This is a genomic window from Streptomyces sp. NPDC012835 (assembly GCF_042900885.1).
Taxonomy (GTDB): domain Bacteria; phylum Actinomycetota; class Actinomycetes; order Streptomycetales; family Streptomycetaceae; genus Streptomyces.
Window position 1 is genome coordinate 570,983 of the sequence record NZ_JBIBBW010000003.1, and the last position, 93,994, is coordinate 664,976.

General features: G+C 72.4%; 84 protein-coding genes and 1 pseudogene. 48 read left to right on the forward strand and 37 right to left on the reverse strand.

The genetic code is table 11. The annotated features are described in order from the left end of the window. The first annotated feature begins 46 nt into the window (after positions 1–46). Entirely contained in the window at positions 47–1,069 is a 1,023-nt protein-coding gene (locus ACFY6S_RS15775; protein WP_388816509.1) for a glycoside hydrolase family 11 protein, read from the forward strand. An 86-nt stretch (positions 1,070–1,155) separates the two neighbouring features. Then, positions 1,156–2,154, forward strand: coding sequence for a polysaccharide deacetylase family protein (locus ACFY6S_RS15780; protein ID WP_388816512.1), 999 nt, complete (start codon positions 1,156–1,158; stop codon positions 2,152–2,154). Positions 2,155–2,278: 124 nt separating this feature from the next. Here the strand turns inward: ACFY6S_RS15780 and ACFY6S_RS15785 are convergent, their stop codons facing one another. The 3 genes from ACFY6S_RS15785 to ACFY6S_RS15795 form a co-directional block, all read right to left on the reverse strand. Further along, entirely contained in the window at positions 2,279–3,604 is a 1,326-nt protein-coding gene (locus tag ACFY6S_RS15785) for a hypothetical protein (RefSeq protein ID WP_388816515.1), read from the reverse strand. Positions 3,605–3,766: 162 nt separating this feature from the next. Then, the gene (locus ACFY6S_RS15790; RefSeq protein WP_388816518.1) at positions 3,767–5,641 is read right to left on the reverse strand and encodes an MFS transporter; all 1,875 of its coding nucleotides are present in this window, start codon (positions 5,639–5,641) and stop codon (positions 3,767–3,769) included. Between the two features lie 302 nt (positions 5,642–5,943). After that, positions 5,944–8,253 carry a serine hydrolase gene (locus ACFY6S_RS15795; protein ID WP_388816522.1) on the reverse strand — a complete coding sequence of 770 codons (2,310 nt, stop codon included), beginning with the start codon at positions 8,251–8,253 and terminating at the stop codon, positions 5,944–5,946. A gap of 381 nt (positions 8,254–8,634) precedes the next feature. Here ACFY6S_RS15795 and ACFY6S_RS15800 point away from each other — a divergent pair, with 381 nt between their 5' ends. The 4 genes from ACFY6S_RS15800 (at position 8,635) to ACFY6S_RS15815 (ending at position 13,203) form a co-directional block, all read left to right on the forward strand. Next, entirely contained in the window at positions 8,635–9,381 is a 747-nt protein-coding gene (locus ACFY6S_RS15800; RefSeq protein WP_388816525.1) for a GPP34 family phosphoprotein, read from the forward strand. A gap of 528 nt (positions 9,382–9,909) precedes the next feature. Beyond that, on the forward strand, positions 9,910–10,767 hold the full coding sequence (locus tag ACFY6S_RS15805; RefSeq protein WP_388816528.1) for a helix-turn-helix domain-containing protein: 858 nt from the start codon (positions 9,910–9,912) through the stop codon (positions 10,765–10,767). A gap of 329 nt (positions 10,768–11,096) precedes the next feature. After that, the gene (locus ACFY6S_RS15810; RefSeq protein WP_388816531.1) at positions 11,097–11,306 is read left to right on the forward strand and encodes a DUF397 domain-containing protein; all 210 of its coding nucleotides are present in this window, start codon (positions 11,097–11,099) and stop codon (positions 11,304–11,306) included. Between the two features lie 280 nt (positions 11,307–11,586). Further along, positions 11,587–13,203, forward strand: coding sequence for a sodium:solute symporter family protein (locus tag ACFY6S_RS15815; RefSeq protein ID WP_388816534.1), 1,617 nt, complete (start codon positions 11,587–11,589; stop codon positions 13,201–13,203). 74 nt (positions 13,204–13,277) lie between these two features. Here the strand turns inward: ACFY6S_RS15815 and ACFY6S_RS15820 are convergent, their stop codons facing one another. The 5 genes from ACFY6S_RS15820 to ACFY6S_RS15840 form a co-directional block, all read right to left on the reverse strand. Beyond that, positions 13,278–14,393: an ADP-ribosylglycohydrolase family protein gene (locus ACFY6S_RS15820; protein WP_388816537.1), complete on the reverse strand. Its 1,116-nt coding sequence runs from the start codon at positions 14,391–14,393 to the stop codon at positions 13,278–13,280. Between the two features lie 218 nt (positions 14,394–14,611). Next, positions 14,612–15,856 (reverse strand): DUF418 domain-containing protein, encoded by a 1,245-nt coding sequence (locus ACFY6S_RS15825; RefSeq protein ID WP_388816539.1) that lies wholly within the window; start codon positions 15,854–15,856, stop codon positions 14,612–14,614. A gap of 126 nt (positions 15,857–15,982) precedes the next feature. Beyond that, the gene (locus ACFY6S_RS15830) at positions 15,983–18,571 is read right to left on the reverse strand and encodes a bifunctional FO biosynthesis protein CofGH (protein WP_388816542.1); all 2,589 of its coding nucleotides are present in this window, start codon (positions 18,569–18,571) and stop codon (positions 15,983–15,985) included. Between the two features lie 262 nt (positions 18,572–18,833). Then, the gene (locus ACFY6S_RS15835) at positions 18,834–19,745 is read right to left on the reverse strand and encodes an SGNH/GDSL hydrolase family protein (RefSeq protein WP_388816544.1); all 912 of its coding nucleotides are present in this window, start codon (positions 19,743–19,745) and stop codon (positions 18,834–18,836) included. Positions 19,746–19,945: 200 nt separating this feature from the next. Beyond that, positions 19,946–20,773 carry an LLM class F420-dependent oxidoreductase gene (locus ACFY6S_RS15840; RefSeq protein ID WP_388816547.1) on the reverse strand — a complete coding sequence of 276 codons (828 nt, stop codon included), beginning with the start codon at positions 20,771–20,773 and terminating at the stop codon, positions 19,946–19,948. A 257-nt stretch (positions 20,774–21,030) separates the two neighbouring features. Here ACFY6S_RS15840 and ACFY6S_RS15845 point away from each other — a divergent pair, with 257 nt between their 5' ends. The 4 genes from ACFY6S_RS15845 (at position 21,031) to ACFY6S_RS15860 (ending at position 26,806) form a co-directional block, all read left to right on the forward strand. Next, entirely contained in the window at positions 21,031–22,590 is a 1,560-nt protein-coding gene (locus ACFY6S_RS15845; RefSeq protein WP_388817996.1) for a CehA/McbA family metallohydrolase, read from the forward strand. Positions 22,591–22,974: 384 nt separating this feature from the next. Then, positions 22,975–25,926: a BTAD domain-containing putative transcriptional regulator gene (locus tag ACFY6S_RS15850; RefSeq protein WP_388816550.1), complete on the forward strand. Its 2,952-nt coding sequence runs from the start codon at positions 22,975–22,977 to the stop codon at positions 25,924–25,926. Between the two features lie 370 nt (positions 25,927–26,296). Then, entirely contained in the window at positions 26,297–26,455 is a 159-nt protein-coding gene (locus ACFY6S_RS15855) for a hypothetical protein (protein WP_388816553.1), read from the forward strand. Between the two features lie 150 nt (positions 26,456–26,605). Continuing rightward, positions 26,606–26,806, forward strand: coding sequence for a hypothetical protein (locus ACFY6S_RS15860; protein ID WP_388816556.1), 201 nt, complete (start codon positions 26,606–26,608; stop codon positions 26,804–26,806). Positions 26,807–26,905: 99 nt separating this feature from the next. On the opposite strand, the gene ACFY6S_RS15865 is transcribed toward ACFY6S_RS15860, so the two are convergent. Next, positions 26,906–27,481, reverse strand: a complete 576-nt coding sequence (locus tag ACFY6S_RS15865) for a hypothetical protein (protein ID WP_388816559.1) — start codon at positions 27,479–27,481, stop codon at positions 26,906–26,908. 207 nt (positions 27,482–27,688) lie between these two features. On the opposite strand from ACFY6S_RS15865, the gene ACFY6S_RS15870 reads away from it, so the two are divergent. After that, positions 27,689–28,378, forward strand: coding sequence for a hypothetical protein (locus tag ACFY6S_RS15870; protein WP_388816562.1), 690 nt, complete (start codon positions 27,689–27,691; stop codon positions 28,376–28,378). Between the two features lie 355 nt (positions 28,379–28,733). On the opposite strand, the gene ACFY6S_RS15875 is transcribed toward ACFY6S_RS15870, so the two are convergent. Continuing rightward, positions 28,734–29,105 carry a winged helix-turn-helix transcriptional regulator gene (locus ACFY6S_RS15875; RefSeq protein WP_388816565.1) on the reverse strand — a complete coding sequence of 124 codons (372 nt, stop codon included), beginning with the start codon at positions 29,103–29,105 and terminating at the stop codon, positions 28,734–28,736. Positions 29,106–29,189: 84 nt separating this feature from the next. On the opposite strand from ACFY6S_RS15875, the gene ACFY6S_RS15880 reads away from it, so the two are divergent. Continuing rightward, positions 29,190–30,098: an NAD(P)-dependent oxidoreductase gene (locus ACFY6S_RS15880; protein WP_388816568.1), complete on the forward strand. Its 909-nt coding sequence runs from the start codon at positions 29,190–29,192 to the stop codon at positions 30,096–30,098. 183 nt (positions 30,099–30,281) lie between these two features. Then, entirely contained in the window at positions 30,282–31,262 is a 981-nt protein-coding gene (locus ACFY6S_RS15885) for a DUF4232 domain-containing protein (RefSeq protein ID WP_388816571.1), read from the forward strand. A 55-nt stretch (positions 31,263–31,317) separates the two neighbouring features. Here the strand turns inward: ACFY6S_RS15885 and ACFY6S_RS15890 are convergent, their stop codons facing one another. Beyond that, positions 31,318–33,765 carry a PQQ-binding-like beta-propeller repeat protein gene (locus ACFY6S_RS15890; protein WP_388816574.1) on the reverse strand — a complete coding sequence of 816 codons (2,448 nt, stop codon included), beginning with the start codon at positions 33,763–33,765 and terminating at the stop codon, positions 31,318–31,320. A gap of 159 nt (positions 33,766–33,924) precedes the next feature. After that, a complete protein-coding gene (locus ACFY6S_RS15895; protein ID WP_388816577.1) occupies positions 33,925–34,758 on the reverse strand; it encodes a VOC family protein in 834 nt (277 codons plus the stop codon). Between the two features lie 346 nt (positions 34,759–35,104). Between ACFY6S_RS15895 and ACFY6S_RS15900 the strand changes: the two genes are divergently transcribed. The 3 genes from ACFY6S_RS15900 (at position 35,105) to ACFY6S_RS15910 (ending at position 37,974) form a co-directional block, all read left to right on the forward strand. Then, positions 35,105–35,752, forward strand: coding sequence for a TetR family transcriptional regulator (locus tag ACFY6S_RS15900; RefSeq protein WP_388816580.1), 648 nt, complete (start codon positions 35,105–35,107; stop codon positions 35,750–35,752). A 181-nt stretch (positions 35,753–35,933) separates the two neighbouring features. Then, positions 35,934–36,653, forward strand: coding sequence for a pyridoxal 5'-phosphate synthase (locus tag ACFY6S_RS15905; protein WP_388816583.1), 720 nt, complete (start codon positions 35,934–35,936; stop codon positions 36,651–36,653). Between the two features lie 163 nt (positions 36,654–36,816). Beyond that, complete coding sequence (locus ACFY6S_RS15910) at positions 36,817–37,974, forward strand: flavin-containing monooxygenase (protein ID WP_388816586.1); 1,158 nt, start codon at positions 36,817–36,819, stop codon at positions 37,972–37,974. 26 nt (positions 37,975–38,000) lie between these two features. On the opposite strand, the gene ACFY6S_RS15915 is transcribed toward ACFY6S_RS15910, so the two are convergent. Together ACFY6S_RS15915 and ACFY6S_RS15920 are read right to left on the reverse strand one after the other, a co-directional pair. After that, positions 38,001–38,333 carry a hypothetical protein gene (locus tag ACFY6S_RS15915; RefSeq protein ID WP_388816589.1) on the reverse strand — a complete coding sequence of 111 codons (333 nt, stop codon included), beginning with the start codon at positions 38,331–38,333 and terminating at the stop codon, positions 38,001–38,003. Positions 38,334–38,461: 128 nt separating this feature from the next. Continuing rightward, positions 38,462–39,847, reverse strand: a complete 1,386-nt coding sequence (locus tag ACFY6S_RS15920) for an MFS transporter (RefSeq protein WP_388816592.1) — start codon at positions 39,845–39,847, stop codon at positions 38,462–38,464. 131 nt (positions 39,848–39,978) lie between these two features. Between ACFY6S_RS15920 and ACFY6S_RS15925 the strand changes: the two genes are divergently transcribed. Continuing rightward, positions 39,979–40,983, forward strand: coding sequence for a GlxA family transcriptional regulator (locus ACFY6S_RS15925; protein ID WP_388816595.1), 1,005 nt, complete (start codon positions 39,979–39,981; stop codon positions 40,981–40,983). A gap of 39 nt (positions 40,984–41,022) precedes the next feature. On the opposite strand, the gene ACFY6S_RS15930 is transcribed toward ACFY6S_RS15925, so the two are convergent. The 3 genes from ACFY6S_RS15930 to ACFY6S_RS15940 form a co-directional block, all read right to left on the reverse strand. Beyond that, positions 41,023–41,532 (reverse strand): ATP-binding protein, encoded by a 510-nt coding sequence (locus tag ACFY6S_RS15930; protein ID WP_388816598.1) that lies wholly within the window; start codon positions 41,530–41,532, stop codon positions 41,023–41,025. 570 nt (positions 41,533–42,102) lie between these two features. Beyond that, a complete protein-coding gene (locus tag ACFY6S_RS15935) occupies positions 42,103–42,615 on the reverse strand; it encodes an EF-hand domain-containing protein (protein WP_388816601.1) in 513 nt (170 codons plus the stop codon). 65 nt (positions 42,616–42,680) lie between these two features. Next, positions 42,681–43,055 (reverse strand): STAS domain-containing protein, encoded by a 375-nt coding sequence (locus ACFY6S_RS15940; protein ID WP_388816603.1) that lies wholly within the window; start codon positions 43,053–43,055, stop codon positions 42,681–42,683. 405 nt (positions 43,056–43,460) lie between these two features. Here ACFY6S_RS15940 and ACFY6S_RS15945 point away from each other — a divergent pair, with 405 nt between their 5' ends. Together ACFY6S_RS15945 and ACFY6S_RS15950 are read left to right on the forward strand one after the other, a co-directional pair. Beyond that, positions 43,461–44,060, forward strand: coding sequence for a sigma-70 family RNA polymerase sigma factor (locus tag ACFY6S_RS15945; protein ID WP_388816606.1), 600 nt, complete (start codon positions 43,461–43,463; stop codon positions 44,058–44,060). Further along, the gene (locus ACFY6S_RS15950; RefSeq protein ID WP_388816609.1) at positions 44,057–45,355 is read left to right on the forward strand and encodes a maleylpyruvate isomerase N-terminal domain-containing protein; all 1,299 of its coding nucleotides are present in this window, start codon (positions 44,057–44,059) and stop codon (positions 45,353–45,355) included. Before ACFY6S_RS15945 ends, ACFY6S_RS15950 begins: the two co-directional genes overlap by 4 nt. Before the next feature lie 46 nt (positions 45,356–45,401). Here ACFY6S_RS15950 and purU read toward each other — a convergent pair whose 3' ends face one another. The 4 genes from purU to ACFY6S_RS15970 all read right to left on the reverse strand — a co-directional run bounded on the left by purU (position 45,402) and on the right by ACFY6S_RS15970 (position 50,633). Beyond that, positions 45,402–46,295, reverse strand: a complete 894-nt coding sequence (purU, locus tag ACFY6S_RS15955; RefSeq protein ID WP_388816612.1) for a formyltetrahydrofolate deformylase — start codon at positions 46,293–46,295, stop codon at positions 45,402–45,404. 39 nt (positions 46,296–46,334) lie between these two features. Then, positions 46,335–46,781, reverse strand: a complete 447-nt coding sequence (locus ACFY6S_RS15960; RefSeq protein WP_388817999.1) for a hypothetical protein — start codon at positions 46,779–46,781, stop codon at positions 46,335–46,337. Between the two features lie 469 nt (positions 46,782–47,250). Next, positions 47,251–48,942 (reverse strand): hypothetical protein, encoded by a 1,692-nt coding sequence (locus tag ACFY6S_RS15965; RefSeq protein WP_388816615.1) that lies wholly within the window; start codon positions 48,940–48,942, stop codon positions 47,251–47,253. A 308-nt stretch (positions 48,943–49,250) separates the two neighbouring features. Further along, positions 49,251–50,633, reverse strand: coding sequence for a transcriptional regulator (locus ACFY6S_RS15970; protein ID WP_388816618.1), 1,383 nt, complete (start codon positions 50,631–50,633; stop codon positions 49,251–49,253). Between the two features lie 342 nt (positions 50,634–50,975). On the opposite strand from ACFY6S_RS15970, the gene ACFY6S_RS15975 reads away from it, so the two are divergent. From ACFY6S_RS15975 to ACFY6S_RS15985, 3 genes are all read left to right on the forward strand, one after another. After that, positions 50,976–51,629, forward strand: a complete 654-nt coding sequence (locus ACFY6S_RS15975) for a bifunctional DNA primase/polymerase (protein WP_388816621.1) — start codon at positions 50,976–50,978, stop codon at positions 51,627–51,629. A 145-nt stretch (positions 51,630–51,774) separates the two neighbouring features. Then, positions 51,775–52,569: an ABC transporter ATP-binding protein gene (locus tag ACFY6S_RS15980; protein WP_388818002.1), complete on the forward strand. Its 795-nt coding sequence runs from the start codon at positions 51,775–51,777 to the stop codon at positions 52,567–52,569. Beyond that, the gene (locus ACFY6S_RS15985; RefSeq protein ID WP_388816624.1) at positions 52,566–54,212 is read left to right on the forward strand and encodes a transporter; all 1,647 of its coding nucleotides are present in this window, start codon (positions 52,566–52,568) and stop codon (positions 54,210–54,212) included. The genes ACFY6S_RS15980 and ACFY6S_RS15985 overlap by 4 nt, the downstream gene beginning before the upstream one ends. 98 nt (positions 54,213–54,310) lie before the next feature. Here the strand turns inward: ACFY6S_RS15985 and ACFY6S_RS15990 are convergent, their stop codons facing one another. Both ACFY6S_RS15990 and ACFY6S_RS15995 read right to left on the reverse strand, forming a co-directional pair. Next, the gene (locus ACFY6S_RS15990) at positions 54,311–55,222 is read right to left on the reverse strand and encodes an alpha/beta fold hydrolase (RefSeq protein ID WP_388818005.1); all 912 of its coding nucleotides are present in this window, start codon (positions 55,220–55,222) and stop codon (positions 54,311–54,313) included. Between the two features lie 522 nt (positions 55,223–55,744). Then, complete coding sequence (locus ACFY6S_RS15995; protein ID WP_388816627.1) at positions 55,745–56,437, reverse strand: metal-dependent transcriptional regulator; 693 nt, start codon at positions 56,435–56,437, stop codon at positions 55,745–55,747. Positions 56,438–56,632: 195 nt separating this feature from the next. On the opposite strand from ACFY6S_RS15995, the gene ACFY6S_RS16000 reads away from it, so the two are divergent. From ACFY6S_RS16000 to ACFY6S_RS16010, 3 genes are all read left to right on the forward strand, one after another. Further along, positions 56,633–57,388, forward strand: coding sequence for an SIS domain-containing protein (locus ACFY6S_RS16000; protein ID WP_388816629.1), 756 nt, complete (start codon positions 56,633–56,635; stop codon positions 57,386–57,388). A gap of 593 nt (positions 57,389–57,981) precedes the next feature. Then, the gene (locus ACFY6S_RS16005; protein WP_388816632.1) at positions 57,982–58,569 is read left to right on the forward strand and encodes a carbonic anhydrase; all 588 of its coding nucleotides are present in this window, start codon (positions 57,982–57,984) and stop codon (positions 58,567–58,569) included. Between the two features lie 75 nt (positions 58,570–58,644). Continuing rightward, positions 58,645–60,144 (forward strand): SulP family inorganic anion transporter, encoded by a 1,500-nt coding sequence (locus ACFY6S_RS16010; RefSeq protein WP_388816635.1) that lies wholly within the window; start codon positions 58,645–58,647, stop codon positions 60,142–60,144. A 90-nt stretch (positions 60,145–60,234) separates the two neighbouring features. Here ACFY6S_RS16010 and ACFY6S_RS16015 read toward each other — a convergent pair whose 3' ends face one another. Continuing rightward, entirely contained in the window at positions 60,235–61,713 is a 1,479-nt protein-coding gene (locus tag ACFY6S_RS16015) for a PAS domain-containing protein (protein WP_388816638.1), read from the reverse strand. A 466-nt stretch (positions 61,714–62,179) separates the two neighbouring features. After that, positions 62,180–62,818 carry a pyridoxamine 5'-phosphate oxidase gene (gene pdxH / locus ACFY6S_RS16020; RefSeq protein WP_388818008.1) on the reverse strand — a complete coding sequence of 213 codons (639 nt, stop codon included), beginning with the start codon at positions 62,816–62,818 and terminating at the stop codon, positions 62,180–62,182. Between the two features lie 277 nt (positions 62,819–63,095). Here pdxH and ACFY6S_RS16025 point away from each other — a divergent pair, with 277 nt between their 5' ends. Then, positions 63,096–64,196 carry a citrate synthase 2 gene (locus tag ACFY6S_RS16025; protein WP_388816641.1) on the forward strand — a complete coding sequence of 367 codons (1,101 nt, stop codon included), beginning with the start codon at positions 63,096–63,098 and terminating at the stop codon, positions 64,194–64,196. A 25-nt stretch (positions 64,197–64,221) separates the two neighbouring features. On the opposite strand, the gene ACFY6S_RS16030 is transcribed toward ACFY6S_RS16025, so the two are convergent. Continuing rightward, entirely contained in the window at positions 64,222–65,259 is a 1,038-nt protein-coding gene (locus ACFY6S_RS16030) for a DMT family transporter (RefSeq protein ID WP_388818011.1), read from the reverse strand. A gap of 203 nt (positions 65,260–65,462) precedes the next feature. Here ACFY6S_RS16030 and ACFY6S_RS16035 point away from each other — a divergent pair, with 203 nt between their 5' ends. From ACFY6S_RS16035 to ACFY6S_RS16045, 3 genes are all read left to right on the forward strand, one after another. Beyond that, entirely contained in the window at positions 65,463–66,320 is an 858-nt protein-coding gene (locus ACFY6S_RS16035; RefSeq protein ID WP_388816644.1) for a LysR family transcriptional regulator, read from the forward strand. A gap of 190 nt (positions 66,321–66,510) precedes the next feature. Further along, positions 66,511–68,487, forward strand: coding sequence for a murein biosynthesis integral membrane protein MurJ (gene murJ, locus ACFY6S_RS16040; protein WP_388816647.1), 1,977 nt, complete (start codon positions 66,511–66,513; stop codon positions 68,485–68,487). A 166-nt stretch (positions 68,488–68,653) separates the two neighbouring features. Continuing rightward, on the forward strand, positions 68,654–69,526 hold the full coding sequence (locus tag ACFY6S_RS16045) for a hypothetical protein (RefSeq protein WP_388816650.1): 873 nt from the start codon (positions 68,654–68,656) through the stop codon (positions 69,524–69,526). A 132-nt stretch (positions 69,527–69,658) separates the two neighbouring features. Here ACFY6S_RS16045 and ACFY6S_RS16050 read toward each other — a convergent pair whose 3' ends face one another. Continuing rightward, positions 69,659–70,093, reverse strand: coding sequence for a VOC family protein (locus tag ACFY6S_RS16050; protein ID WP_388818014.1), 435 nt, complete (start codon positions 70,091–70,093; stop codon positions 69,659–69,661). A gap of 197 nt (positions 70,094–70,290) precedes the next feature. Next, on the reverse strand, positions 70,291–70,797 hold the full coding sequence (locus tag ACFY6S_RS16055) for an ATP-binding protein (protein WP_388816653.1): 507 nt from the start codon (positions 70,795–70,797) through the stop codon (positions 70,291–70,293). 251 nt (positions 70,798–71,048) lie between these two features. On the opposite strand from ACFY6S_RS16055, the gene ACFY6S_RS16060 reads away from it, so the two are divergent. From ACFY6S_RS16060 to ACFY6S_RS16090, 7 genes are all read left to right on the forward strand, one after another. After that, entirely contained in the window at positions 71,049–71,903 is an 855-nt protein-coding gene (locus ACFY6S_RS16060) for a helix-turn-helix domain-containing protein (RefSeq protein WP_388816655.1), read from the forward strand. A gap of 9 nt (positions 71,904–71,912) precedes the next feature. After that, positions 71,913–72,110, forward strand: a complete 198-nt coding sequence (locus ACFY6S_RS16065) for a DUF397 domain-containing protein (RefSeq protein ID WP_388816658.1) — start codon at positions 71,913–71,915, stop codon at positions 72,108–72,110. Positions 72,111–72,605: 495 nt separating this feature from the next. Continuing rightward, entirely contained in the window at positions 72,606–72,809 is a 204-nt protein-coding gene (locus tag ACFY6S_RS16070; RefSeq protein ID WP_388816661.1) for a hypothetical protein, read from the forward strand. Between the two features lie 132 nt (positions 72,810–72,941). Then, positions 72,942–73,496 (forward strand): DUF1203 domain-containing protein, encoded by a 555-nt coding sequence (locus ACFY6S_RS16075; protein WP_388816664.1) that lies wholly within the window; start codon positions 72,942–72,944, stop codon positions 73,494–73,496. 64 nt (positions 73,497–73,560) lie between these two features. After that, the gene (locus ACFY6S_RS16080; protein ID WP_388816667.1) at positions 73,561–74,154 is read left to right on the forward strand and encodes an AAA family ATPase; all 594 of its coding nucleotides are present in this window, start codon (positions 73,561–73,563) and stop codon (positions 74,152–74,154) included. Positions 74,155–74,282: 128 nt separating this feature from the next. Further along, positions 74,283–74,660 carry a nuclear transport factor 2 family protein gene (locus tag ACFY6S_RS16085; protein ID WP_388816670.1) on the forward strand — a complete coding sequence of 126 codons (378 nt, stop codon included), beginning with the start codon at positions 74,283–74,285 and terminating at the stop codon, positions 74,658–74,660. 160 nt (positions 74,661–74,820) lie between these two features. Beyond that, on the forward strand, positions 74,821–75,351 hold the full coding sequence (locus ACFY6S_RS16090; RefSeq protein WP_388816673.1) for an AAA family ATPase: 531 nt from the start codon (positions 74,821–74,823) through the stop codon (positions 75,349–75,351). A gap of 119 nt (positions 75,352–75,470) precedes the next feature. Here the strand turns inward: ACFY6S_RS16090 and ACFY6S_RS16095 are convergent, their stop codons facing one another. Then, the gene (locus ACFY6S_RS16095) at positions 75,471–76,139 is read right to left on the reverse strand and encodes a histidine phosphatase family protein (protein WP_388816676.1); all 669 of its coding nucleotides are present in this window, start codon (positions 76,137–76,139) and stop codon (positions 75,471–75,473) included. A 144-nt stretch (positions 76,140–76,283) separates the two neighbouring features. Between ACFY6S_RS16095 and ACFY6S_RS16100 the strand changes: the two genes are divergently transcribed. Beyond that, positions 76,284–76,982: a class I SAM-dependent methyltransferase gene (locus tag ACFY6S_RS16100; protein ID WP_388816680.1), complete on the forward strand. Its 699-nt coding sequence runs from the start codon at positions 76,284–76,286 to the stop codon at positions 76,980–76,982. Positions 76,983–77,018: 36 nt separating this feature from the next. Here ACFY6S_RS16100 and ACFY6S_RS16105 read toward each other — a convergent pair whose 3' ends face one another. The 4 genes from ACFY6S_RS16105 to ACFY6S_RS16120 form a co-directional block, all read right to left on the reverse strand. Then, positions 77,019–77,465 carry a hypothetical protein gene (locus ACFY6S_RS16105; protein WP_388816682.1) on the reverse strand — a complete coding sequence of 149 codons (447 nt, stop codon included), beginning with the start codon at positions 77,463–77,465 and terminating at the stop codon, positions 77,019–77,021. A gap of 128 nt (positions 77,466–77,593) precedes the next feature. After that, positions 77,594–77,776, reverse strand: a complete 183-nt coding sequence (locus tag ACFY6S_RS16110; RefSeq protein ID WP_388816686.1) for a hypothetical protein — start codon at positions 77,774–77,776, stop codon at positions 77,594–77,596. Between the two features lie 98 nt (positions 77,777–77,874). Beyond that, positions 77,875–79,038: a type III polyketide synthase gene (locus ACFY6S_RS16115; protein ID WP_388816689.1), complete on the reverse strand. Its 1,164-nt coding sequence runs from the start codon at positions 79,036–79,038 to the stop codon at positions 77,875–77,877. A 573-nt stretch (positions 79,039–79,611) separates the two neighbouring features. Further along, positions 79,612–82,602 carry an FAD-binding and (Fe-S)-binding domain-containing protein gene (locus ACFY6S_RS16120; RefSeq protein WP_388816692.1) on the reverse strand — a complete coding sequence of 997 codons (2,991 nt, stop codon included), beginning with the start codon at positions 82,600–82,602 and terminating at the stop codon, positions 79,612–79,614. A 290-nt stretch (positions 82,603–82,892) separates the two neighbouring features. On the opposite strand from ACFY6S_RS16120, the gene ACFY6S_RS16125 reads away from it, so the two are divergent. From ACFY6S_RS16125 to serC, 7 genes are all read left to right on the forward strand, one after another. Continuing rightward, positions 82,893–84,422 (forward strand): ATP-binding protein, encoded by a 1,530-nt coding sequence (locus ACFY6S_RS16125; protein WP_388816695.1) that lies wholly within the window; start codon positions 82,893–82,895, stop codon positions 84,420–84,422. Then, entirely contained in the window at positions 84,419–84,880 is a 462-nt protein-coding gene (locus tag ACFY6S_RS16130) for a roadblock/LC7 domain-containing protein (protein WP_388816697.1), read from the forward strand. The genes ACFY6S_RS16125 and ACFY6S_RS16130 overlap by 4 nt, the downstream gene beginning before the upstream one ends. Then, positions 84,877–85,233: a DUF742 domain-containing protein gene (locus ACFY6S_RS16135; protein ID WP_388816700.1), complete on the forward strand. Its 357-nt coding sequence runs from the start codon at positions 84,877–84,879 to the stop codon at positions 85,231–85,233. The genes ACFY6S_RS16130 and ACFY6S_RS16135 overlap by 4 nt, the downstream gene beginning before the upstream one ends. After that, positions 85,214–85,882 carry an ATP/GTP-binding protein gene (locus ACFY6S_RS16140; protein WP_388816703.1) on the forward strand — a complete coding sequence of 223 codons (669 nt, stop codon included), beginning with the start codon at positions 85,214–85,216 and terminating at the stop codon, positions 85,880–85,882. The genes ACFY6S_RS16135 and ACFY6S_RS16140 overlap by 20 nt, the downstream gene beginning before the upstream one ends. A 143-nt stretch (positions 85,883–86,025) precedes the next feature. Beyond that, positions 86,026–87,219, forward strand: a complete 1,194-nt coding sequence (locus ACFY6S_RS16145; protein ID WP_388818017.1) for a cytochrome P450 — start codon at positions 86,026–86,028, stop codon at positions 87,217–87,219. Between the two features lie 38 nt (positions 87,220–87,257). Beyond that, positions 87,258–88,577 carry a cytochrome P450 gene (locus tag ACFY6S_RS16150; protein ID WP_388816706.1) on the forward strand — a complete coding sequence of 440 codons (1,320 nt, stop codon included), beginning with the start codon at positions 87,258–87,260 and terminating at the stop codon, positions 88,575–88,577. 210 nt (positions 88,578–88,787) lie between these two features. Continuing rightward, positions 88,788–89,906, forward strand: coding sequence for a phosphoserine transaminase (gene serC / locus ACFY6S_RS16155; protein ID WP_388816708.1), 1,119 nt, complete (start codon positions 88,788–88,790; stop codon positions 89,904–89,906). Between the two features lie 145 nt (positions 89,907–90,051). Here serC and ACFY6S_RS16160 read toward each other — a convergent pair whose 3' ends face one another. Then, a complete protein-coding gene (locus tag ACFY6S_RS16160) occupies positions 90,052–91,107 on the reverse strand; it encodes a WD40 repeat domain-containing protein (protein ID WP_388816711.1) in 1,056 nt (351 codons plus the stop codon). A gap of 51 nt (positions 91,108–91,158) precedes the next feature. Between ACFY6S_RS16160 and ACFY6S_RS16165 the strand changes: the two genes are divergently transcribed. Further along, positions 91,159–91,872 (forward strand): GDSL-type esterase/lipase family protein, encoded by a 714-nt coding sequence (locus ACFY6S_RS16165; protein ID WP_388816714.1) that lies wholly within the window; start codon positions 91,159–91,161, stop codon positions 91,870–91,872. A gap of 63 nt (positions 91,873–91,935) precedes the next feature. Here ACFY6S_RS16165 and ACFY6S_RS16170 read toward each other — a convergent pair whose 3' ends face one another. The 3 genes from ACFY6S_RS16170 to ACFY6S_RS16180 all read right to left on the reverse strand — a co-directional run bounded on the left by ACFY6S_RS16170 (position 91,936) and on the right by ACFY6S_RS16180 (position 92,565). Then, positions 91,936–92,061: a hypothetical protein gene (locus ACFY6S_RS16170; RefSeq protein ID WP_388816717.1), complete on the reverse strand. Its 126-nt coding sequence runs from the start codon at positions 92,059–92,061 to the stop codon at positions 91,936–91,938. Positions 92,062–92,164: 103 nt separating this feature from the next. After that, positions 92,165–92,365 (reverse strand): hypothetical protein, encoded by a 201-nt coding sequence (locus tag ACFY6S_RS16175; RefSeq protein ID WP_388816719.1) that lies wholly within the window; start codon positions 92,363–92,365, stop codon positions 92,165–92,167. Next, a complete protein-coding gene (locus ACFY6S_RS16180; RefSeq protein WP_388818020.1) occupies positions 92,362–92,565 on the reverse strand; it encodes a hypothetical protein in 204 nt (67 codons plus the stop codon). Before ACFY6S_RS16180 ends, ACFY6S_RS16175 begins: the two co-directional genes overlap by 4 nt. Positions 92,566–92,849: 284 nt before the next feature. Between ACFY6S_RS16180 and ACFY6S_RS16185 the strand changes: the two are divergent. From ACFY6S_RS16185 to ACFY6S_RS16195, 3 genes and pseudogenes are all read left to right on the forward strand, one after another. Then, positions 92,850–93,632, forward strand: a pseudogene (locus ACFY6S_RS16185) (Scr1 family TA system antitoxin-like transcriptional regulator); the annotation flags it as partial. Further along, positions 93,629–93,838, forward strand: coding sequence for a DUF397 domain-containing protein (locus ACFY6S_RS16190; protein WP_388816722.1), 210 nt, complete (start codon positions 93,629–93,631; stop codon positions 93,836–93,838). The pseudogene ACFY6S_RS16185 and the gene ACFY6S_RS16190, both read left to right, overlap by 4 nt. A 16-nt stretch (positions 93,839–93,854) precedes the next feature. Beyond that, positions 93,855–93,994: DUF397 domain-containing protein (locus ACFY6S_RS16195; protein ID WP_388818023.1), on the forward strand; the 140-nt coding region annotated here is incomplete at its 3' end.

The following is a 93,994-nucleotide window of genomic DNA, read 5'->3' on the forward strand; positions in this document are numbered from 1 at the left end:
GTCCCTACCGCGATCCGCCTCACGAGGACGAGGAGGAAATACGCACATGAACAACGCACCCGCACCCCCGACGAGCCGCAGGCTCGCCCCTCTCCGGCTGCTCAGCCGCCTCCGGTTGCTCATCAGCGCCGCCTGCGCCATGGTCATGGTCGCCGCCGCCTCGGTGGCGCTGGCCGGTACGGCGCACGCCGACACCGTCGTCACGACGAACCAGACCGGCACCAACAACGGCTACTTCTACTCGTTCTGGACCGACGGCGGCGGATCGACCTCGATGAACCTCGGGTCAGCCGGCAACTACGGGACGTCGTGGAGCAACAGCGGCAACTTCGTCGCGGGCAAGGGCTGGAGCACCGGTGGCCGCCGCAGCGTGACCTACTCCGGCACCTTCAACCCGTCCGGCAACGCGTACTTGGCCCTCTACGGGTGGACGACGAACCCGCTTGTCGAGTACTACATCGTCGACAACTGGGGCACCTACCGGCCCACCGGTACGTTCAAGGGCACCGTCACCAGCGACGGCGGTACGTACGACATCTACCAGACGACGCGGTACAACGCCCCCTCCATCGAGGGCATCAAGACGTTCAACCAGTACTGGAGCGTCCGGCAGTCGAAGCGCACGGGCGGCACCATCACCACCGGCAACCACTTCGACGCGTGGGCCAGTCACGGGATGAACATGGGCACCTTCAACTACATGATCCTCGCGACGGAGGGTTACCAGAGCAGCGGGAACTCCAACATCACACTGGACTCCGCCGGGGGCGGCGGTGGCGACGGCGGCGGAGGCGGAGGCGGTGGCAGCTGCACCGCGACCCTCTCCGCCGGGCAGCAGTGGAGCGACCGCTACAACCTCAATGTGGCCGTCTCCGGCTCCAGCACCTGGACCGTGACCATGAACATCCCCGCCCCGGAGAAGATCCTCTCCACCTGGAACATCAACGCCACCTATCCCAACGCCCAAACGCTCACCGCCAAACCCAACGGCAACGGCAACACCTTCGGCGTCACCATCCAATCCAACGGCACCTGGACCTGGCCCACCGTCTCCTGCACCCCCAGCTGACCCCGTAACACTCCGCAACAATCCGTAACGCCCGGGAACGTCAGCCGACCACGGTCGTATCCCCGCCACAAGGAGACCCCACCCGCATGCGCATCAAACGGAAACTGTCGTTACGCTCCCTCGTCACAGGACTGGCCGTCGCCGCGATGACCGCCGCCGGCACCGTCACCTTCGCCGCCGACGCCACCCCCTCGCACGCCGCCGCCTGCAACGGGTACGTCGGGCTCACCTTCGACGACGGCCCGGCCGGCAGCACGCCGAGCCTGCTCAACGCCCTCAAGCAGAACGGGCTGCGGGCCACGATGTTCAACCAGGGCCAGTACGCCGCCGCCCTGCCGGCCCAGGTCCGGGCCCAGGTGGACGCCGGCATGTGGGTCGCCAACCACAGCTACACCCACCCGCATCTCACCCAGTTGAGCCAGTCGCAGATCGACTCGGAGATATCCCGGACCCAGCAGGCGATCGCGAACGCGGGCGGCGGCACGCCGAAGCTGTTCCGCCCGCCCTACGGCGAGACCAACTCGACGGTCAAGGCCGTCGAGAGCGCCTACGGCCTGACCGAGATCATCTGGGACGTCGACTCGCAGGACTGGAACGGCGCCAGTGCGGACGCGATCGTGCAGGCCAACGCCCGGCTCACCAACGGCCAGATCATCCTGATGCACGACTGGCCCGCCAACACCCTCGCCGCGATCCCGCGCATCGCGCAGGGACTGGCGAGCCGCGGCCTGTGCGCCGGCATGATCTCGCCGCAGACCGGGCGCGCCGTGGCCCCCACCGACAGCGGCGGCGGTGGCGACGGCGGTGGCGGAGGTGGTGGCAGCTGCACCGCGACCCTCTCCGCCGGGCAGCAGTGGAGCGACCGCTACAACCTCAACGTCTCGGTCACCGGCTCCAACACCTGGACCGTCACCATGAACATCCCCGCCCCCGAGAAGATCCTCTCCACCTGGAACATCAACGCCACCTACCCCAACGCCCAGACCCTCACCGCCAAACCCAACGGCAACGGCAACACCTTCGGCGTCACCATCCAATCCAACGGCACCTGGACCTGGCCCACCGTCTCCTGCACCCCCAGCTGACCCCGTAACACCCGGCAGCCGGTAACACACCGGAACATCCCGGAACCCGTCCACACCACCCGCACCACCCGGCGACAGCGCACCCGTGGCGCGGCGGGCCCGACCGCCGCGCCACACCCCTCGCTCAGTCGCAGTCGATCCTCAGCTGCGCCGCCGCGTGGTGGGCGCCGAAACGCTCGTCGCTGCCGAAGTCCAGCCCCCGGTCGACCATTTGGACCGCGAACGTGTCGCCGCGGACCTTGTAGCTGCCCACGTTCACCAGGCTGCCCCGGTGCCGGGTCTGGCGCACGGCGAAGCCGCCGTAGCCGGTCGTGCTGTCCGAGGGGTCCTTGAGCACGCGGTAGACGGTCGGGGCGCCCGCCACATCGCGGGGGCGCCCGCTGTCGGGTACGTAGACGGCCACGGCACACTTCTCGTACGACGTGTCGAGCGGCCAGGACCAGGTCGCCGTGGAGCGACCGTCCCGCTCCGGACTGCCGGACATCGGGACGGCGGAGAAGCTCCCGTCGCACGAACTACCCTTGTAGCCACCGGATGTGACGGTGTACCAGGCCGCGTCGCCGTTCTCCACGCGGCCGTGTTCGCGGTACTCGCCGGTGGTGCAGCCGGGGCCCGCCCAACCGGGGTACGCGGCTCCCGAGGGACCTGAGCCGTCCGCACCCGCCCCGGTGTCCCGGTCCGCTCCCGTGCCGGGCCGCCCGGACGGGTCGTCGGAGGGGCCGCCCGTACCCGGACCGGTGGCGCTGCCCGTACCGGCGCCCGCGCCCGGGTCCTGGCTCTCCCGCGCGCCTCCGCCGCCGCCGAGCCCCGGCAGTTGGGGCGCGCCCGGCCCGGTCGGTACATCCGGCCCGGTCGGTACCCCCGGGCCCGCGTTGTTCTCCGTGGAATCGCCGCCCCCACCGCCGACCACCGCGACCGTCGCCCCGAGGCAGCCGAGAGCCAGCACCGCGACCGTGACGACCAGGCGTCTGCGCGAGCGCGTCGCGCCGTACTCACGCCCTTGGGAGAAGCCCGTGCCCCCGGAGAAGTCCGTGCCCCGGGAGAAGGCGGCACCTCGGGAGAAGGCGGCACCTCGGGACAGGTCCGTGTCCCCGGCGAAGTCCGCGCTCCGGGGTAAGTCCGTATCCCCGGCGAAGCCCGCGCCCCCGGGCAGCTCCGCGTCCCCGCCTGTTCCGCCCCCGCCCGGCGGCGTCCGCCCGAAGGCCCTGTCCATCGGCCGGCCCGGTATCTCCTCGGGTATCTCGTGGTGCGCCGATCCGGCCGTCGCGCCGCCCAGGGGCGCGGTGCTCGGGAACGTACCCGCGATCATCCCCGGTGCGGTGCCCGACCGCGCCTCCAGGCCCGTCCAGGCCGCCCGCGCGGCACCGGCGTCGTTCCACGAGCGGGTGTCGTCGGCGTCGTCCCAGGGCTGCCCGTCCCCGGCGGCGCATCTCCCCGGCCACTCCCGCACCGTTCACACCTCATATCGCTTCACTATGGGGGATCGCGCGGTCACTCGGCAGCGGAAGGGCCCGATTGACCGTTTGGCTTGCCTCTCGGCCGACCCTTCGTCTCCCCGGTGCGCCGGACCGGCCCCGGCCCAGCTCAACTCCACCCGCCTCAGCGGGTGTTGTCAGTCCAGCTCCTCCGGACACCCGGTACCACGCGGCAGCTGGTACGGGGCGGCCAGCCGGTACACCCCCGGACGGGGCGCCAGCAGCTCCGTCCATTCGTCGCCCTCGACGTTCGCCTCGGCCTTCCGCAGACAGCCGTTGGGGTTGACGAACACCTTCGGACTCTCCGGATCGGCCTTCGACGCCGCCGTCTCCTTCGGCGGCAGCACGCTCTTGCCCTCCTCGTCGACCAGGCCGAGCCACGGCGAGTACGGGATACGGATCAGCACCCGCCCCGCCGACTTCACGTGGATCGTCAGCTCGCCCGCGCCCGCGCGGTCCACCGTCGCGGGCGGGTCGGCCAGCGGCATCGGGTCCTTCACCGCGAACAGCTGCCAGTTGGAGTCCCCCCACAGGCGCTCCAGATACGGCTGTCCCTCCTCCACGAGCTGCGCCTCCAGGCCCGCGCCCGCGTCGGGCCGGCCCTGCGGCAGCACCACGTAGTGCACGGCCCAGCGGTCGAGCCAGCCCCGGTAGCTGTCGGAGGTCAGGGTGTCGTCGTAGAAGAGGGGGTTGCGCTCCATGTCAGCCTGCCGGTTCCAGCCACGGGCGAGATTGACGTACGGAGCGAGCGCCGACGCCTCGCGGTGGCTGCTGGCCGGGACGACCTCCACCCGGCCCTTCTCGGCCCCCACCCGCTGCAACTGGTTGACCAGCGGCGCCAGCTCGCGCGTCCAGGAGGCGGCGGGCGCGGTGCGGACGATGTCGTCGACGCCTTTGAAGCCGATCCAGAAGTTGAGCCCCACGAAGGCGAGGACCAGGGCGTACCAGCGCCAGGAGCGCGGCGCCGTGTACGGGAGGGCCGCGAGCAGCACCACCCCGCCGATGATCATCGCGAGCCGGGAGACGTTGGACCCGATCTGCGAGTCGACGACGTACGTGAGGAGCACCCCGGCGCCGTAGACGGCCGCCGCGACCCGGACCGTACGCCACTCCCCGGGGACCAGCACGACCACGAACACCGAGAAGAGGAACGGCAGCGAGGCCGTCCCCACCGACATCGGCTGGGTCCCGGAGAAGGGGAACAGCCACGCCGAGAGCGCGACGACGGCCGCCGGCGCGAGGCCGAGGGCGTACGCGCCGGGGCGGCGCTTGTTGAGGAACAGCGCGGCGGCGATCACCCCGAGGAACAGCCCGGCCACCGGACTCGCCGCCGTCGCGAGAGCGGCCAGCGGAGCCGCCGCGACGCCCTTCAGCCAGCGCTTCTCACGCCAGCGGTACGGCCAGCAGAACACCGAGGCGACCGCGGCGACCGCGAACATCACGCCGAGTCCGAACGTCACGCGCCCCGACAGGGCGTTGCACAGGTACGCGAAGACCCCGGCCATCGAGCAGGCCACCGGGTTGCGGACGGCACGGACCCGCACCAGGATCAGCGAGGTCAGGGCGGCGCCCACCGTCCCGGCGACCATCATCGTCGTCCGCACGCCGAGGACCGACATCAGATACGGCGAGACCACGCTGTACGAGACGGGGTGCATCCCGCCGTACCAGGCGAGGTTGTACGCGGAGTCGGGGTGCCGGCCGACGAACTCGGCCCACGCGTCCTGGGCCGCGATGTCGCCGCCGCTGTTGGCGAAGAAGAAGAACCACAGCACGTGGACGGCGGCGGCGACGAGGGCGGTGAACAGGACCGGGTGCCGCAGCACCCGGCGCCGGGCGGGCTCGCAGCGGGTACGGAGACGCTCGCCGAGCCGGGAGCGCGGGCCCGCGCTGCCGTCGCGCGGCGGCTCACCGCCGCCCGGCCCCGACGCGGGTGCCTCTATTCGCGGGCCGGTGTCGACGGCCCGCCCCTCGGGCGTGCTGTCGGCGCGCGTCGGCTCAGCGGTGGTCACTGCGGCTCTCCGTCTCCCCGTCTCACCGTCGTCCGCCCGGCGGGCCGGGTCCCCGGCACCTCCTGGGACGCCGTCCCGCGTCCGGCGGTTGCCCCGGCGTCGCCCGGGCGGCGACGGGCAGATGTCCGTTTCGCGACGCTAGCACGCGTGGCACGTATGAGCGGCTCGAATTCGCATGGTATTCGAACGACTCCATGGAGTGATTTCGGTCGTGGGGACTCCCGTAAAACGCGTGTGTGCCCGCCGGAAGCACCGGCGGGCACACACGCGTGAGGCTGCCTGTCAGCCCGGACGCGTCACCGTCAGCCCAGACGCGTCAGCTTCGCGCCGAGACCCGGCTCCGCCAGCGCGGACTGGAGCGCCACCGGGACGGACACCCCGCCGGCGCTCACCTTGCCCACCACGGTTCCCGCCTCGGCGGAGTGCGGAACGGACTCGCGCCCCTCGTCCAGGGCGACCGTCACCTTGAGACCGCCCCAGCCGACCGCCTTGAGGTCCTTGGTGGCGACCACCGCGGAATGCGTACCGAGCCCGTCGTCGACGTATCCGACGACATCGCCCTTCTTGACGACGGTGGACGAGTGGATTCCGGCCTGTGCCGCCTGTATCACCTTCAGGCTCTCCTGCTTGGCGAGCGTGAGCTTCCCGTCGAGGGTGTCGGCCTTCTGTATGCCCATCACTATGCCGAGAACGCGATGCGTCTTACCGTCGATGACCGTATTCGCTGACCAGAGGAGATTCCCGCCGGCCGGGGACGAGGAACCGGTCTTGATTCCGCCCACTCCGGGCTCCAGCAGAATCGTGTTGTTGTTGTAGATCGTCTTGTCGATCCCCGGGATATCGGCCTGCGGCATGTTGACGATGTCCCGGAAGATATCGTTCCGCATGACCGCCCTGGCCAGTTTGATCTGGTCCACGGGGGTGGAGACGGTGGCCGAGTCGAGGCCGCTCGGGTCCGTGTACGTCGTGTTCTCCATGCCGAGTTCCTCGGCGGCGGCATTCATCTTCTCGACGAACGCCTTCTCCGACCCGGCGTCCCAGCGAGCGAGCAGCCGTGCCGCGTTGTTTCCCGAGGGGATCATCAGGAGTTGCAGCATCTGCTTCTCCGTGTACTTCTGCCCCTCCTTGATGGGCGCGGTCGACTCGTCGGGCCGGTCGGCCTCCTCGCCCGCCTTCTTGTCGACCTCGATCGCGGGGCCGGTCTGCTCGCCCTTGATCGGGTGTTCCTTGAGGATCACGTACGCGGTCATCGTCTTGGCGACGCTCGCGATCGGCGCGGGCTTCTGGGCGCCGTAGGTGCCGATCGGGCCGACGCCGTCGACCACGGCGGCGCCCTGCCCCTCACCGGGCCACGGCAGCGACAGCTCGTCCCCGTCGAAGGTGTGGCTGGAGGCGGCGGAGAGCACCAACTCGGGCGCCGGAAGCGGCCGTACGGCCTGCACCACTCCGATCACGACCAGGACGAGCAGGACCAGCGGCGTCCAGATCTTGATCCGCCGGACGGCCGTGCGGACCGGGGTCTCGGGGGTGTTCGTCAGCTCGGCCAGCAGGTCGAGCGGCGGCATCGGCGGCATGGGCTGCTGCCGGGTGCGCTCGGCCTCGGGGATCGGGCCCGCCTCCGAGGGCGGTGTCGGTACGGGGGACACGGGGCCGGACGGGGCCGGCTTCGCGGCGGCGTCCTGGCCGCCGTCCCTGCGCAGGGGGACGAAGGTGCTGGTCCGCTCCGCCGGGTCCTCGGCCTTGCCGGCCCCGCCGGTCTCGGCTTTACCGGCCCCGGCCTTACCGGTGCCGGGGCCGGTACCGGTACCGGCCCCGCCGGTCTCGGCGCTCTTGCCGAACCTGACGCCGCCGGTCTTGGCGCCGCCGGTCCTGCCGTTGCCCGTCTTGCCGGCTCCGGCCTTGCTGTCCTCCGACTTGCTGTCCTCCGACTCGCTGTCGGACGGCCTGCTGTCCGACGTATTGCCGTCCGTCGACCTGCCGTCCGCCGACTTGCCGCCCTTGCCGCCCTTCCCCGCCCCGAGGTTCGACGGGATCTTCAGCGCGGTGGTGGGCTGGTCGACAGCGGGCCTCGGGAGGGCCCTGAAGACCGCGGTGGCCTGGTCGGGCGTATCGGCGCCCGGCTTGCCCCCGTCGGCGCCCTGAGACCCGTCGCCGCCCTTGGAGGCACCCTTGCCGGAGTCTCCTGAGTCTCCCGAGGCCGCCTCGCGGGCCTTCGGGGTCCCGGAGGCGCCGGTGGCGGGCTTCGCCCAGGACGGGGACGACGGCGAAGTCTTGGCGTCCTTCGGGGCGTTGGTGTCCTTGGGGTCCTTGGTGTCCTTCGGGGCGTTGGGGCCCTTTGCGTCCTTCGGGGCTGCGCCGCCCTTCGCGTCCCCGGTGCCCTTCCCGCCCTTCGCGTCGTTCTTCGCGTCGTTCTTCGCGTCGTCCTCGGCAGTGCCCTCGGCGGTGTCCTCGCGCCGGGTGTCCCCGCCGTTCTCCGCACTCTTCGCGGGCTCCGCTATCGGGCCGGCCTCCGGCTCCGCGGTGTCCTCGGCGCGCTCGCCGGGCTCGGCGGATTCGGCGGATTCCGCCGCCGTCCCCTCCGTACGATTTGCGGTCGCGACCTTTGTCGACACCGCGGAACCGGCGCCGGAACCGAAGCCGGAAAGGGAGCCCGAGCCCGAACCGGATTCGGCCTTCTCGGCCGTTCCGGCCCTCTCCGCCCCCGAATCGCGGAAGACTGAGAGCCGGGGATCGCGTTCTCCCGGGGTCGTCTCCCCCGACGACTTCCGCTGATCCGACTTACCGGGGGACTCGCCCGCCACCGTGTCTCCTTCATGTGTCATCCGACGTACCGCACTGTCCGAAGCATCTATCAGTGTCCCGCTCTGGGACCTCGGCCCACGTGCTAGACGAGAACGACATACATAACGGTTCCCGCACAAAGCACCCAGGCACCCTCGACAGACCATTGTGAGAGGGGTCACCCTGTCACTCATCCACGCGGGGAGGCATGGATGGGCAGGAGCCGCAGAACAATTCCGGAGGAGCTTCTGTTGCTCGCTCTGGACCCGGCCACGGGTACCACAGCGCAGCCGCAGTCGCTCGACCTCGGCCTGGCCGGAGCACAGCTAGTGGAGCTGGCTCTGGCAGGACGGATAGCCCCTGATGGGGATCGTATCGCCGTGGTGATGCCACGGCCGACCGGAGATCCGACTCTGGACTCCGCGCTGGAACTGCTGCGCAGACGCGGCAGTCCGGTCCGGGCCGTCCATTGGATCGGCGGGCCCCGACTGGGGCTGCGCCAGACTTACCTCTCGCATCTGGAGCGGTGCGGCATGGTGCATGCCGTGGCGGGCCAGATGTGCGGAGTGCTGCCGACGACTCGCTACCAGGCGACCGAGACGGCGATCAGCCGGGAAATCAGGTCCCGGCTGGACAACGCGATCCGCACCGGCGTCCCGCCGGACCCGCGGACCGCGGCGCTCGCCGCGCTGGCCCACGCGGTCGGACTCGGCAAGCATCTGTACCCCGGGAACGAGGGGCGCTCATCGCGCTCCCGGCTCCGGGACCTGATCAGGCACGACCCGATGGGCGGCCTCGTGGCGCACGCCGTGATGGACGTCCAGAACGGCGCGGGCGCACAGCAACGCCGTAACAACCCCGTCCAGAGCGCCCCGGGCGCTCCGGGCGGCGCCAGGCCACCGGGAGGCGTGCCGATGCAGCCGCAGCGCGGCGGCATGGACCGCGTGGCGGCGCACTGAACGACCGGGTGCCGCCGCACTCACCGCGCGACCCGCGCGCGGCGGCGTCCGCGTCACCGCACGAACGCACAACCGTTTCGCAGCCTGATCGCACCACCGAACGACCGCAGCACCGCGTTCCGCCGCACCCGCAGTCCCCAGACCCGGTCCGGGAGCCGCACCAGACGCGCGGGGCGGCCCGGACACCCGTCCGGCCGCCCCGCGCGTCGCGTGTGGGGCCCGGAGCCCTCCCAGGGCCGTCCGGAGAGCCCTCCCAGGGCCCTCCAGAGGCCGGGAAGGCCCACACCGGCCCGGCCGCGCGAGGATGCGGAACGGAGGCGGACACGAAGGCGGGCACGAAGGCCGGCACGGGGACCGGCGCGAACCCCGCGCGAGGACCGGCGCCCGGGCGCGGGAAGCGGCGTGCGACGAACGGCACAGACCGGCGCATTCACCTCTGTGGTCATTTCCCAGCGCAGTTGGGACCTTTGGTGGCAGTCTGCTGAGCAGTAGATACGTACAGCCATGCAGCCGGAGGTGCAGTTTCCCGTGGCGTCCAACGTCAATCCCACCGTCAGGCGACGCCGATTGGGCCAGGAGTTGCGGCGGCTTCGCGAACTCAAAGGCATGACGGCCGAAGAAGTGGCGGAGCGTCTGCTGGTCTCCCAGTCGAAGATCAGCCGGCTGGAGAACGGCCGCCGTTCCATCAGCCAGCGTGACGTGCGCGACCTCTGCGGGGTGTACGAGGTCGAGGACACCCGCATCGTCGACTCGCTCATGCAAATGGCCAAGGACTCGCGCCAGCAGGGCTGGTGGCACGCCTTCGGCGACATCCCGTACAGCGTCTACATCGGTCTGGAGACGGACGCGGCATCGCTGCGCGTGTACGAGCCCCAGGTCGTCCCGGGGCTGCTCCAGACCCGGTCGTACGCGGAGGCGCTGATCAACGGAGCGCTGCCGGAGTCGGCGGTTCCGGACGTCGAGAAGCGCGTCGGGGTGCGGCTGCGCCGCCAGGACCGCGTCAACACGCCGGACAATCCGCTCCGGCTCTGGGCCGTGGTGGACGAGGCGACGCTGCGCCGGGTGGTCGGCAACAAGCAGCTGATGCGCGAGCAGTTGGAGCACCTCGTCGAGCAGTCGCAGCTGCCGCACGTGACCGTGCAGGTCCTGCCCTTCGACATGGGCGCGCATCCGGGTATCACCGGGCACTACGCGATCCTCGAATTCCCGGACGCCGCCGACTCCAGCGTGGTCTACATCGAGGGCGTGACGAGCGATCTCTATCTGGAGAAGGCGAATGACGTTCAGCGGTACAGCGTGATGTACGAACATCTGCGCGCCCAGGCACTGAATGCCGATCAGACGCGTGCCTTCATCGAGGAAATCATCAAGGAGTACGCTCGCTGAGATCGCGCGGATGTCCGCACCCGAGGCGGTGCTTACCAGTGCTGACGGGTGCCGACCGGTGTCGGCCGGGAATGATCGGTGCCGACCGGGACCGACTGCGGCCGGCGGGATGACCCCTCACCCCTTCGACCGGAATGCCGAATTCATCCCTCTTCGCCCTGAACGGCGGAGGCAATGTACACCTCAACACCTGCCCGCGGAAGGCTCTGCCGGGACAAGCCATCAGTACGAGTGAACGACCGCCCCGCCCATCGAGTGAGGCGAGTAGCGTCGATCATGCCAGCGAGAAGTTGGCGCTATTTCACCTCACTTGCTGAACCGGAGCGAACATGGCAATTCTTCAGGGCGCTACGGACACGTGGACGAAGTCCTCGTATTCCGGCGGAAACGGCGCGTGCGTAGAGGTCAGGTCCCCCATCGTCCAAGCCATCGCCGTGCGGGACTCGAAGGTCCCCGAAGGGCCGTCGATCTCCTTCGTCCCCACCTCGTGGAACGCGTTCGTGCAGGAAATGGGCAAGGGCGCCCACGGACTCGACTGAGGCCGCGCCTCCGCTCACCCGCATCGCAGAAGAGCCCTCTCGACCGGTCCGCCGTCCTGGCCGAGGGGGCTCGGCCATGCCCGCGAGCATGACTCGCGCGCCACCCCCGGACAAGCCCCCGGAGCGCCAAGAGCAGGCAAAAGCGGTTCGGCTTTGTGACTCTCGTTCAGGTCCATGACCGGCCATGATGGTCCGCACCCTTGACCCACCGCTGAACCAGGCGATAGATGGAGCACGGACGAAGTGCCCATGTTCATAAGGCGGAACCCCAGGAGGGGATATGAACAGCCTGGACTGGACCGTGCTCATCGCGTACTTCGGTGTGATGATCGCGATCGGCCTGTGGTCGCACAAACGCGTGGACAATGTCAGCGACTTCTTCACCGCGGGCGGCCGGATGCCCTGGTGGCTGTCGGGCATCTCGCACCACATGTCCGGCTACAGCGCGGTGATGTTCACCGGATACGCGGGCATCGCCTATCTCTACGGAATTACCTCGTTCGTCACCTGGTCCCTTCCCATCGCGATCGGAATCGGGATCGGCGCGAAACTCTTCGCGCCCCGGCTCAACCGGCTGCGCTCCAGACTGCACGTCGCGTCGCCGCTCGAATATCTCAAGAACCGCTACGACCTGAAAACCCAGCAGGCCCTCGCCTGGTCGGGGCTGTTACTGAAGATCGTCGATGTCGGCGCCAAATGGGCCGCCATCGCCACGCTGCTCTCCATCTTCACCGGGATCTCCCTCAATCAGGGCATCCTCATCACCGGCGTGATCACCGGCATCTACTGCACGGTGGGCGGGCTGTGGGCCGACGCCCTCACCGAACTCGGCCAGTTCGTCATCCAGCTCTTCGCCGGCGTCGCGATGCTCGTCGCCGCCCTGGGCAAGCTCGGCGGCTTCAGCGCGCTGTGGACGGTCTGGGACAGGCTCCCGGACGGCCACGCGGAGCCGACGGCCGGCCCGTACACCGTCACGTTCCTGCTGGCGTTCCTCTTCATCAAGACCTTCGAGTACAACGGCGGCATGTGGAACCAGGCGCAGCGCTACATGGCGACCTCCAGCGCCCGCGAGGCCACCCGCTCCGCCCGGCTCTCGGCGGTCCTCTGGCTCGTCTGGCCGCTGGTGCTGTTCTTCCCGATGTGGTGCGCGCCGCTGCTGGTGAAGGCCCAGAAGCCGGACGCGTCGGACTCGTACGCGCTGATGACCGAACAGCTGCTGCCGCACGGGCTGCTGGGCCTGGTCATCGTCGGCTTCTTCTCCCACACGATGGCGATGTGCTCCTCGGACGCCAACGCCATCTCCGCCGTCTTCACCCGGGACATCGCGCCCACCCTGTCCCGGGCGGCCCGCGGCTGGTCGGCGCGGGCGGGGCTGCTGGCGGCACGGCTGTCGACCATCGCGTTCCTCGCGCTGTCCATGGCGATCGCGACCCAGGTCAACTCGCCCGCGTTCAAGGACATCATCACGGTGGTGATCAAGTGGGTGGCCGGGCTGATGGGACCGATCGCGATCCCGTTCATGCTGGGCCTGCTCAAGACGTTCCGCAGGTCGGGGCCGACCGCCGCGCTCATCAGCTGGGCGCTGGGGCTGCTGGCCTTCTGGCTGGTCAACTATCCGATCAACTGGAGTGTGGACGGCGGGGTGCCGCTCCAGTACCAGGTCTCGGTCCCGCTCGCGGTGTCGCTGGTGCTGTACGTCGTGATCGGCTTCCTCAAACCGGAGGACACCCCGGAGCGCGATGTGCTGCTGGCGCGGATCAACGGGCAGGGCGACGGGGAAGGTGACGGGAACGGTACGGGCCCGGCGGCGGACGCAGCGCGGGTGCCCGCGCCGGCGGAGCCGGGGGACGGTACGAAGGCCCGCGAGGCGGGCGAGCGCCGGGACCCGGGCGCCTGACGGCGTACTCGCGCCACCCGCGCGCGGCGGGGGGCCGTCGGCTCGTACGGACAGCTGTACGGGAGCGACGGGCCTCAGCCGCGCGGATAGCGCGTCAGCCAGCCCGACACCGTGTCCTCCGGGCCGTGCAGGGCGCGCCCCTGGGTCATCTCCATCGCGAAGTCGTCGGCGATCTCCAGAATCGTGGACCGGCCCTCCAGCTCCGCCACCCAGGCGGGCGGCAGGGCCGTCTCACCGTGCAGGACCCCGAGCAGCGCCCCGCACAGGGTGCCGGTGGCGGCGGAGGGGCCGTCGTGGTTGACGGCGAGGCGCAGCCCGTGGCGTACGTCCTCGGCGACCAGCGCGCAGTAGACGGCGACCGCGAGCGCGGACTCCGCGGTGCGCCCCTCCCCCAGCGACGCGATCGTCTCCGGCCCCGGAACGCCCTGCCGCACGACGGCCAGCGCCTGCTGGAGCGCCTCGGTGACGGGCTGGTGTCCGGGTTGCGGCGCGATCAGGGCGAGGGCGCGCCGTACCCCGGTCTCCAGCGTCTCGCCGCGCGCCAGCGCGTGCACGATCACGGCGAAGGCGCCGGGCCCGAGGTACGCGCCCGGCGAGCCGTGCGTCTGCACCGCGCACTCCAGGGCCAGCTGGCCCACCAACTGCGGCTCCCAGCCGACCAGCAGCCCGAACGGCGCGGACCGCACGAGCGCGCCGGGGTCCCGCGCGATGGGGTTCTTCGGCCGGTCGAGCGAGCCCATGACGTCGTTGCCGAGGCCGGTGAGGGTGGAGATCGTCGGGTCCCGGCGCGCGTACAGCCACTCCTCCCGCGCCAGCCAGCCGGTGTCCTTGCGGCGCAGATCGGGCCCCCAGTGGCGCTGGGTGGCGGCCCAGCGGACATGGGCGCGCCAGACGTCGGTGGGCGGATGCCAGGCGCCGGTGTCCCGGCGGATCTGCGCGCGTATCAGCCCGTCCACGGTGAACAGCGTGAGCTGCGTGGCGGCGGTGACACCGCCCCTGCGTCCGTAGGCGGGGACGAGGTCCACCACGCCGTCGGCGCCGTACGCGGCCCGCATCTCGTCGAGCGTGAGCGTGGAGACCCCGGCGCCGAGCGCGTCGCCCACGGCGCCGCCGAGCAGACAGCCGCGCACCCGGCTACGGAAGTCCTGCTGCTCGACGCGTCCCCAGACGGCACCGGACGGTGTGCTCACGCGTCCCTCCCTCACCCTGTGCCCCGCAGCGGCTGCGCAGCACTGTAATCGAAGGGGAACAGGGCGTTGAGCATGCTCCCGGGCGGCCCGGGGAATCACGGATCCGGTATGGGGGCCCGTCGTCCGGGAGGTCGCTTTTGGGGCGCCGGCGGGGAGTGCAAAGGTTGGGTGATGGTGGGGTGGCGGGGGCGTCACGCCGGCGCCGGCCCCCGCCGCCGTCACATCGGCGTGGGCCGGGCGGCGGTGTCGTCCCGTACGCGCAGCGCGGGCCGCTCCAGGTACGTGGCGGCCCGCAGCAGCCACTCGACCGGACCCATCCGGAACCGCCGCAGCCACCAGGCGCTCCAGGCCAGTTGTACGCCGTAGATCGCCAGCGCGATGCCGATGACCCCGGCGTACGGCACCCGGCCGACGAGGCCGAGTCCGATGCCCGTGAAGATCAGCACGCACAGCAGCGACTGACTCAGGTAGTTGGTGAGCGCCATCCGTCCGGGCCGCGCGAGCACCCCGGCCAGCCGCGCACCGCGCCCGGTGCGGAAGACGCGCAGGAGGGTGGCGACGTACGCGGCGGTGAGGAAGGGCGCGGTGAGGATGTGCGCGGCCCCGGCGAACAGGTTGTCGTCCCCGCCGAAGGTGAGGAACGCCGAGCCCGCCAGCCCCACCGGGAATCCGACGAGCTGTATCAGCTTCAGCCGCTGTTCGTACGGCGCCGTGTCGGCGAGCACCCGCCGCTTGCCGGCGGCCAGTCCGACCAGGAACGCGGAGAACGCCAGCGGCCCTTGGTAGAAGAGCGTCAGCGGCACGGTGGCCCCCAGTTCCGACACCCGGTCGCCGATCACCGACGCCACGCCGCCTCGCATCGCCTCGGTGGTGGCCCGCCCTTCGGCGAGGGACGCGGCGTGTTCCGAGGCGGTGGCGGAGGCGGAGGCACCGTCGACCAGCGCCAGGAGGGCGGCGAGCACCAGAAGCACCAGCGCGATCGATCCGGTGACGATCCCCGCCACCCACAGCGCCCGGCGCGGCGCGATCCCCCGCATCAGGAACAGCACCAGGCCGAGCACGGCGTACGTGACGAGGATGTCGCCGTAGTACAGCAGGACGGCGTTGACCACACCGATCAGGAACAGCGCGCCGACCCGCCGCAGGAACCGGGGCCGGAAGTCGGCGCCGCGCGCGGCGGCGGAGTCGGTCTGGAGCGTGAAGCTGTAGCCGAAGAGGAACGAGAACAGCAGATAGAACTTCGACTCGAAGAAGAACCGGATGACGCCCTCGGCCAGTGCGTCGTGCCAGGCGCCCCGCGCCGGGTCGGGCACCAGGGCCAGGGTGTAACCGCTGGCGAAGAACGGGATGTTGACCATCAGAATGCCCAACAGCGCGACGCCACGTAGCGCGTCGACATCCATCAGGCGCCCGGACACGGGTGCGGGGCGCCGCACGGGCCCGCTCTGCGCTGGTGTTGTCATACGTACGACCCTATGAAAGCGCTCTGGGCCCCGGAAATCGACGAACGTATCGCCCGGGGCAAGGGTCACTCCCGAGGGGTAAGTCCGAAGCCGAGCACGGGACGTCGGACTTACCCCGCCGCGCCCTCACCCCTCGTTGCTCAGTACCGGCAGCAGCTCCGGGAGGTGCCCGTCCGAGGCTTCCGCCGCGCGCACCCGCTCCTCCGGGACCTCGCCGTACAGCGTCGTGCGCGGCTTCGCCGGGCGGCCGGCCGCGTCGGCGATGGCGATGAGGTCCTTGACCGAGCGGTACGAGCCGTAACCGGAGCCGGCCATCCGGGAGATGGTCTCCTCCATCAGCGTGCCGCCCAGGTCGTTCGCGCCGGAGCGGAGCATCTCGGCGGCGCCCTCGGTGCCCAGCTTGACCCAGCTGGTCTGGATGTTGGGGATGTGCGGGTGGAGGAGGAGCCGGGCCATGGCCATCACCGCGCGGTTGTCGCGGTCGGTCGGGCCGGGGCGGGCGATGCCGGCGAGGTAGACGGGGGCGTTGGTGTGGATGAAGGGGAGCGTGACGAACTCGGTGAATCCGCCCGTCTCCTGCTGGATGCGGGAGAGCGTACGGAAGTGGCCGAGCCAGTGGCGGGGCTGGTCGACATGGCCGTACATCATCGTGGAGCTGGAGCGGATGCCCAGCTCGTGGGCCGTCTTGACGACCTCGATCCAGGTCGCCGTGGGCAGCTTGCCCTTGGTGAGGATCCAGCGGACCTCGTCGTCCAGGATCTCCGCCGCCGTGCCGGGGATCGAGTCGAGTCCGGCCTCCTTGGCGGCCGTCAGCCACTCGCGGATGGACAGCCCCGTGCGCGAGGCGCCATTGACGACCTCCATCGGGGAGAAGGCGTGCACATGCATGCCGGGGACGCGCTCCTTCACCGCGCGCGCGATGTCGAAGTACGCCGTACCGGGCAGGTCCGGGTGGATGCCGCCCTGCATGCAGACCTCGGTGGCGCCGACCTCCCACGCCTGCTCCGCGCGGTCCGCGACCTGGCTGAGGGAGAGGGTGTACGCGTCGGCGTCCGTACGGCGCTGGGCGAAGGCGCAGAAGCGGCAGCCGGTGTAGCAGACGTTGGTGAAGTTGATGTTGCGCGTGACGATGTACGTGACGTCGTCGCCGACCATGTCACGGCGCAGCTCGTCGGCGATCCGGGTCAGCGCGTCGAGCGCCGGGCCTTCGGCGTGGAGCAGGGCCAGGGCCTGGTCGTCGGTGAGCTTCGTCGGGTCGTCGGCGGCCTGGCCGAGGGCCTGCCGTACGTCCGTGTCGATGCGCTGCGGCACCATGCCGGGGGCGGCGGCCTCGCGCAGCGCCTCCCAGTCGCCGTAGACCACGTCGAAGTCGTCGCGCCGGTCGCCGGTGCGGCCCTCGGTGTCGATCGTGCGGTGCAGATCCGTGCGGCCGGTGGCGGTGAAGCCCTCGTCGGGCTCCTGCCAGGGCAGTCCGGAGGGGTTGACGCCCTCGCGGGCGAGTCCGGTCGCCGGATCGGCCAGCGCCCGGACGTGCGGCAGCAGCCTCGGGTCGAGCCAGGGCTCGCCGCGCTGGATGAACTCCGGGTAGATGGTGAGCCGTTCGCGCAGCGCGAAGCCGGACTCGGCGGTCTTCGCCGCCAGTTCGTCGATGTGCGGCCAGGGGCGCTCGGGGTTGACGTGGTCGGGGGTCAGCGGCGAGACGCCGCCCCAGTCGTCGATGCCCGCGCCGATGAGCAGCGCGTACTCGGCGTCCACCAGATTCGGCGGCGCCTGGACGCGGGCGGAGGGGCCGAGGACGTGCCGGGTGACGGCGATGGCGGCGGCCAGCTCCTCCAGCTCCGCGTCCGGCATGCCGCGCATCGCGGTGTCCGGCTTGGCGCGGAAGTTCTGGACGATGACCTCCTGGACGCCGTGGTACGCCCGCTGCACCCGCCGCAGCTCGAAGAGGGCGTCGGCGCGCTCCTCGTAGGACTCCCCGATACCGATCAGCACCCCCGTGGTGAAGGGGACGTTGGAGCGGCCCGCGTCCTCCAGCACCCGCAGCCGGACGGCGGGTTCCTTGTCGGGCGAGCCGTGGTGCGGGCCGCCGGGCTCGGACCACAGGCGGGTGGCGGTGGTCTCCAGCATCATGCCCATGCTCGGCGCGACCGGCTTGAGCCGCTGGAGGTCGGTCCACGACATCACACCCGGGTTGAGATGGGGCAGCAGCCCGGTCTCCTCCAGGACCCGGATCGCCATGGCCCGGACATAGGCCAGCGTGTCGTCGTACCCCTCCGCCTCCAGCCACTCCCTGGCCTCGGGCCACCGGTCCTCCGGCCGGTCGCCGAGGGTGAACAGCGCTTCCTTGCAGCCCATCTCCGCGCCGCGGCGGGCGATCTCCAGCACCTCGTCGGGCGAGAGGAACATCGAGTGCCCGGCCCGCCGCAGCTTGCCCGGCACGGTGACGAACGTGCAGTAGTGGCACTTGTCCCGGCACAGCCGGGTCAGCGGGATGAAGACCTTGCGGGAGTACGTGATGATCCCCGGCCGGCCCGCCGCCGCCAGCCCCGCGTCCCGGACGCGGGCGGCGGAAGCGGCGAGGTCGCCGAGATCGTCGCCGCGTGCCTGAAGGAGTACGGCGGCCTCGGTGACATCGAGGGCGACACCGTCACGGGCGCGCTTGAGAGCGCGGCGCATGGAGTTGGCGGTCGGCCGTCCGGGCTGCTGATTCGTCATGAATCGAGCATACGAGCGCGCGCGGGGATCATGGAGGTGCACCGAGGGGTGGCAAAGCTCTCCTCCCGGCATCCCCGGCGCCCGTTTGGAGCGGTCGAGGTGCCGGTACCGCACGGAACCGGCCGGGTGCCGCTGGCGCACGGAACCGGCCGGGTGCCGGTGGCACACGGAACCGGCCGGGTGCCGCCGCTCGGCCGGTTCCCGCCGCCTCAGCCGCCGTGTCCCGCGCCGCCGCGCGCGCCCGTGCCGCCGTGCGGTCGGCCTACAGCGCCGTACCCGCGAGTTCCGCGGTGATCAGCCCGGCGATCGCCGTCATCCCCGCCTCCTTGGGGTGGTACGACGCCCGCCCGGCGGCCACCGTGTACTTCTCGATCCACGGGTCGCCCGCGCAGGCGTCGTGGCCCCGGCTCGCGGTGGCGATGTCGATCAGCGTGGCGCCCGCGAGATTCGCGGCGGTGGCGGTCGCCGCCGCGAGCCGGTCGGCGACGCCGCGCTCGAAGGACAACTGGGCGTCGGTGAGCGGGACTCCGGGGCAGGGCGTGGCACCGGGGCCGCCGCCGGCCGCGGGCAGGATCGTCTGGTAGTTGACGAGGAGGACGCGCGCCTGCGGAGCCCTGGCGCGAACGGCGTCCAGCACGTCCTTGATCAGGCCGGAGACACGGTCGCGGTTCCGGTTGATGGCGCCCTGGTCGACGGTTCCGCAGCTGGTGGACGTACCGCTCGTCTGGCAGGAGTACGCGCCGAGGCTGCCCAGGTAGTTCACGTCGTTGCCGCCGATGGTGACGGTGACGAGCCGCGCGTCCGCCGTGACCGCCTCGATCTGCGGCGGCTGGCCCGCCTGGCTCCGGGTGAGGATGTCGGCGGTGGTGGCGCCGCTGCATGTGGCGTCGATCAGGTCCAGGCCCCGCGCGCGGGCGACCTGGCTCGCGTAGTTGCTCTCGGACCGTCCGCAGGCGATGGCGCCGCTGCCCGTCTTGGCGGGCGGTATCCCGGGACCGGCGGCGAAGGAACTGCCCAGCGCCACATAGCGTTGACCGGCATCGAGGGACGCGGCGCCGGCGGGTGCGGCACCGGCCGGCGCGGCGTACAGGAACGCCGCCGCCAGGAGCAGGGGCAGCAGGAGTACGAGGGGGACGGAGGGGGAGGTTCTCGATGGTGACTTCGCCCTGGACACGGCTTCTCGCCTCTCGGTGGGGTGCTGAAGGACCAAGCGCTGAGCAGGCCGAGCCAACCGGCCGGGCACACCCTCGCCCGGCCGGCCACACCTGTCAAGAACACGACACGTCACCGGGCCCTCTCCCGAGCCCTCGACGCCGGCCGGGCCGTGCGGATGCCGGCCGGGCCCACGCGGACACGGCAGCCCGTGCGCCCCGCTCAGACGTACGCCGCGTACGCGTCCAGCGCCCGCAGCACCTCCGCCTCGCCCGCCGACGGCAGCATGACGACCAGCTCCTCGATCCCCAGCTCCGCGTAGTGCGCCAGCTTGCCTTCGCTCGGGACCACCCCGTACGGCACGACCTGGAGGTCGCCCGGGGCCCGGCCCGCCGCCGTCCAAACCTCGCGCAGCGTCGGGATGGACTCCGCGAGGCCCCGGCCGCCGATCGGCAGCCAGCCGTCGGCGCCCTCGGCGATCCCGGCGAACAGCTTCGGGCCCGCCGCGCCGCCGATGAGGACGCGGGGGGTGCCGCGTACCGGCTTGGGATACGCGAGGCTGGCCCGTACCGCGCCGAACTCGCCCTGGTACGCGGTCGGTTCGTCCGCCCACAGCGCGCGCATCAGCGCCAGCCGGTCCTGGGCGAGCGCGCGCCGCTTCGTCCACTCCACTCCGTGGTCGGCGGCCTCCTCCTTGTTCCAGCCGAAGCCGACGCCCAGCGTGAAGCGCCCGCCGGAGAGGTGGTCGAGGGTGGCGATCTGCTTGGCCAGGTCGATCGGGTCGTGCTGGGCGACGAGGGTGATGCCGGTGCCGAGCGCCAGCCGCTCGGTCACGGCGGCGGCCTGGCCGAGGGCGACGAAGGGGTCGAGCGTACGGCCGTATTCGCGGGGCAGTTCGCCCCCGGCGGGGTACGGGCTGGTCCGCTCGACGGGGATGTGGGTGTGCTCGGGGAGGTAGAGGCCCGCGAAACCGCGCTCCTCCAGCTCGCGGGCGAGCCGGACGGGCGTGATCGTCTCGTCGGTGAGGAAGATGGTGGTCGCGATCCGCATGAGTGGGGTCTCCGTCGTCGGCGCGGTGGGACGGCTGTCACCGTACAACCCTTGGTTACTCGCAGGTAGGGGTGCGCGGGACGCCCCGGCCGTGTTTCGGTCATCCGGCAACCCCTCTGCCGTGCGCCCCGGTTCACCGGTCAGCGGCAGAGTGCGTGGACCGTACGAGTCCGGGGCGCGACGGGCGCGGCCGTGCGCGCCGCACCCGTCGCGCCCCGGACACCCGCATCCCCTACGGCACCTCGGGAGCCGCCGTCATGGACAAGGACCGCACCGACCGCGCGAGCGCGGGGCCCGGCAGACGAACGCTCCTGGTGACGGGAGCCGCCGCCGCGCTTACGTTGAGTACCGTGAGCTTCGCGAACGCCGCGCCGGCCGCGGGCGCCGAGGGGCCCGGCGACAGCGGCACCGGCGACCGGACCCGCACCAGGACCGTGCGCGGCACGCTGCCGCCCGGCGCCCCCGACTTCGTGTATCTGCCCGTCGAGGTGCCTCCCGGCGTCAACGAGATGCACGTCGCCTACACCTACGAACGCCCGGCCGTCCCGGCGGGCGCCCAGGGCAACGCCCTCGACATCGGGATCTTCGACGAACGGGGCACCCGGCTGGGCGGTCCGGGGTTCCGGGGCTGGTCGGGCGGCGCCCGCACCGAGTTCTTCCTGCGGGCGGACGCGGCCACCCCCGGCTACCTCCCCGGCCCGGTGGGCGCGGGCACCTGGCACATCGCGCTCGGCCCGTACACCGTCGCCCCCGAAGGGCTGGCATACGAGGTGACGATCACGCTCAGGTTCGGCCCGCCGGCGCCGGGCGGGACGCCCGTGCCCGTGTATCCGCCCCCGCGCGCCAAGGGGCGCGGGCGGGCCTGGTACCGGGGCGACTGCCACATCCACTCCGTGCACTCCGACGGGCAGCGCGCCCCCGCCGAGATCGCCGCGCTGGCGCGCGCCGCCGGGCTCGACTTCATCAACACCAGCGAGCACAACACCCCCTCGGCGCACGGCGCGTGGGAGGGCCTGTGGGGCGACGACCTGCTGATCCTGACGGGCGAGGAGGTCACCACCCGCAACGGCCATGTCGTGGCCCTCGGGATGGACGGCGGCACCTTCGTCGACTGGCGCTACCGCGCCCGCGACAACCGGTTCGGCCACTTCGCCCGCGAGATCCGCCGGGCCGGCGGGCTGGTGGTCCCGGCGCACCCGCACGGCACCTGCCTCGGCTGCAACTGGAAGTTCGGCTTCGCCGACGCCGACGCGGTGGAGGTCTGGAACGGCCCGTACACGCCCGACGACGAGGTCTCTCTCGCCGAGTGGGACAACCTGCTGGTGTCGGCGGCCCGTTCGGGGCGCCCGTGGACCCCGGCGATGGGCGGCAGCGACGCCCACCGCGAGCCCGACGCCATCGGCACCCCGCAGACGGTGGTGCTGGCGGACGACCTCTCCCGCGAGGCCGTCCTCGCCGGTCTGCGCGCGGGCCGCAGCTATGTCGCGGAGTCGGCGCGCGTCTCGCTCTCCCTGACCGCCACCGGCGGCAGGGGCGGCCACGCGGGCATCGGCGAGCGGCTGCGCGTGGCCCCGGACGCCCCGGTCACCGTACGGCTGGAGGTCACCGGAGCCCCTGGCCGCACCGCCCGCTTCGTCACCGACCAGGGCATCCTGCACACCGTGACGCTGCCCGGCACGGGGACGGGAACGGCCGAGTGGCGCACCACCGCCTCCTACGCCTCCTATGTACGGGCCGAAGTGCGCCACGCCCCCACCGCGCCGCCCCTCCCGGGCGCCCTGGCCGCCTTCACCAACCCGGTGTTCCTCGGGGAGTGACCCCGGTGTTTCTCGGGCAGTGACCCCGGTGTTCCTCGGGGAGCGACCCCGGTGTTTCTCGGGCAGTGACCCCGGTGTTCCTCGGGGAGCGACGGGGCGGGCTGGCCCGCGGGCGTACGGGGACGCGCGGGGACGTATCCGGCGCGTCCGGTTACGCCCGCGCGTCCGTCACGAACACCACACATCCCACGGATGTCCCACGAACTCCCCACGCTCCACGCGCGATCCACTTCCCCGCCCCACCCGCACCGGACGCCCCGGCGACCACCCGGCGTCTCGATCCTGTCGCGGCCTTGTGCAGACCGCGACTCACTGCTGACTCGCGGGCCCCGACAAGGCAGACTGTCGAAGGCGATACCGGCATGAGCGGGGGCAGGGGGAGCTATGGAACACGACGGCGGGCCTCGGGCGCCGGAGCAGCGGGCTCCGGCCGCGACGGGCGAGCGTGACGGGCTGCGGTTCAGCGTGCTCGGACCCGTACGCGCCTGGCGTGGCACCGAGACGCTGTCCTCCGGATCGCCGCAGCAGCGCGCGCTGCTGGCGGCCCTGCTGCTGCGCGACGGACGCACGGCCACCGCGGGCGAGCTGATCGACGCGCTGTGGGGCGACGAACCGCCGTCGCGGGCGCTGGCCGCCGTGCGGACGTACGCCTCCCGGCTGCGCAAGGTGCTCAACCCCGGGGTGCTGGTCAGCGAGTCGGGAGGCTACGCCCTGCGGACCACCCCCGAGGCCCTCGATCTGAACCTGGCCGAGGAGCTGGCCGGGGACGCGGACCGGGCGCGGGCGGCCGGCGACCGCCGCCAGGCCAGGACGCTGATCAACAAGTCGCTGGACCTGTGGAACGGCGAGGCGCTGGCCTCCGTACCCGGCCCGTACGCCGAGACGCAGCGGGCCCGGCTGGAGGAATGGCGGCTCCAGCTCACGGAGGCGCGACTTGACATGGACCTGGAGGCCGGCTGCCACGCGGAGGCCGTCTCCGAACTGACCTCGCTGACCGCCGCGCATCCGCTGCGCGAGCGGCTGCGGGAGCTGCTGATGCTCGCCCTCTACCGCAGCGGCCGGCAGGCCGAGGCCCTCGCCGTGTACGCCGACACCCGCCGGCTGCTCGCCGAGGAGCTGGGCGTCGACCCGTGCGCCGAGCTGTCACGGCTCCAGGAGCGCATCCTGCGCGCCGACACCGAACTGGCCCGCCCCAAGGAGGAGTCGGCGCCCGCGCACTCCGTACTGCGCCCCGCTCAGCTCCCCGCCACCGTCCCGGACTTCACCGGCCGCGCGGCCTTCGTACAGGAGCTGGGCGACCGGCTGGCCACCGCCGAGGGGTCCGTGATGGCGGTGTCGGCGCTCGCCGGCATCGGCGGTGTCGGCAAGACGACACTCGCCGTCCATGTCGCCCAGGCGGCGCGGGAGCACTTCCCCGACGGGCAGCTGTACGTGGACCTCCAGGGCGCGGGCACCCGGAGCGCCGAGCCGGCGACCGTCCTGGGTTCGTTCCTGCGCGCGCTCGGCCTGCCCGTCGCCGCGATCCCCGACTCGGTCGAGGACCGTTCCGCGCTCTACCGCTCCACGCTGGCCGGCCGCCGCGTCCTGGTGCTGCTGGACAACGCCAGGGACGCCGCCCAGCTGCGCCCGCTGCTGCCCGGCACGGCCGGCTGCGCGGCGCTGGTGACCAGCCGGGGCCGGATGGTCGACCTGGCCGGGGCGCATCTGGTCGACCTGGACGTGATGTCCCCGGAGGAGGCCCTCCAGCTGTTCACCCGCATCGTCGGCCGGGAGCGCGTGGGTGCGGAGCGCGAGGCGGCGCTCGACGTCGTCGCCGCGTGCGGCTTCCTGCCGCTGGCCATCCGGATCGCGGCGTCCCGGCTCGCCTCCCGGCGCACCTGGACCGTCTCCGTACTCGCCGCGAAACTCGCGGACGAGCGGCGCAGGCTGGACGAACTCCAGGCGGGCGACCTCGCGGTCAAGGCCACGTTCGAGCTGGGCTACGGAGCCCTCGACCCGTCCCAGGCGCGCGCCTTCCGGCTGCTCGGCCTCGCCGACGGTCCCGACATCTCCCTCCCGGCGGCGGCGGCCGTCCTCGACCTGCCGGCCCAGGACGCCGAGGACCTGCTGGAGTCGCTCGTCGACACCTCTCTGCTGGAGTCCGCCGCTCCGGGCCGCTACCGCTACCACGATCTGGTCCGGCTCTACGCGCGTGCCTGCGCGGAACGTGACGAACAGTCCGAGTCCGAGCGGCACTCCGCACTCTCCCGGCTGCTGGACTTCTATCTGGCGACGGCGGCGAACGCCTACGCGCTGGAACGGCGGGGGGACCGGCTGCCGGACCTGCTGGAACCCACGTCGTATCCGGGGCTGTCGTTCACCGACCGGCACGACGGGGAGGACTGGCTCTACACCGAGGCCAACTGCCTGCTGGCCTGCGCGCACCAGTCGGCCCGTCCCGGCACCCTGCGCCGGGCGGTGGACCTGCTGTGGGTGTCGCTCGACCTGAGCGAGTCCGGCGCCAACTCCAAGGAGTACGAGACCACGGCGGCGGGGGTGCTGACCGCGGCGCGCGCCTGCGGCGACCCGTGGGCGGAGGGGCGCGCGCTGATCAACATGTGCATCGCGCACCGGGTCGCGGGACAGTTCGGCGAGGCCGAGCGGGAGGCGGAGCAGGCCCTGGTCCTGGCGCACCGCACCAACGACCTGATGACCAAGGCGTGGGCTTCGAACCACTGGGGCATCTTCGCCTACTACCAGAACCGGTTCGCTGAGGGCGAGCGTCATCTGACACAGGCGATGGAGGACTTCCGCGAGGGCGGGGACGAGGCCGGGGAGGCGTCCGCGCTCTGCAATCTCTCGCGCGCCCGGCTCGCCCTGGGCCGTACGGCGAGCGCGATCGCCCTCGCCCAGCGGGGCATGGAGATCTACGACCGGACGGGCAATACCCTGCGGGGCGCGAACGCGCGTTACGCGCTGGGGATCGCACTCGTCCAGAACGGTCATCTCACCGACGCGGCCGACCGGTTCACGGAGGCCCTGGCGACCTTCCGGGACAGCCGGCAGCGGCTGTGGGAGGGGATGGCGCTGTTCCGGCTCGCCGAGATCGACCTGCTGGCCCGCCGTGCCGCGCAGGCCGCCTCGAACGCCGAGATGGCGCTGACCGTGCTGCGGGGCGTGGGCGGCGACTGGCGCCGCGCCAACGTGCTGATGACGCTGGGGCACGCCCTGAACAGCATCGGCCAGACGCGCCGCGCGCAGGTCTGCTGGCGCGACGCCCTCGCCACGTACGAGAAGCAGGGCTCGCCCGAGGCGGCGGACGTGCACGCCCTGCTCTCGTCGGTGGCCGCGGCCTGAGCGGCGGCGGGGGCGCGGGTACACGGGTACGGGCACGGGCGGACGCCGGTACAAGCACAAGTACGGGTACGGGTACGGGTACGGGTACGGGTACGGGCGGGCGTGTGCCGCGCCCGCCGGATGCGCGCCACCGGCCGCGCCCCTGCCCGGGCCGCCGTCCGGGCTCTGGTCTGGGCGTTCATCATTCGTTTAGCGCGGCGTGGCAGAGTCGTCCCTGTCGATCCGTCGCGTCGGGGGGCAGACGGATCGATGTCAGGCCGTGCCCCTAGGGTGAGCGGCCCTGAGTAGCCCGTCCGGCAGTCGACCGGGGGAACCGCCGGACGGGCCTCATCGCCCCATCGCTCGCAGCAACACAAGGGAGTTCACGACCATGGTCGAGAAGACGAAGGACACCGTCGTCAAGCCGCAGGGTGACGCGCACATCACCGGCGGCCCCGAGACCACGGCCAAGCCGCAGGGTGACGCGCACATCACCGGTGGGTCGCAGGACACCACCGACGACGCGCACATCACGGGGGAACCTGCCTAGGTCTGCCTGAGAACGCCTCTTCGACGGGGGTGACGACCGCGGCGGCGCGGAGGGGGAGCCGTCGCGGTCGTGGCATGTCCGGACCCTCTCGGCCGGCAGCTCGGCCATCACCTCAGCTCCGCCCATCGAGTCCCGCCGGAAAGGTATGACATGACCCTCGCCAAGCGCGTCCTGATCACTACGGCCCTTGTGGCCGCCGCAGCCGCCGGAGCCGCCTCACCGGCCCTCGCGGGCGACAGCCACCTCACCGGGGACAGCCACCTCACGGGTGATGTCCACATCACGAGTGACGTCCACATCACCGGCGACAGCGGCGCCGTCGTGACCCCGCAGGACAGCCACCTCACCTGAGCGCCGGAAAAGGGCCGGGCCCGTGGGCGGACGTGATCGGTCCGCTCACGGGCCCGGCCCTTCTCTCCCTCGCGACGTGGCGCCGGGACCCGGGACGGCTCAGCTCTCGACCGTCGCGTCCACCTCGCACGTACGGACGCGGGTCACCTTCCGCGGGTGGTCCATGGGCACCCGGACCGTGCGGGTCTCGCCGCTGCCCAGGGTGACCTCGGCGTCTCCGGTGTCGACGTACGAGCCGACGGCGTCCGTGAACGTCACGTCGATGTCGTAGGTCCGCGTCGACTGCCCGGCGGCCTCCAGCCGTACCGTCGCGTAGGTGACGGCCTTCCGCTTGCCGCGCGCCGGGCGCACGCAGGTGACGATCCGCGCCTCCGCTCCGTCCGCCGTCGACGTGGAGCCGCCGGACGAGGAGCCGTGCTCGTCGTACGCGTCGTGGTGCGTGCCGGTGCCCGAGCGGTACCCGGAGCCCGATCCCGAGGACGAGGACGATCCCGAGGACGAGGAGCCGTTGCCCTTCTCCGGACTGGAGCAGCCGCTTCCGCCACCGCTTCCGCCGTGACCCGATCCCCGCGACCGGGACTTGGACTTGCCCGCCGACGAGAAGCCCGTCAGCGCCAGCACCACCGCGACCAGTACGGCCGTGATTTTGAGCCGTCGATATACCCGACGTGTCACAACGATCCACTCCCCCGTGCCCGCCCATGGACCCGTCGCCCATGAACCTGTCAATCGCGGGCGTCAACCTACCAGCGGGACCGCGCGCCTCGGGCCCGGCGCGACGAACGTCCGGCACGCGCGCTCGCCGCCACATGGCGTACGCCGGTGACCCGGCGTAGCGTCGGCAGCCGGAGCAGGATTCCGTACCGCCCGGGGAGGCCGGCGATGGTCCGCAACGTCATCGGTTCGCTGCTCGCGCTCGCCGGAGCGGCCGCCGCCGTCTTCAGCCCCTTCCGTGCCTGGTACGACGGGAGAGCGGGGCGCGATTACCGCGTCACCGAACTGTTCGGCGGCATCTCCGGCAGCGGTTCGGGCGTCCTCATGTCGCTGCTGCTGCCCTTCGCCTGTGCCGCGCTGCTCACCCTGATCGCGCTGGCCCTGCGCTCAAGGCTGTTGGTGGCGCTCGCCGGGCTGGCCGTTGTCGGCTTCACCGTGCTGTGGATGGTGCGGCAGGGCCAGTCGACGGGCAGCCTCACCCTGGCCGGTGACGGCTCGGGGCTCGGTGTCGGGGTCGCGTACGCCCTGGGCGGCGGGGTGGTGCTGCTGCTGGCCGCGCTGACGATGAGCGGGCGCCGCCGCGTACGGCCGTCCGGCGGATACCCCGACGCGCGGGACGAGGACGCCGGGTACGGGAACCAGGGCTACGAGGGCTACGGGGGCTACGGGGATCAGGGGTACGCCTACCCTCCGGCGCAGGAGCCCCGGGAGCCCCACGCGCCGGGTCCCCACCCGCCCCCGCGCGACGAGTGGTCCGACCCGGCACACGACGGTTGGGCCCCCGACGCGTGGTCCCACGACGGCGACACCCAGTCCCTGCCCGTCGTCCGGAGACCGCCGCACGGCCGGGATGCCTAGGGCGCGTCGCGCGAGTGCCGGTCGCGACCGCTCGTCGACGGCGGTTCCGGGAAAGCCCCCGTGTTTCCGGGCGCGGGCCGGAACCTTTCACCGGAGCCTGACGTCGTGTCCGGTACCGGTGATTCGTCGAGGGGGCGCTGTGGGAGCTGATCCGCCGTGGTGGACCATCATCGTGATCTCAGCGGGGGTGACGGTGGTCCTTGGGGCAGTCCTTCTGTCCGCGATCGCCGCGGTCGCTCTCGGAGCGGGCTGGGTGCGGCGGAGGTACCGCCGCTGAACGGCCTGCTTCGGCGCGTCCGTTGACGCTTCCCTGCTCGGTCGACCGCGGTGCGCACCCGCCCGGCACCGTGACCGCTCAGCCGGGTGAGGTCTCGGCCGCGCCGACCGTTTCGGCGCCTTCGCGACGTATCCGCTCACCTCCCCAGGCGCCGAGCGGCCCGAGCGCCCGGTTGAGGGTGTGCCCGTGCTCGGTCAGCGAGTACTCCACCCGCGGCGGCACCTCGGCATGGACCTTCCGGTGCACCAGTCCGTCGTCCTCCATCTCGCGCAGGTGCTGGGTCAGCATCTTCTCGCTCACTCCGGGCAGGCCGCGGCGGAGCTGGGCGAAGCGGCGTACGCGATGGGCGTCGAGTTCCCAGAGGATCAGTCCCTTCCACTTGCCGCTCACCACGTCGAGCGCGGCGTCGATGCCGCAGACGTAAGGCCCGCGTCTCGGTGCCCTGGCCATCACCGGTCTCCTCACTGAAAGGTAAGTACCGCAGTAAATAGTGGGTACTTCCGAAGAGTATGGGCGCTCTCCGAGCATGGAGAGGTGAACGAACAACAGCACCACACCACCAAGCAGGACAGCGCCGTCACCGTGATCGGGCTCGGCCCGATGGGCCGGGCGATGACCCGCGTCCTCCTGGCCGCCGGCCACCCGGTCACCGTCTGGAACCGCACCGCCGGCCGGGCCGACGACGTGGTCGCCGCCGGAGCGACGCTCGCGGCGACACCCGGCGAGGCGGTCGAGGCGAGCGGCCTCGTGATCCTCAGCCTCACCGACTACCGGGCGATGTACGACACCCTCGGCGGCGCCACCGCGTCGCTCACCGGCCGGACGCTGGTCAACCTGAGCTCTGACACCCCCGACCGCACCCGCGAGGCGGCGTCCTGGGCGGCGGGCCACGGCGCCGCCTTCCTCAGCGGAGGTGTCATGGTCCCGGCGCCGTTGGTCGGCGCGGAGGCGGCCCACGTCTACTACAGCGGCCCCGACGAGGTGCTGGAGAACCACCGGGCGGCGTTGGCGCTGCTCGGCACACCGAAGTACCTGGGGGAGGACCCGGGTCTCGCCCAGTTGATGTACCAGGCCCAACTCGCGGTGTTCCTGACCACCTTGTCGGGGCTGATGCACGCCACCGCGATGCTGGGCGCCGCGGGAATGAAGGCCGAGGACGTGCTGCCGGAGTTGCTCTCCTTCACCGACTCGATCGGCGACATCGCGAGGGCCGGCGAAGAGAGCCCCGGCGCCGCGCTCGACGCGGGAGAACACCCCGGCGACCTCAGCACCGTCACCATGATGGGCGCGACGTCCGACCACATCGTCGAGACCAGCACGTCGCTCGGTCTCGACCTCGCGCTTCCCCGGACCGTGCAGGCCCACTACCGGCGCGCGATCGAGAACGGACACGGCGGCGACAACTGGACCCGCATCATCGACAGCATCCGAGAGCCGCGCTGACCGAACGCGGGGAGGATGAACGTCCCCGTCCGGCAAGGCTGTTGCTGTCCGCGACCCATGTCGCGGACAGCAGCGGCCCGCCGGCCCGCCATGGGCCCCTCCCGGCCCGCTTGTGACTCCCCTGTGACCGGAAATATGGCCTCCATCACGCTCGTTGGGGCGGCCTCCTGATGTGATGACCGGATGAGCAGACCTGCCTTTCTCCGACCGCCCCTCACCTCGGCCGCGCCCCTCCCGGTGGCCGTCGCCGCCCTCGCCCTGCTGCTCGCCGGCTGCGGGACGCAGCACGCCGCCGCCGGGAACGCTGACGCCCGGAACACCGTCGCGGACCCGTCGGCGCCGTCCCGCACACAGGTCGACGATCCGGGCAAGGACGGCGTGCGGATCACCTCACTGACCCTCCCGTCGCCCTACCCCTCCCCCTCGCCCGTCCGCAGCGGCTCCGTCTCGCCCGAGAGCCTGATCCCGCAGGCGGACTCGGGGATCTCCGCCGCCTACGAGGTCACCAACGAGGGCACCGAGGCCCTGACCTACTCGGTCGTCTTCACCTTCACGAGCGCTGACGGCGGGGCCATGGCCAACCCGACCGCGACCGTGCGCGACGTCGGGCCCGGCAAGACCGTGCGCGGCACGGTCGGGGCCGGCGAACTGCCGCCCACCACGCCCCGGGTGACGGGCGTGAAGGTGCTCACCGTGACCAAGATCCCCGCGGACGAGGCACCGGCAGAGCCGGGCATCTGCCCCGCCTCCGGAATCCGGGTCGGCATCGACCAGGGCGACGCGGCCATGGGGCTGCGCGTCGTGGGCCTGCACCTCGACAACTGCGGCACGCGCGCTTACTCCGTCGAGGGCTATCCGCTGCTGGAACTCCTCGACGACGACCGCGAGCCCGTCGACGGCGTGGAGATCCTCGACGGCAGCGGCGCGATCACGCCCGCTGCCGGCTCCGACGAACCGCCCCGGCCCGTCACGCTCCAGCCCGGCGAGTCGGCGACCTCCGGCCTGGTGTGGCGCAACACCACCGGGTCCGGTACGGCGGTGAACGTGCCCTACGTGCGGGTCCGGGTGAAGACCGGCGCCGACCCGGTGACCGTGACCCCGAACCTCGATCTGGGCACCACCGGAAGGCTCGGGGTCAGAGCGTGGACGAAGGCGGAGCGCTAGAGTCCGGGCGGGCCACCGGCCGCCGACCCGCCACCGGCCGCCGGTCCGCCACCCGCTAGCGGCCCGCTCCGCGCCCGGTGGCCGTGCCCTTCACCGCGTCCAGCGCGTAGACGCACCGGTCCTTGCTGCACGCGTACACCACGCCCCGGCGCGCCACCGGCGAGCCGGTGATCTCGCCGCCCGTCGCCAGCTTCCAGCGCAGCTGGCCGCCGCTCGCGTCCAGCGTGTACAGCACGTGGTCGGCGGAGCCGAAGTGCAGCCGTCCGTCGGCGACGACCGGGGCGCCGATGACCTCGCCGCCCGCCGCGAAGCGCCACTTGGGGGTGCCCGTCACCGCGTCCAGCGTGTAGAGGGCGCTGCCGCTGCCGACGTGGACATTGCCGTCGGCGACGAGCACCGGCTCGATCGACTGGCGGGACTCGGTGGCGATCCGCCAGCGGTCCTTGCCGGTGGCGGCGTCCAGCGCGTACACCGTGCCGAGGTAGTCGGCGAGATAGACACCGCCGCCCGCCACCGCCGGTCCGGGGGCGAAGGCGGGCGGCGAGAGGAAGACGGCCGGTGCCTCGAAGTGCCAGCGCACATGGCCGCTCGCGATGTCGATCGACAGCACGCGCGGACCGGCCGAGACGTACAGCCCGCCGTCGGAGGCCGGACTCACCCGAACGGGGACCCCGCCGCAGGACGCGGCGTCCCCCACCGGGTACGACCAGCGCTCGGCGCCCGTGCGCGCGTCCAGCGCCAGCAGCCTGCCGTCCTGCCACGCGTACACCGTGCCGTCGTGGACTGCGGGCCCCGCCTCGGGCGTCTCGAAGTCCGTCTGGGCCCCCGACAGTTCCCACAGCTTCTCGCCGTTCGCCGCCTCCCACGCCTGGATGCCGCCGCCGCGCGTGCCGGTGACGACCGTGCCCCGGTCGACCTTGAGGGAGTACACCCAGGCGTCGGTCTGGAGCCGCCAGCGCTCCGAGCCGTCCTTGCCGTCGAGCGCGTACAGCGTCGGTCCGTCGGAGGCGTGGATACGGCCCCCGGCGACGGCCATCGCCCACGCCACGTCGCGCGTCTTGAACTGGCGCCGTCCGCTGCCCACGTCCAGCGCGTGCACCTCGAAGGAGGTGACGTAGAGCAGATCGCCGTCGACGACGGGCGTTCCCCAGACGTCGTTGGACATCCGGAACCGCCAGGGGCGCCAGGGGGCGGGCGCCGCGTCGGGCGGCCTGGTGGGCGCGGGCACCGGCGGGGCGAGCGGGGCCGGCAGGGGACCCGGCGCCGCGTCCGGGCCGATGAGCCCGGCCGGCGGTCTGATCCAGCCGGTGGCCGGCCCCGCGTCGGCGACGACCACGCCGTGCGTGTCCGCGACCCGGAGCCCCGGCCCGATCGGCACCGGCGCGCCGGGCAGCCGGACCGGGCCGTCGGAGGACGCGGACGGCGGGGCGGGCCGGGTGAGGGGCAGCGGCGGCGCGGACGGCGGATGCGGCTGCGTCGCCCGGCCGGGGTCCACCCGCCGGCCCCCTTCCGGCTGCCACCCGGCCTCCCGGTCGGACGCCTGCGGGGGCAGGGGCGGCCGGGGCGGCGCGGCGAGCGGCTCGGCCGGGCGTACGGGGGCGGGCGCCCGGCCGCCCGCCCGGCGGCGCTCGATCATCTCGGTGGCGACATCGGGCAGCCAGGCCGACGCCGTACCGCTGTCGTCGCTGCCCGAGGCGAACAGGTGCGGGGCCAGCTGCGCCTGGAGATCGGCCGGGGTGGGCCGCAGCGAGGGGTCCATCTGCATGCACGACTCGATCAGCGGTCTCAGCTCGTCCGGCAGCCCTTCGATGTCCGGGCCCTCGCGCAGCAGCATGAAGACCGTCTCGACGGGGTTCGCCCCGTGGAAGGGCGCGTGCCCGGTCGCGGCGAAGACCAGGGTGGAGCCGAGCGAGAAGATGTCGCTCGCGCCGGTGACGCTGCGCGAGTCGCGGGCCTGCTCGGGGGACATGTAGGCGGGGGTGCCGACGGCGACGTTGGTCATGGTCAGCCGGGTGTTGGAGACCCCGGAGGCGATACCGAAGTCGATGACGCGCGGCCCGTCCTCCACCACCAGCACGTTGGACGGCTTCAGGTCGCGGTGCACGAGGCTGGCGCCGTGGATCGACTGGAGCGCCTCCGCGATCCCCGCGGCCAGCCACCGCACGGCCTGGGTGGGCATGGGCCCGCACTCACTCACTATCTCCTCGAGTGAGGGAGCGGGCACATAGGCCGTCGCGAGCCAGGGCACCGCGGCCCGGGGATCGGCGTCGACCACGGCAGCGGTGTAGAACCCGCTGACCGCGCGGGCGGCCTCCACCTCACGTGTGAACCGGACCCGGAACAGCTGGTCCTCGGCAAGCTCGGTTCGTACCGTCTTGATCGCCACTCGGCGGCCCGACGCCGAGCGCGCGAGATAGACCAGCCCCATGCCGCCGGCTCCGAGCCTCATCAGCACCTCGAAAGGGCCGATACGCCTCGGGTCGTGCTGCGTCAGCTGCTCCACTTGCCTGCCACCTCCCCGTACGGGCCACAAAGGTACGGCCCCGTGTGGCCCCTGATTCTTCCTGTCGGAGGCGGTGGTTGCGAACCGGGGGGCGGATCGGGGTGTCTCATCCCGATCCGGACACCGCGACCTGTACGGGTTCGGGTTCTTGCTCCGCTTCTACTCCGGTTCCGGCGCGGCCTCCGGCGCCGCCGGACCCTCCGGTGCCACCGGGTCCGCCGCCCCCGACAGTACGGCGAAGGACGCGCCCTGGTTGTCGAGCAGCACGGACATCCGCCCGTGCGGGATGTCGAAGGGCGGTGCGGTGACCCGGCCGCCGAGACGGACCGCCGTCGTCGCCGCCGCGTCGCAGTCGGCGACGGCGAAGTAGCTGAGGAAGTGGGCGGGCATCTCCGCGGGAAAGGCGTCGGTGATCACGCTGCGCCCGCCGATCGCGCCCGCCTCCCCCGGCTCCGCGCCGGCCGGGGACCACCCGCGGAAGTCGATGGAGGCGCCCGGCAGGTCCGTGCCCCGGAAGCCGAGGACGGACTCGTAGAACGGGTCCACGCGCTCCTTGTCCCGGGTGTACAGCTCCGTCCAGCAGAACGATCCCGGCAGGCCCGTCCGCCCGAATCCCGGGTCGTCGCCCGCCTGCCGGATGCCGAAGACCGCCCCGGCGGGGTCGGCCGCCTGGGCGATCACCCCGGACCGCCCGTCGGCCTCGGGGCCGCGCACCAGGGCGCCGCCCGCCGCCGTGATCCGCCGGCTGAGGGCGACGGCGTCGGCGGTGGCGAAATAGACCCCCCAGGCGGTGGGCATCCGGCCGTCCTTCTTGGCGACGAGACCGGCCACCCGCAGCCCCTCGCTGTACGCGGTCACGCTCCGTCCGGCCCCGGTGCCGCCGGTCTGCCCGAAGGTCCACCCGAACAGCTCTCCGTAGAAGCGCTTTCCCGCCTCCAGATCGGGGAGCGACACATCCACCCAGCACGGTGTGCCTTCCGCGAATGCGGCCATAGACCCGGATCCTTCCGCTGTGGACCTCGCCGTCCTTGTGGATACGTGGCGCCCCTCAGAGCCAAGCTAATGCGCCACGGGCGGGCGCGCAGCGGGAGAAATAGAACAATTGATTCATTATCGCAGGGTGAGCCGCCCGCCACCCCGAGTTATCCACCGAAGTTGTCCACAGGCTGTTGATAACACTATTCACCCTCGCTCGGCCTGCCCGGCCGCGAACCGGGCGGGCGGAGCCGGGCATCCCCCAGGCGCCCGAGCCGGTGAGCGAGCCCGTGCGCGAGATGGCCGGTTCCCCATTTGCAGTCGGCCAAATCGCGCCGCGATCACCCCTCGGTAAGCTGACGGCATGACAGGACAAGTGCGCACCGTCGACGGCCGCGTGGCTGGTCGGCGCGGACAGGCGACGCGGCAGAAGCTGCTCGACTGCCTCAGCGAGATGCTCAGCTCCTCGCCGTACCGGGACGTCAAAGTCATCGACGTCGCCCGTAAGGCGGGCACTTCACCCGCGACCTTCTATCAGTATTTCCCGGACGTCGAAGGCGCCGTACTCGAAATCGCCGAGGAAATGGCCAAGGAGGGCGCCGGGTTGACCGGGCTGGTCTCCGGCCGCTCCTGGGTCGGCAAGGCCGGCTGGCAGACCTCGGAGGACCTGGTCGACGGATTCCTCGACTTCTGGCGCAAACACGACGCGATCCTCCGGGTGGTCGATCTGGGCGCCGCCGAGGGCGACAAGCGGTTCAACAAGATCCGGCTCAAGATCCTCAACTCCGTGACCAACTCCCTCACGGAGGCCGTCAAGGAGTTGCGGTCCAAGGGCAGGATCGACAAGGACGTCAGCCCCGCGGCGCTGGCCGGCTCGCTCGTCGTGATGCTCTCGGCGGTGGCCTCGCACCAGAAGAACTTCCAGAGCTGGGGTGTGAAGCAGGCGGAACTGAGGCCGAACCTCGCCCTCCTGGTCCACCTCGGCATCACCGGCAAGAAGCCCACCAGGTAGTCCGCCGCGCGCATTCCGGCCGATCCGCGCGCTCCGGCCGATCCGCCGCGCGATCCGGACCATCCGCGCTCCGGACCATCCGCGCGCTCCGCGAAACGCCCCCGCCCGGCACAGCACGCGGCGCAGCCGCACACCGCTCCCGAGCGAGCACGCCCGTACGGCCACGGGTTGAATGACCCGTATGACCCGTATGAACGACGACGCCGGCGACGCCTCGCCCAGCGACGAGCAGGAGACCTTCCGCGCCCTCCTGCGCACCCAGCGCGTCTGGGACACCGCACTGCCCGCCTTCGATCCGGCCGCCGCTCCGGCCGATCCGCTCCCGCTCTTCCGCCGCTGGTTCGCCGATGCGGTCGCGGCAGGCCAGCCGGAACCGCACGCCATGACGCTCGCGACCACCGGCGAAGACGGCCGTCCCGACGTACGCACCCTGATGCTGCACGACGCCGACGCGCACGGCTGGCACTTCGCCACGCACGCGACCAGCCGCAAGGGCCGTCAGCTGGCCGCACGCCCCGAAGCCGCGCTCGGCTTCTACTGGGCGGCGCAGGGCCGTGCCGTACGGGTCAGAGGCCCCGTGCGCACCGCGAGCCCCGAGGCGAGCAGCGCCGATCTGCACGCCCGCTCGACGGGCGCGCTGGCCGCCGCGCTGGTCGGGCGGCAGAGCGAAGTCCTCGACTCGGTCGCGGACTTGGCCAGGTCCAGCGCGGACGCCTGGGACCGCGCGCGCCGCGAGCCGGACGCGGAGGTGCCGTCATGGACGGCGTACGTCGTCGCACCCGCCGAGGTCGAGTTCTTCCAGGGCGACGCGCACCGACAGCACGTACGGCTGCGCTACCGGCGCACCGGCGCGGGCACGGGAGAGAGGGACGGCTGGGTACGGGAACTGCTCTGGCCGTGACGCCGGGCGCGCGGGGCGCCGCCGGCGCCCCGCGCCCCAACTGCCGCCCGGCGGGGGCCTCGCGGCCCCCGTCCCCCTCCTCCTCGCGGGCGTGACCGATTCGCAACCCATTCCCTTCTTGACCGAGACCCAACAACTGAGGAGACGATTAGGCTCACCCCTCATGTGTGCCGATTTCGATCTCACCCACGACCGCCCCGTGTACGTCATCGGCGGCGGGCCCGGGGGGCTCGCGGTCGCCGCCGTACTGCGCGAACGCGGGGTACGGGCCGTCGTGCTGGAGAAGTCCGACGCCGTCGGCGCCTCCTGGCGCGGCCACTACGACCGGCTGCGGCTGCACACCACCCGCGCCAGGTCGGCACTGCCCGGGCTCGGGATGCCGCGCTCCTTCGGCCGCTGGGTGGCCCGCGCGAACGTCGTCCGGTATCTGGAGAAGTACGCGGAGCACCACGCGCTGGAGATCGTCACCGGTGTCGAGGTGACCCGGATCGAGCGCTCCCCCGACGGTTCGGAATGGCTGCTGCGGGCGACGGGCGGCCGGGAGCTGACCGCACGCGCGGTGGTCGTGGCGACCGGCTTCAACCACACCCCGAAGGTGCCCTCCTGGCCGGGGCTGGAGGCGTACGAGTCGTCCGGCGGCGAGGTGCTGCACGCGAGCGGATACCGGAACGCCGAGCCGTACGCGGGCAAGGACGTCCTGGTCGTCGGCGTCGGCAACACCGGCGCCGAGATAGCCGTCGACCTCGCGGAGGGCGGCGCCGGCCGGGTCCGGCTCGCCGTCAGGACCGCCCCGCACATCGTGCGGCGCTCCACGCTGGGGTGGCCGGCCCAGTCGAGCGGCATCCTGATCCGCCGGCTGCCGACCCGTCTGGTCGACGGCGTGTCCGCGGTGCAGGCCCGCCTCGCCGTCCCCGACCTCTCGGCCAAGGGTCTGCCGCGCCCCGACACCGGGCTGTACTCCCGGGCCCGCGCGGGCGCGATCCCGGTGCAGGACGTGGGACTGATCAAGGCGGTGCGCCGGGGCGGCGTCGAGCCGGTCGCGGCGGTGGACGGCTTCGACGAGAAGGAGGTCCTCCTCGCCGACGGCTCCCGGATCACCCCCGAGGTCGTCATCGCGGCCACCGGCTACCACCGCGCGCTGGAGGGCCTGGTGGGCCACCTGGACGTGCTGGACGCCCGGGGCCGCCCGACCGTCCACGGCGGCCGCACCCCGCGGCAGGCCCCCGGCCTCTACTTCACCGGCTTCACCAACCCGATCAGCGGCATGTTCCGCGAACTGGCGATCGACGCCCGCCGCATCGGCAGGGCGCTGAGCCGCTAGGGCGTGTTACGAAAGGCGCTGAGCCGCTAGGGCCTGTGGCGAATGTCCGGGCGGCCGGATTCCGCCAGGGTCCGGATCGGGTACACCGCTCCGCGTTCCCGGACCCCGTCGGACAGCAGCTCGGCGGTGGTCGACGGCGAGTCGACCCGGAGCGTCACCGGGCTCACCGCTCCGATGGCTCCGAGCGCGACGCTGCGGGACCCGAACGGTCGGGGCGCGTGGGACCGCAGGAGCGCGACCCCCGCGAGGATCACGGCGACGTTCCCTCCGACCATCGCCGGGCCCGCGCCGAGGGCGTGGTACAGGATGAGCCCGCTGCCCGCGTTCGCCTGGCCGCCGTGGAACACACCGACCGGCACGATGCCCACTCCGTGCGCGATCGCCGACCCGACGAACCAGCGCCGCAGGCGTGCCCCGGCGGCCCGCCCCGGCGCGCTTCGAGGCGGGTGGCACGAGGCCGGCCCCGCCCCTGCCGGCGCGCCTCGGCTCAGTGCTCCGGCCGCGGCTCGGCGCCGGTTGCGAGCCGCCCGGCCGGGCCTCCCGGGCCCGCGCCCGCCGGAGCGCGCCGCCTGATCACCAGGGCCATCAGCGCCGCCACAGCGCACAGCGCCCCCGACGCGATCCAGACCACGTCGTACGAGCCGAAGACGTCCCTGGCCACACCGGCCAGGAAAGCGACGAGGGCCGCGCCGATCTGGTGGGAGGCGAGGACCCAGCCGAAGACGATGGCGCTGTCGTTCCCGTAGTGCTCGCGGCACAGGGCGAGCGTCGGCGGGACCGTGGCCACCCAGTCCAGGCCGTAGAAGACGATGAAGAAGACCATCGGCGGGTGGACGGACGGCGCCAGCAGCATCGGCAGGAACAGCAGCGAGACACCGCGCAGCGCGTAGTAGACCGCCAGCAGGCGGCGCGCGTCGAAGCGGTCGGTGAACCAGCCGGAAGCGATCGTGCCGACGACATCGAAGACCCCGACCACCGCCAGCAGCGAGGCGGCGGCCGTGATCGGCATCCCGTGGTCGTGCGCCGCCGGGACGAAGTGGGTCTTCACCAGGCCGTTCGTGGAGGCGCCGCAGATCGCGAACGTACCGGCCAGCAGCCAGAACGGGCCCGTGCGGGCCGCCCGGAACAGCACCGTGACCGCCCGCCGCGCGGCGCCGGACACCGGCGGCGGCTTGGGTACGAAGCCGGGCGCGCCGTACGGCGACAGCCCCGCGTCGGCCGGATGGTCCCGCAGCAGCAGCCACACGAGCGGTACGACGGCGAGCGCGGCCAGCGCGACCGTGACGGCGGCCGGACGCCAGCCGTGCCGCTCCACCAGCCACGACAGCAGCGGCAGGAAGATCAGCTGCCCGGAGGCGGACGCCGCCGTGAGGATGCCGGTGACCAGACCGCGCCGGGCGACGAACCAGCGGTTGGTGACCGTCGCGGCGAAGGACAGCGCCATCGATCCGCTGCCCAGGCCGACCAGGACGCCCCAGTACATGACCAGTTGCCAGGTCGCGGTCATCCACACCGTCAGCAGCGAGCCGACGGCTATCAGGGCCAGCGCCAGCGCGACGACCCGCCGGATACCGAAGCGGTCCATGAGCGCGGCGGCGAACGGCGCGGTCAGCCCGTACAGCGCCAGATTGACCGAGACGGCGAAGCCGATCATCCCGCGCGACCAGTCGAACTCGGTGTGCAGCGGCTCGATCAGCAGTCCGGGGAGCGAGGCGAAGGCCGCCGCGCCGATGACCGTCACGAAGGTGACCGCCGCGACGATCCACGCCCGGTGCACGCGGGGCGGCCGGCGCCCCACGGGCGCGGGAGCGGGGTCGAGGGCGGGGCCGGAGGCCGGTCCTTCCGATGCGGGAAGTTCGTTCGTCTGCGTCACGTCAGACAGCTTCGGCCGGGCCCGCGGACCGGGCGAGTGGCCCGGAGGACAGCATTCGCTACGATCGGGCCACCACCCCGTACGGGACACTGACCGCCGGACCCGACCGGACCGGCAGAACCGGAGCCCCCATGGCCGACCGCCCGCCGCACCGGATCGCCGTACTCGCCCTCCCCGGGCTGATCCCGCTCGAACTCGGCATCCCCCAGCGGATATTCGGCCGCTCCCGGGACTCCACGGGCCGGCGGCTGTACGAGGTGGTGACCTGCTCGGCGCTGCCGCCGGGCCCCGTGCGCACCGACGCCGACTACTCGATCCTCGTGGAGAACGGCCCGGAGGCCCTCGCCACCGCCGACACCGTGGTCGTCCCCGCGTCCCACAAGATCGGGCCGGTCTTCGAGCGGGGCGCCCTCACCCCGGAACTCGCCGCCGCCTTCGCCGGGGTCCGCCCCGGTACCCGGCTGGTCTCGATCTGCACCGGCAGCTACGTGCTGGCCGCTGCGGGCTTCCTCGACGGGCGGCCCGCCACCACCCACTGGGCCTCCGCCGACCACTTCCAGCGGACCTTTCCCCGGGTCGAGGTGGACGCGGACGTCCTCTTCATCGACGACGGCGATGTCCTCACCTCGGCCGGGGTCGCCGCCGGGATCGACCTCTGCCTGCACATCGTGCGGCGCGACCACGGCTCGGCGGTCGCCAACGACATCGCCAGGCGTACGGTCGTCCCGCCGCACCGGGACGGCGGCCAGGCGCAGTACATCCGCCGCCCGCTGCCCGAGACGCGGCTGGCGACCACCGCCGCCGCCAGGACCTGGGCGCTGACCCGGCTCCATCTGCCCATCCAGCTCAGGGACATGGCGGAACGGGAGTCGATGTCCGTACGCACGTTCACGCGCCGCTTCCGCGAGGAGGCCGGCATCAGCCCCGGCCAGTGGCTGGTGCGGCAACGGATCGAGCGGGCACGGCAGTTGCTGGAGTCGACGGATCTGTCGGTCGACCAGGTGGCGCGGGACGCCGGCTTCGGTACGGCGCAGTCGATGCGCCAGCACCTCCAGTCGGCGCTGGGCGTGGCGCCGACGGTCTACCGGCGCACATTCCGCGCCCGGACCCCGGATCGCGGCCGGTCAGACGCCTGATGCGTACTCCCTCAGTCTTTTCCGGAGTACCGCCCGCCCTCACCCCGGCGGTACGGCCCACGACACCTCGCGCACCAGGGAGAACGCGCCGAGGGTGATCTCGTCCCCGGCGATCTCGTCCCCGGCGGCCTCGGACCTGCCGCACTTGCCGCCCCGGTCCACCTCGCACCAGATGCGCTTGCCCGCGCCCTCCGGCTGCCAGCCCCACCGGTCGGCGAGCCCCTCGACCAGTTCCAGCCCGCGGCCGTTGGTGTCGTCGCCGTCGGCGTGGCGCGGACGCGGCGGGGAGGCGCTGGCGTCGGCGACCTCGACCCGTACGGTCCCGGCCTCGGCCCGGCCGGCGCCGAACAGCATCCGCAGCACGGCCGGGCAGCCGGTGTGCACCACCGCGTTGGTGACCAGCTCGGAGATGAGCAGGATGAGGGCCTCGGCGACCGGCTCGTCGTCCTCCATCCCGGAGCCGACGAGCCGCGAACGGGCCCATCTACGGGCTCGCCCCACCTCCGCGGGGTCGGGCCCGACCTCCAACTGCACCTGAAGCACCTGCACCGCTCACACCATCCGAACCGGCGGACACATCGCCTCGCGCCTCGACAAGGTCTTCGAAAGGATCACGGAACGTGATTCCCCTGCGAGACAGCATGGTTGACGTACAGTCACCGCAACAAGCGCTTCGGGCATATTCCCGCGCGAAGGAGTACCCGTAGTGCATACTGTGCGACGCACATTGCGGTGAGTCGAACGCGGGCGCGCACGGCGCCCTTCCAGCGCGCGAGCGGCGCACATTCGCGCCCCCGGCGCCGCCGTACCGGCAACACCGCGACCGCCGCGCCTCGCTAGCTCTCGCACTCCACGGAGGTTACCGGAGCCCGGCCGCGACTCCACCCTGTGACGGACCCCCGCAAGGACACAACCCGGTATCGACCTCGGACCGCGGCGTCCGGACACGCACGGTGACGCACGGCAGTGCTACGGCCAAGGCTCCGGGACCTCCGTACGTACCCCCGTGGCGGGTGGGACGCACCGGGGCGCGTGTGGCGTACGGAGGCCACGCGGAGCGGAGGCCACGCCGAGCGGAGGCCCGCGCCCAGCGGAGGCCGCGCGGCAGGGCCGGGCCGGTCAGGGCTCGGGCGTCACGTAGTACCCGGCGAGACCCGTGAGGATCTCCGCCTCCTGGATCCTGCCGTCGCCGTCCACGTCCAGCTCCCGCGCCACCTGCCGCGCCGCCTCCTCCGCGACGCCCAGCACCCGCAGCGCGCGTTCGGCGGCTGCGGGCGTCACCCCGCCGCCGTCCTCGTCGGCCACGGCGATGGCGGCGTGCAGGAACGGGCGGGCGATCTCGGCGAAGCGCTCGGGGTTGTCGCGCAGCCGCTTGACCGCGCCCGTCACGAACTCCGTCCTGCTGACCCGCTGGTCGCCGTCCACGTCCGCGATCCCGGCCATGCCCTGCCAGAACGCCTCGGCCCCGCTGTACAGTGCCTGGCCCTTGTCGGAGCGGGCGGTCGTACCGAACTCGGCGAGGAGTGCCGCCGCCGCGCCGCTGAAGTCCTCGCGGTCGATGTAGCCGCTGCCGTCCTGGTCGAATGCCGCGAACCGGGAGGCGATCTTGGCCTCGTACTCTGCGCTGTCCATGCCCGGAGCGTACGACGGCGGTGGGCCCGCGCGGGGCCGGTTGCCCCCGACTGCCCCCGCGGGGGCTACGCGGAGAGCGGTTGGGTGGATTCGTCCACGGCGGAGGGGACATCCGGGTACACCTCGAAGAGGCGGCGCACCCCGAGCGCCGCGAGCACCCGGTTGACGTGCGACCCGGCCTCCATCCCCCGCGCGGGCAGGATGAGATGGAGCCGGCCCCGGCAGGAGTGGAGCAGCCGGCGGGACGCGATCAGCACACCGACCCCGCTGGAGTCGCAGAAGAACACCTGGGAGAGGTCGAGCACGAGTTCGTGCCGGCCCGCCGCGACCGCGTCGTGGACCCGCTGGCGCACCTCGGGCGAGGTCATGAGGTCCAGCTCCCCCGTGATGTGCAGCACGGTCCACTCACCCTGCCGGGACTCGTCCACTTTGAGAGTCACGTGTCTGGACCTTTCCTCTGGCCGGTCCGGGAGAACGCTCCGGAAACCGCGTCGGGATATGGGCGCCCTCCCGGCAGGCACTGCCGGTCGTGGCACTGACTCCGGACCTCGTAACGATCCGGAAGATGTCCTTCCTCATGCGGCGGCTGCCCGCGCCCCGCTCCCTCGAAACGTCGCGTGCGCGACATCGCCGGGCAGCGCCTCGGTCATGAGTACCCACCTCACTACCCACCCCGCGCCGCCGCCTACCCTCCCGGACGCTCCCGGGAGCGCACTTGCCCGAAAGGGACGCGCGTTTTCCGCGCGGCCCACTACATTCGGTGGAACGGTGGGCTTCGACATCATGGTGAGCAGGGGCGGGTCGCGCGGAGGAACAGAGCGCAGAGGAACAGAGCAGGGGGTCGTATGGCGAAGGACAGTCCACCCCGCTGGGACCGCGGGATGCAGCAGCGGATGGCCCGGGGCGAGGCGGCGGCGCTCGGTGAGCTGTACGACCGGTTCGCGCCACTGGTGCACAGCCTGGCCCACCGCGTGCTGGACGACGACAGCGCGGCCGACCGCGTCACGCGCGAGGTCTTCGGACATCTCTGGGAGAACCCGGATACGTACGACCCCCGGCAGGGCTCGATCCGGTCCTGGGTGGCGAATGTCACACAGGAGTTGGCCGTGGAGCGGCTGCGGCAGACGGAGGCCGCGGCGTACGAGGCGAGCGGCGACGCCTCGGAGGAGCGGCTGGCGGAGCTGGAGGCGAAGATACGCCGGGCCTCCGCCGCCGCCCGCGCGGACTACATCGTCAGCTCGATGCCGGCGCCGCTGTGGGACGCGCTGAAGCTCGCGTACTTCCAGCGCCGGGACTACCACCGGGCAGCGGCCGACCTCGGGGTCACGGAGGAGGAGGCGCGGCGCAGGCTGCGGCTCGGCCTCCAGCTGCTCTCGACGGCCAACACCCGGGCGGGCGAGGGCTTCTCACCGCCCGGCTCACCCGGCACCGGGCGCACCCGGTGACCGGCCCGCTGGACGGCGGCCACCGGCACGGCGGCGAGCCGGAGGAGCCCCCGGCCTTCCCGCGCATACCGGGCCCGCGCCCCGCGGCCGACGATCTGCCGCTCGGCCGGACCCCGCCACCACCACCGCCCACGCGGGCCCCGGAACCGGAAGGGGAGCCGTCGGCCCCGCGTCCCCGGGCCGCGGAGCCGACGCCCGAGGCGGCCCATCAGGCACTCACCTCGCTCCTGGGCGCCTGGGCCCTGTCCGTCTGCTCGGCCGAGGAGACGGAGCGCGTCGAGGACCACCTCACGGAGTGCGCGCCCTGCGCCGAAGAGGCGCTCCGGCTGCGCGACGCGGTGGGACTGCTGCACCCGGAGAGCAATCTGGACCTCGACCCGCTGCTGCGCTCGCGCGTCCTGGAGAGCTGCCTCGGCCTGCGTCCCGCCCGGATACCCGTGCCCGCCTGGGCGGCCCCCTACGACGCCGAGACCGCCCGGCTCGACGCGCTGCTGCGCGACATACCCGACGCGGAGTGGCACGCGCCCGTCCGGCTCAAGTGGTTCGAGCACGAGCGGAGCACCTCCCGGCGGACCACGGTCGCCGGGGTCATCGGCCATCTGCTGACCGTGGACGGCCTGGTCGCCGGGGCGCTCGGGCTGGCGGACCCGCTCGGCTCCGACGCCCCGGTGGCGCCCGCCGACCGTACGGACCTCTTCTGGCGGACCCGCGCCCGGCCGCCCACCCGCTCGCTCCACGAACCCTGGCGCGAGCAGAACCACGCGCTGATCCGCACGGTGTCCTTCGCCGGCCGGGGCGTGGCCGATCTGTCCGTCTCCTACGGCGACTTCGCGCTCCCGCTGCGGGACGCGCTGCTGGACCGGGCCTTCGAATGCTGGGTGCACGGCGCGGACATCGCGGAGGCGGTGGACTATCCGTACGAGCCGCCCAGCGGCCCTCATCTGTACGAGATGGTCGACCTGGCGGCCCGGCTGCTTCCGGCCGCCCTCGCCCTGCGCCGCCGCAGCGGGCTCGCGGGTCCGGCGCGGGACCTGGTGGCGGCGGGCGCTCCCGGCAGATCGCTGCGGCTGCTGGTGGAGGGACCCGGCGGCGGGGACTGGCACATCGCGCTGGACTCCCCGGCGGCGGTCGGCTCGCCCGAGCTGTCGGTGGGCTCGGTGGCGCTGGACGCCGTCGAGTTCTGCCAGTTGGTGGCGGGCCGGGTGCCGCCGGAGGACGCGGCGGCGGGCCAGGAGGGTGACCGGGAGGCGATCAGGGACGTGCTGTTCGCGGCGGCCGCGCTGAGCCGCCTCTGAGCCGGCGGCGGAGGAACGCCCGGGGGTCCCCCCACCGCCCCGGCCCTCAGCCGAAGATGACCGTACGGTGCCCGTTGAGCAGAATCCGGTGCTCCGCGTGCCACTTCACCGCGCGCGCCAGCGCCCGGCACTCCACGTCCCGGCCGATCGCCACGAGCTGCTCGGGCGTCACCTGGTGGCCGACGCGCTCGACCTCCTGCTCGATGATCGGGCCCTCGTCGAGATCCGCCGTCACGTAGTGCGAGGTCGCGCCGATCAGCTTCACCCCGCGCGCGTGCGCCTGGTGGTAGGGCCGCGCGCCCTTGAAGCTCGGCAGGAACGAGTGGTGGATGTTGATGATCCGGCCGCTGAGCTGCTTGCACAGGTCGTCCGAGATGACCTGCATGTAGCGCGCGAGCACCACCAGCTCCACCCGCTCCTCCCGTACCAGCGCCAGCAGCTCCGCCTCGGCGGCGGCCTTCGTGTCCCTGGTCACGGGGATGTGGCGGAAGGGGATGTCGTACGAGGCGGCCAGGTCGGCGAAGTCCGGGTGGTTCGAGACGACGGCCACGATGTCCACGGGCAGTGCGCCGATACTGGCCCGGAAGAGCAGGTCGTTCAGGCAGTGGCCGAACTTGCTGACCATGAGCACGACCCGCATGCGGTCCTCGGCGCGGTGGATCTGCCAGTCCATGCGGAACGAGTCGCCGATGGCGGCGAAGCTCGCCCGCAGCTTCTCCACGGTCACCGGGGCGTCCGCGGAGAAGTGCACCCGCATGAAGAAGAGACCCGTGTCGTGGTCCCCGAACTGCTGACTGTCCTCGATATTGCAGCCGGTCATGAAGAGATAGCTCGACACGGCGTGCACGATGCCCTGTTTGTCCGGGCAGGACAGCGTCAGGACGTACTGGTCGGACAGATCCGCGGGGGCCGCGGCCGGTGACTGCGAGGCGCTGCTCATGACCTCAGAGCATCCCACATCTCCCGCGCGGGCCCCGCCTCAGGCCGACCGGGTGACGATCCGCAGCACGTCCAGCGACTGCGGCGCCGTATCGGGGTCGTCGCCGTCGCTCACCGCGAGCCGGACATGCGCCTCGCGGGCCGCGCGCACCGCCTCCGGCCAGCCGTGGTGCTCCAGATAGGCGGAGACGGGCGCGTCCGCGCCGACCTGGTGCATGATGCGCAGCACCCGCAGCACGGCGACGTCGACGAGGGCGGCCTCGCCCGAGTCGCGGAAGATCGTGCCGACGTACTTCTCGGCGGACCAGTTGTCCAGCCAGGTGTCCTCGACCAGCCGGTAGACGGCGTCGGTGACGTCGCCGTACCCTTCCAGGCCGGCCAGCCAGCACTCCTGGTGGAACACGGGATCGGAAAGCATGTGCAGCGCCGAGCGCACGTTGCTGCGCCAGCGCCACCACGGCATGTCGTTGAGCGGCATGCCGCCCATGGTGGAGGAGCGACGGGCCGGACGGGAAGTGTTCTCGGAACCTTGCTGCACAGTCCACGACTTTACGGTCCGCGCCGGGGCACACCGGCACGCCCCCGCGATTACCTCTCGCCGTCACCGACCGCCGCGCACCTCCCACGTCCGGGGCCCCGGGGCGCGGACGCGGCCCACCCACCCCACACCCCACCCCGGCGGATGCGCGGAGGGCACCACCGGCGGGAGGGGGCCGGGGCCGCAGGAGGTGCGTGTCCGGACAATAAAGCGTGATGTGTGGCGCATGACGCACCCGCACGAACACGACGACCCGCACGCGCCGTACATCATGCCGTCCGGACATGCGCCTCCGGAGGCCCCGGCCCCGGCCGAGGCCCCGGCCCCGGCCCCCGCACCACAACGCACCACGCCCGCGCCCGCACCCGCGAGCACCGCGCCCGCGGGCCCCGCGCCCGCCGTCGCCGGACGGCCTCGCCTACAGCTGCGTAGGCGCCCGCTCCGTCAGCTCGTACTTCTTGGCGATGCTGTTCCACAGCCCGGACGCCTTCTGCTTGGCCGAGGTGGCCTCGCCGCTCGCCTGGTTGCCCTTCGCCGCCTGCCCCGTGACCCGGGCGTGGCCGCCCTTGCACCCCTTCTTGCCGTCGACCTGGTCGGCCCAGGCCGCGTAGTGGTCGTCGGCGGAGGCGGACGCCTGCCACGCCTCGGTGAGGGAGGAGGTCAGCTCGCCGTGGCGGGGCAGCTTGTCGACGGTGAGCGCCTCCAGCCGGGTGACGAGGTCGCGGCGCTGGTCGGCGGCGTCGTGGAGGTCGTCGGCGGCCTGGTCCAGGTTCCGGCAGGACTTGATGTTGTCGACGGCCTTGATGACGGACTCGCGGCTGTTGCTGCTGTCCGCGAGGAGCTTGTCCAGCTCCACGGCCTGGGTCTTGACCGGGTCCTCGGCGGGCTCGGAGGAGGCGGACGCCTCCGGGGTGGGGGTGGAGGCGGAGGCGACGGTCTTGCTGTCGTCCTGCTTCTCGTCGTCGCCGCCGCTCAGCAGCGCGCCGGCGCCCAGCCCGAGGACGGCTATCCCGATGGCGCCGGCCGCCAGCAGCGGCGCGCGCGAGGACTTGCGGCGCCCGGCGCCCCGGCCCTGCGGCTCGAACCCGCCGTCGTCGCGCCTGGCCGTGGGCCGGGCGGACGGGTAGGGCTGCGCGCCGGGCGGCTGGGCCGACGGCTGGGGGGCGGGGCCCGCCGCGTCGAACTGGGGCATCTGCTGGGTCGATTCCGCGCCCCCGCCGCCCTGTCCGGCGCCGCTGTCCGCGCGGAAGAGGTTGTCGAACTCGGCGGGCGGCGGGCGCTCGCCGGGGGCGCCGGGCCGCACGTCGTACGGGGCGGGTCCGGTGGCGGGGACGGGCGCGATGAACTGCGTGGCCTGCGCGTCGGGGCCCTGCGGGGCGGTGGGCGGCAGGAACTGGGTGGCCTCGGCGGAGCTCTCGGGCGGCAGCATGCCGGGCCCGGCGGGGACGGGTGCGATGAACTGCGTGGCCTGCGCGTCGGGGCCCTGCGGGGCGGTGGGCGGCAGGCCCGGGACGGGCGGGAGGTACTGCGTCGCGTCCGCGCCGCCCGGCGCTGGCGCCTCGGGCGGCAGGGAGGCCGGCGGGTACGCCGCGCCGTAACCCGGCTGCTGCGCGGGCTGCTCGTACGGCTGCGCCTGCTGCTCGTACGGCTGCGCCTGCTGCTGGTACGGCTGCGGCTGCTCGTACGGCTGTGCCTGCGGGTAGGGCTGGGCCGGCGCTCCGGGCTGCTGGTAGGGCTGGGCCTGTGCCCCCGGCTGCTGGTACGGCTCCGGCAGCCCGCCCTGCTGCTGGTAGGGCTGCTGCGGCGACTGCTGGTACGGCTGCCCGTACGGATCGGCCTGCCCCGGCTGCTGGTACGACAGCGGCTGCTGCGGCGGCGGCTGCGCTCCGCCGTACCCGCCCGGCGCGGGTGCCGCGTACGGAGGCGGCTGAGCCGGGGGGTCGTACGGCGCGTTCCGGGGCGGACCGTAGGGCGGCACAGCCGCCTGGTTCTGGTCCTCGGCCGAGCCGGGGATCCAGGGCCCGCTACCGTCGCTGGGCAGCACGACGCCTTCGTGCGCGGGCCGAGCGGCGGGATTGCGCGGCTCATCCCCCTGTCCGCTGTGCGTCACCGGGACTCCTACGTGTGGAACGTGTGGAACGTCTGGACCTACCGAACTCACCGGCTCACGCTACCGGGTGAATCGGGGCCTCCGTGACGCACATGCGTTCTGTAACGACTCGCCCGGGAAAAACGCCGTGGCAGGGGCCGAATCGTGCCGCCGCGCCGGGGAATTGACGTCAACGCGCCGTCGCGGCGGCCCAGGTGCGCGCGCCGCCTCCGCCACGCTGTGGTAAGGGCACGGCCCGACAGGGCCCCGCGCCCCCGCACACACCGCGCCCCGCACGCACCGCGCCTCACGGCGCGCTCACCCCGCGCTCACGCCGCCTGGATCTCCAGCCGCGCCCCGAACTCACGCACCACCGGCTCCTCCCCGTACGGCTCCAGCCGCTGCTGGAAGTCGTCGAGATACTCCGCGCCCCGGCTCGAACGCAGCGACCCGAGCAGTTCGACCGCGCGCGTCCCCGTCCGGCACGCCTGCTCCACCTCGCGCTGCTGGAGCTGCGCGGTGGCCAGCAGGACCAGACCGATGGCGCGCCGCCTGGCGCGGCCCTCCGGGTGACCCTCCAGCGCTTCCCCGGCGTGGCGGGCCGAGACCTCCGGGCGGCCCAGATCGCGGTAGCAGTGCGCCAGTTCGTCGGCGAGATAGGCGTGGTCGAAGTGGGCGATCCAGTCGGGGTCGTCGCCCGAGCCCTCGCCCGCGTGCTCCAGGGCGGTGACCGCCCGGCCCGCGGCCGTCTCGCAGGTGTGGGCGTCCCCCATCAGCGCGTGCCCCCGGGCCTCGGCCGCGTGGAACATGGCCTGCGCGCGGGGCGTGACCTGCCCGCGCGCGCCCTCCTGCGCGGCGCGCGCCAACTGGGCGATCTCGCGCGGATTGCCGAGCTGCGCCGCGAGATGGCTCATCGACGCGGCCAGCACATACCCCCCGTACCCCCGGTCCCCGGCGGCCTGGGCGAGTCGCAGCGCCTGGATGTAGTAGCGCTGGGCGAGTCCGGGCTGCCCGGTGTCGACCGCCATGTACCCGGCCAGCTCGGTGAGGCGGGAGACGGCGGCGAAGAGACGGCGGCCGACCGGCTCGCGGTACGAGCCGGAAAGGAGGCCCGCCACCACGCTGTTCAGATAGTGGACGACGACCGGCCGGACGTGGCCGCTGCCGAAGCGGTGGTCGAGTCCGATCAGGGCCCGGGTCATGGCCCGTACCGCCTCGACGTCCGAATCGCCCACCCGTGCCCCGGTGTTGCGTGCGACGGTCGCGTCGGCGCCGGTGATCAGCCAGTCCCTGCTGGGCTCGACCAGCGCCGAGGACGCCACGGCCGAGCCGGAGAGGAAGTCACGCCGGCCCACATCGCTGCGCCACAGCTCGCAGACCTGCTCGATGGCGCCCATCACGGTCGGCGAGAACTGGAGGCCGATGCCCGAGGCGAGGTTCTTCCCGTTGGCCATGCCGATCTCGTCGATCGTGACCGTACGGCCGAGCTTCCGCCCGAGCGCCTCGGCGATGACTCCCGGGGCGCGGCCCCTGGGCTGCTGTCCGCGCAACCAGCGCGCGACGGAGGTCTTGTCGTAGCGCAGATCCAACCCGCGCTCCGCTCCCACCATGTTGACGCGCCGGGCGAGCCCGGCGTTGGAGCACCCGGCTTCCTGGATGAGCGCCTGAAGCCGTTCGTTGGGCTGACGGGCGACGAGTGGCCTGGCTGCCAATTGGATACCCCCTGTGGCCGCAGTGATCGACTCAACGACACTGCCCGGCAAGTACGCGAAGGATGCAGATGTTCGGTAATAACGGAAAAATTCGACGACTTTCCTGAAACTTCACTAAAACACGGCCGGTCGGTCTTGCGCTCCGCTTGGACCGACCGTCACATGGTGTCCGACCCCCGGGGGTGGTTACCCGCGTACCGCTCCACTCCTTCCCGAGCGCCCCCGTGCTTGCCTCTATGCGCCCCGTGTGCGGAATCGATGCGGCGCGGTGCGCCGCCTCCGCGCCCGTAACCCGTGATGTCGGCGGGAGTTGTGCTGTGCGTGGAAGAGACCATCGGAGTCATGGACGCCGTAGCGATCCCCGAGCAGCGGGGCACGCTGCTGCTGGACAGCGCGCTGCGGTACGCGCAGGAGCGGCGCTGGGACGTGTTTCCCGGCACCTGGCTGGAGTCGGCGGGCGGCGGTGAGTGGTGCTCGTGCGGGCTGCCGGCCTGCGCCGCGCCGGGGGCGCACGCGGCGGGCCCCGACTGGGCCGCGCTGGCCACGGGCAGCGCGGTCTCCGTGCGCGCGATGTGGACGGAGCGCCCGCGCGCCTCGGTCCTGCTGCCCACGGGGCGCTCCTTCGACGTGCTGGAGGTGCCGGAGACCGCCGGGTTCCTCGCGCTGGCCAGGATGGAGCGGCTGAAGCTGACGCTCGGTCCCGTGACCCGCACGCCGGGGCGCCGGATGCAGTTCTTCGTGCTGCCGGGCGCGGCGGGCGAGATGGAGCGGCTGGTGCGGCAGCTGGGCTGGACACCGTCGGCGATGGACCTCGTCGTGCGCGGTGAGGGGCAGTACGTGGCGGCGCCGCCGACCCGCGTGGGCCGTGGCGCGGTGCAGTGGGCCCGCAGGCCGACGCCCGCCGACCGCTGGCTGCCGGACGTCGCCGAGCTGATCGCCCCGCTGGCCTACGCGTGCGGGCAGGAGGGCTCCACGGAACGGGCACGTCGTACATAGGGTGGTCCTTCAGTCGTCCCGTAGACAGACGGGACCATCCGTACGGACCGTCCGTACGGGCGACCGAAAGGCGGGCGTCGTGACGCGGGACCAGGAACGAGATCCGGCGGTGGCACCCACCGCGCCCACCGCATCCACCGCGCCCATCCCTCCCGCCGCTTCCGCCTCTCCCGCCGCGCCCGCCGTGCGCGTGGAGGGTCTGTGGAAGCGGTTCGGCGACCAGGTCGCCGTCGCCGGGATCGATCTCGACCTGCCCGCGGGCCAGTTCGTCGGGCTGGTCGGTCCGAACGGCGCGGGCAAGACCACCACCCTCTCGATGGTGACCGGGCTGCTCCGGCCCGACCAGGGCCGTATCCAGGTGGCGGGGCACGACGTGTGGAGCGATCCCGTCGAGGTCAAGGGGCGCATAGGGGTGCTCCCGGAGGGGCTGCGGCTGTTCGAGCGGCTCTCGGGGCGGGAGCTCCTCGGCTACACCGGGCGGCTGCGGGGGCTGCCCGGTGCGGAGGTCGACAAGCGGGCCACTCAGCTCCTGGACGTACTGGACCTGGCGGGGGCGCAGCACAAACTCGTCGTCGACTACTCGACCGGTATGCGGAAGAAGATCGGGCTGGCGGCGGCGCTGCTGCACAACCCCGAAGTCCTCTTCCTGGACGAGCCGTTCGAGGGCGTCGACCCGGTCTCGGCGCAGACGATCAGGGGCGTCCTGGAGCGGTACACGGGCTCGGGCGCGACCGTGGTCTTCTCCAGTCATGTCATGGAGCTGGTGGAGTCGCTGTGCGACTGGGTCGCCGTCATGGCGGGGGGCCGGATCAGGGCCCGGGGGACGCTGGCCGAGGTACGGGGTGACGCGCCGTCCCTCCAGAGCGCCTTCCTGGAGCTGGTGGGCGCGCGGGGGCGCGACTCCGGGGAGCGTCTGGACTGGCTGGGCGGCGCGCGATGAGCGCCACGAGCGCCCCGGTCCTGCCCGCCGCTCCGGCGGCCGGCGCGGGCGGCCCCTCGCTGACGTCCGTCCTGGTACGGCTGAAGCTGTCCCTGCTGCGCAACGGGCTGCGGCAGTCCGGGGGCCGCACGGCCGCCTATGTGACCAGTGCGGTGTTCGCGCTGCTTTTCGCTGCGGGGCTGTTCCTCGGTCTGGTGCTGCTGCGCGGAAACGATCACGCGGGCACGGTGGTCGTGCTGGCGACCGCCGTACTGGCCCTGGGCTGGGCGGTGATGCCGCTGTTCTTCCCGAGCGGTGACGAGACGCTCGACCCGACCCGGCTGGTGATGCTGCCGCTGCGCCCGCGCCCCCTGATCGGCGCGCTGCTGGTGTCCTCGCTGGTCGGGGTCGGCCCGCTGTTCACGCTCTGTCTGGTGGCCGGTTCGGCGGTGGCGACCGCGCAGGGGGCGGCGGCGGTCGCGGTCTCGGTCGTCGCCGTACCGCTGACGCTGCTGGTGTGCGTGGCACTCGCGCGGGCCGTCGCGACCGCCAACGTCCGGCTGCTGACCTCGCGCAAGGGCCGGGATCTGGCCGTACTGAGCGGTCTGGTGGTCGCGGTGGGCTTCCAGGTCGTCAACTTCGGTGCCCAGCGCCTCAGCGAGGCGGGCGGTCTCCCGGCGCTCGACCCGGCGGCGGCGGTCGTACGGTGGCTGCCGCCCGCGTCCGCGTTCGGCGCGGTCAGCTCGGTGGGCGAGGGCGCGTACGGCCGGGCGGCGGCGCAACTGCTGCTGTCGGTGGGCGCGTTGGCCGGGCTGCTGTACTGGTGGCAGCGCTCGCTGGTGAAGCTGATGACGGCTCCGGACAGCTCCACCATCGCGGCGTCCGGGCCGGCCCGTCAGGAGTCGTCGGCGGGTACGGGGCTGGCGCGGCTGCTGCCCGACGGGCGTACGGGCGCGGCGATGTGGCGCACCCTGCGGTACGTGTGGCGCGACCCGAAGACGAAGGCGGCGTGGGTGACTTCGCTGGCCATCGGGTTGATCGTGCCGTTGTTCAACGCGCTTCAGGGCGCGGGGACGATCTACTTCGCGTGCTTCGCGGCGGGCATGCTCGGTATCCAGATGTACAACCAGTTCGGCCAGGACACCTCGGCCTTCTGGATGGTGGCCCTGACGATCTCCTCGACGCGGGACGCCTATCTGGAGCTGCGCGCCCGCGCGCTGGCGATGCTGTTGATCACACTGCCGTACTCGGCGCTGGTCACCGTGGCCACGGCGGCGCTGCTGGGTGACTGGCGGGCGCTGCCGGAGGCGCTCGGGCTCTCCTTCGCGCTGCTGGGGGCGATGCTGGCGACGGGCGCGGTGTCCTCGGCCCGCTTCCCGTACTCGATCCCGCAGGACAGCGGGTACAAGAACGTCGCTCCCGGGCAGGCGGGACTCGCCTGGATCTCCATCTTCGGCGGCATGCTGGGCGGTGCGCTGATCTGTGCTCCGGTGGTCGCGCTGACCGTGTGGATCCACGCCTCGGACGCGGAGCACTGGTCCTGGCTGCTGCTGCCGCTCGGCGCGGTCTACGGAGCGCTGGCGGCGGCGGGCGGTCTGCGGCTGGCGGCGCCCCAGACGGCCGCGCGGCTGCCGGAGATCCTCACGGCGGTGAGCAAGGGCTAGGGTCTTCCGCCCGGCCGCCGCCCCGCCCCGCCCGGCCGCCGCCCCGCCCCGCCCGGTCTCCTCGGGCAGCTGCCGCCCGCCGACGCCCCGTCGACCGCTCAGGAGCGCGCGACCTCGTCGAGGAACGGCTCTATCGCCGCCCGCCAGGCGTCCGGCCGGTCGTAGTGGGCGAGGTGGCCCGCGTCCGTCACCTCCGCGTACTCACCTCTGGGCAGGACCCTGACCATCTCCTGGGCCTCCGCGCGCCCCAGCTCGCCGTCGAGGCCGCGGACCACCAGGGTCGGGCACCGCACCTGCGCCAGCTCGTCCCAGTGCGCCTCGTGGGCCCAGGTCTCCCGGACGGTGAGCATCTGGCCGCGCGAGAAGACCGGGCGCCAGCCGTCCGCGCGCTCGGCCATGACCTCGACGAAGTACTCGCCGCGCGCGGGGGTGGGGCGCTCCACCCAGGGGTCGTCCTCGCCGAACCACTTCCGTACGTCCGCGAGCGTCGCGAACGGAACGGGCCAGGCGCGGAACCACTCGCTCCACTCCCGCTGGGACGCGGCTCCCGGCGCGGACGCCCGCATGTCGCTGATGATCAGGGCCCGGACCAGGTCGGGTCGCTTGGCGGCGAGCTGCCAGGCAGTGAGGGCGCCCATGGAGTGGCCGATGAGCGTCACGGGCGCCAGCCCGAGCTGCTCGATCGCGGCCTCCGCGTCCGCCACGTACGCCTCGCGGGTGTACGGGCCCCCCTCGGGCTTGTCGCTGCGGCCGTGGCCCCGCTGGTCGAGCGCGACCGCGCGGTGCCGGCCGCAGAGCCAGCGGGCGGTGGGGGCCCAGTGCGAGGCGCGGCCCATCAGACCGTGCAGCAGAAGCACCCCGTCCCGCCCGGCAGCCGCGCCCCGGGCGGTCTCCGCGCTCCCCCCGCCCTCCTCGCACCGCTTGTCCGCGCACCGCTCGGACGGGTCCGTGAACTCCCAGGCAGCGAGCCGTACGCCGTCCGCTCCGGTTACATCGACGCGCTGCACCATGTGCACCGGCGCCCCCTTCGGTCCTGAGTGGTCGGAACCGCACCCCGAACGGGTTCCGGTTCCGCTACGTCCAGCCACGGGCAGCATATCGAACTACCATTCGAAAATGGCTTTATCGCCTCGCACACCGCTCGTTCGAGTGACCCAGCGCCAGGATTGCCGGATGCCTCGCAGGGGAGACCTTCTCGGGGAGGCGGGCCGCTCGGGGATGACGGTCCGAGGGGACGACCCCGGGAGCTCGGGGCTCCGGGTCGTCGCGGGGAGGACGGGCTCCGGTGCCGGGAGGCGCCGGAGCCGACCCGGGACCACCGCGGGTACGGCGCGTGCGGGCGACGGGGGCCCGCCGACGAAGGGCGGGAAGGGCGGGAAGCGCGGGAAGGGCGAGGAAGCCGGAAAGCCCACCGGGCGCCGCAGCCGAAGCCGCCACCACAGGGCCGCGCCCTCCGGACGGCGACCGCGCCGGCCGCCCCCGGCCCCTGCCGAGGCCCCGCCCCTATCCCGAGGCCGCCGGAGACCCGGGCGTCAGCGCTTGGCCACGAAGACGTGCGACGCCACCTCGGACACCAGCTCCGCGGCCTCGCCGCTGCTCCCCACCAGCACCCCGCCGGCCGACTCCGTCACACTCACCACGGAGCCGGGCTGCACACCCGCGCGCCGCAGCGTGTACATCAGCTGGGCGTCGGTCTGGATCGGCTCGCCGATCCGCCGCACCACCACCGTCTTGCCCTCGGCGCCCGGGTCCAGCTCGGCCAGGCTCACCATGCCCGCGTCGAGGAACGGGTCGGCCCCGGTCTCCTCGCCCAGCTCCTCAAGGCCGGGGATCGGGTTGCCGTACGGCGACTCCGTCGGGTGGCGCAGCAGCTCCAGCACCCGGCGCTCCACCGCCTCGCTCATCACATGCTCCCAGCGGCACGCCTCGGCGTGGACCTGCTCCCACTCCAGGCCGATGACATCGACCAGCAGGCATTCGGCGAGCCGGTGCTTGCGCATGACGCGCGTCGCCAGCCGCCGCCCTTCCTCCGTCAGCTCCAGATGCCGGTCGCCCGCGACCTGCACCAGTCCGTCCCGCTCCATGCGGGCCACGGTCTGGCTGACCGTCGGGCCGCTCTGATCGAGCCGCTCCGCGATCCGGGCGCGCATCGGAACCACACCTTCCTCTTCGAGTTCGAGGATGGTGCGGAGGTACATCTCCGTGGTGTCGATCAGTCCGGACATATGTGCCCCTCGATAAATCGTGCGCTGGCCCTGAACCAATTCTGACGCATACCACCGACAACCGTGCCGGGCCGGGAGATGCCGAGGTCGTCACGGCCGACGGAAGCGTCGCGTAGCCGTATTGACAGAGTAATGGTCCAGACCTCAACGTGATCCGCGGCACAGGCATTCCCCACCCTGGAAGGGCCTCCTCACATGAGCGAGAGCAAGCTGGCCGGTCAGTTCTTCGACGCCGCGATCGAACTGCTCCAGCGGGTACGGGACGATCAGTCCGCGAACATCGCCGCCGCCGGTCGGGCGATCGCCGACACCGTCGCCGCCGGGGGCCGCCTCTTCGCCTTCGGCGCCGGGCACTCCTCGCTCGCCGCCCAGGACGTCGTCTACCGCGCGGGCGGCTTCGCCGTCATGAACCTGCTGGTCGTGCCCGGCGTGGTGGGCGTCGACGTCAGGCCGGCCACGCTGGGCTCCGCGCTGGAGCGGGTGGACGGGCTGGCCGGCGCCGTGCTCGACTCCTCACCGGCCGAGGCCGGTGACGTCCTGGTGATCATCTCGCTCTCGGGACGCAACACGCTCCCCGTCGAGATGGCGGTCGGCGCGCGGGCGCTGGGGATGAAGGTCATCGGGGTGACCTCCGTCGCGTACGCGGAGCGGACCACCTCCCGCAACCACTCCGGGACCTTCCTCAAGGACCACTGCGATATCGTCCTCGACAGCGGAATCGCCGTGGGCGACGCGGAGTTGACCACCGCCGGCGTCGAGGCGCCGTTCGCCCCCGCGTCCACCGTGGTCACCAGCGCGCTGATGCAGGCGATGATGGCGACGGCCGCGGGCGAACTCGCCGAACGCGGTATCGAGCCTCCATTGCTGCGGTCGGGCAATGTCGACGGCGGTCGCGAATGGAACAGGCGCGTGATGAACGAGTACCGCGACCGGATTTTCCACCAGCACTGAGCCCGCCCGCCGACCGGCCACCGGCCGTCGGCGCGGCGTCCGCGAACCGCGCGGATTCCCCGGCGCCATCACCGCCGGGCCGCCTCCGTCGTCACCAAAGCAACGGAAGTCACCAGCGGGACGACGGAAACCCACACCACTCCCATACACGGCCGGGGCCTGCGGGAACAACTCCCGCGGGCCTCGAACGTCTGCACGCCCCCAGTGCGGTACTTTGCGTCACCAAAGGGCCACGTGGCGAAATTTTGATCTTTCACCTGAAGGTAATGTTCGGGTAAAGTGCCGGAAGCTGCGGTGCTGCATCATCGGAGCTACCGAACGACCCGGAAAACGGAAAGGGCGACCAGTGAGACCCGTGGCGCACCGCGAGTTCACCGGCAGACGCGGCACCACCGCACTCTGACCCGGATCTCCCGGACGACGCCCAGCGGACCTTCCGCGACCGCCGTGACCCGGCAGCGCGCGATGCCCGTTCGGCTCCGCCTTCTCGGCTGTTTCTCCCTTTCCCGCTTTTCCCGCATCTCCGTTACACCCCCCACTGACCCGACCACACCGCGTCCCGGCGAAACCGGGAGTGCAGGAGGCAGGCCATCATGAAGTCCTCTCTCATCGACAACGCCCGTTCCTTCCCCATACAGGTGGCGGAACGCCCCGAGGAATTCCGCGAACTCGCGGCGGGACAGACCCCCGAGGTTCTGTTCATCACCTGCTCCGACTCACGCGTCATTCCGTCCCTCATCACCGGCGCCCGCCCCGGCGAGCTGTTCGAGCTGCGGACGGCGGGCAATATCGTCCCCCGCTACGACGAACGGCGCCCCAGCGGCGAGGCCGCCACCATCGAGTACGCCCTGCGCGTGCTCCAAGTCCGTGACCTGGTCGTGTGCGGCCATTCTCACTGCGGCGCCGTGGGCGCCCTGGTGCGCGGCGAGGACCTGTCCGGCGTACCCGCCGTGCGCGGCTGGCTGGACGACTGCGACCCGTCCCTGCCGGCGGGCGACGACCTCGCCCACGCGGTGCGCCACCACGCGGCGTCGCAGCTCGACACGTTGCGCGGCTACCCGGCCGTACGGGAGCGCCTCGCCGAGGGGCGGCTCACCATGCACGCCTGGTACTACGAGGTGGACACCGGCGCCGTCAGCGTCCACCGGCCCGAGCTGGGAGGCGAGTTCAGACCGCTGTGAGACCACCTCATCAGCGCCTGATCCCCGTCTCTCCCGTCCGTGTCCACGGACCACACAGCTAGGACGGCCTCCGTCATGCTCTCTCTCCTGAAGGACCGCACGGTCCTTCGGCGCGACTTCCTCGCGTCCCTCGTCGTCTTCCTCGTCGCCCTGCCCCTCTGTGTCGGGGTGGCCGTCGCCTCCGGAGTCCCGGCCGAACTCGGTCTGGTCACCGGGATCGTGGGCGGGCTCGTCGTCGGCTGCCTCCCCGGCAGCTCCCTCCAGGTCAGTGGTCCGGCCGCCGGGCTGACCGTTCTCGTATACGAAGCGGTCAAGGAGTTCGGACTCTCCACCCTCGGCGCCATCGTCCTCGTCTCCGGACTGTTGCAACTCGCCCTCGGCGCCTTCGGTTTCGGCCGCTGGTTCCGGGCCATCTCGGTCGCCGTCGTACAGGGCATGCTGGCGGGCATCGGCCTGGTGCTCGTCCTCGGCCAGGTGTACGCGATGGCCGACACCGCGCAGCCGTCCGGCGGGCTCGGCAAGGTCGCCGGGCTGGTCGAACTGCTCGTCGGCATCGTCACGGACAGCGCGGCCGGGACCGCGTTCCTCATCGGCGCCGGCACCATCGCCGTGCTGGTGCTCTGGCCCCGGCTCCCGGCCCGGTTCCGGGTGGTGCCGGGACCGCTGGCCGCCGTGGGACTCGCCACCGGCGTCGTGTTCCTGCTGGATCTGCCGGTCGCCAAGGTGGAGGTGCGGGGGCTGCTGGAGTCGATCAGCCCGCCGGGCCTGAGCGCCTTCGGGCAGCTGGGCGGGGTCGCGGTGATCGGCACCGTCCTCGCCTTCACCCTGATCGCCTCGGCGGAGAGCCTGTTCAGCGCCGCCGCCATCGACCGTATGCACGACGGCCCCCGCACCGACTACAACAAGGAGCTGATGGCCCAGGGCGTCGGAAACACCATCTGCGGGGCGCTCGGCGCGCTGCCGATGACCGCGGTCATCGTCCGCAGCGCCGCCAACGTCCAAGCGGGCGCTCGGACTTCGCTCTCCCGCGTCCTGCACGGGCTGTGGCTGCTGCTGTTCGCCGCGCTGCTGCCCGCCGCGATCGGCGTCATCCCGCTCGCCGCCCTCGCGGGCATCCTGGTGCACGCGGGCTGCAAGCTGATCCCGGTGAAGGAGTTGGCGCCGCTGTGGCGTGAACACCGGGGCGAGGCCGTGATCCTGGCGGTCACCGCGATCGCGATCCTGGTCACCAACCTGTTCGAGGGCGTGATCCTCGGGCTGCTGCTCGCGGTGGTCAAGACCGCGTGGGAGATCTCGCACCTCACCGTCGACGTCCGCGAACTCACCGGCGGACGCCTGGTGGTGACGATCACCGGGAACGCGACGTTCCTGCGGCTGCCCCGGACCATGGAGCAGCTGGAGGAGCTGCCGAAGGACCGCCCGATCGAGCTGGACCTGTCCGGTCTCCGCCATGTCGACCACGCGTGCCGCGTCGCCCTGGAGAACTGGGCGCTGCGTCACAACGACGGGGGTACGGAACCGGTCAGGATGAATCCGCCGGTGGCGGAGAGCGGCCGGAGCACGACCGCCTCCTGACCGACGGAAGCCAACGGGAACCGACGGAAACCAACAGACGTACGGACGGCTCGGCGCACACCGAGCCGTCCGTACGCGTCCGGGCCGCTCTCAGTCCCGCCCGGTCCCGTCCCCAGGCAGCAGCGCGGCGAGATCGAGGCACGCCGCCACCCGGATCGTCACGTCCTCCGCGTACACCGCGTCGGGCCGCTCGAAGGGCGGCCGGCTCGCGCCTCTGAGGAAGGTCACCACCCCCAGCGACCTGCCCCGGCAGCGCAGCACCGTGCACAGCGCGTGCACCGCGTCCGGCGGCCACTGACGCGCGCTCGCCCACGCCGGGGCCGCCACGGGCGCGGCCCCGGGACCGTCCCCTGCCGGGGCGCTCGCGCGGACCGAGCCGGTGCGGTCCATGGCCTTGAGCGCCGGATGCGTGGCCGCGTACCGCACCGGTATGCCGCCCGTCTCCACCGCCGTGCTGGGCCCCGCCTCGCCGCCCGCCGGTGTCGCCAGCGTGCGGATCAGCCGTACCGGCGCGTCGGGTCCCGGCGCGCCCGCGACCAGGTCGACCAGCGCGTGGTCGGCGAAGCCCGCGAGCGCGAAGTCCAGATAGAGCGTCGCCGCCTCGGCCGGGTCCTCGCACTCGGCCGCCGCCCGGCCCGCCCGGTGCAGCTGGCCGGAGCGGAACCGCAGCCGGTCCGCGTCCTGCGCGGCGAGCTTCGCTTCGGTGATGTCCTGGAACATCCAGCCCACGCCCAGCGGCACGGGCTCCTCCGCCAGCGGGGACGCCAGCCGCAGGAACCCCGAGCGCCAGCAGCGCCGCCGCTCGCCGCCCGGCGTGCGGACCGTCACCCACAGCTCGGCGAGCGCGCTCGGCGCGCCTTCCGAGAGCACATGGTGGAGCGCCGCCTCCAACTCCTCGACGCCCTGGGCGAGCAGGTCGCCCAGCGGCCGGCCGAGTACGGAGGCCCGGCCGGGGCCGTCGGTGCGCTCCGCGCCGAACGAGCGCGCCGCGTGCCCGTTGACGACGGTCGGCCGCAGATCGACGTCGACCAGCACGACGCCCCAGGCCGCGTCCTCGAAGAGGGCCTCGCTCAGTGCGATGGAGCGCTCCAGGTCGATCTGGTCGTGGACCTCGCTGAAGGCGCTGTACACCCCGGCGGGCTTGCCTCCGGCGCCGCGCATGCCGCTGGACTGGGTCCTGATGAGCACCCGGCCGCCGTCCTTGCGCAGCAGCGCGAACTCGTCGACCTGGCGCCCGGGTGTGTCCATCGCGGACATCAGCCGCGTCCGTATCGCGTCCGCGTCGGCGGAGCGCGCGGCCCAGCCGGCGAAGCCGTGCCGTCCCACGGCCTCCTCGGCGCTCCAGCCGAGTATCCGCTCGGCCTCGCGGTTCCAGTGGGTGATGACCCCGCCCGCGTCGAACGCGCAGAGCGCCGCGTCCATGCCGTCGAGCAGCGCCGCGAGCAGGTCGGAGCCGGGGCCGTCCGGGCCCCCGTGCCCGTCGCCCGGGTCGTCGCCGGGGCCCGGCTTCCCGGGTATCGGCTCGTCCGGTCCAGGAGCGTTGGTGGTCTCGCTCCGAGAAGCACTCATGCTGGCACCCCCTGCGGGACGTCTTCGCCGGTACGGACGCACGACGGGCGGCCGGTGTCCGTACCATCATTCAACTCGAACGTGACCCAGCACACATAAGGTTCCCCGAAATCGGTGTGCTCAACAAAACTCGATAATTCGCTTGAGCCCCCCGCGGACCGCGCCTAACGTGGCACGCACACCGAAAGGAGGTGATCCGGCAGATGTATTCAGTCCGGACAAGTGAGGTGGCTGCGGGCTAACGGCTCGCCGTCGTACTCTCAAGCGGTACTCGGCCGGTCGAAGGCCGAAATCCCAGCAGTCACCCGACCCGCGGACCGCCGGTATGTCCGGCCGGCTCCCTCTCCGGAGGGACCATGGTCCGCGGGTCGTCTGCGTGCGGTCCGGCCGGTCCCGCCGGTCCGGTCATGGGCCGACGGGCCCCGCGGTCCCCACGGGCCCCGCGGTCTCCACGGCCCCCGCGGCCCTACGGGCAGAGCCGCTCCAACCGCCAGCCCGGCCGCCCGTGCGGGCCCTCGCCGCGCACGTACCGCAGCCGGTCGTGCAGCCGGTTCTCGTGGCCCTGCCAGAACTCGGCGGTGTCCGGGGTGACGCGGTAGCCGCCCCAGTGGGGCGGCACCGGGACCTGCTCGCCCTCCGGGTAGCGGGCTTCGAGGTCCTCGTAGCGGCGCAGCAGCGCCTCGCGCGATTCGACGGGGGTGGACTGGTCGCTGGCCCAGGCGCCGAGCTGGGAGCCGTGCGGGCGGGTCCTGAAGTACGCGGCGGTCTCGTCGCGGCCGGTCCTGACCGCCTTACCCGTCACGATGACCTGCCGGGCCAGCGGGTGCCAGGGAAAGAGCAGCGAGACATGGGGGTTGGCCGTCAGCTCGCGGCCCTTGCGGGAGGTGTAGTTCGTGAAGAAGACGAAGCCGCGCTCGTCGTACCGCTTGAGCAGCACGGTGCGTGAGGACGGCCGGCCCTCGGGGGTGGCCGTGGAGACGATCATCGCGTTCGGCTCCGGGAAGCCCTGGGCGACGGCGGAGGCGAACCAGCGGGCGAACTGCTCCATCGGAGTGATGGCGAGGTCGGCCTCCCGCAGCGGGACGGAGCGGTACTGCTCGCGCATGGCGGAGGGGTCGGGGGAAGCGGCGGGATCATCCGGGGTGACGTGAGGCACGGTGTCATCCTGCCGCAGGCCGGGTTTCCCTCGCACCGAGTGGTGCCGGTCCCCTTCGGCCGCGGCCCGTGGTGTGCCGGTCGGCACGCTCCCCGCGCGCCGGGGAAAGTGGCCGGAATCGTACGGGAATTGCTGGGGCGGGCCCTGTGCCCTCCGGACGGCAGCGGCTATCGTTCCCCCCTCCGCCCGAGCCCGCCGCAGTCGTCACGACACGAGGAGCCACCTGATGTCCGACTTCGTACCCGGCCTCGAAGGGGTCGTCGCCTTCGAGACGGAGATCGCCGAACCGGACAAGGCGGGCGGCTCGCTCCGCTACCGGGGCGTCGACATCGAGGACCTGGTCGGACAGGTCTCCTTCGGCCATGTGTGGGGGCTGCTGGTCGACGGGGCGTTCGACCCGGGGCTGCCGCCCGCCGAGCCGTTCCCGATCCCGGTGCACTCCGGGGACATCCGCGTCGACGTGCAGTCGGCGCTGGCGATGCTCGCGCCCGTGTGGGGGCTGCGGCCGCTGCTGGACATCGACGAGCGCACGGCCCGCGACAATCTGGCGCGGGCCGCCGTGATGGCGCTGTCGTACGTGGCGCAGTCGGCGCGGGGGCAGGGGCTGCCGATGGTGCCGCAGCGGGAGATCGACCGGGCGCACTCCGTCGTGGAGCGCTTCATGATCCGCTGGCGCGGCGAGCCCGACCCGCGCCATGTGAAGGCCGTGGACGCGTACTGGACGTCGGCCGCCGAGCACGGCATGAACGCGTCCACCTTCACCGCCCGCGTCATCGCCTCCACCGGCGCGGATGTGGCGGCGGCGCTCTCGGGCGCGGTGGGCGCGATGTCCGGGCCGCTGCACGGCGGGGCGCCCTCGCGCGTCCTCGGCATGATCGAGGAGATCGAGCGCACGGGCGACGCGACGGCGTACGTCAAGCGGGCGCTGGACAGGGGCGAGCGGCTGATGGGCTTCGGCCACCGCGTCTACCGGGCGGAGGACCCGCGCGCCCGGGTGCTGCGGCGTACGGCGCGGGAGCTGGCGGCGCCGCGCTACGAGGTGGCGGAGGCGCTGGAGAAGGCGGCGCTGGAGGAGCTGCACGCGCGCAGGCCGGACCGGGTCCTGGCGACGAACGTGGAGTTCTGGGCGGCGATCGTGCTGGACTTCGCCGAGGTCCCGGCCCATATGTTCACGTCGATGTTCACCTGTGCCCGTACGGCCGGCTGGTCGGCGCACATCCTGGAGCAGAAGCGGACGGGGCGTCTCGTGCGTCCGTCGGCCCGTTATGTGGGACCGGGGACACGTGACCCCCGCGAGATCCCCGGCTTCGACAAGATCGTCGGCTGAGCGGCCGACCGGGTGGGGCGGGGGCCTACGCCTTCCGGACGGCCCGCCGCTCGCGTCGCTCCCGCCGCGTCGTCTGCGTACGGACCGCGCCCATGCTGGCCGCGATGACCAGCGCGATCGCGAACGCGTCGGTGGCGGACAGCGCCTGGTGCAGTACGAGGAAGCCGGCGCCCGCCGCGATGGCGGGTTCCAGGCTCATCAGCACCGCGAAGGTGGGCGCGGGCAGCCGGCGCAGCGCGAGCAGTTCGAGGGTGTACGGGAGTACGGAGGACAGCAGCGCCACCGCGAGCCCCAGCCCGAGCGTGGCGGGCACCACGAGCTTCGGCCCCGACTCCACGATGCCGAACGGCAGCGCGAGCACCGCGCCCACCCCCATCGCCAGCGCCAGCCCGTCGGCCTGCGGGAAGCGCCGCCCGGTGCGCGCGCTGAACATGATGTACGCGGCCCACATGCCGCCGGCGGCGAGCGCGAACGCCGCGCCCACCGGGTCGAGCCGGCCGAATCCGCCCCCGCCGAGCAGCACCACGCCGCCGAGCGCGAGCACCGCCCACACGAGATTGACCAGCCGGCGGGAGACGATCACCGAGAGCGCCAGCGGCCCGAGGACCTCCAGGGTGACGGCCACGCCCAGCGGAATCCGGTCGACCGCCTGGTAGAAGAGGCAGTTCATGGCCGCCATGGCGGTGCCGAAGGCGACGACGGTGCCCCAGTCGGCGCGCGAGTGGCCGCGCAGCCGGGGCCGGCAGAAGGCGAGCATGACCACGGCGGCGAGCGCGAGCCGCAGCGAGACCACTCCGAGGGCCCCGGCACGCGGCATCAGCAGGACGGCGACGGCCGCCCCGAACTGCACGGACAGTCCTCCGGCGACGACGAGGGCGACCGGCCCGAGCGAGCGCCGGGCGGCGCCGTCCCCTTCGGAACCGCCGGGCCCGCCGGGCCCGCCCCGGGCCCCGGTGGCGCTGCCGCCCTCGGTGCCGCCCGCCGCCTCGGGCAGCGAGACAGCGGCGGCGGCTGCGGCGCTCGGCTCTTCCACCGTGGAACCCTCCAGTGCGTTCGGATACATCAGTGCGTTCGGAGACATCGGGTACATCAGGTACATCGGATACATCGGGCACATCGGGTACACCGCATACGAGCGGGTCAGTACATCAATCCGTACTAGTAGTTCAACATACTGCACCACGGGAGCGGGCTCCCCCACGGACGGTACGGCCCCCGCACCGCACCTGGGAATTACCTATCGTGGTGCGGTTATGCTCCGGACGTATGAGCATCGAGCTGCGTCACCTCCGCTGCTTCCTCGCCATCGCCGAGGAATCCAGCGTCACCGGCGCGGCGGCCCGGCTCCACCTCACCCAGCCGACCGTCTCGCGCACCCTCGCCGGGCTGGAGAAACACCTCGGCGTCCGACTGGCGGACCGCTCCACCCACCACCTCGCGCTGACCTCCGAGGGCCGCGCCTTCCGGGACCGGGCGGCGGCGGCGGTCGCCGCGTTCGACGCGGCCCTCGACACGAACGCGCCGCGCCGCCGCCCGCTCCGGCTCGGGCACGCGTGGTCGGCCTTCGGCCCGTACACCACGCCGCTGCTGCGCCGCTGGCAGCGCGAGCACCCCGAAACCCCGCTGGAGCTGCTCAGGGTCGACGACCGCACGGCGGGACTCGGCCGGGGCGAGGTCGACGCGGCGCTGCTGCGCGGCCCGGTGGACACGCCGGGGCTGGTCGCGGTGGAGCTGCTGGCGGAGGCCCGCGTCGCGGCGATCCCGGCCGACGACCCGCTGGCCGCGCGCGACACACTGACCCTCGCGGACCTGGTGTCCCGGCCGGTCATGGTCAACACGGTCTCCGGCACCACCACCCGCGCCCTGTGGCCCCCGGACGCGGGGCCGCTCACCACCCGTACCGTCGCCAACACCGACGACTGGCTCACCGCCATCGCCGCCGGTCGGGGCGTGGGCGTCACCGGCACCTCCACGGCCGCCGTGCACCCGCACCCCGGCATCGCCTACCGCCCGCTCACCGACGCCCCGCCGCTCCCCGTCCGCCTGGCCTGGCGCCGCGAGACCACCCACCCGGCGCTGCCCCATCTGATCGCTCTGGCACGGGAGTTGGCCTCGGGCTCCTGAACCGGTCGCGGGGCTCCGGGAGCGCCGCCCGCAGGGCCGCCACCGGGAGCGAGGCGGCCGACGGGTGCCGCGCGGCACCAACCGCGCTCGTCAGCGGCCGAGTTGGGCAGCCGGGCGGCCGGGTGAAAGAGTGTGCCGTCGATCGACGACGGGCCCTGGCGGGCCGGGGCTGACGAGGTGGGGCAGGCAGATGAGTGCGCCGGACGGCCGGAGCGGAACGCGGGAACAGCCGGGCGGGTATCTGACGGACGACACCGTCCAACTCCGCCCGCCCGAGCGGCGGTACGGGGAGGCCGCACCGCACCGCGCACCCCGCCCGATCACCACACCTCCCCTCTCGGCCCCGGACGCGGCGCTCCTCCCCGGACCGAAGCCGCAGCAGGTGCCGCAGCAGGTGCCGCAGCCGAGGCAGCCACAAGCGCAGCAACAGGCACAGCAACCGAAGAAGCAGGCACAGCAGGGGCAGCAACAGGCGCAGCAGAAGGCACAGCAGGCGAAGCAGCAGCAGGCGAAGCCGGCGGGCGGGGCGGGCGGCACGGCGAGCCTCGCCAAGTCGAGCGCCCTGATGGCGGCGGGCACCATCGTCTCGCGCGTCACCGGCTTCCTGCGCACCCTGGTGATGGCGGCGGCGATCGGCGTCGGCACGCTCAACGACTCGTACCAGGTGGCCAATGTCCTGCCCACCATGATCTACGTGCTGGTCGGCGGCGGCGCGCTGAACGCGGTGTTCGTGCCCCAGCTCGTCCGCGCCATGAAGCGGGACGACGACGGCGGCGAGGCGTACGCCAACCGGCTGCTCACCCTGGTCGTGGTCGGCCTCGCGGGCGTCACCGCGCTCTGTGTGCTGGCGGCGCCGCTCCTCGTGCAGATGATGTCCCCGGACATCGCCTCGGACCCCCGGCGCATGGCCGTGACCGTCGCCTTCGCCCAGTACTGCCTGCCCACCCTCTTCTTCATGGGCGCGCATGTCGTCCTCGGCCAGATCCTCAACGCCCGGGGCCGGTTCGGCGCCATGATGTGGACGCCGGTCCTCAACAACATCGTGATCATCGCCGCGTTCGGCGGCTTCATCCACGCGTTCGGCGGCTTCACCGGCTCCGGCGTCACTCCCTCGAACATCACCCCGGAGGGCGTACGGCTGCTCGGTGTCGGCACCCTCCTCGGCCTCGCCGTGCAGGCGCTGGCCATGCTGCCGTACCTGCGCGGCGCCGGATTCCGGCTGCGCCCCCGCTTCGACTTCCGGGGCCACGGCCTCGGCAAGGCCATGGGGCTGGCCAAGTGGTCGCTCCTGTTCGTGCTGGTCAACCAGGTCGGCATGGTCGTCGTCACCCAGCTCGCCACCAAGGCGGGCTCCGCCGCCGAACGGGCCGGGTTCACCGGCTCCGGCATCACCGCGTACAACTACGCGCTGCTGCTGTGGCAGATGCCGCAGGCCATCATCACGGTGTCGGTGATGACCGCCGTGCTCCCCCGGATCTCCCGCGCGGCCCAGGACAACGACATGGCCGCCGTCCGCGCCGACCTCTCCTACGGGCTGCGGACCTCGGCCGTCGCCATCGTGCCCTGCGCCTTCGCGTTCCTGGTGCTCGGCATGCCCATGGCCACCCTGCTGTACGCGGGTTCGGGCGCCGAGGGCGCCAGGGGCATCGGATACGTGCTGATGGCCTTCGGCCTGGGGCTCATCCCGTACTCGGTGCAGTACGTCGTGCTGCGCGGCTTCTACGCGTACGAGGACACCCGCACCCCCTTCTACAACACCGTCGTCGTCGCCCTGGTGAACGCGACCGCCTCCGGGCTGTGCTTCGCGCTCCTCCCCGCGCGCTGGGCCGTCGCCGGCATGGGCGCCTCCTACGGTCTGGCCTTCGCGGTGGGTGTCGGCATCGCCTGGCGCCGGCTGCGCAAGCGGCTCGGCGGCGAGCTGGACGGCGCGCGCGTGCTGCGCACCTACGTCCGGCTGATCGTCGCCGCCACCCCGGCGGCGGCGGCCGGCGGCGGCGCGGCGTACGGGCTGACCCGCCTCCTGGGCTCCGGCGCGCTCGGCTCGCTGGCGGCCCTGCTGGTCGGCGGGACCGTCCTGCTCCTCTCCTTCCTCACCATCGCCCGCTTCCTGCGGCTGCCGGAGCTCAACGCGCTGCTGGGCATGGTCCGGGGGCGCGTGGGCCGCTGAGGCGGAGCCACCCGGGCGGCGGCGGGGCACCAGGAAGAACCAGGAAGAAGAGGACGGCAACCTTCCGGTCCCCGGCGGCGACAGGGGTGTGGACCGCCGGTCGGCCACGACCTCCTCGTACCGACCGGCGCTGCCCCCACCGCTCCCGAGGAAAGGCAGAGCCGGCATGTTCGCCCGCTTGCTCCGTACGACCCTGATATCGCTCGCCGTCGGCGCCCTCCCGGTCGTCGGTCTCACCGCTCCCGCGCACGCGGCGGCGACTCCCGCTCCAGCGAGGGGAGTTGCCGCCGCAGCCGAGCCGTGGAACCCGCCGGCCGCGCTGGCGCAGCCCCTGGACCAGGTGTGGCGGCACGTCGAGTCCACCTATCCCGACCTGTACGGCTTCAAGAACTACGGCTGGGACCAGCTGATGGCCAACAAGGGCCGCATCGGCTACTGCGTCCGCTGGGAATCCGACCAGCCGGTCACCGCGCAGCTGCGCGACGAGATCCACACCGCCCTCAAGCGCCAGTCGAAGAAGTGGATCGACAGCGTCGCGGGCTTCGACGGCTTCCCGTACGCGGAGGTCCCGGTGGACATCGTCGGCTGGGCCGTCAAGAACCGCTCCACGCTCCAGTGGACGGACAACTCGGTCGACATCTACACCAACGTGCTCGACGGCGGCGGCGCGCCCCAGTGCGCGCCCGACTGCGGGCGCTTCTTCCACCAGAACGGCGACTACTCGAAGTGCCCCGGAGGCGCCGCCCGCCACTACGACCAGTCGCTGTGGCTGACGAAGGGCTTCCAGGGCGGTGCCGGTGGTGACTGGGGGCAGCGCATCGGCAGCGAGTACCTGGTCGGGGCGCGTGGCCAGGAGGACATCCACATCCTTGAGCACGAGATGGGCCACACCTACGGGCTCGACGACTTCTACGACTGGACCCCGACCGGTGTCGGCGGTTTCCTCATGCAGGCGGGCAGCGCGACCCGTATCACCGAGTTCGACAAGTGGATGTACCGCGACTTCTGGCGCCACCTGAAGAGTCGCTACGGCCTCTGAGCGACGCGCCACCACCGCCCTTTCCCCCTCGGGGGCCGAGGCCGTGCGGCCGGACCGTCACGGCCGGCAGCGCACGCCTCCCCCCAGCCACGCCCCATCGGACGCCACCCACTTCGCTCTCGCGGAGGGTGCTCAGTCGAGACAGAACTCGTGACCCTCGACGTCCTGCATGACGACGCAGGACTCATTCACTCCATCGGCAGGCATCACCCGCACGCACACCGCCCCGAGCGCGACCAGTCGTGCGCACTCGGCTTCGAGCGCGGCGAGGCGCTCCGCACCCACGAGCCCGGTGCCGGCCCGCACGTCGAGATGTACCCGGTTCTTGACGACCTTCCCCTCGGGAACGCGCTGGAAGAACAGGCGCGGACCCACACCGGAGGGATCGACACAGGCGAACGCCGAACCCTGCTGCGCAGGCGGCAGCGCGCGGTCGAACTCCTCCCACGAGGCGAACCCCTCCGGCGGCGGGGGTACGACGTACCCCAGCACCTCGCACCAGAAGCGGGCGACGCGCTCAGGTTCCGCACAGTCGAAGGTGACCTGGAACTGCTTGATCGATGACATCGGCGCACCATAGCAAGGCGCCTTCTGCCACTCATCCCCCTTTTCGGGACGGTCGGTTGCCGGTACGACCGCCCTTCCCCGCCGGGGCCGAGACGTCCGCTTCGGCGCCTGCGTGAAGATCAGCGCTCCGGCGAGCGCGCCCAGGCAGATCGCCGTCACGATGAAGTCCCAGACCGGCCCCTCGGCCCCGGGGCGCGTCATGCGGCCTCCAGGAGGGTGGGCTTGGTGAGGGTGAACCAGACGACCTTGTGACGGGGCACGCGTCCCCCGTGTCCCCCATGCACCACCGCGCGCCACGCCCACGCCAAGCTCGCCACGAGCAGCAACCCCCGCCCGCTCACCCCTTCTTCGGGGCCGCCCCCACCGGCAGCAGCACCGGGACCTGTACCTGTACCGGATACGGCGATGGGCAGGGACCAGGGTTCGTCGTCCGCCACGCAGACGGTGACCCGCTTGCGGTCCACGGTCACGTGCACGCGGATGAGCGGCGTCCCGGTGTGCCGATGCGCGTTGGTGACGACCTCGGTGACGCACAGCCGGGCGTCCGCGATCAGCGCGGTGTGCCGGTTGACGCCGAGCAGCGAACTCACGAAGTCACGCGCCACTTTCGGGGCGGCGGCGGTGTTGGGCAGTCCGAGCCGGTACGTGTCCGCGCGTGGCGGAGGCGGCGGTACGGGGTGTGCGGTGGCGTTGACGGTGGTCATGTCGTTCTCCCAACGCGAAGCGGTTCCGGACTGACGCGACGCTCGCCATGCGTGGCAATGGCCGTTCCCTGGCGCCCGGTCAGGGCGGCGGGGGCGGGCTGCACTTCGGGCTTACTGACGTGCGGCGCCTTGCTGCCACGAGGTTAGGGTAAATACATACACCGGTCCATATATGTAACCCGATCTAGTGACAGAGGGTGGACCAGTGACAGCGTTACGCGCAACACTGAGCGCAGACAGGGGAAGGTGACATGCCAGCACGAGACAACCCGACCGCCCGCCAGGTACGCCTCGGTACGGAACTGAAGAAGCTGCGACTCCGCTCGGGCAAGTTGGCCCGGCACGCGGCCGGTCTGTTCCAGACGGACCAGGCCAGGATCAGCAACATCGAGGCCGGCAAGATTGGCATCAGCGCGGAGCGCGTACGAAAACTGGCAGTCTTCTACGACTGCGATGACTCAGCGCTGATCGAAGCGTTGTGCGCAATCACGGAAGAACAACGCGGGCAGTTCTGGTGGGACGACTATCGAAAGGTTCTCGCTCCCGGCTTCCTGGACATCGCCGAGCTGGAGCACCACGCGGTACGCCTGCGCTATCTGCAACCAGTGACCTTCCCTGGCATCTTGCAGACGGAGGACTACGCGCGGGCGGTGTTCGAGAGCGTTGTACCGAAGCTGCCGTCGAACGAGGTCCAGTCCCGGATCGACAATCGCATGCAGCGGAAGGGAATCCTCGATCGCGAGACGCCTCCCGCAATTGAGGCCATCGTGCATGAGGCCGCACTCCGGATGCGGATCGGCGGCCGACAGGTTGCCCGAGCGCAGCTTGAGCACCTCATGGAGTCGTCGGAGCTGCCCGGCATAACTGTTCGAGTCATCCCCTTCGCCCACGAGGACTTCATCCACCTCACCCAAACCGTCCTTTACGCGGACGGCATCGTCCCCCAGTTGGATACCGTGCATCTTGACAACAGCTACGACGGACGCTTCCTTGACGCTGAAGCCGAGCTGGAGAAGTACCGAACGCTGATCGGCTTTGCCGAGCAGGCATCCCTGGAGCCTGCTGAGTCGCTCAGCTTCATCCACCACATCGCACGAGAACTGTGAGTCAGAGGCATGAGCACAGAAATCAACTGGCAGAAGTCGTCATTCTCCGAAGGAGGGGCACAGTGCGTTGAGGTCGCCGGGCACAGCGACAACATCCTGCTGCGCGAGAGCGACGACCCACACACCATCACGACCACAAACCGAACTAAGTTCGCCGCGTTCATCGCAAGCGTCAAAACGGGCGAGTTCGATCACCTCACCGACTGAATCCGACCGTCTGTGCACGCGAGGGCCCCTCACTCTGACAGTGAGGGGCCCTCGTCATATAACACCCAATAAATGCACCGGCACACACTTGCACTGCCGCTACCCGTGACGCTACGGTCACTACGCGTCGTCGTCCGGGCATGTTCCTCGGCAGGTTCCTGCCCTGACCGGCGCAACTCTCCCCGTTCTGCGGCCCATTGGGGAGAGCGAAGGGTTGCCCCCGGCGCCTGCCGCTCGTCATGCCGGCGCGCAGGCAGGGGGCAACCCTGTTCCCCCGCATCACGCGTCGAGGAGAGGGCACCACACCCATGGCAACCCAGACCGCAACAGATCCACCCGCGACGGAGGCCAGGGGCCCGTCCCGCACCGCGAACGTACCCACCCCCGCCCGCCCACCTGGACGCTTCCCGCCTGGGTGCCGCCCGCGCACCGCTTCGGGGAGCCGACCGTCGAGCTGCTGGTGCGCGTACGGCTCGGGCTGCGGCGGTGGGCCGCGTGAACGGGCTGACCGCGCGACAGCATCTGTCACTGCTCATCGCCACGTTCGGGATGAACGGCACCCTCGTCGTCCCCAAGGACGACCCGACCGGTAGCGGTGGCGCCTCGGCCTCCGGCTCCCCCGCCGCCGACTCCCCCGCCCGGAACCTCAGCTCTCGGGTCGCCGAGCGCAACAGACGCAGCAGCAGGGGCGGAATCTGACACGACGGGACGGGACGGCCCGGCCCGAGCACGACACGGCCCGGCCAGGCGCGGCCCGGCTCACGCGGGCCGCGAACGCCACGTCCGATTTCCGCCAGCGCACCGGGCGTACGGGCGCCAAGACTTGGTCCCGTGAACAGGACCACGTATCTACCGCTCCCCATCCCCGCCGCCGCCCTCAAGGAACTGCGCGTCACCGACGACTCCGGTCGGCCGGTCCGCCCGTACACCGCACGCGAGGACGGCGTCCCGCTCGCCTGCGTGGGCAGTCCGCTCCGCTGCTGCCTGCGGGGCATCGAGCCCGGTGAGCGGGTCGCGCTCGTCTCGTACGCACCGCTGAGGCGGTGGGCGGCGGGGGCCGGGGCGGAGCCGGGGGCGTACGACGAGTCGGGGCCGGTGTTCATCCACGCCGGGGATTGCGAGGGACCGTCGGCCGCCGCGCCCGGCTATCCGTTCGCGCGGCCGGGGGCGCTGCGTACCGTACGTCGGTACGACGCCGGGGGCCGCATCGTCGGAGGGCGGCTGTTCGAGATCCCCGAGGGCTCGCCCGAGGACGGTACGGCCGGCTTCGACCGGGTCATCGGCGCGGCGTTCGCGGAACCGGATGTGGCGCTGGTGCATGTGCGGGCCGTGGAGTACGGCTGCTTCCACTTCGAGGTGCGCCGTCCGGCTTCCGTCACCCCGTGAACGGCCCGCCGCCCGGCGGAAACCGGATGCCGGGCGGGCACATGGCCTGCCAGGCTGACCCGTCATGACTGCGACCACGAGTGCACGTACGAACGCCAACGCGAACGCGAACGCTTACGAACTGTTGCTCATCGGCGGTGGAGCCGGTGTCGGGAAGACGACCGTCGGGTGGGAGGTGTCCGCGCTGTTGCGGGAGGCGGGCACAGCGCACTGTCTGATCGAGGGCGATTTCATGGACCAGATCCATCCCGCCCCTGCCGCCGACCCCCACAGGTCGGCCATCACCGAACGGAACATCGCCTCCGTCTGGTCGAACTACGCGGCTCTCGGCCAGCGTCGGCTGATCTATACGAACACGGTGAGCGTCCTGGAGGAACGGATGGTCAGCCGGGCCATGGGCGGCGGCGCCGCCGTCCGGGCGACCCGTGTGCTGCTCACGGCCGAGGAAGCCACGGTGCGGCAGCGGCTCGTACAGCGGGAGATCGGGTCCCAGCTGTCGGCCCATATCGAGCGGAGCCTGTACAGGGCACGGCAGTTGGCGGAGACGGCTCCGGTCGGTACGGTGCGGATCGCGACGGACGGCCGGTCGGTCCGGGACATCGCCGCGCAGGTCCTCCAGGCCGCCGCTTGGCAGGGACCGGAGACGCGCACGCCGTAACACGTTCCTCCGCTGTGCCCGGCCGCGCCTCGCACGGTGCCAGTGCTGTGGCGGGGATGGTTCACCGTGCGTCGGGAGACGGCTCACAAGACGAGCGCGGTCCGCGAGGCGACTGCTATTACTGGTACATGCAGGAAGAAACCGCGCGGTCCGCGATCGACACGTTCATCTCCGCATTCAACGCCTCGGACGACAGCTATGTGACTGCTCTGCTCTCCCAGGCCCTCACCTCGGACGTGGTCTTCTGGGGACCGTTGGGCCGCAGTGAGGGGATCGAGGCGGTCGAGCGGTTCGTGCTGGACATCCGGCGCCACCCCGCGGGGACCGGCACGATGGTGCGCTGTTCGGCGGTGGACATGCCGGATGAGTGGGCCCGGTACCAGTGGGTCTTCACGACGCCGGATGAAGGCCCCCGCCTGGCGGGAACGGACGTCGTCCATCTGCGGCGGAGCCTCATCGACCAGGTCATCGTCTTCGCGGGGGAGATCGAGCCGTCCGCCTCCTGAGTCATCCTTCTCCGGCGGCCCCCCCTTCTGTCGTACCGAACTTGATGGGCCTTGTTTTCCCCGGGTCGGGTATGACGCCGAGGCCGGCGAGGCAGGCTCGGAGCCGGAGCCGGAGCCGGAGGCTGCGGACCTCTACGGCCACAGCGCTAGCGTGGGCCGCATGATCGTATGGCTCAACGGCACCCATGGCGCGGGCAAGACGACGACCAGTGCGCTCGTACAGCAACTCATCCCGGATTCACGGGTGTTCGACGCCGAGAAGGTCGGCGAGACACTCATGGACATCAAGCCGGCGCTGCCCTGGCCCGGGACGGACAACTTCCAGCACTGGCCGCCGTGGCGGCCTCTCGTTGTCGAGACCGCCCGTCGCGTACTCGACTACACAGGCGGCACTCTGGTGGTGCCCATGACGGTCCTGGTCGAGCAGTACTGGCGCGAGATCAGCACGGGTCTCGCCCAACACGCCATTCCCGTACGGCACTTCGTCCTCCACGCCGACCAGGACACCCTTCGCGCGCGCATCGCGGGGGACGCTGTTCTCGGCCCCGACTCGCCGTTCCGGCTGAAATACCTTGCGCCCTACGCCGAGGCGGCCCGCACGTGGCTGCACGAGGAGGCCGAGGTGGTCGACACCACGCACCTCACGCCCGACCAGGCCGCCCGGCGGATCGCGCGGGCCGTCAACCGCTGAGGTCCGCCCGCCCGCCGCGCCAGGGCGGGGCGGGCGGCGGCGGAGAACGACCGTCCGGTGTCAGGCGCTGCCGGGCGCTGCCAGGGGGTGCGGGCAGGCCCGAGGGGAAACGACGCCGGTCAGACGCCGATGTCGTCCGTCGCTTCCCCCGCGGGCCCGCTCGCTTCCGGGGCACTGTCCTCGGGGCCGACGGACCGGCCTGCCCACTCCTGGACCCGCCAGCCCTCGCCGGGTGCGCCGGTGAGGGTGACGATGCCGGTGTTGCGCAGCTCATGAGCCGACGCGAAGTCGATGTCGATGTTGTCCGCGCGGGCCGCTGCCCACATGCGGATGGCGGCGCCGTGGCTGACCAGGGCGACGGTCCGCGCTCCGGTGGCGGCGGCCTCCTCGACCACGGCGTCGAAACGGCTCAGGGCCTCCACACCGTTCTCGCCGCCCGGCATCCGGCGCCCGGTGTCTCCCGCCGACCAGGCGAAGGCGGTGGTCAGATACGTCTCGGCGGCTTCGGCGTCGCCCCGCATCTCCAGGTCACCGGCGGACAGCTCCCGGATGCCGTCCCGCACCCGGACCTCCAGCCCCGTCCGGGCGGCGAGCGGCGCGGCGGTGAGCTGGGTACGGAGCAAGGTCGACGCGAAGAGGGCGCCGATCTCCTCCTCCGCCAGCGCTTCCGGGAGGGCGGCGGCCTGCCGCGTCCCCAGCGGAGTCAGCGCTGGGCCCGGTTCGGCGGTGTCCAGCAGGTGCTTGAGGTTGGAGGGGGTCTGACCGTGGCGAATGAGCAGCAGGCGCATGGGAACGGGTTGTCTCCGGGGAGGCGGTCGGTGGACTTCCACTCTGGCACCCCTCACGTTCGTCCGTCCGCGCCGGTGGGCCGCGTGGCGATCCGGACGGAACGCGCCGGGCCCCGGCCCCCTCCCCCCGGCTACCGTCTGCGGGTGACTGAACTCGACACCCTGCCCGCCACCCGCGAGGCATACGACACCATCGCCCCCGTCTACGCGCGGATGTTCCACGACACCCTGCGGGACCGTCCCCTGGAGCGCGCCCTTCTGAGCGTCTTCGCCGAGCTGGTCCGGGCGAACGGGGAGGGAGACGGCGACGGCGACGGCGACGCCGACCGGGGTGTCGGCAGCGGCAGCGGTGAGGTCGCGGACCTCGGCTGCGGGCCGGGCCACATCACGCCGTATCTGCACGGGCTGGGGCTGCGCGCCTTCGGTGTCGACGCCTCGCCCGCGATGATCGGGCTCGCCCGGGAGGCCAACCCGGAACTGCGGTTCGAGGTCGGCTCGATGGCCGCGCTGGACATCGAGGACGGCGCGCTGGGCGGGGTGCTCTCGCGCTGGTCCGTCATCCACACCCTGCCGCAGGACGTGCCCGCCGTCCTGGCCGAGATCGCCCGCGTCCTGGCTCCCGGCGGACACCTGCTGATCTCCTTCCCCGCCACCGACGGCCCCCAGCACGAGACGCAGGCATACGACCACGCGGTGGTGACGGCGTACCGCTGGTCCCCTGACCGCCTCGCCGGGCTGCTGCGCGACCGAGGACTGGCGGAGGTGGCCCGTACGGTGATCGAACCGACCCCCACCGACCCGCGGCAGTTCCAGGAGGTTCAGCTGCTCGCCCGCAAGGCGTAGACCGAGGCGGCGCGTCGGCCGCCCGCCGCATGGTGGTCACTCGCGCCCCGAACCGAGCGCCAGCACCGAGCCGGCCAGCAGAGCGCCCAGGGTGAAGGCCAGCGCGGTCGGATTGACCCACTCAGGGACGGACCCGGCGTCGAAACCGCCGGAGTCCGTCGTCAGGCAGACGAAGCGGAGCGGTACGTACTCCACGGTGTAGTCGACGACATGTCCCGCCAGGGGCGACGACCGGCAGGGCGCCATGGGCGCGGAGTTCGTGCCGCCGTCCTCCGCTCCCGCGACCGCGCCCACGATGTGCAGCAGGCCCCAGGTGTACACGGCGACGGCGACGGCGCCCAGCAGGGCGGTGCCGCTCCCGAGCCACACCGTGGTGTCGGCGTTCCGGAGACCGACCCGGCCGAGTCGGCCGCAGCCGTACCCGGCGAGGGCGAAGAAGCCGATCAGACCGGCGGGAATGAGCAACAGAAGCAAGGACGGCATCTGATGAGCTGATCAGAACAGACGCTCGACGCGTGTGGCGGAAGCCATAGTTCCGGCAACAGCCGCGTCACAACTCGCCCCGGGCTCTCGACGAAGCCCGCCGGGATCACCGCGAGGCGGGGTGGGCCTCAGGCCGATTTCCGCGAGATCGGCCAGGCGGCCCCCGCCACGGCGCTGCCCACAGCCACGGCCACGGTGACGGCGCTGCCCACAGCCACGGCGACGGCGACGGCGACGGCGACGGCGAACCGGTAGAGCGGGAACCGTGCGTCACGGCCGGCGGTCGCGGCGAGCATGACCGCGATGAGCACGTAGGCAGTGGCGGCGGCTCTCCGCCCCGTCGCCCGCCATTCCGCCCCGTCGCCCACCGGTGCGCCCCACCGCCCACCGGTGTGCCCGCCGACCGCCGTCAGCCCCGCACACCTCCCTGCAACGCCGGGGCCTGGGCGGGCGTCTGCGCGCCGGGCAGCTTCGCGCCAAGGGCCCTGGCCTCGGGGGTGGCCGCCGCGCCCGCCACCTCCCGGCCCGCCTCCGACCATGTGCCGAGGGTGATCTCCGCCGTGATGCCGGGACCGAAACCGGCGATGACACCCCGGGCGCCGTGCTGGGCGCCGCCCTCCGCGAAGAGGCGCTCCAGGGCGTCGAAGATGACACCGCTGGCGATGTTGCCGCGCTCGGTGAGCGTCGCCCTGCTGTAGCGGAACATCTCGGCCGGCAGCTCCAGGTAGTGGCTGAGGTCGTCCAGGATTCTGGGGCCGCCCGCGTGGACGACGTAGAAGTCGAGGCCGGAGATGTCCCAGTCGTGCGGCGCGGCCATGTCGCGCATGGCGGGCGCGAGCATGGCCATGGTCTTGGGGACCCGCTTGTCCAGCAGGAAATGGAATCCGGTGTCCCGGACGGCGTACGAGATCCAGTCCTCGGTGTCGGGCACCAGGTGGGAGCCGTTGCGCTCCAGCCGTACGCCCGTGCCGCCCTCGCCGCGCACCACCGCCGCCGCGAGGGCGTCGCCGAAGAGGCCGTTGGAGAGCAGATTGCCCACCGCGAGGTCGGTCGGCTGGTAGCACAGGGAGCAGAACTCGCAGGCGACGATCAGCACGTTCGCGTCCGGGTACGCGGTGCAGAAGTCGTGCGCGCGATTGATGGCGGCTCCGCCGGCGGCGCAGCCGAGCTGGGCGATGGGGAGCTGGCGGGTCTCCGGGCGGAAGCCCAGATTATTGATCATCCAGGCGGTCATCGACGGCATCATGAAGCCCGTGCACGACACGTAGACGATCATGTCGATGTCGGGCGGGGCGAGTTGGGCGTGGTCCAGGGCGCGCCGCACCACCTCGGGCACCCGTGCCTTGGCCTCCTCCTCGTAGACGGCGTTGCGCGCGGTGAAGCCGGGATGCTGGAGGGTCTCCTCGATGGGCCGCACCAGGCGCCTGGTCTGGACTCCGGTGTTGCCGATGAGGCGCAGGGCGAGGCCCAGTTGCGGATGGCCGGCGTGCAACTGCCGGGCCAGGTCCAACGTCTCTTCTCGGGTGATCACATGATCGGGGACGGCGATGGCCGGTCTGCACAGAGTCGCCATGATCAGCTCCCTGCCCGGCGGCCGGCGGCGGTGGTTGGGGCGGCGGAGGTTGGGACGGCGGAGGCGGTGGGGGCGAGGGAGAGGGAGAGGGAGAGGGAGAGAGCGGGTAACGCCCGGGTGCCCGGAGGCTCCTGCGCCTCGGTCGGCAGTCCGGACGGCGCCGGGCTCCGCACGGGACGGGCCGGCAGGAAATCTGAAGCGGTCATCGCGATCCCCCTGTACACGTGGTCCCGCCCGGACGGGCAAGACAACACCATTTATCAGTCAATTCCGCGATAACTCGTGATTCATGCGAGAAAAACCAAAGACCACCCGTTCGGGGCCGCCAACCCGGCCCCGTTCCGGGCCAGTTCGGTCCGACCAGGAACGGGCGCCACTTCCACGCTACGCGACCGGACCGACACACAACGTGGTCCCAATGGGCGACCCTCCGCCTCCCCCACGCGCCCCCTCCGCGCCCCGCGCCCCGCCCCCGGCTCGCGGCCCCCGGCTCCCGCGACCGCGTGACCACGACCGCGCGACGGCGACCGTACGATCCGACCGCGTGACCCGACCGCGCGACCGCGCGTTCCCTCACGGCCCGCCGAGGGCCTCCGCCAGGACCTCCGCCAGGTGCCGGGCCCGGTGGCCGCCCAGCTGTTCCAGCTGGGTACGGCAGGAGTAACCGTCCGCCAGGACCTCCGCGTTCGTCCGGGCCCCCGCCCGCACCGCGGGCAGCAGCTGGTCCTCCGCGCAGGCCACCGAGACCTCGTAGTGGCCGCGTTCGAAGCCGAAGTTGCCCGCCAGCCCGCAGCAGCCGCCGCTCAGCTCCCCCGTCAGCCCGGCCCGTTCGCGCAGCCGCCGGTCCGCTTCGTCGCCCAGGACGGCGTGCTGGTGACAGTGGGTCTGGCCGGTGACCGGACGGTCGACGCGGGGCGGCGTCCACCCCGGCGCGTACTCCGCCAGGGCTTGGGCGAAGGTGCGGACGGAGGCGGCCAGCCGGGCGGAGCGGGGGTCGTCGCCGAGGAGTTCGGGCAGGTCGGTACGGAGAGCGGCGGCGCAGCTCGGTTCGAGGACGACGACGGGCAGCCCCTGGTCCAGGGCCGGTTCCAGGGCGTCGAGCGTGCGGCGCATGACGGCGCGGGCCCGGTCGAGCTGCCCGGTCGAGACATGCGTCAGCCCGCAGCACACGCGGGAGCGCGGCGGCACGAGGACGCGCAGCCCGGCCGCCTCCATCACCCGTACCGCGGCCCGCCCCACCTGCGGGGAGAGGTACTCGGTGAAGGTGTCGGGCCAGAGCACCACGGTCGGGCCGCCGCCCATCGCCACCGACGCCCCGGCCACCGACGCCCCAGCCCCCGGCGCCCCGGCCTCCGACGCCCCGGCCTCGGACGCCCGGGCCCCCGGCGCCCCGGCCCGCCGGCCCCGCCCGCGCAGCCACCGCCCGAACGTCTCCGTCGCCAGCGGCGGAATCGTCCGTTCCGGGGCGATGCCGCCCAGCCGCTTGGCGAGCGCCGCCAGCGGACGCACCCGCGCCGCCGCGTTCAGGACCCGGGCGAACGGCGCTGCGGCCCGCAGCCACAGCGGCAGCAGGCCCATCGCGTAATGCGCGGCCGGTCTGATCCGGCCCGCGTAGTGGTGGTGCAGGAACTCCGCCTTGTACGTGGCCATGTCCACCCCGACCGGGCAGTCGCTGCGGCAGCCCTTGCAGGACAGGCACAGGTCGAGCGCGTCCCGTACCTCGGTCGAGCGCCAGCCGTCGGTGACCACCTCGCCCGCGAGCATCTCGTGGAGCAGCCGGGCCCGGCCGCGCGTGGAGTGCTGCTCATCGCCGGTGGCGCGGAAGGAGGGGCACATCACCCCCGCGCCCGTACTCGGCCCGGCCACCCGGCACTTGGCCACCCCCACGCAGCGGCTGACCGCCCGCGCGAAGTCGCCGCCCTCCGGCCCGTCGTGCGGGTAGCCGAACGTCACCGGGACCGGCTCGCGCGGCAGCACCGCGAAGCGCAGCTGGTCGTCGAGACGGTCCGGGCGGGCCAGCACGCCCGGGTTCATGCCGCCCGCCGGGTCCCAGATGTCCTTGAAGCGGCCGAACAGGCCGACCAGTTCGTCCCCGTACATCCTCGGCAGCAGCTCGGCGCGCGCCAGCCCGTCGCCGTGCTCACCGGAGAGCGAGCCGCCGTGCGCGACGACCAGCGACGCCGTCTCCTCGGAGAAGCGCCGGAAGCGGCGTACCCCGTCCCCGGTGAACAGGTCGAAGTCGATACGGACGTGGATGCAGCCGTCGCCGAAGTGCCCGTACGGCGTGCCGCGCAGGCCGTGTTCGGCGAGCAGGGCGCGGAAGTCGCGCAGGTAAGGGCCGAGCCGGGCGGGCGGCACCGCGCAGTCCTCCCAGCCGGGCCACGCCTCGGTGCCGTCGGGCATCCGGGTGGCCGTGCCGGCGGCGTCCTCCCGTACCCGCCACAGCGCCCGCTGCCCGGCCGGGTCGGTGACGACCGTCCCGGCCAGGGCGTCGGCCGCGCGCAGGACCGCCTCGGCGGCGGCGCGCGCCTCGGCGGGCGTCGCACCGCCGGTCTCCACGAAGAGCCAGGCCCCGCCGCGCGGCAGGTCGTGGCCGCCGGTCACCAGGTCCTCGGCCATGCCCTCGACGGTGAGCGGGCCGTACGGCAGGAGCCCGGCGGCTGCCTCGGCCGCCGCGCTCTCGTCGGGGTAGCCGAGGACGGCGAGGGCGCGCGCCGCCGGCGCCTCGACCAGCCGCAGCGACGCCTCGGTGATCACGCCGAGCGTGCCCTCGCTGCCGCAGAAGGCGCGGGCGAGGCCGGGGCCGTTCTCGGGGAGCAGCGCGTCCAGGGCGTATCCGGAGATACGGCGGGGCAGCCCGGCGGGGAAGCCGGTGCGCAGCGGCGCGAGATGGGCGTCGACCAGCGCGCGCAGTCCGGCGCCCACTCCGGCGGACACCCCGTCCCACCCCTGGCCGAGGCGCATCTCCTCGCCGCCGTACGTGGTGACGGACAGGCCGCGCACATTGTCGGCTGTGGTGCCCCAGGCCACCGAGTGCGATCCGCAGGAGTTGTTGGCGATCATCCCGCCGAGCGTGCAGCGGTTGTGGGTGGAGGGGTCGGGGCCGAAGGTCAGACCGTACGGCCGTACGGCGTCCCGCAGGTCGTCCAGGACCACGCCGGGCTGGACCACCGCCGTACGGGCGTCGGGGTCCACCGTCACGATCGACCGCAGATGGCGGGTGAGGTCGAGGACCACGCCCACACCCGTGGCCTGACCGGCGATGGAGGTGCCCCCGCCGCGCGGGACCACGGGCACACCGTGCTCGCGGCAGACCGCGAGGGCCGCCGCCACGTCCGCCGCGTCGCGGGGTGCGACGACTCCGACGGGGACGCGGCGGTAGTTGGACGCGTCCATGGTGGCCAGGGCGCGCGCGGCCGACCCGAACTCCACCTCGCCGCGCACGGCTCGCGCGAGCGCCCGCGCGAGCGCGGAGGCCGCCGCCGGGATCTCGGCGGGGGGCTCCGCCGCCGCCCCCTCCGCCCTCGGACCGCCCGGCGCTGTCCCCTTCGCATGCGACGTCATGGACCCAGCATGCATCGGCGCCTCAGCGGACCGGCACTTCGCGCGCCCGGCCGCCCCCGCCGGAGAGCACATCCACACAGTGCGTCCACACGGGTCGTCCACACGGGTCGTCCACACAGGGCATCCACAGAAGAAAGCGAGCAGGAAACTCCCAAATTGATCGTCAATTCTCATATAGTGGCCACCGTTTGAGCCAAGTTCAATGACTGATCGTGCTCCGGCGCACGCCGAACGTGTCCGTCCGAGCACCCCTGGAATGTCCGCCTCCCCCGTCTACGAGGTAGCCGATTGTGCGCCCCTCACTCCGGTCGACCGCCCCGGCCGCGCTGATCTCGGCGGCCGTCACCGGCCTGCTGTGCGTCTGGGCGGTCTCGGCCGCGCCCTCCTCCGTACAGACCCCGCTGGCGTGGGGAGCGGGCGCGGGTGCCGTGGCGCTGACCGCCGCCGTCACGGCCGCCGCCCACTTCCGCTCCCTCGCCGCGCGGCTGCGCGGTCGCGAGGCGGCGCTCACCGCCCGTACCGAGCAACTCGCGGCCAAGGCCGGAAGGGCCGAGGAGAACGTACGCCGCACGGTCCTGGACGCCCGGCGCGCCGCCGAGGACGCGGCCCGCAGCGAGGCCGTGCGTACCGCCACCGTCGCCGCCTGCGCCAGCGCGGCGGGCCGGGTCCAGGCCATCGCGACCAGCGTCCTCGCCGACCTGCGCGCGATGGAGCACCGGCACACGGACGAGGAGGTCCTCGGCGACCTGCTCCACCTCGACCACCGCGCGGCCCAGGCCGGCCGGATCGCCGACTCCATCGCCGTGCTGACCGGGGCGCGTTCCGGCCGGCGCTGGGCCAGGCCGATCGGCATGGAGTCCATCCTGCGCGGCGCGATGGGCCGGATCAGCGGCTATCAGCGGGTACGGCTCCACTCGACCAGCCGCGTCGCGGTCGCGGGCCACGCGGCCGAGGGTGTCATGCACGCGCTGGCCGAACTCCTCGACAACGCGGCCAACTTCTCGCCGCCCACCGCCGAGGTGCACGTGTACGTGGAGGAGGTGCCGGCCGGGGTCGTCATCACCATCGAGGACAGCGGCCTGGTCATGAGCGACATCCAGCTGCGCCGCGCCGAACAGGCCGTGTCGGCCGAGAAGTCCGACCTCAGCGCGCTGTCCGGCACCCGGCTCGGGCTCGCGGTGGTCGGCAGGCTGGCCCGCAAGCACGGGCTGACGGTCTCCTTCAGGCCATCGGCGCGCGGCGGCACGGGCGCGTTGCTGATGCTGCCGCAGGAACTCCTCACGGAGCTGCGCCCCGGCTCCCCGGCGCCGGAAACGGTCCTGGGGATCACGCCGCCGCCCGCTCCCGCACGGAAGGCGACGGCGACGGCGTCCGTACCGGTACGGACGGCCGATTCCGTGCCGCGGGCGCCGGAACACGCCGTACGGGAACACGCGGCGCCGACCTCGCCGAAGACGGAAACGCCGGCAGCGGAGACGTCGGCGCCGAAGACACCGGCGGCCGGGACACCGGAAGCCGAGCTGGGCGAGAGCGGCCTGCCCAAGCGCCGGCGCGGCCGTACGCTCGCCGCCGCCCTGCTGCGTACCGGCGAGGCCAAGGTCCGCGCCCGCAACGAGGCGAGGACCGTCGCGGACGCACCGACCACCCCCGCCGCGCAGGCGGCCCGGTTCAGCAGCTTCCGCAAGGCCGTGACCGTGAGAAACGCGTCCGCCTCGGCGTCCGCCGCCGCATCCACCCCCGCACCCGCTTCCGCCCCGGCCCCCGCACACGTACCACCGCAACCGGCCACCTCCCCAGCCCCGGAAGGCGATCCCCGATGACCGGCACCACCACCGACGAGAAGCTCAACTGGCTGCTGGAGAACCTGCTCCAGCGCACCAGCGGCGCCCGCCACGCCCTCGTCCTGTCCCGGGACGGCCTCAAGCTGTGCCGTACCCCCGAACTCTCCGTCGACCAGGCCGACCAGCTCGCCGCCATCGCGGCCGGGATACAGAGTCTGTCGCACGGCGCCTCCGTCGAGTTCGGCAACGGCCAGGGCGGCGTACGGTCCGCCATGACCGAGTTCTACGGCGGCCTCCTGCTGATCGTGGAGGCCGGGGACGGGGCCCACCTCGCCGTCGTCGCCACCGAGGACGCCGATGTCGGCCTGGTCGGGCACAACATGAGCGAACTCGTCGAGCAGCTCGGGGAACACCTCAGCGCGCCGCCGCGCGCCACCACGCGGGAACAGACGGCACAAGGACAGAACAGCCAAGGACAAAGCGGCGTGCGGGTATGAGCCGGCCGGGCCGGGACGATGCCCCCGACCGGCTCTACACCCTCACCGGAGGGCGCAGCCGTTCGGACTCGGACACGTTCGACCTGGTGACACTGGTGGTCGCGGAGAGCGATCCCGTACCGGGCATGCAGTCGGAGCACGTCGCGATCCTGCGGATGTGCCAGGCCCCGGTGGCGGTCGTGGAGATCGCCGCCGAACTCGGCCTGCCGGGCAGCATCGTCCGGATCATGCTCGCCGATCTGCTCGACACCGGCCGGATCAGCGCCCGCCACCCCCGTACGGCGAGGGCGGCCGACCGCCTTCCCGATCCCGACATCCTGGAGCAGGTGCTCGTTGGACTCCGCAACCTTTGAACGGCCCACCGGTCCGTCCTCGGCCCGGCCTTCGCTGGCCGGCACGGCCGACAACGGTCTGAAGATCGTCATCGTCGGCGGCTTCGGTGTCGGCAAGACGACCATGGTCCGTTCCGTGAGTGAGATCCGTCCCCTCAACACCGAGGAGACGATGACCCGCGCCGGCGAGGGAATCGACGAACTCGCCGATCTCGACGGGCTGGACAGGAAGACCTCGACCACGGTCGCCTTCGACTTCGGCCGGATCTCCCTGGACGCGCGCTCGGTGCTCTATCTGTTCGGCGCTCCGGGGCAGGAACGTTTCTGGTTTCTCTGGGACCGGCTGTTCTCCGGGACGCTCGGCGCCGTCGTCCTCGTCGACACCAGACGGCTGTCCGACTCCTGGTACGCGATCGACCGCCTGGAGCACCACAACACGCCCTTCATCGTGGCCTGCAACGACTTCGGCGGGCCCCTGCACACGGAGGAGCAGATCCGGGAGGCGCTGGATCTGGGGCCCCAGGTGCCGATAGTGGAGTGCGACGCGCGGGACCGCTCGTCCAGCAAGTACGTGCTGATCACGCTCGTCGAACACCTCCACGCCCTCTCCTCGAAGGGCCTCTCCTCGATGAGCAGCGCGGCCGAGCCGACCCCGGAGGCAGCGTCGTGACCACGCCCAGCACACCGGCCCCGGCGAACACCCCGGCCGCGTCGGACATATCGGCCCCGGCGGACGCGTCGGCCGCGAAGCCCGGCGGGAGCCCGTCGCCGCCCCCCGGCTGCCCGGCCCACGCGGGCACCGCCGCCGTACCCCTGAGCGGCCCCCGCTTCCAGACCGAAGCCACCCGGCTCTACCGGGAGATACGGCGCGACCACGGAGCCGTCGCCCCCGTGGTCCTCGACGGGGGCGTCCCCGCCTGGCTGGTCCTCGGCTACCGCGAGCTGCACCAGGTCACCGGCGACCCGGCGCTGTTCAGCCGCGACTCCGACCTGTGGAACCAGTGGGACGCCATCCCCGACGGCTGGCCGCTGCTGCCCATGATCGGCCGCAAGCAGCCGTCCATCCTCTACACGGTCGGCGCCCGCCACCGCGAGCGCGCCGCGATGATCAGCGACGCGCTGGAGGTCGTCGACCCCTTCACGCTCCGGGGACACGCCGAACGGTTCGCCGACGAGCTGATCGACGGCTTCTGTACAGAAGGCCGTACGGACATCATCGGCCGCTACGCGATGCTCCTGCCGGTACGGGTCCTCGCCAAGATCTACGGCTTCCCCGACGAGCGGGGCCCCGGCCTGGTCACCGCGCTCAACGACATGATCGACAGCCGCGATCGGGCCCTGGAGGGGCAGCGCCACCTCGCCACGTCCATGCGGGAACTGCTCACCGCCAAGGCCGCGGAGCCCGGCCGGGACGCCGCGTCCATGATGCTCGCGAACACCGCGGGCTTCACGGTCGAGGAGGTCGCCGAGGACATGATGGTGATGATGGCGGCGGGCCATCAGCCCACCGCCGACTGGATAGGCAACTCGCTGCGGCTGATGCTGACCGACGACCGGTTCGCCGCGTCCCTGTCCGGCGGCCGGCACAGCGTGGCCGAGGCCATGAACGAGGTCCTCTGGGAGGACACCCCGACGCAGAACGTCGCCGGCCGCTGGGCCACCCGCGACACCCGCCTCGGCAACCGCGCCGTCCGGGCCGGCGACATGCTGCTGCTGGGCATCGCCGCCGCCAACTACGACCCGCAGATCCGTACGGACAGCTCGGCGCTCACCGGCGGCAACAACGCCTTCTTCTCCTTCGGCCACGGCGAGCACCGCTGCCCGTTCCCCGCCCAGGAGATCGCCGAGGTCGTCGCCCGTACCGGTATCGAGGTGCTGCTCGACCGGCTGCCCGACATCGACCTCGCCGTCCCGGCCGAGGCGCTCACCCGGCGCCCCTCGCCGTGGCTGAGCGGCCTGGCGGAACTGCCGGTGCGCTTCACGCCCACGCCCGTCCTGGGCGCGTGACCCCCGTCCCACCCGAACCCCGCTCTCGGAGGCACGACATGACCTGTCCCCACGCCCACCGGACAGCGGGCGCTGACACCCCCGGCGAACCCGGCGGCGTCATCGTCCTCGACCCCCTCGTCACCGACCTGGACGCGGAGAGCGCCGCGCTGCGCGCCGCAGGACCGCTCGCGCGCGTGGAGCTGCCCGGCGGGGTGCGGTGCTACGCGGTGACCCGCCACGCCGAGGCCAGGCAACTGCTGACCGACGCCCGGCTGGTGAAGGACATCGGCGTCTGGGGCGCCTGGCAGCGCGGCGAGATACCGCTGGACTGGCCGCTGATCGGGCTGGCCAACCCCGGCCGTTCCATGCTGACCGTGGACGGCGAGGAGCACCGCAGGCTGCGCACGCTGGTCGCGCAGGCGCTGACCGTACGGCGGGTGGAGCGGCTGCGCGGAGGCATCGAGAAGCTGACCGCCGGACTGCTGGACGGCCTGGAGCGAGGGTACGAGGAGCAGAGCGCGGCCGGGGCCGGGGCGGAGCAGGACGCCGGGGCCGGGGCGGGGGCCGTCGATCTGAAGGCGGAGTTCGCCTACCCGCTCCCGATGAGCGTCGTCAGCGAGCTGATGGGCGTGGACCCGGCCGACCACCCGCGGCTCAAAGCCCTCTTCGAGAAGTTCTTCTCCACCCAGACGCCGCCGGAGGAGGTGCCCGCGATGATGGCGGACCTCGGCGCGCTGTTCACCCGCGTCGTGGACGCCAAGCGCGCGGACCCCGGCGACGATCTGACCAGCGCGCTCATCGCGGCGTCGGAGGAGGGCGACCAGCTCACGCCCGAGGAGATCGTCAACACCCTCCAGCTGATGATCGCGGCCGGTCACGAGACGACCATCAGCCTGATCGTCAACGCGGTCGTGGCGCTCAGCACCCACCCCGAGCAGCGCGAACAGGTGCTGGCGGGGACGATCCCGTGGGAGAACGTGATCGAGGAGACACTGCGCTGGTCGACCCCCACCTCGCACGTCCTGATCCGGTTCGCGACGGAGGACATCGCCGTGGGCGAGGCGGGCGACGTCCTCCCCCGGGGCGAGGCGCTGATCGTCTCGTTCGGCGCGATCGGGCGGGACGAGCGGCAGCACGGTCCGACGGCGGGCGACTTCGACGCCACCCGCACCCCCAACCGCCACATCTCCTTCGGCCACGGCCCGCACGTCTGCCCGGGAGCCGCGCTCTCCCGCCTTGAGGCATCGGTGGCGCTGCCCGCGCTGTACGCCCGCTTCCCCGAGCTGGACCTGGCGGTTCCGGCGGCGGAGCTGCGCAACAAGCCGGTGCTGACACAGAACGACCTGTTCGGCCTGCCGGTGCGGCTGCGGGCCTGAGCCGACCGGTCCGGCGAGTACGTCCGTACGTTCGCACGGCACCCCTCCGACGCGGGGTTCTGTGCGAACGTACGAATCGTGGCAGCCCATGGGAACCGTCGCCGCCGTCTCTTCCTACGACGCGAATCGGCCTCTCGGCGGCCCCTTCGGATGTCTCACCCGACGGACACGGATTACGGCGGCGCACCGGGAGCGACTACGCTCCGGCCCGTGGCCGATATCGAGATTCCCGCTGACATCAAGCCCGCCGACGGCCGTTTCGGCGCCGGCCCCTCCAAGGTGCGGACGGAGGCGGTCGACGCCCTCGCCGCGACCGGCACGTCCCTGCTCGGCACGTCCCACCGCCAAGCCCCGGTGAAGAACCTGGTCGGCGCGGTGCGGGACGGCGTACGGAGCCTCTTCGACCTCCCCGAGGGATACGAGGTGATCCTGGGCAACGGCGGCTCCACCGCCTTCTGGGACATCGCGACCCACGGTCTGATCGAGAACAAGTCCCAGCACCTCTCGTTCGGTGAGTTCTCCTCGAAGTTCGCCAAGGCGGCGAAGCTCGCGCCGTGGCTCGCCGAGCCGACCGTCATCTCCGCCGACCCCGGCTCGCACCCGGAGCCGGTCGCGGAAGCGGGCGTCGACGTCTACGGCCTCACCCACAACGAGACCTCCACGGGCGTCGCGGCCCCCGTCAAGCGGGTCGCCGGGGCCGACGAGGGCTCGCTCGTGCTGGTCGACGCGACGTCCGGCGCGGGCGGTCTGCCGGTGGACATCGCCGAGACCGACGTCTACTACTTCGCCCCGCAGAAGTCCTTCGCCGCCGACGGCGGCCTGTGGATCGGCCTCTTCTCCCCGGCCGCGCTGGAGCGCGCCGCGCGCGTGCACGGCTCGGGACGCCATGTCCCCGAGTTCTTCTCGCTGCCGACGGCGATCGACAACTCGCTGAAGAACCAGACGTACAACACCCCGGCGCTGGCCACGCTCTTCCTGCTCAACGAGCAGCTGAACTGGTTCAACTCCCAGGGCGGTCTGGACTTCGCGACCGGCCGCACGGCCGCGTCCGCCCGCAATCTGTACGGCTGGGCCGAAGCCTCCAAGTACGCCACCCCGTTCGTGGTCGACCCGGCGAAGCGCTCGCAGGTCATCGGCACGATCGACTTCTCCGACGACATCGACGCGACGGCGGTCGCCAAGGCCCTGCGCGCCAACGGGATCGTCGACACGGAGCCCTACCGCAAGCTGGGCCGCAACCAGCTGCGCGTGGCGATGTTCCCGGCGATCGACCCGGCGGACGTGGCGGCCCTGACGGCGTGCGTCGACTACGTGATCGAGCGCCTCTGACGTCGGGCGCCTCCCGCATCGGGCGCCTCCCGCATCGGGCGCCTCCCGCATCGGGCGCCTCTGACGTCGAAGCCCGGCGAGGGCCCCGGCGGCGGCTCTCCTCAGTGCCGCCGCCGGGGCCCCTTGCTGTTGGTCAGCCTGTTGGTCAGCCCTTGGACCGCCCGCGCAGCCGCCTGAAGCCGAGGAACAGCGCGGCGGCACCGACGAGGACGAGCGCGCCGAGGGTGGCGTTGCCCCGGCCGCCGCTGTCGGCGTCGGAAGCCCCGGAGCCCTTGCCCGCCGCGTCGCTGTCGGAGCCGGACCCGGACCCGGAGTCCGCGTCGGAACCGGAGCCCTTGCCGATGTCCACCCGTACCACGCCGCTGTTCGTGCCCTCCGTACCGAACATCAGCGCGCGGCCGTCCGCCGTGTACGTCACCGACTCGGCCTGCCGCTGGAACGGCGCGCTCACCGCGTGGTGCTCACCGAGCCGGCCGTTCTTCCACTCGTACGCACGCGCGCTGAAGTACGAGCGGAACGTCAACTCGTCGCCGTCCGGGGAGAAGGCGCCGTCCGTCACCCAGGGCACCTCCCCGATCCGCCGGAAGGTGTTCGTACCGGACGCCGTCAGCTCCGCGGGGCCCTCGTACAGCCCGCCGCCGCTCCGGTTCTTCGACGCGATGTAGACGCGCCCCGTCTTCGGGTGGACCATCATCGCCTCGGCGTCGCGCGGCCCGTCCGCGTACCGCACGGTGAACTGCGTGGGGCGGACGGTGACGTCCTTGAGCTGCTTGGGCTCAGGAAATCGGTAGATCCACACGTGGTCCCAGGAGCCGTTGAGGTTGTCGCCGATGTCGCCGACGTACAGGTTCCCGTCCGGGCCGAGGGAGATGGCCTCCGCGTCCCTGATCTCACCGATGCCGTCCAGGGTGACCGTCGCGACGGTCTCGCCGGTCCGGGAGTCCACGGCGTAGATGTAGGGCGGGTGGGCGCTGTCGTTGTGCGTCCAGTAGACGCCCGGGTGGATACGGCTCGCCGCCAGACCACTCGATTCAGTGATCCGGGAATCCTTGATGGTGAAGTCCCGATCGGGTGAACCCTCCCTGGCGGCCACGGCCGGGGAACCGCTCAGCAGAAGGACGGCGGTGGCGAGTACGGCGGCCGTACGGCGTGTGCGGGGAGCACGCGGACCGGAACGGCGCGGAAGCGGGAGCGGACGCATCCCCCCAGCCTGCCATCCCGTGCGCGGCGGCCCATCGGCAAGGATGGCCGGATGCGATTCATGTGCGTGGGCGACTCCATGACGATCGGCCGCGCGGGCGACTTCACCTGGCGCTACCGGCTGTGGCAGCACCTCAGCGCCTCCTTCGGCGGACCGTTCCGGCTGGTCGGCCCGCGTACCGAGCTGTACGACGCCACGGCGGACGCGCCCGTCTCGAACGACTACGCGGCCCCTGACTTCCCGGTCGGCGCCCGGAGGCACCTGGCGGGCTGGGGCGAGGGCTGGCGGCACATGGCACCGCTGGCGGAGGACGCGGTCAGAACACAGCGGGCGGATGTCCTGCTCGTCTCCCTCGGCCTGATCGACCTGGGCTTCTACACGAACAGCGCCCAGACCGAAGCCCTCGTGCGCGCCTTCGTCGCCGCCGCCCGTACGGCGAACCCGCGCGTGCGCGCCGTACTCCTGCCGGTCATCCCCAACATCCGCGCCGAGTCCGACGCCGCGTTCGCCGCCGAGGTCGACCGCTTCAACGAGCTGCTCGCCGAGGCGGTGGCCGACCTGGACCGCCCGGAATCCCCCCTGCTGCTCGCCCCGCGCCCGCCGGGGTACACGATCCACCAGGACACCTACGACGGCACCCACCCCAACCCGGCCGGGGAACACAAACTCGCCGCGGCTTTCGTGGACACGATGCACCGGGCCTGGAACATGGGGGCCGCCCCGTACGCGCAGCAGACCGAGCGGCAGGCGGTGGCGGCCGGGTGAGCGGCGGGCGGGTGACCTGGTGACCTGGCCGGGGGGGTCGCGCGGGACGGACCCGCACGCACCTCAAGTGGCCTGTAGGGCAAGGGCGATGACAAGGGCCGCGAGGGCGGCGGAACAGGCGAGGATCGTGAGTCCCCCGGCGATCACCGTGACCATCACGCGCCGCTGGAGGTCGGGTTCGTCGGTCATTCGGTACGGACCGCCAGGACGAGGCCGAGTGCGATGAGCTCCCAGCACACCAGGACCGCCAGCCCCCACGCGATCCGGCCGGCCGCTCGTCTCACCGCGCGGTTCACCGGACCCGCCTCACGTCTTCCGGCGCGACCAGCCACTCCGTACCGCCGCCCTCGGGCCGCAGGAACGCCGTGGGCCGCTTGCGGCGTGCACCGGGGAGACCGGCGGGGTCCTCATAGTCCAGGATCACCGCCCGCAGCACACCGACGCGCCCTTCCGCGTCCTCCACCCGGCGGCCGATGTCCGCCGCCGTGATCACTGGTGCCCCTCGGGGTGCCGCCGCAGGAAGACGTTGCAGTCGGACACCGTGGTCATGTCGCCGACGACGCGCGCGCGGGCCCGGACGTTGGCGAGTTCGACACAGCCCGCGCAGCCCTCGACGGGCGCCGGATCGGCCTGCGGGTGCGAGGGCAGCGGGAGTTCGAGGGGCTCCGTCTGGTACCGCGTCGGCTCGGTCACGTCCGTACCTCCGTCCCCGCCGGCCGGTGCCACCGGCCGGCCGTCCGCGCGTACGCGCTCCGGCTCCTCCTCGGCGTCGGCGGCCTCGCCCGCCGACGCCCCACGCAACCCGGCCTCCACAGCGGCCAGCACGTCCGCCGTCGCCCTGCCGTACGGCCCACGCCGCGCACCGGCCGGGAGCGGCAGCGACGGGGAGAGCCACGTCTCGTCGGGAGCACCCTCCGCACGCTCCCGCCGCCGCTCGGCCACCTCTTGCGGGGTGAGGGCGGACCGGCGGGGTTCCGCGCGTCCGCAGCTCACGAGAGGCGCACGGATGGAAGCAAGAGGATCTTGCCGAACGGACGGGCTACAGCAGTACGCATATCTCAGCCGTGGAAACTGGCCGCAAGGTGCCAACTCTTCGCTTCTCGCGCAGCGCTGACCTTGCCTTCGGTACCAGCGACACAGCTGACACGTTCGAACGCCAATGGCGCGAGATCCGCAACGGCAGCTTGCTGGAGGGCTTTCCCGAGTACGTCGGGCACGAAGGCCGGGCAGCAGAAATAAGGCTGTTCGAGATCGGGATCATCCCTGGGCTATTGCAGACTCCGGAGTACGCGTCGGTACTGGCCGAAAGCGCCGTCAAGCGGGGAGCGATCACACCCGAGCAGGCGAGCGAGCGCGTACAGCTGGTCGCGGAGCGGAAGGCCGCGCTCGTCCGCCCGCGCCGGCCGCTGGTCTTCGTTGTGCTGGACGAAAGCTGCATCCGTCGCCCCATCGGTGAACCAGGGGTCATGGAAGCGCAGTTGGCCTATCTGACCCAATTCGCCGAACTACCGAACACGGTGCTCCAGGTTGCCCCGTTCACCATGGGCGCCCGCCGTACGTTCAACCTGCCGATCTACATCCTGACGATGTCGGACCGCTCGCTCATGTCGTACGCGGAGTCGGCCCAACGGGGCCATCTCGACCGAGAAAGCACCTCGGCACTCCCGATGCTGACGGCCTACCATCAGTTGCAGGCCGAAGCGCTCTCCCAGGCGACATCAGTAGCCATGATCGAACAGTTACGAAAGGGCACCCCGTGACGACCGAGACCCCGCGTTGGTTCACGTCCTCCTACAGCGACAACGGCGGCGCGTGCGTCGAGGTCGCCACCAACCTCACCTCCGCGCACGGCACCGTCCCCGTCCGCGACTCCAAGGACCCGAACGGCCCCGGACTCAACATCCCCGCCGCCTCGTTCGCCTCCTTCATCACGGGCATCAAAACCGGAGAGTTCCGCACCACCTGACCCGAAAGGGCACCCCGTGACGACCGAATCCCCCCGTTGGTTCACGTCCTCCTACAGCGAGAACGGCGGCGCGTGCGTCGAGGTCGCCACCAACCTCACCTCCGCGCACGGCACCGTCCCCGTCCGCGACTCCAAGGACCCGAACGGCCCCGGACT

Coding starts and splice junctions, on each gene's coding strand:
- ACFY6S_RS15775 (WP_388816509.1), top strand. CDS start 47: ATGAACAACGCACCCGCACCCCCGACGAGCCGCAGGCTCGCCCCTCTC.
- ACFY6S_RS15780 (WP_388816512.1), top strand. CDS start 1,156: ATGCGCATCAAACGGAAACTGTCGTTACGCTCCCTCGTCACAGGACTG.
- ACFY6S_RS15800 (WP_388816525.1), top strand. CDS start 8,635: ATGGGCAGGAGCCGCAGAACAATTCCGGAGGAGCTTCTGTTGCTCGCT.
- ACFY6S_RS15810 (WP_388816531.1), top strand. CDS start 11,097: ATGGCAATTCTTCAGGGCGCTACGGACACGTGGACGAAGTCCTCGTAT.
- ACFY6S_RS15815 (WP_388816534.1), top strand. CDS start 11,587: ATGAACAGCCTGGACTGGACCGTGCTCATCGCGTACTTCGGTGTGATG.
- ACFY6S_RS15825 (WP_388816539.1), bottom strand. CDS start 15,856: ATGACAACACCAGCGCAGAGCGGGCCCGTGCGGCGCCCCGCACCCGTG.
- ACFY6S_RS15830 (WP_388816542.1), bottom strand. CDS start 18,571: ATGACGAATCAGCAGCCCGGACGGCCGACCGCCAACTCCATGCGCCGC.
- ACFY6S_RS15840 (WP_388816547.1), bottom strand. CDS start 20,773: ATGCGGATCGCGACCACCATCTTCCTCACCGACGAGACGATCACGCCC.
- ACFY6S_RS15845 (WP_388817996.1), top strand. CDS start 21,031: ATGGACAAGGACCGCACCGACCGCGCGAGCGCGGGGCCCGGCAGACGA.
- ACFY6S_RS15850 (WP_388816550.1), top strand. CDS start 22,975: ATGGAACACGACGGCGGGCCTCGGGCGCCGGAGCAGCGGGCTCCGGCC.
- ACFY6S_RS15855 (WP_388816553.1), top strand. CDS start 26,297: ATGGTCGAGAAGACGAAGGACACCGTCGTCAAGCCGCAGGGTGACGCG.
- ACFY6S_RS15860 (WP_388816556.1), top strand. CDS start 26,606: ATGACCCTCGCCAAGCGCGTCCTGATCACTACGGCCCTTGTGGCCGCC.
- ACFY6S_RS15870 (WP_388816562.1), top strand. CDS start 27,689: ATGGTCCGCAACGTCATCGGTTCGCTGCTCGCGCTCGCCGGAGCGGCC.
- ACFY6S_RS15875 (WP_388816565.1), bottom strand. CDS start 29,105: ATGGCCAGGGCACCGAGACGCGGGCCTTACGTCTGCGGCATCGACGCC.
- ACFY6S_RS15885 (WP_388816571.1), top strand. CDS start 30,282: ATGAGCAGACCTGCCTTTCTCCGACCGCCCCTCACCTCGGCCGCGCCC.
- ACFY6S_RS15895 (WP_388816577.1), bottom strand. CDS start 34,758: ATGGCCGCATTCGCGGAAGGCACACCGTGCTGGGTGGATGTGTCGCTC.
- ACFY6S_RS15900 (WP_388816580.1), top strand. CDS start 35,105: ATGACAGGACAAGTGCGCACCGTCGACGGCCGCGTGGCTGGTCGGCGC.
- ACFY6S_RS15905 (WP_388816583.1), top strand. CDS start 35,934: ATGACCCGTATGAACGACGACGCCGGCGACGCCTCGCCCAGCGACGAG.
- ACFY6S_RS15910 (WP_388816586.1), top strand. CDS start 36,817: ATGTGTGCCGATTTCGATCTCACCCACGACCGCCCCGTGTACGTCATC.
- ACFY6S_RS15925 (WP_388816595.1), top strand. CDS start 39,979: ATGGCCGACCGCCCGCCGCACCGGATCGCCGTACTCGCCCTCCCCGGG.
- ACFY6S_RS15935 (WP_388816601.1), bottom strand. CDS start 42,615: ATGGACAGCGCAGAGTACGAGGCCAAGATCGCCTCCCGGTTCGCGGCA.
- ACFY6S_RS15945 (WP_388816606.1), top strand. CDS start 43,461: ATGGCGAAGGACAGTCCACCCCGCTGGGACCGCGGGATGCAGCAGCGG.
- purU (WP_388816612.1), bottom strand. CDS start 46,295: ATGAGCAGCGCCTCGCAGTCACCGGCCGCGGCCCCCGCGGATCTGTCC.
- ACFY6S_RS15960 (WP_388817999.1), bottom strand. CDS start 46,781: ATGGGCGGCATGCCGCTCAACGACATGCCGTGGTGGCGCTGGCGCAGC.
- ACFY6S_RS15975 (WP_388816621.1), top strand. CDS start 50,976: ATGGACGCCGTAGCGATCCCCGAGCAGCGGGGCACGCTGCTGCTGGAC.
- ACFY6S_RS15985 (WP_388816624.1), top strand. CDS start 52,566: ATGAGCGCCACGAGCGCCCCGGTCCTGCCCGCCGCTCCGGCGGCCGGC.
- ACFY6S_RS15990 (WP_388818005.1), bottom strand. CDS start 55,222: ATGGTGCAGCGCGTCGATGTAACCGGAGCGGACGGCGTACGGCTCGCT.
- ACFY6S_RS15995 (WP_388816627.1), bottom strand. CDS start 56,437: ATGTCCGGACTGATCGACACCACGGAGATGTACCTCCGCACCATCCTC.
- ACFY6S_RS16000 (WP_388816629.1), top strand. CDS start 56,633: ATGAGCGAGAGCAAGCTGGCCGGTCAGTTCTTCGACGCCGCGATCGAA.
- ACFY6S_RS16005 (WP_388816632.1), top strand. CDS start 57,982: ATGAAGTCCTCTCTCATCGACAACGCCCGTTCCTTCCCCATACAGGTG.
- ACFY6S_RS16010 (WP_388816635.1), top strand. CDS start 58,645: ATGCTCTCTCTCCTGAAGGACCGCACGGTCCTTCGGCGCGACTTCCTC.
- ACFY6S_RS16015 (WP_388816638.1), bottom strand. CDS start 61,713: ATGAGTGCTTCTCGGAGCGAGACCACCAACGCTCCTGGACCGGACGAG.
- pdxH (WP_388818008.1), bottom strand. CDS start 62,818: ATGCGCGAGCAGTACCGCTCCGTCCCGCTGCGGGAGGCCGACCTCGCC.
- ACFY6S_RS16025 (WP_388816641.1), top strand. CDS start 63,096: ATGTCCGACTTCGTACCCGGCCTCGAAGGGGTCGTCGCCTTCGAGACG.
- ACFY6S_RS16030 (WP_388818011.1), bottom strand. CDS start 65,259: ATGTATCCGAACGCACTGGAGGGTTCCACGGTGGAAGAGCCGAGCGCC.
- ACFY6S_RS16035 (WP_388816644.1), top strand. CDS start 65,463: ATGAGCATCGAGCTGCGTCACCTCCGCTGCTTCCTCGCCATCGCCGAG.
- murJ (WP_388816647.1), top strand. CDS start 66,511: ATGAGTGCGCCGGACGGCCGGAGCGGAACGCGGGAACAGCCGGGCGGG.
- ACFY6S_RS16045 (WP_388816650.1), top strand. CDS start 68,654: ATGTTCGCCCGCTTGCTCCGTACGACCCTGATATCGCTCGCCGTCGGC.
- ACFY6S_RS16050 (WP_388818014.1), bottom strand. CDS start 70,093: ATGTCATCGATCAAGCAGTTCCAGGTCACCTTCGACTGTGCGGAACCT.
- ACFY6S_RS16055 (WP_388816653.1), bottom strand. CDS start 70,797: ATGACCACCGTCAACGCCACCGCACACCCCGTACCGCCGCCTCCGCCA.
- ACFY6S_RS16060 (WP_388816655.1), top strand. CDS start 71,049: ATGCCAGCACGAGACAACCCGACCGCCCGCCAGGTACGCCTCGGTACG.
- ACFY6S_RS16065 (WP_388816658.1), top strand. CDS start 71,913: ATGAGCACAGAAATCAACTGGCAGAAGTCGTCATTCTCCGAAGGAGGG.
- ACFY6S_RS16080 (WP_388816667.1), top strand. CDS start 73,561: ATGACTGCGACCACGAGTGCACGTACGAACGCCAACGCGAACGCGAAC.
- ACFY6S_RS16085 (WP_388816670.1), top strand. CDS start 74,283: ATGCAGGAAGAAACCGCGCGGTCCGCGATCGACACGTTCATCTCCGCA.
- ACFY6S_RS16090 (WP_388816673.1), top strand. CDS start 74,821: ATGATCGTATGGCTCAACGGCACCCATGGCGCGGGCAAGACGACGACC.
- ACFY6S_RS16095 (WP_388816676.1), bottom strand. CDS start 76,139: ATGCGCCTGCTGCTCATTCGCCACGGTCAGACCCCCTCCAACCTCAAG.
- ACFY6S_RS16105 (WP_388816682.1), bottom strand. CDS start 77,465: ATGCCGTCCTTGCTTCTGTTGCTCATTCCCGCCGGTCTGATCGGCTTC.
- ACFY6S_RS16115 (WP_388816689.1), bottom strand. CDS start 79,038: ATGGCGACTCTGTGCAGACCGGCCATCGCCGTCCCCGATCATGTGATC.
- ACFY6S_RS16120 (WP_388816692.1), bottom strand. CDS start 82,602: ATGACGTCGCATGCGAAGGGGACAGCGCCGGGCGGTCCGAGGGCGGAG.
- ACFY6S_RS16130 (WP_388816697.1), top strand. CDS start 84,419: ATGACCGGCACCACCACCGACGAGAAGCTCAACTGGCTGCTGGAGAAC.
- ACFY6S_RS16135 (WP_388816700.1), top strand. CDS start 84,877: ATGAGCCGGCCGGGCCGGGACGATGCCCCCGACCGGCTCTACACCCTC.
- ACFY6S_RS16150 (WP_388816706.1), top strand. CDS start 87,258: ATGACCTGTCCCCACGCCCACCGGACAGCGGGCGCTGACACCCCCGGC.
- ACFY6S_RS16160 (WP_388816711.1), bottom strand. CDS start 91,107: ATGCGTCCGCTCCCGCTTCCGCGCCGTTCCGGTCCGCGTGCTCCCCGC.
- ACFY6S_RS16165 (WP_388816714.1), top strand. CDS start 91,159: ATGCGATTCATGTGCGTGGGCGACTCCATGACGATCGGCCGCGCGGGC.
- ACFY6S_RS16170 (WP_388816717.1), bottom strand. CDS start 92,061: ATGACCGACGAACCCGACCTCCAGCGGCGCGTGATGGTCACGGTGATC.